Genomic DNA, 114184 nt, shown 5'->3' on the forward strand with positions numbered 1-114184 from the left:
TGATACGGACTTCGACACTCCACATCATCCCAGTTCAGGAGCATTTTTCTGTTTAGGCGCGCCACTCAACAGCCAGGCTTCGTGAAAGACCAGGGTTGAGGCCACCCCGCAATGTGACGCCGGGCGCGCAGAGCCGGACGGCAGGTACCCCTGGATGAACATCTCCCGCAGACTGTGCTCCCTACTCACCGTCCCGTCGGCCCTGGCCCTGGTCCTGGCCGGGCCCGCCGCTCCCTCCGCCGCCTCCGCCCCGGGTCCGGCGGAGACCGCCCGGCAGTACGTGGTCACCGGGCCCGCCACCGTCCAGCAGCGCAGCCAGGTGGCGCGAACCGGGGCGGCGATCGACGACGTCCGGACGAGCGGGCTCAAGGTCACCGCCATCCCATCGGAGGTACGGGCGATCCAGAGGCTCGGCTTCACGGTTGAGGCGGCGCCTTCCCCGGCCCCCGCCCCGGCCCCGACCAGGGCGGCGACGTCGTACCACACGTTCGCCGAGATGCGGCAGGAGGTCGACTCCGTCGTCGCCGCGCATCCGCAGATCGCCCGCCGGTTCGTCGCCGGCACGTCCTACCAGGGCCGCGACATCGTCGGCGTGAAGATCAGCGACAACGTGGCGGCCGACGAGAACGAGCCCGAAGTACTCATCATCGCCAACATCCACGCGCGTGAGCGGCTCACCGCCGAGCAGGCCCTCGACTACATCGGGCAGCTCACCGACAACTACGGGACCGACGGGCGCATCACGGACCTGGTGAACGAGCGCGAGATCTGGATCATGCCGATGGTCAACCCGGACGGCCAGGTCTACGACATGACCAGCGACACCTCCTCCGGCCGGTGGTGGCGGAAGAACCGCCAGCCCAACTCGCGGTCGGTGGGGACGGACCTGAACCGCAACTTCGCCTACCGGTGGGGCTGCTGCGGCGGCTCGTCCGGCAACGGCTCCAGCCAGACCTACCGGGGCACCGGCCCCGAGTCCGCCCCCGAGACCGAAGTGCTCGCCGACTTCGTGCGGAGCCGGGTCGTGGGCGGGAAGCAGCAGATCGGGATGTTCCTGGACATCCACTCCGAGGCCGAACTGGTGCTGTGGCCGTTCGGCTACACCTACGACAACACCGTCCCCGGGTCCATGTCCGCGGACGAGGAGGCCGCCCACCGCACGATCGGCCGGGAACTGGCCGGGACGAACGGCTTCGTCCCGCAACAGTCCAGCGACCTGTACATCACCGACGGCACGACCATCGACTGGACGTGGGGCGAGTACCGCATCTTCTCTTACACGTTCGAGCTGGGCGGGGGCAGCTTCTACCCGCCGCCGTCCGCGATCGACCGCGAGGTCGCACGCAGCCGCGAGGCCCTGCTGCGGCTGACCGACTACGCCGACTGCCCCTACCGCGCCATAGGCAAGGAGAGCCAGTACTGCGCCGCGTGACGTCCGACGTCCGCCGCCTGCCGAATTCTCAGCAGACCTTTACCGTGCGGGAGATCTCCTGGTGACTGGGGCTCTGCAGGACGAGACGGTAGGTGTAGGTGCCGGGGACCTCCCCGCGGGAGCCCCCGCTGGCGAAGGAGGGCTCCGCGTACGTTTTGATCGGGTGGCCTCTGCCGAGGCGGCCGTTGAAATAGATGCTGAACGTGATCGGCGTCGGGTTCACGCTGCCGGTGATCTTGTACCTGAGGTCGAAGTAGCCTTCGGGATCCTCGCATGCGGCACCGGAGCCGACCTTGAAGTAGTCGATCCAGGCGGTCGGGCCGCTCGGTCCCGAGCCGCCGCCGTCACCGCCGCCGGCGTCTCCGCCGCCGTCTCCGGCTCCACCGCCGGTCGTGCCGCCGGTACCGCCGGTCCCCCCGTCGGTGCCGGTCCCGGGCTGAATTGCGCCGGGCGAGCCGGTCCGCCCGGCGCCGGGCCGCTTGGACGCGGTGTTCGACGGTGACGGCGTGCCCGACGCGCCCGGCTTCGACCCCGCGCCGGGGCCGTCCACGGTGCCGGAGCCCGTCCGCCCCTGAGGGTTCGCGCCGATGTGCTCGCCCCGTTCGCCGCCGCCCGCGGCGCCGGACGGCTCCGGCCACAGGACCCAGACGGCGACGCTCGTGAGGAGGGCCACCGCCACGGCCCCCGCTCCCGCGCCCAGCAGCACGACCGGGCGCCGGGCGAGGGTCTTCCTCTTCCGGCCGGCGTCCTTGGCCGTCTGCGGGCCGCCGGGCAGCGGCGGCGGGCTCGGCATCGGCGCGGGACGGGGCGGGTCGACCACCGTCTGCGAATCGGCCGGGCCGGCCGCACCGGCCTGTGCGCCGAGGAGGCGCAGGAGCACCGCCTGCATCGTGGGACGCTGAGCCGGGTCCTTGACCAGGCATGCGGCGACGGTGGAGCGCAGCGGGTCCGGGAGGTCGCCGAGGTTCGGTTCACCCTGCAGGACGCGGTGCATGATCGCCGGGAAGGTGTCCGCGCCGAACGGGGGCCGTCCCGTCGCGGCGTAGACGATGACCGAGCCCCACGCGAACACGTCCGCCGGCGGGCCGACCGCCTCCGCCGCGAACTGCTCGGGCGCCATGTACGCGGGCGTCCCGATGATGCTGCTGGTCAGCGTGAGCGGCGACTCGGTGTCGCGGGCGATGCCGAAGTCGATGACGCGCGGGCCGTCCGGGCCGAGCAGGACGTTCGACGGCTTGAAGTCGCGGTGGACGACGCCGGCCTCGTGGATGGCGGCGAGGGCGGTCGCGGTCGCCACGGCGAGGCGCTGCAGCGCGGAACCGTCCCGGGGACCGGCCTGCTGGAGCGACGGCCCCTCGATGTACTCAGTGACGATGTAGGGGCGCCGGTCGCCCAGGGACGCGTCGAGGACCTGGGCGATGCAGAACGGGTCGACGCGGCGGGCGGCGGCGATCTCCTTGGTGAACCGTTCGCGGACGCGGTTGTCGGCGGCCACCTCCGCGCGGAGCACCTTGACGGCGACGGGCTTGCCGTCGGCGCCATGCCCGAGGTAGACGACCCCTTGTCCACCCATGCCGAGCCGTCCTGAAAGCCGGTACGGGCCGACACTGGACGGATCGTCGGGTTCCAGAGGATCGGTTGCCGGCATTGGAGGCGTCTCCTGGTGCGTGGGAGCGGAACGTTTCGCAACCTTATTGGAAGAAAAGGTTCGCTCCCACGCAAATCGCTGATCATCCGAAGCGTTCGCGGAGGGCCGGGAGGAGGTCGGACTCCGCCCAGGTGCGGAAGTCCTTCTGGTGCTCGGCCCCGGACTGGCAGAGCGCGATGTGGGTGAAGCCCGCGTCCGCGAACTTCTGGACGGCCTCGACGTAGTCGTCCACGTCGTCGCCGCACGGGACGGACTCGGCGACGTCCTCGGGACGGACCGTCCGCGTCGCGGCCTCGAAGTTCACGGGCCCCGGGAGCTCGGCCATCACCTTCCACCCCGGTGCCGAGAACCTCCAGATGCGGTGCGCCCGCTCCATGCACTCGTCGGGGTCGGTGCCGTAGGAGACGGGGACCTGCCCGTAGACGGGTCTGCCCGCGCCGCCCTCTTTCCGGAACAGGTCGACGACGTCCCGGACGGGCTGGTCGGAGATCAGCAGGTCGGCGTGCCGGGCCGCCAGCCGCCCGGCACGCGGTCCGTAGCCGGCGATCCCGAGGGGGACGGGCCGGTCCGGCAGGTCGTACACCTTCGCGGCGTCGACGCTGAAGTGCCGGCCCCGGTAGTTGACGTGGCCGCCGCCGAGCAGTGCCCGGATGATCTCGACGGCCTCCTCGAACATCTCGTGCCGGACGTCCACCGACGGCCAGCCGCGCCCGACGACGTGCTCGTTGAGGTTCTCGCCGGAGCCGAGCCCGAGCGTGAACCGCCCGTCCGACAGGACGCCCATCGTGGCGGCCTTCTGCGCCACCACGGCCGGGTGGTAGCGCATGATCGGGCAGGTCACCTGCGTCATCAGCGGGATGCGGTGGGTGGCCTGGGCGAGGGCGCCCAGCACCGACCAGGCGTAGGCGGAGTGGCCCTGGTCCTCCAGCCACGGGAAGTAGTGGTCGGAGATGACCGAGTAGCCGAAGCCCGCCTCCTCGGCCTCCACCAGGTCGGCGACGAGCTGCTTGGGCGGTGTCTGCTCGCAGAGCAGCGTGTATCCGAATTCCATGCCGGCTCGCATACCCGCCCGGACGTCCCGAACCGTCAGGACACGGTCGGCGTCCAGGGTTCCCGGGCCGCGTCAACGCGCACGATGGACGGCCTTGACGCAGCCATTGATCACTCAGGCTTGGCCACGTTCAGTGACATCTGCTATACGTAGAGCTACCTCACTGCGACCCCGCGGTGAGGCAGGGACATCCGGTATCCACCTTGAGAACCGGGCGTGACAAGGAAGAAAAGGAACCACATGAAGTCCTTCACCTACACCGAGCTGGACGAGCTGGTCGGCGAGATCCTGCCGGAGCGCGCCGTGCTGTCCACCCTTCTCGTCGGCGGCGGCGAAGACGACAACGAGAACGAGAACACCAACCTCAACCTCGGCGGCGGCCACGGCCACGGCGGTGGCGGCGACGACGACGGCACCACCATCGTCCAGCAGTCCTGCGTGAGCAAGGTCGACAACCAGAACGCCGGTCTCCTGTCGGCGCTGGGCCTCGCGTCGCAGAACCCGAACGTGGACCACAGCTGCCTGCCGGGCACGGCGATCCACAGCGACCACTGAGTGGCGCCGACGTAACTGCGGGCTTCGGCCCGTACCGGAAGGGCTGGCGTTCTCCCGCCAGCCCTTCCCCCTTCTTCCCGAACGCGCGAAAGCGGTCACATGAGTCTCAACGACCCTCAAGAACTCAGCTACTCCGACCTCGACCGGCTCCAGGGCGAGGTCCTACCGCGGCGGCTGGCGCTGTCGGCGCTGCGCGGGGGCGACGACGGCACCACCGTCGTCATGTACGCCTGCACGGCGAGCCACTCGCCCGGAACCACCGGGCTGCTCGGGACGGGCCTGCTGGCGCAGGCGCCGTACTCCACGCTGACCTGCACTCCCGCCACCGTCGTCCACTCTGACTGATGGACACGCCAACGACGCCGGAGACCCGGGGCGGGGGCGAGCCCCCGGCCCTCCTCACGCTGCCCGCACTGGTCGACGGGGCCGAACTCGTCGGCGAGTTCAAGAACTCCGGCTACCGCGAGCCGCCCCAGCTCATCTGCCTGCCGAACAGGCAGCTCGTGCGGCTGCCGCCCCTGTTGTTCCTCGTCGCCAAGGCCCTGTACGAGCACCGCGACCTCGCGGGCACCGACGTCGCGCGGGCGCTCGACCGGGTCGCCGCCACCGTCAGCGAGCAGGCGGGCGCGCGGCTGACCGCCGAGCAGATCGTCTACCTCGTCGACCGCAAGCTCGCCCCGCTCGGCGTCACCACCTACAGCGACGGCACACCGCCGCCGCCCGACGTCAAGGCCGATCCGTTCCTGGCACTGAGGTGGAAGGTCGCGGTGTTCCCCGAGTCCTTCACCTGGTTCATCGGCGGCCTTTTCGCGTGGCTGTTCCGGCCCGTGGTGATGGTGGCCGCCGTCGCCGGGTTCCTGGTGAGCGAGGGCTGGCTGGTGACCTCGAACCTGCTGACGGGCGCGCTGTCGTTCACGATCCTCAACCCGGTCAGCATCCTGCTGGTCCTCGGGCTCGGGATCGCGTCGTGCGCGTTCCACGAGATCGGGCACGCCTCGGCCTGCCGGTACGGCGGCGTCCGGCCGGGCGTCATGGGCTGCGGCATCTACCTCGTGTGGCCGGCGTTCTACACCGACATCACCGAGTCGTACAGGCTGGGACGCGGCGGCCGGCTCCGCGCCGACCTCGCCGGCGTGTACTTCAACGGCATCTTCATCATCGGGCTGACGCTGGCGTACCTGCAGACGGGTTTCCTGCCGCTGCTCGTCACCGTGCTGTACGTCAATCTCCAGATGGTCCAGCAGTTGCTGCCGACGCTGCGGTTCGACGGGTACTACATCATGTCGGACCTGATCGGCATCCCCGACCTGTTCAAGTACATCGGGCCGATCCTGCGCCGCACGCTGCTGCGGCGCCCGGCGGACGCGCGGCTGCGCGACCTCAAGCGCTGGCCGCAGGTCTTCGTCACGGTCTGGGTGCTGACCGTCATCCCGGTGCTGGTGTTCCAGATCGGCCTCATCATCAGCCAAGTCCCCGGCCTGGTCGTCAAGGACTGGGGGATGATCCGCCGGCTCCTCTACGACGCCGCGAACGGGGCGGGCCCGCTCGAACTGATCACGTCGGGGCTGCAGATCATCCTGCTCGTGCTGCCGCTCGCGGGTGTCGCGATGATCCTTTACGGGGTGGGCCGCCGGCTGCTCCGGTGGGCCGTCCGGTACGTGAACGGACCCGCCCCCGATCCGATGGCGCACGGCGGAGTTCGCTGAGTTCGCCGAGTTCGCACGCCCGGGTTCGCACGGTTCCCACGGGTTCGCGCCGGGTGCCCTTCGCGGGCGCCCGGCGCCGGCTTCCACCGCGACCCGGAATGCATTTTATACGCTTTTCAAATGACGCTTCGGGGGACCGTGCGACGGGAACCTACTCCGAGTAAGTAGCGACGCTCACCCATCCACTTACCGCCGAGCACGATCATCACCGGGCCATTCGGCCCGACGGCGGCCCGGGCGTTCACAAAACCCGGATCCGCATCATCAGCCGCACGGCGGCACTCCCCCCTTTTCGAAGGCCGGCACAACCCGACCGGCGTTTCCGAAAGGCCTCGCATTGCTTCGCAGCATCACCGCCGCCGCATGGCCGGCGGCCTTCGCCCTGCTCCTGCCGCTCGTCCCGTCCATCCTTGTGGACCGCTCCACAGCCGTGGCGGGCACCGGCGCCGAGGTCGTCGCCGAAACGGCCGTCGCGTCCCGCACCGTGGACCTGACCGTCGACTCACCCGCCATGGACCGCCGCGAGAAGGTCCGGCTCCTCCTGCCGCGCGGCTGGTCCAAGAACGCCCGCCGCACCTGGCCCACCCTGTGGCTGCTGCACGGCGGAGCGGACGGCTACAAAGCCTGGACACGCGACACCGACGTCGCCCGGCTGACCGTCCGCACCGGCGTCATCGTCGTCATGCCGAACGGCGGACGCTGCGGCAACTACTCCGACTGGTGGAATTACGGGAACGGCGGCTCCCCGCAATGGGAGACGTTCCACATGGCCGAACTCCGGCGGATTCTCGAACGCGACTACCATGCCGGAAAGCGGCGGGTGATCGCCGGGAACTCCATGGGGGGTCTCGGCGCCATGCTGTACGCGGCCCGCTTCCCCGGCATGTTCAAGGCCGCGGCGGCATTCAGCGGATACCTGCACACGCTGCACGGCCACGAGCCGGGTGAGAACTCGACCGGCTGGGGGCCGGCACTGGCATGCCCCGGCACCGACTGGCGGCGCGTCTGGGGCGACCCCGACGACCAGGCCGCGATCTGGCACGCGCACAACCCCACCGATCTCGCGGAGCGGCTGCGTGGCGTCCGGCTGTGGGTGGCCAGCGGCAACGGCGAGGCGGGGTCGCTCGGCGGGCTGCCGTTCACCGACCCGGTCGAGGCGGCCGCCAACGAGCACGCGCACGCGTTCGCCGGCCGGCTCCGCGACCGCGGCATCCCCGTCACCACCCGGTTCTTCGACGGGCAGCACGACTGGCCGTACTGGGAGCGCGACCTGCACGAGGCGTACCCGATGCTGATGGACGCCCTGGGGCTCGGTTAGCGGAGGGCTCAGGCCGGCGGCGCGGTCTCAGGTCTGCCGCATCGGATCCGGAGCGTCCGCGGGCGTCTCGGGCGGCCCGTGCCATTCGAGGAGCAGGACGGTGGCGTCGTCGTCCAGCCGGCCGGCGTGATGATCGAGGATGTTGCGGATGAGCCGCCGCAGCGTCTCGGGCACGGGCAGGCCGTCGGCCTCGTGCTTGATGATGAAGTCGACGAAACGGCGGAGGCCGAACTCCTGTTTGTTCGGGTCGCGGGCCTCCACGATGCCGTCGGTGTAGAACAGGACCCGGTCACCCGGTTCGAGTTGCACACCGCACGGCTTGGGAACGATGCCGAGGCCGGTGCCGAGCGGGGTACCCGGCGGGCACTCCAGCGTCGTCACCCAGCGTCCCCGCCGGAGGACGACCGGCGCGGGATGCCCGTACAGGGCCCACGACAGAATCCCCGTCCGGAGGTCGAGTTCCGCCAGGGCGGCCGTCACGAACCGCCCGCCGTCCTGTTCGGCCAGCACGTCCTCGATCGCCTGACCCGTCTCGATGAGGTCCGCGCCCTGCAGGCGGCTGTTGCGGCAGGCGGCGACGGCGAGATTGGACGTCAGCCCCGCCGCCGTGTCGTGCCCCATGGCGTCGAAGACGGCGAGGAAGGCGGTGCCGGCCGCCAGCGCGTAGTCGAAGGCGTCGCCGCCCAGCTGGTAGGCCGGTTCCAGGGTCGCGCCGACGACCACCTGGTCGTTGGCGAACGTCATCGGGGGCATCAGCCGCCACTGCATCTCGGCCGACACCGCCATGGGCCGGGTCCGCACCAGCCGGGCGAAGGAGTCGCTGTACGGCCCCTTGCTGACGATGATGAGCGCGACCAGCCCGGCCAGGTATTCGGCGTCGTCCTCGGCCCGCTCGTCGTCCCGCCTGATGGTGACCCGGATCACCCCGATCCGCTCGGCACCGTTGAGGATCGGCACCCACCGCTGGATGGTCCCGTCGTCGAACGCGTGGCCCGTGACGGGTGCCACGGTCTTGAACGCCCGCCCGGCCAGGGTGCCCTCGATCTTGTACTCCGCGACCTCGGGGCCGGGGTCGCGCCCGGCGCCGTCCCCACCCCCGGTCAGGAGCCTCAGGACCGTCTGCTGCAGGTCCGCGACGTAGATCACCACGTCGTGCAGGCCGGCGTCTGCGGCGTGCCGGGCGACGGCGTCCGGCAGCTGCTCCATGGACATCATGTGGCTCGCCGCCACCAGTTCTCTCAGCATCGATCCGCCGCCCTACACCGTCCGCTCCCCATGCCTCGTCCCGGTCCACGGTATGCGCTACCCGCCTGCGCGTTCCGTACGTGATCCCCGGTCGGAGGCGGGCCATACATACGGAAGATCGTCCGGGGTGTCCGGGAAGAGGGCGCCGTAGAAGCCGGGATCCTTGCGGACGAGGGCCGAGCGGTGGCTGAGGTGGAAGGCCGGGTCGCCCAGCCAGGGCGGCAGTTCCCCGGCGCGGGAGAGCCGTTCCTGGTCCCGCGGGTGCCGCACGCCCGTCGCCCCGGCCAGATCGGCCGTCAGTGTCCCCGCGCAGGTGTCGCCGTGCCCGAGGTCGCACCAGCGGCGGCAGATCTCCAGTCCGTAGCGGACGAGCGCCTCCTCGTACCCTCTCCACATCAGCGCCGCCGGATGGTGCCGCCAGCCGTATCCGGGCACGGTCAGCGCGCGCAGCACCTGGATCGCCTCGACCCGCTGCTTGCCGAGCCTGCGCCGGTCGAGAACGCGCGCCGTGGCGGCGAAGTCCGCATACGGCAGGAAAGTCTGCACGGCCGCCCCTCCGTCCCTTCTGTCGTCACACCCTTACCCGTGTCGCGGATCATCCATCTGCGCCTCGGCCCGCCTCCCCGTGTTTCGTCGATCATGCCTGCAGGACGGTGACGCCGCCGTGTGCCGCAAGGTTCGCGGAAGGTCGGGCCGGGCGTCACGTCCCTGGCCGTGGGGCGGGTGATATGGGACACACCGGACACGCCGGGCGGGCGAGCCCGGGACCGTTCGAAGGCACAGGTCACGGGCCCGGCTTATCGTCTTCTGACAAAGCAGACCCGAAAAGCAGGGCCTGAATTGCCGGAAGAGTTGTGCTAAACCCATCTGGGGTTCGCCGGACTGGAAGGATCTTCATGGGCGCAGCGGAGGCTCTCGGCCGGGTGATCGATACGAGGCGCTATCCGCTGACCGAGCCGGACGGCGCCGGATGGGACTCCGTCGTTTCCCGCACCCGCGCCGCACTGGCGGAATCGGGGTGCTGCGTCCTGCCCGACTTCATTCGCCCGTCATTGCAGGACGAACTGAGCGCGGAATGCGCGACGATCGCACCGCGCGCCCATTACGACGTCGAAACGGTCAACGCCTACAACATCGATGTCGGCAGCCCGTTGCCGGAGGATCATCCGGGCCGCATCACGATCGAGCGGGGCAACGCGTTCGTCGCCCGCGACCACATCCCCGCCGATCTCATCATCCACCGGCTCTATTCGAGCGGGCTCTTCCAGCGGTTCGTGGCCGCCTGCTTCGGGCTGCCGCGCGTGCACGAACTCGCCGACCCGCTGTCGGGGCTGTGCCTCAACGTCGTCAACCCCGGGATGGAGCACCCCTGGCATTTCGACACCAACGAGTTCACCGTGAGCCTGCTGACCCGGGAAGCGGAGGACGGGGGCGTCTTCGAGTACTGCCCGAACATCAGGTCGGCGGAGGCGGAGAACTTCGATGCCGTCCGCCGGGTGCTGACCGGACACGGCGGGGACCTCGTCCGCCGGCTGACGCTGCGCCCCGGCGACCTGCAGCTCTTCAAGGGGAGGTACTCGCTGCACCGGGTGGGGACCGTCAACGGGGACACGGCGCGGCACACGGCGATCTTCGCCTACAGCGAGCGCCCGGGGGTCATCGGCAGCGTCGCGCGCACGAAGCAGCTCTTCGGCCGCGTCCTGCCCGAGCACCTGGCGGCGGAGGGACGCGCCGTCCGGGTCGACCGGCTGCTGGACTGAGCGTTTTCCACCCGGCCCGTCCCCGAGAGGCCGTGACCGTTGCAGGCCACCGAGGATGGAAAGTGCTCACTAGGGAGGTTCTCCGTGCGCGTCGACACGACGGGCAAGATCTCGCTCGACCACATCTACACGCGGCCCGACCCCCGCGCCTACTTCACCACACTCCGCGAACTCGACTACAACATCCCGGAACTGGCCAAACCGCATTTCCGCCGGTTCATCGCCGATTACCGGGAGACGCGCGGAGTGCCGTCCCCGACCGTTCTGGACATCGGCTGCTCCTACGGCATCAACGCGGCACTGGTGAAATACGGCGCCACCATGGACGAGCTGTACGATCGCTACAGCGGCCGCGACGCCCACCGGGGCACGCGCGCGACGCTGCTGTCCCGCGACCGGGAGCTGATCCGTTCCGGTGAACCAGAGAACAGCCTGCGCTTCCTTGGCCTGGACGCCTCGGAACAGGCCCTTTCCTACGCCCTCGAAGCCGGATTCCTGGACGGTGCCGTCCACGCCGATCTGGAGAACGGCGAGCCGACCGACGAACAGCGCGCACAGCTCGCCCGTACGGACCTGGTCATCTCCACGGGCTGTCTCGGATACGTCACCGAGCGCACCATTTCCCGGGTCATCGAGGCCCAGGACGGACGCAGGCCGTGGATGGCGCACTTCGTCCTGCGGATGTTCCCGTTCGACCCGATCGCCGAGACGCTCGCCGCCGCCGGATACGAGACCGTCCGCCGCGACGGCCTGTTCAGGCAGCGGCGGTTCGCGACGCCCGAGGAGCAGTCGCTCGTCCTGGACCGGCTCGCGGGCATCGGCGTCGACCCGCGCGGCCTGGAGTCCGACGGCTGGTTCTACGCGCAACTCCACATCTCCAAGCCCGCGACTGAGCACTGACTACACGAGGATCGAATGAACGCCAGCGAAGAACTCTCGACCCGCACCTTCGGCAACGAGGCGCGTCTGCCGCGGGTGCCGCTGCCGACGCTCGACGCGACCTGCGAACGGTTCATGGAGTGGTGCGGGCCGCTGCTGACCGAGGACGAGCGGGCGCGGACCGAGTCCGCGGTGGCCGAGTTCGCCCGGCCTGACGGCGCGGGCCGCGCGCTGCAGGCGGCACTCGAACGCTACGACGCCGCCGAGGGCGTGCACAGCTGGCTCGACACCTTCTGGCCGTACCGCTACCTCGGCCGGCGTGACCGGATCGCGTTGAACGCGAACTTCTTCTTCCTCTTCAAGGAGTCGGACGAGGGGCAGGCGGACCGGGCGGCCGGGCTCATCGCCGGTGCGCTGGACTACAAGCTGCGGCTCGACGACGAGGCCGTCCCTCCCGTCCTGCAGCGCGGGCGGCCGCTGACGATGGAGCAGAACAGGTTCCTGTTCTCCACGACGCGCATCCCCGGCACCGAGCAGGACACCGTCCGCGCCCCCTACACGGAGGACTGGCCGGGGCCGTCGCAGGCCCGCCACATCGTGGTGTTCTTCCGCGGCAACATGTTCCGGATGGACGTGCTCGGCCCGGACGGACGTCCCCACACGCTGGACGAGCTGACCGCGGGGCTGGACGCCGTCATGAAGGCCGAGGCGGCCCCGGAGCCGTCCACCGGCCACCTCACCACCAAGGCCCGCGCCGAATGGGCCGAGAGCCGCCGGGCGCTCCTCGCGCTCGACCCCGCCAACGCGAAGGCGCTCGACGATGTGGAGACGGCGCTTTTCTGCGTCTGCCTGGAGAACTTCGCCCCCAGGAACACCCTCGACGCCTGCGACCATCTGCTCCACGGCGACAGCGGCAACCGCTGGTTCGACAAGGCCGTGTCCTTCGTCGTCTTCGGCGACGGCACCGCGGGCATCAACGTCGAGCACTGCGGGCTCGACGGCACGACGATCCTCAGCTTCGTCGACGCGGTGCTGGGCGCCTCCCCCGAGGAGCTCTCCCGGCGGTCGGGCGCGGTGCCGCAGGGCCTGCCTGTCACCGAGGCCATCGAGTTCGTCCTGGACGACGACCTGCGGCGCGACATCCAGGACGCCGCGTCGTCGTTCGCCGCGTACGGCGCCGCGACGGCCACCTCCACCGTGTCGTTCGACGACTTCGGCACCGATGCGATCAAGCGGCTGAGGATGTCCCCGGACGCGTTCGTCCAGATGGCCTACCAGCTCGCGCACAAGCGCGCGAAGGGCCTCACCGGCGCCACCTACGAGTCGATCGCGACCCGCCAGTACCGGCACGGACGCACCGAGGCGATGCGCGTCGTCACCCCCGAGGTGCTGCGCTTCGTGGAACTCATGGACGACCCCGCCGCCGGCGCCGCGGCGCGCCGGGACGCGTTCCGCGCCGCCGCCGACGCGCACGTCAGGCGCGCGAAGGAGTGCCAGTCCGGCCAGGCCCCCGAGCAGCACCTGTGGGAGCTGCAACTGATCCAGAAGCGGCGCGGCGCCGAGCTGGGCGTCACCGGTCCGCTCCCCCTGTTCGAATCGCCCGGCTGGGTCACGATGCGTGACGACTACCTGAGCACCAGCTCGGCGCCGTCCGTCAACATCCGGTACTTCGGTTTCGGGTCGACCAGCGAGCAGTGTGTCGGCGTCGCCTACGTGCTGCTCCCCGACCGCTTCAACGCCTACCTCAGCACCCCGCGCCCGGTGGCGGACGCGATGCAGACGTTCGCGGACCGGCTCCGCGACGCCGTCCGCGAACTGCGGGAGCTGCTCGCCTGATCAGCGGCCCGGCCGGTCCGGGCGTCACGTCGCCGCCAGCGCCTCGGTGGGGCTGAGACGGGACGCCCGGACCGCCGGGTAGAGTCCGGCCACCGCGCCGATCACCAGGGTCGCCGCCACACCGCCCCCCACCGCCCAGGCCGGGATGACGACCGGCCAGCCCTGGTAGAGGGCGTAGACGCCCGTGACGATCGCCCCGATGAGCGCGCCGCCGGCGCCGCCGAGCGTCGACAGCAGCAGTGACTCGGCGAGGAACTGCGTGCGGATCTGGCCGCGGGTCGCGCCGAGGGACCGGCGCAGGCCGATCTCCGAACGGCGCTCCAGCACCGAGATGACCATCGTGTTGGCCACCCCGACACCGCCGACGAGCAGCGCGACGGCGCCGAGCCCGAGCAGCAGCCCGGTGAACGCCTCACCGGCGGCCTTCTTCGCCGCCAGCGCGTCCGAGGGGCGCGACACCTCCACCTCGTTCGGCGCCTGCGGGTTCGCCGTCGCGCCCAGCACGTCCCGGACGTCCTCGACGCTCGCCTCCTGCGAACGGGTGTAGATCGTCGTAGGATGCCCGTCGAAGCCCAGCCGGTCCTGCGCCGCCGACCAGCCGACGAGCGCGGCGGTGTCCAGCTCGGGCGCGAGCGGCGCCGGTTCGAGGATGCCGATGACGGTGAACCACCGGCCGCCGATGAGCACCCGCACGTCCGGGGCCGCGTGGCCGATGCCGAGCCGCTCCGCGGCGGTCGCGCCGAGCACCGTCGCCGGGAACGCCCCGGTCGCGGCGTTCAGCCAGACGCCGCTGCGGAGCTCGGCGCCCGTGGCGGCCCGCAGGTCGGTGCGGGCGGCGTAGGCGGCGATCCCCTTCGTCTCGGTCTCCGGGACCTTGTTCGTCCGGTACACCTTCGCCTCGTCCAGCAGGGCGGTCGCCGACACCTCCCGCACCGGGGCGATCCGCGCCACCATCGCCTCCGACTCCGGGGGTAGCTGCGCCTCCTCACCGGTAAGCGTGCTGCCGGGAGAGACCGTCAGCAGGTCCGTGCCCAGCGCGGCGAGCGCCCGGTCGAGGTCGGCGCGGGACGACGAGGACACGCCGACGACCGCGACCATCGCCGCGATCCCGATCGCGATACCGAGCGCCGACAGGAACGCCCGCATCGGGCGGGTGCGCAACCCGACCGCGCCGACCCTGACCACGTCCCCCGGCCACATCCGCGCCGGCCGCGGCGCGGACCGCGCCACCGGGGCCGTCACCGCGCCGCCCTCGTGGTGGACGGCTCTGCGAACCCGGCGCCCGTCGCGGAGTCGTCCACCACGAGGCCGTCGCGCATCCGGACCCGGCGGGGCAGCCCCTCCGCGATCTCCCGGTCATGCGTGATGATCACGACGGTGGTGCCGGCGGCGTGCAGCTCGCGCAGCACCGCCATCACCCCGTCCCCCGACGCCGAGTCGAGCGCGCCGGTCGGCTCGTCGGCCAGCAGCAGCGCCGGCTCGCCTGCCACCGCACGCGCGATCGCGACGCGCTGCCGCTCGCCGCCGGACAGCTCGTGCGGCAGATGGTCCATCCGGTGGCCGAGGCCGACCCGCTCCAGCGCCGCCGCGGCGCGCCGGCGCCGCACCACCGCACGAAGCCCCGAGTACAGGAGGCCGTCCGCCACGTCGTCGATCGCCGGGGTGCCCGCGGCGAGATGGAAATGCTGGAAGACGAAGCCGATGCGGCTCGCCCGCAGCGCCGAAAGCCGGTTGTCGGCCAGGCGCCCCACGTCGTGCCCGTCGATGTGGACGCTGCCCGAGGTCGGGCGGTCCAGCGTGCCGAGGACGTTGAGCATGGTCGACTTCCCCGAGCCGGACGGGCCGGCGATGGCGACCAGCTCCCCCGCGCCTATGTGCAGCGACACGCCGTCGAGGGCGCGGACACCGCCGGGGTACAGCTTCGCCACGTCCCGCAGTGTGATCATTTCGGTACCCCCACGACCGTGCCCTCGGCGATCCCCGGCCCGGATATCTCCACCCTGCCGTCCGCGAACAGGCCGGTTTCGACGGGGACGTACGACGAGGCGGCGCCCTTGACGACCTCCACACCGAAGCCGCCCTCCCGCAGCGCGACCAGCGCGGAGACCGGCACCGCCAGGACCTTCTCGCGCCTCCCGGCGGTGAACGCGACATCGACCGAGGCGAGCGTGTACTCGGCGGCGGCCTTCTTCGCCTCGCCGGAGTCGAGCCAGATGGTCACCTCCACCTTCGTCGACGGATCCTGGCCCTGTTCCCCGGGTTCGATCACCGTCGTGACCTCGTCGATCTTCGCGGTGACGGTCTTGTTCTCCGGCAGGGTCACCTGGACCTCGGCCCCCTTCTCGGCCATCCGCTGGTCGGCGGTGTCCAGTTCCACGGTCACGGCCTTGGTGGTGCCGGTGTAGTCGAGGATCTTCTTGCCGGGCGCCGCCGGCTCGCCCGCGTTCGCGTGGACGCCGTCCACCAGGACGGGCCCGGACGCGAACGCGACCCGCCCGGGTTCCACGGTCCCCGTCTCCGCCACGCCGATGTCGTCCTGCCATTCCATGACGGCGGCGGCCGTGTCCGCGGTGTACTCGCCGTCCACGGTGAAGCCGCCGTAACCGAGCTTGCCGAGATTCGTCTCGAACCGCTTCACGTCGGACCCCTCGGTGCCGATCGTCAGCGGCCGGTAGGACGGCTTGGACCCGTACATCAGCACGACCGGGTCGCCGTCCACCTCGTACAGCTCATGGCCCCGGGTGATCTCGTCGCCGCTCTCGGGGAGCTTCGTCAGCGTCCCCTTCGCCTGGCTCGTCGCGGTGTGAGCCGGGCCGTAGCCGAGCTGTCCGTCCTCGGTCAGGGTGTCCTTGAGCGTCTGCCTGGTCACCTTCGTGGTGGCCGGCGGCAGGTCCGTCGCCGTCCGGCCATCCGGGTCCTCGCCGCCGAGAGCCGCGGCGGTCGCGACGCCGCCCACCGCGACCAGGGCGCCGGCGGCCAGGGCGACCTTCAGGCGCGGGCGCCCGCGGGGCGGACGCTTCGGCTCCTTCACCGGCGCGGGTGCCACGGTGACATCGCCGGTCACTTCCCGCCGCCCTGCAGGACGTCCTGGCACTTGCGCTGCGCGGGCTCCAGGTCCGGGTCGTCGCCGACCGTCCTCTTGTCGATCATGATGCCGCGCTGGCCCGGCTTGGGGTCCGGGAACTTCTCCACGCCGTTCCGGCGCATGCACTCGGCGAACTTGCGGCCGCGCTCCTGCTGCTCGGGATCCGGCGCGCCGGTGGCGTTCGCCTGCGGGTCGTACTTCCGGCACGCGGTCATGGCCTTGTCCATGACCACCTTGTCGCCCTTGTGCTTGAGCCGGATGCCCTGGCCGGGCTTCGGGTCCTCCATGTCCACGCCGTGCTCGCGCATGCACTGGGCGAACTTGACGCCCATCTCCTCGCGGCTCCGCTTCTCGCCGTCCCCGGCCGCGGCGCCCTGCTTCCCCCCGCCCGCCGAGGCCACCCCCGACCCGTCGCCGTCACCGTCGCCCGAGCCGCAGCCGGACATTGTCAGGGCCAGGGCCAGCGGCACCATCGCGAACATCCGCAGACGCATCATGTCGTCCCCTCGTCTTCGCGGCCGGAGCGGTTCCGGCCGGACGGAAGGCGATGCAACCCGGCCGGACGTTTCCCCCGCGTTTCCGCTCCGGCGACCCGGATCACTAACGGAAACGAAACACCGCGCCGGGCACACTCTCACCGGTCGGGGAAGGCGGAGGGAGCATCATGCGGGTGCTGGTGGTGGAGGACGAGCGGCTGCTCGCAGGCGCGATCGCCGAATGGCTGAGGGACGAGGCCCACGCCGTCGATCTCGCCCACGACGGGGCCGCCGCCCTGGAACGCGTCTGCGTCAACGACTACGACGTCGTCGTCCTGGACCGCGACCTTCCCCTCGTCCACGGCGACGACGTCTGCCGGGAGATGGTGCGGGGCGAGACCTCGGCGCGCGTCCTGATGCTCACCGCCGCCGCCGAGATCACCGACCGCGTCGGCGGCCTCGGGCTCGGCGCCGACGACTACCTCACCAAACCGTTCGCGTTCCCCGAACTGGCCGCCCGCGTCCTCGCCCTCGGCCGCCGCTGCCGTCCCGCCGCGCCGCCGACGCTGCGCCGCGCCGGCATCACCCTCGACCCGGCGCGCCGCGAGGTGTTCCGGGACGGACGTTACGTCCCCCTCGCGAAGAAGGAGTTCGCCGTCCTCGCCGAACTGCTCCGCGCCGACGGCGCCGCCGTCTCGTCCGAGCAGCTCCTCGAAAAGGTGTGGGACGAGCACGCCGACCCGTTCACCGGGGCCGTCCGCCTCACGGTCCTCAAGCTGCGCCGCAAACTCGCCGACCCGCCCGTCGTGGAGACCGTCAAGGGAGCGGGGTACCGGATCCCATGAGGATGTCGCTCCGCACCCGGTTGACGCTCACCTACGGCGTCCTGTTCTTCGTCGCGGGCCTGCTGCTCCTCGGCGTCACCTACGTCCTGTTCGGCCAGCAGATGCCCCGCGCCAACACGAAGATCCTCGCCACCCGCACCGGCCCCGGCCCCGCCACGTCGCCCGCCCCCCTGGACGACAACGGCCGGCTCATGGCGGAGACCCGGCGCCTCTTCGAGAAGGAGCGTGACGAACTGCACGACGCGGCCACCACCTCCCTGGTCACCCAGGGGTCGATCGCGCTCCTCGTCGTCGGCGGGGCCGCGGTGGGCTTCGGGTGGCTCATCGCGGGCCGGGTCCTCACGCCCCTGCACCGCGTCACCGACACCGCCCGCCGCATCGCCGGCTCACCCGCCGCCGACCGCGGCCTGCACGAACGCATCGCGCTCCGCGGCCCCCACGACGAGGTCAAGGAGCTCGCCGACACCTTCGACACGATGGTCGAACGCCTCGACCGGTCCTTCGACGGCCAGCGCCGCTTCGTCGCCAACGCCTCCCACGAGCTGCGCACCCCCCTCACCCTGGGCCGCGCCCTGGTCGAGGTGGCGATGCACCGCGCGTCGGCGTCCCCGGACGTCCGGCAGCTCGGCGAGACCCTCCTGCAGATCAACGCCCGCCACGAACGCCTCATCACCGGCCTGCTCCTCCTCGCCCGCTCCGAGAACGAGATCACCACCCGCGCCCCGGTCGATCTCGCGGACGTCGTCGCCCACGTGGCATCGCAGACCGCCCAGGAGGCGAAGGACGCCGGCATCGCCGTCGAGACCGACACGGCCGAGGCCACGACCACCGGCGACGCCCTCCTCCTGGAACGCGTCGTCCAGAACCTCCTGGAGAACGGCCTGCGCCACAACACCGAAGCCGGCTGGGTCAGGATCTCCTGCCGGACACACGACGACCAGGCCGTCCTGGAGGTCTCCAACTCCGGCCCCGCCGTCCCGCGCTACGAGGTCCCCGCCCTCTTCGAACCCTTCCGCCGCCTCGACGCCGACCGCGTCGTCACCGCGAAGGGCGCGGGCCTCGGCCTGTCGATCGTCCAGTCGATCGTCCGCGCCCACGACGGCACCGTGTCGGCCGTCCCCCGCGAATCCGGCGGCCTCCACCTGACCGTCACACTCCCCAGCCCCCCGCCCCCCACGTAACGCCCAGGCGGTGTGTGCACTTGTGCGCAGTCCGCGGGAACGTCACGGGTTACGGTGAGCCCAGGTCGATCTAACCGCGGAGGGCCCGGCATGACGACCTATCTGGGCGGGGCGAACATCGGAGGCGACTCGGTCTCCGGCAACAAGATCGTTCACATGGCCACGGTGCCGCCGGAGGCCGACGATCCCCCGCGCCAGCTTCCCCTGGGCATCCCGGGCTTCACCGGACGCCAGGACGTTCTCTCCCAGCTCAACTCCCTCGTCGAGACCGGCGGCTCAGCACCGGTGATCATCGCGCTCACCGGTATGCCCGGAATCGGCAAGACCGCGCTCGCGGTGCACTGGGCGCATCTGATGTCGGAGCAGTTCCCCGACGGGCAGCTCTTCATCGATCTGCGCGGCTACTCCAGACGCGGCGCCCTGTCTCCCCGCGAAGCACTCGGCCAGGCACTGCGGACACTACGGGTTCCATCGAGCCGGCTGCCCGTCGACGAGGACGAACTCGCGGCCCTCTACCGCTCACGGCTCGCCGGCAAACGCGTCCTGATCGTCCTGGACGACGCCGCGAACCCGCAGCAGGTCTCCCCGCTCCTCCCAGGGACGTCCTCTTGCGTGGTGGTGGTGACCGCCCGCCGGAAACTCACCGCACTGGTGGCGAGGTACGGCGCGCGCGCCCAGGCGCTCGACCCTCTCCCGGAGGCCGAGGCCCTCGCCCTGGTCAGCGAAGTGGCCGGGCACGAGCGGACGCGGCGCGAGCCGGACGCCGCCGCGGAACTCGTCAAGATGTGCGCACGCCTCCCCCTGGCACTCCGCGTCGCCGCCGCGAACCTCGCCGCCCGGCCGCGGCAGTCGTTCGCCGAAACCGTGGAGGCGCTCGCCGACGGCGACCGGCTGTCCAAACTCGCCTTGGGCGACGACCCCCGGGAGGCGGTCGGTGCCGCGTTCGATCTGTCCTACCGGGGACTCGACGCTGAGACGCGGCGCACGTTCCGGTTCCTCGGACTGGTCGAGGGCCCGAACGTCGCGCCCGAGGCCGTCGGCGCCCTACTCGCGGCGACCCCCGACGCCGCCCGGCGGCTCCTGGACCGGCTGGAGACCGCCGGGCTCGTCCAGGCGATCGGACGCGACCGCTACGACATGCACGAACTTCTGCGCGAGTACGCCCAGGGACGCGCGCTCAAGGAGGACTCGCCCGTCGTCCGGAGCGCGGCGGTCCAGCGGCTCGCGATGTGGTACCTCGCCACCGCCCAGCAGGCCGGACGGTTCCTCGACAGGTACCGCCGGACGATCCGGCAGGAGCTGACCGCACCGCCCGTGAACCCGGATCCGGCGAGCGGACCGGCCACCTCGAATGGTTCGCGCTCGAGCAACAGAACCTGACCGAGATCACACGGCAGGTCGCCCGCCTGCACTGGGATCAACTCACCTGGGAACTGGCGGACGCCGTCTACGACTTCTTCGAGTTGCGCCGGTACTGCCACGAGAACCTGGAGGTCCACAGGCTGGGGCTTGAGGCGGCACAGCGCGGATCGAACCCGCTGGCCCGGTTCTTCATGCACCACCACTTATCGGTGATCTACCGCGAGCTCGGCCGCACCCAGGAGGCACTCCTGGAGGCGGCGTCCGCACTCCAGCTCAGCGTCCAGATCGAGGACCACTACGGCGAGGCCGCCGTCCTGGACAACATGGCCCGGACCTACCTTCAGCTCAGCGACTACCGGATGGCGCTCGAACTGGGCAAGCAGGCGCTCGTGATGCGCCGCGAGATCAGCGACCGGCACGCCGAGGCGACCACCCTCGACACCCTGGCCCGCGGATACCAGGGGCTCAGCAGGTACGACAAGGCTTTCAAATGCGCCGACGATGCGCTGACCATCCGCAAAGAGATCGGGGACCTCAGGGGCGAGGCCGAGACCCTCGACAACATGGCCCGGATCTACTTCGGCTGGGGACACGTCGACCACTCACTCGACGCCGCCGAACGGGCACTGAAGATTCGCCAGGAGATCGGGGACCGGCACGGTGAAGGCGAGACGCTCGCCTTTCTCGGTGACCTGTACAGGTGGATAGGCCGCCATGCCGAAGCATGCGAGCACATCGAACAGGCCCTCGCCATCCGCCGGAAGATCGCCGACCGGCACGGTGAGGGCCGGGCGCTGGTCTACCTCGCCACGATCCGGCGGCGGCTCGGCCGATACGAAGACGCGCTGCAAGCGGGCCTGGAGGCCCTCGACGTCCTTCAGGAACTCGGTGACCGGCAAGGCGAGGCCGAGGCCCGCAACAGCTTGTGCCGTTGCTACCGGCGCATGGGCATGTTCAAGGAGGCCCGGGCGGAGGCCGAGCGCTCACTGTCCATCAGCCGTTCGATCGGCGGCCGGCACGGGGAGGCGACCGCTCTGAACGCCCTCGGCCTCATCGAGCTCAACGCCGGTCCGCTGGGACGCGCGCGGCGCGCGGCGAAGCGATCCCTGCGGCTCTGCCATCTCATCGGGGACGAACGCGGGATCACGAGCTCCCTCGACCTGCTGAGCAAGGTGTACCTGAGAATGGGGCTCGCGGAGAAGGCGCTCCGGACCGCCGAAATGGCCTTCACGCTGGAGGAGAGCGTCGGGTACCGCTACGGTCAGACGGTCACGCTGAGGGCCCTGGCCGAGATACTGATCGTTCTCGATCGTCCCGCAGAAGCGCTGACGAAGGCCCGCCTCGCGCAGGACGTGGCAATGCGGCTGCGCGACCGCCATGAAGAGGCCAAGACACTTCGGCTCCTCGCGGCCATCCACGACGATGCCGGACGAACAGCCGAGGCGCGGACTGCGACGGCCGAGGCGGCCGCCATCTCCCGGGAGCTTGAACGGTTGCTGTAGCGGCGGCCAAATCCCGCCCTCGACTTTCCGTTAACTCGACATTCAGAAGGTTTCTCTGCGGCCATGGATATATCTCCACCTACAGGTAGATTTTTCAGCAGGGCGCCAAACCCCAAAAAAAAAAAAAATAACAACACATCACACATCACCCTATGATGTCATGTTGCATCACTGAGATTAAGTTTTGGAGCGCGTCCCTGTACGGCTTATGGACATCTTGCCATTCCTGCGACTCTCGAACACCAACGGGCAGATTGGTCTCGACCAGCGCTTCCCGAACGTAACGCAATCTATAATAAACTTCGTCGGAGGCGCTGACTACCGGCTCCGGTGCGATCAGATGGACTCTATATCGAAGCGCAAGGAGCGAATTCGCATCAAAAGCGTTCCTAACGCGATCACGAGTCACTGGCGTTCCTTCGGCTTGCGCAAGCGCTCGCATGCCTGCATCAGTATCAATGAGAGCGGCAAGGAACAGTTCGTACGCATCGCGCCTTCTATCCAGGAAACGTTCACGACGTTCATGCCTCCTGCGCTGCATATCAACGAGAAGCGCCGACCCCGATCCGATCACACCGCCAGCCAGAGCCAAAAGCACAGAACCATAGTCCATTGGTTGAGCGTAAACGTAATAGCAGATTACGTAAATAGCCTATCCGATGCAAGAATCTTGCATACCTTCGTATACGCAAGAAGTGGACACGGGAGCCAACTATTCGAAAGCGTTACTTATTTATCCGTTCCAGAAAGTTGGCACACCTGCCTTCAAGGCCACGCAACGTAGAGCGAGGGCTGGGAGCGATGGGGTCGCCGGGTCAGCGTTCGTTGATGATTTTGTTGCCGAGGACCAGGTCGCCTCTTACCTGGACGTCGCCGCTGAAGATGGTGGAGCCGTCGGGGTCGGGTGAGCGCGGCGCCGGAGGCCGGGTCGACGGGGGGTTCGCGCCGGTCAGGTACATCCACGCTTCGGTGGTCGTCTCCTTGACCTGGACGGTCACCTTTTCGAAGGACCGGGGATCCACGGGGCCGTGCAGGTGGGCCACGAAGGCTTCATAGACGAACGGCGAGACGATGAAGCCCAGGTCGGCGCCTGATTCGGCGAGGGCGGCCTTGAGGACGGGGGCCTCCATGATGCGGGCCGTCTGGATGATGACCTGCCCGTTCAGGCCCTCGGCGTCGGGGGTGACCGGGCCGACGTGCAGGGCGACGCGGAGCTGGATGCGGACGGCGGCGCTGGCGCGGTGGTTGTGCCGGCGGAGCGCGGCGGCCAGTTGGCCGGCGAGGGGGTCGATGAGGAACCTGGTGGGGATGGCGGGCGAGACGATGACCAGGGCGCCGTCGCCGCGGTCCTCGCGGTAGGTCTCCGAGGGCGGGACGCCCGATGTTTCCAGCGCGGACAGCAGGACGCGGTAGGTGACCTCGCGGACGACCTGGCGGTCCTCGTCGTCGCGGGACGGGTCGCCGAAGCCGGCGATGTCGCAGAAGAGGACGGAGCAGTTCAGCCCCGACCAGGTCGCGAGGGCGCGGGGCGGTGCGGGATCCAGGGATGCGTCCACGGCACGAGTGAACGCCCGGGATGGGCGGCTGTCCATGTCATGTGCCACAGAACGGGTCAGCGGGGCGCGGCGTGCCTCCGCAGTTCGCGGGGGCTGACGCCGAAGCGGTGCCGGAAGGCGTGGCTGAGGGCGCTGGCCGAGGAGAAGCCGGTGGCGTGGGCGAGGTCGGTGATGGTGACGTGCTGGTCGAGGGGGTTGCGCAGGCGGTCCCGGACGAGGCGGAGCCGCTCCTCGCGGATCAGCTCGCGGGGGGTGGTCCCGGCCCGCTGGAGGGCGAGCTGGATCTGCCGCAGCGACCAGCCGAGGTCCTGCGCCATCGCGGCGCCGGTCAGGCCGGGGTCGGTGACGTGCTCGCGGACGTAGCGGCGCACGACCGCCTCCACCTCGGCGAGGTGGCCGGGTGCGGGCGGCCGGTCCTCGCCGGCGACGACGATGCACAGCAGTTCGGTGATCCGGTCGCATGCGGCGTCGAACTGCGGTTCGGTGAGGGTCTCGTCTCCGACGGCCCTGACCATGTCGGCGACGACGCGGCCGAGGCCGGCGGACAGGTCGAGGCGGGTGGCGAGCGGCGACGCGGGGCGCAGCCGGCCGTCCACCTCGTGCGCCGGGATCGTCATGACGAGCGCGCGGGCAGGGTGGCGCTGGATGACCCGCAGCGGCACCGCCGGTGACAGCAGGCCGCCCGTCCCCGGCCGGAGCCGCGCCTGCCCGCAGTCGCGGAGCACGAGCATCTCGCCGTGGAGCGGCAGCAGGAAGCGGTAGGCGTCGTCGGGGTCGCGGCGGGCGTCGCCCGCGGTGCGGACGTAGTCGGTCCGGTCCGACCGGTAGAGGACGAGCCGGTAGGCGGCGCTGCTCTGCCGGACCGGCCCGCCGAGGAAGTCGTCCACCGCAGGCCCTTCCGCCGGTCGGTCCGCGTGCCGTGGCCGACCGCCGGCCGGCACCTGATGATCACCGCAGGTGAGCGTAGTACGGTCACGCCGCCAAATCAGGCGAATCAAGCGGAAAGTAACCCGAATCAGACGACGCGTGATCATGCGATGCGCCCGGCGGCAAGATCTCTGCGCGCGAGCACAAGCGCCCCCGTGCACGCCCGTCCTACGGTGCCGAAGCTGCGGCGTATCCGCGTCGTCCGAAACCCGGCCATGAGGCGGTCCGCGCAGGTCCGCCTCGCCCGATTCGTGTACACCGAGGATCTGATGGAGCAATTCCTCTTGGCGACGGCGTTCGCCATCGTGGCGGGCGCGGGCATCGCCGCCGCGGTCCTGCTGGTACGCCAGCGGCAGGCGACCGCCGATCTGCGCGAGCAGAACGCCGCGCTGGCCCGTGGTCTCGACCTGCGGGAGAAGGAGCTGCGGCACCTGGCCGACGTCCGGCTGCCGGAGCTCATGGAGTCACTGGGCAACCCGGGCGTGCACGTCGCCGGCCCGCTGCACGACCTGAACCGCGAGGCGCCCGCCTACGGGCAGTCGCTGCAGACCGTGATGGACCTGTTCGCCGGGTCCGCCGCTCGCGTCCGCGAGCGGTCCGACCGGTCCGCGAAGTCGACGCTGCGGGCGATGATGCGCGCCGTGCAGAGCCTGGCCAACGAGCAGCAGCTCGCCATCTCGACCATGCAGGAACGCCACGACGACCCCGGCGTCCTGGAGGGCCTGCTCCGCATCGACCACATGAACGCCCAGCTCGGCAGGCGCACCCAGGCCACCGCCGTGCTGTGCGGGTCGTGGCCGGGGCAGCAGCGCTCGGCGTCCTCGATGACCGACGTGGTCCGCGGCGCGACGTCCCGGATCCGCGACTACCTGCGCGTCAACATCGAGGGGACGGTGAACAGCGCGGTGACGAGCCGGGCCGTGGAGCCCGTCGTGCTGACGCTGGCCGAACTGCTCGACAACGCCGCCCGGCACTCCCGCCCCGACACCTCCGTCGAGGTCAACTTCCGGTCCGCGCACAACGGCGTCGCCATCACGATCGACGACGCGGGCGTCGCGATGGACGCCGACGAGCTGCAGCGCGCGTCCGACCTGCTGTCGGGCCAGACCTCGGTGGACATCCACCGGCTCGGCGACCCGCCGCAGGTCGGGTTCGCGGTGGCCGGCGTGCTCGCCGCCCGCTACGGGTTCCGGGTGTCGGTCGACAGCCGCTCCCCCTACGGCGGCGTGCGCGCCGTGGTGTTCGTGCCCAGCACACTGCTCACCACCGTCCCGGACGCGCGGCCGCCCGAACCGGTGGCCTCGCCCCGCCCGGCCCTGGAGACCGGCGCCGAGGACGGGCCGTCCACGGCCGGCGGCCTGCCCAAGCGCAGCCGCGTCGCGGTCGCCGAACGGCCCGCCGGGACGGACGGCGAGCCGCCCGCGACGGACACCGGCGGCCCGCCGCCGGCGAGGCCCGCCAGAGACACCGCCGCGGGCCTCGGCGCCTGGCAGCGCGGGACGCGCTCCGGCCGCGCCGGCACGCCGTCCGGCGGCGACGGCACGGACATCGCCGGGCCTGCCATCGAGAGCAAGGACTTGCGGCCATGAACGAGGGGTGGGACGGCGCGATGGACGACGGGACGAACCGGCTCGGCTGGATGCTGGACGACGCGCTGCGCATGCCGGAGACGCGCTACGCGATCCTGCTGTCGGCCGACGGCCTGCTCATGGCGCACTCCGAGCGGATCAGCAGGGACGACGCGGAACGGCAGGCCGCCGGCATGTCGGGGCTCCAGTCGCTCGCCCGCAGCACCGCCGAGTTCTGCGGCGACCCGGGCACCACGTGGCGGCAGACGGTCAACGAGTTCGACGACGGGTACGTGTTCCTCGTCGCCGCCGGCCCCGGCGCGTATCTGGCGGTGTCGGCGACGCAGCACGTCGACATGGAGAGCGTGTCGTTCCGGCTGCAGGAACTGGTGCAGCGGCTGGGCAAGGAGATGACCAGCCCGCCGCGTCCCGGCGCGGGCCGTCCCGCATGACCCCGCGCAGGAACGAGCGGGCACTGGTCCGCCCGCACGTCGTCACCGGCGGCCGGGCCCACCCGACCCGCAACGTGTTCGACCTCGTCACCCTCGTGATCGCCACCGGCGACCTGCCGCTCCACTCCGGGGGGACGGCCGCCCTGGGCCCCCGGCAGCCGCTTTCGAGGACCGGGCTGTCCCCCGAGAAGCTCCGCATAGTCGAACTGTGCCGCGGCGGCGCCCTGTCGGTCGTGGAGATCGCGGGGCATCTCGGCCTGCCCGTCGGAGTCACCAAGGTCCTGCTGTCCGATCTGGTCGACACCGGGCACCTCACCACCCGGGCCGGCGCGCCGGCGGCCCAGCAGTCCCAGGTCCGGCTCCTTCAGGAGGTGCTCGATGGACTCCGCGCTCGCCTCTGAGACGCCCTACCTGCGCGACAGCGTGCGGACGGCCGTCAAGATCCTCATCGTCGGCCATTTCGCGGTCGGCAAGACCACCTATGTCGGGACGCTGTCGGAGATCCGCCCGCTGCGCACCGAGGAGCGGATGACGCAGGCCGGCGCGATGGTCGACGACCTCGCCGGCATCGAGGACAAGACGACCACCACGGTCGCCATGGACTTCGGCCGCCTCACGCTCAGCGACAACCTCGTCCTGTACCTGTTCGGGGCGCCCGGCCAGCAGCGTTTCACCCGGCTGTGGGACGACCTGGCGCGCGGCGCCCTCGGCGCGCTGGTCCTCGTCGACACCGCCCGTCTCAAGCAGTCGTTCGAGATCATGGACCTCGTGGAGCGGCAGGGCCTGCCGTACGCGGTGGCCGTCAACCACTTCGACGCGTCGCCGGCCTTCCCCGAGTCCGAGGTCCGCGAGGCCCTCGACCTCGCGGACACCACGCCGCTGATCACCTGCGACGCCCGCGACCGCAGGTCGTCCACCGAGGCGCTGATCTCGCTCGTCGACCACCTCCTCACCCTCGACACGGAGACACCGTGACCGACGACCGGACCACCCGCGAACCGGCCCGCTTCCCGATGTACGGAGCGGAGTTCGCCAAGGACCCGCGGCCCGTCTACGAGCGGATGCGCGCCCACGGCGACCTCGCGCCCGTCGAACTGGCCCCGGGCGTCCCGGCGACGCTCGTCCTCGGATACGACGCGGCGCTGGAGATCCTGCGCGACCCCGACCGGTTCCCGCGCTGCAGCGAGGTGTGGGAGGAGGAGGTCGGCCCCGAGTGCCCGGTGCTGCCGATGATGATGACCCGGCCCAACGCCCTGTTCACCAACGGCGCCGTCCACGCGCGCCTCCGGTCCGTGATCGTCGACAGCCTGGACCGGGTCGACCCGGCGTCGCTGCGCGAGCACGTCGCGAACGCCGCGAACGGCCTCATCGACGCGTTCGCCGCCGACGGCAAGGCGGACCTCATCGGCCAGTACGCCCGCACGCTGCCGCTGCTGGTGTTCAACGAGATGTTCGGCTGCCCCCGTGACATCGGCGACAAGCTCGTGCGGGGCATGAGCGCCATCTTCAACACCGTCGGCGCCGAGGAGGGCAACGCGCTCCTCGGCGAGGCCACCCTCGAACTGGTGGCGCACAAGCGGCAGAAGCCCGGCGCGGACGTGACGTCGTGGATGATGCGGCATCCCGCCGGGCTCGACGACTTCGAGATGACCCACCAGATCACGCTGCTCGTCGGCGCCGGCACCGAGCCGGAGCAGAACCTCATCGCCAACGGCATCCTGCTCCTGCTGTCGGACGACCGGTTCGGCGGCGACCTGTCCGGCGGCAGCCTGCCCGTCGAGGACGCCCTCGACGAGATCCTGTGGACCGACCCGCCGATGGTCGCCTACGGGACGACGTTCCCGCGCCACGACATCGACTTCCACGGACACCGGCTGCCCGCCCACCAGCCCGTCCTGATCGGCTACGCCGCGGCCAACACCGACCCGTCACGGTCGATGACCGACCGCAAGGGCAACCGCGCGCATCTGTCCTTCACCGGCGGCCCGCACACGTGCCCGGCCAAGAGCCACGCCCGGCTGATCGCGTCGGTCGCCATCGAGACGCTCCTGGACCGCCTGCCCGACCTGGACCTGGCCACCCCGGCAGGCGACCTGGAGTGGCGCCCCGGCCCGTTCCACCGAGCCCTGACCGCCCTCCCCGTCATCTTCCCGCCCACCCGTTGACCTGTGCGGCGCGCCGCCCTTGAGAGACGCTCCCCAAGGGCGGCACGCCGCGGGTGAACGAGGTCCGGTCAGTCTCCGGTGGCGGAGCGCAGGGCGCCCACCACGGCGGTCAGCTGGGTGATCAGGCCGGCCACGCTGGTCTGGTCGGCGCCGTTGACGGTGACGGTGCGCAGCTCGTCCGGCTTGGGCAGCTTGGCCATGATCTCCGGCAGTGTGGCGATGAGACGGGCCTGCACCGCGGCGGGCGTCCGGTCGTTCTCGATCGCGGCGCGGGCGCCCTCCCGCTCCAGGTCCAGCAGCGCCTGCTCGTGCGAGGACCGGGCGCGGGACTCGGCCAGCGCCAGCTCGCCCTCCGCGCGGAGCCGGGCGAGCTCGTGGTCGCGTTCGATGCGCAGCCGCCCCGTCTCCGCCTCCTCCTCGTGCCGCTCGCGCTCCATCCGCAGCTTGTGCCGCGTCGTCTCGGTCTCCATCTCGGCGACCTCGCGGGTGTCGTCGTGCTCGCGTTTCGTGCGGCGCAGCAGCTCGGCCGCCTCGGTGTCGAACAGCTGCGACTCGTTGCGGGCGCGCAGCTCGGCCAGCTCCCGCTCATGCTCCAGCCGCTGCGTCTCCTTGATCCGCGCGGCCGCCATCTCGCGCTGCCCGACGGCCTCCTCGGCCTCCAGCTCCGCCAGCCGGGCGATCTGCCCCTGATGCGCCCGGTACGGCTTCTGCAGGTTCTCCCAGAGCCGGGACGAGCTGACCACGGCCTCCTTGATCTGCACGGTGACGATCCGCAGCCCGAGACCCTGCTCGCCGTCGTCCTGCCCCTCGGCCACCGCGCGGAGCCGGGCCGTCAGCTCCTCGATGATGGGCTGCTTGTCGCTGAGGACGTCCTGTACCCCCATGGTGGAGACCTTGTCCTTGATCGCGGCCTCCGCCTGCTCCCGAAGCTGCAGGTTGACCAGCCGCATCGGGTCGTCGGCGTCGCTGAAGTCGAGTTTGCGGTACGCGATGCCGAAGTCCTGGATGATCCACTGGACGTAGCCCTGGACGAGCACGCCCTGCAGCTCCCGGCAGATGCAGTACGCGTTGATCAGGATCGTCTGCGTCGCGCCCGGCACCACGAGGAACGAGTCGGTGGACGGGTTGAACCGGAACGACACCCCGAGCCCGATGTGCAGCGGCTCCGCCCGTCCGCGCCGGGTGTGGACGACGAACGCGTTCGGCGGGACGAGCACGTTCCTCCACCGCCAGAACCCGCTGATCCGGACGTCCACCGGGCCGGGCGCGGCACGGTCCCGGGCCGGGCCGCCGCCGAGGGCGCGGTCGCGTTTGGCCAGCGGACCGCCCGGCTGCGGCATGGCGCCCGCGGTGGCGGGCACCGGCGCCGGGGTGCGCCTCGCCCTGAGGTCGTCCTCCAGGACCGCCTGCTGGGCGACGACCTTCTCCAGATACGTGTTGCCCTGGTCCTGGGCGCTCATCTCGCTCCTCGGCGCTTGATCGGTTTGGCGGTACCTTATTGCGCTTCGAACCTTCTGATCGGCCGTATGCGTATGTCCGGCCGTGGCGACACGTGAGCAGCAGGCTCCCCCGACCGACAGGCCGATGCTCGCCATCGGCGCCGCGGCGCTGGCGCTGGTCGTCCTCGCGCTGGTGATACGGCTTGGCGGGGCGCTCAGCGAGACCTCGGCGCCGGGCCTGTCGCAGGCCGGGGCCCTGACCAAGGTCGGCCTTTCGGTCGCCAGGCTCGGCGGGAACGTCGCCGCGGTCCTCACCGTCGGGTGGCTGCTGGTCGCGGCCGTCTTCGCCGGCCCGCCGTCGCCGGCCGGCCGCCGCTGCCTGCGCGCCGCGTCCATGACGGCGCTGGTGTGGGCACTGTGCACGCTGGTGCTCATCGTGTTCAGCGCCCTGGACCTGTTCGGCATCGGCGTCGGCGGCCTGACCGGGAACATGATGCGGACGCTCCTCATCGAGCTGCCGCAGGGACGGGCACTGCTGATCGTCCTCGCCGTCGCGGTCGCGCTGTCGGTCGCGGCTAGCCTGCCCCGCGCGGACGGCGGCTCCGGGTACCTGCTGGCGGCCGCGCTCGCCGCCCTGCTCCCGCCGCTGTACACCGGCCACGCGGCGGGCGCCTCGTACCACGCGCTCGCCGTCTACAGCCTGGCCGCCCACGTCGTGGGCGCCGCGCTCTGGATCGGCGGGCTCGTCGCCCTGCTCACGGCCGGGCCCGCGCTGCGCGACCGGCTGCCGCGGATCGCCGGGCGCTACAGCGGGCTGGCGCTGGCGTCGTTCACCGTCGTCGCCGTGAGCGGCGCCGTCAACGCCTGGGTGCGGCTCGGCGGCCTCCACCTCGGATCGCGGTACGGGACGGTGGTCGTGGCGAAGGTCGCGGCCCTCACCGTCCTCGGCGGGCTGGGCTGGTGGCACCGGCGCACCACGATCCCCGCCCTGCGGGACGGAACGGGCATGCGGCCCTTCCTGCGGCTCGGGGCCGTCGAGGTCCTCACCATGACGGCGGCCATGGCCCTCGCCACCGGGCTCTCCCGCACTCCCCCGCCCGAGAACGCCCCCGGCACCCTCGACATCGTCGCGCTGCGCCTCGGCTTCCCGCTGCCCGGTCCGGCGGGCCCCGGACCCTACCTGCTCGACTGGTGGATCGACCCGCTGTTCCTCACCCTCATCGTGACGGGGGCCGTCCTGTACGGGCTGGGCGTCATGCGCGTGCGGGACTGGCCGTGGCACCGCAGCGCCGCCTGGGCCGCCGGGCTGCTCGTCGCGTTCCTCGCCACCGGCAGCGGGATCTCCCGGTACAGCATGGTCCTGTTCAGCGCCCACGCCGTCCAGCACGTCCTCATCGGGCTGCTGGCCCCGCTGCTGCTGCTGTACGGGGCCCCGATACGGCTGGCGCTCCGGGCCGCACGGGGCGAGAACGCGCCGCTCCTGGCCGCCGCGGCCGGCTGCCGCGGGATCCGGCTGCTCGCGCATCCCGTCGTCGCGTCCGTGCTGCTCCTGTTCAGCCTCTACGCGTTCTACCCGTCGCCCCTGTTCGGCGCGACGCTCAGCAACCACGCGCTGCACTCGCTCGCGATGCTCTGCTTCCTGATCATCGGGCTGGCGTACTTCCATGGGACGGCCGGGACGCTGGTCCCGTACGCCGCCCTGCCGCTGCACGTGATCGCCGGGGTCGCCCTGATGCGGGAAGGGACCGTCCTCGGCAGCTGGTACGAGGAACTCGACCGGCCCTGGGGCGCGGCACCGCTGGACGACCAGCACCTCGGCGCGCTGCTGCTGTGGACGGCCGCCGCCGCCGTCACGGCCGCCGCCGCACCGGCCCGGGAGCTCTACGGGCGGGGACGGCGGTCCACGACCCGGCTGAGCGCCTCCACGACCGTAGGGTCGTACTCGGCGGCGGAGTCGAGCCTCAGCCGCTCCAGGACGGCGGCGCCCCTGTCCCGGTCGCGGGACTCGCCCACCAGGTCGTCGTAGGCGTTGGCGACCTTGATGATGCGGCCCGCGAGCGGCGGCGGGACGGGCCGCGTGTCGGCGGAGTCACCGCCGGCGGGTTCGCGTCCCGTCCGGTAGGGGTGCGAGGACAGCTGGACGATGTGCGCCACCCGGTCCAGGACCCCGGTCTGCTTGATCACCTCGGCGCCGAGTTCGGCGATGCGGCGCTGCTCGGCCGGGGACGCCAGCACGGTCGCGCCGCCCGGGATCGGGTCGCCGAGCGACAGCTGGCCGATGTCGTGCATGAGCGCCGCGTACTCCAGTTCGAGCAGTTCCTCCTCGGACATGCCGAGCTCGCGTCCCATCGCCACCGCGAGCCGCGACACGCGCCGCGAATGCCCCGTCTCCACGTAGCCGCCGACCTCGGTGACGCGCGACAGCGCCCGTACGGTCTGCAGGTACGTGGCACGGATCCCGGCGTACCGGCGGAACGCGAACTGCGTCACCAGGATCGGCACCGTGAAGATCAGCAGCGCGGCCTCTCCCATCGCGGTCGTCGCCACCGCGATCAGCATGGCGGTCGCGCTGGTCGCGGCGCACAGCGCCATCTTGGCCTCGATCTCGTCCCGCAGCGCGATCCCGATCCGCGCCCGGACGGCCTCCGCCCGGATCATCGCGGCGATCAGCACGTCGGTGAAGCAGGACGCGATCACGACGATGCCCATCACCGCCAGCAGCAACTGCCAGACGAGGTCGAGCGACAGCATCGGCCGGAAGCACAGCGCGACGATCGAGACCGTGAACAGCCGCCGCGCCATCGCGTCCGGCCGCGGGGACCGGCCCACCGCGATGTGCGGCAGCGACCCGATCAGCATGCCCACGGCGGTGACGGCCACGACCTGCAACGCGGAGTGCTCGGCGGCGACGACGCCGAGCGGCGCGTCCGGCGGGGCGCCCTCGGGGCCGACGCCGACCAGCAGCGCGTAGCCCATCGCGCCGGCACTGGCGATGGGGGCGACCTCCCGGTTGCCCGGCATCACCATGCGGAACAGCTCGCCCAGCGAGATCAGCACGCCGAAGATGATCGCGACGTTGGGCTGCCGCAGCCCGACGGCCGCGACCTGCGTGATCGCGACGATGACGAACAGCCCGGCGGTGGCGATCAGCAGCAGCTGCCCGGAGTCGATGGTCTGCCACGTGGCCCGTTCCCGGGTGCGGCCCTGGCTGCTCATGGACGTCCCGTCACCGCCGCGCCTCGTCGCCGGCGACCCGCAGGGGCGTGCTCGGGTCGTCGTGGTCCTGCCGTGTGGTCTCCACGACATCGTCGTCGGGCAGGACGACCGGACCGGGCGGCACCCACGGATCGCGTTCGAGCGCCCGCAGGAACGCCTCCACGATCATCGGGTCGAAGTGGTCGCCCATGCAGCGGCGCAGCTCCGTCACGGCCTCGTCCACGCTGCGGGCGGCCCGGTAGGAGCGGGTGGAGGTCATCGAGTCGAACGCGTCCGCGACGGCGATGACCCGGGCGAACTCGGGGATCTCGTCGCCGGCCAGCCCCATCGGGTAGCCGCGCCCGTTCATCTTCTCGTGGTGGTGCATGATGCCGGCGAGCGCCTCGTCCAGGAACCCGATCTCCCGGACGATCTCCAGCCCACGCATCGGGTGCAGCTGGATCGCGGCGAACTCCTCCTCGGTCATCGGCCCGTCCTTCTGCAGCACCTTGGTGGGGACGCCGAGCTTGCCGACGTCGTGCAGCATCCCGGCGTAGCGGATCGCCTCGACGCGGTCGGGCCGCATGCCGATCTCCTGGGCGATCATCACCGAGCCGCGCGAGACCCGCTCGGAGTGGCCGCGGGTGTAGAAGTCCTTGGTCTCGACGGCCTGGCAGAGCGCGGCGAGGGTGGCCGAGTGCGCCTGCTGCTGCACGTACGCCTGGTCCATCGCCCAGCGCGCGATGAACAGCGGCAGCAGGACCAGGACGGCGGCGAACGGCCCGACCCGCGGCCACAGCCCGGCGATCAGCAGGCCGACCATGCCGTAGCCGAGGCAGCCGACGGCGAGCTGGCCGCTCTCGTGCAGCAGCTCGCGCGGCGTGGCCTGCCTGCTGAGCAGCAGCACCCCGGCCATCAGCGTCAGGTTGACGAGGACGAAGGTGACGAGGGCGCCGAGGAACGGCCCGATGACGTTCTCCACCCAGCGGGCCTGCTCGGGGTGGAAGCGGTCACCGCCGAGGAGGTCGAAGACCGTCCCGGCGATGAAGCCGGTGAGCGCGAGCTGCGCGCCGTTGAAGATCCGTTTGACGGGGGCGAAGAACCGCTGGCCGGTGATCACGGCGCAGAAGCCGACCAGCGCCGCGCCGGCCGGTCCGAGGAGCACCACCGAGGCCAGGCTCGCGGCGAAGCTCATCGACACCCTGGCGCGCGGGACGTTCAAGCGTGCGGGTGCGGAGTCGCAGATCAGGAACAGCAGGGCCAGGACGGCCAGCTTGCCCCAGTCGATCTCCGCGAAGGACGACGTCGCGATGAGGCCGACCGCGAGGGCGACCACACCACAGATGTACGCCCAGGCAGCGAGAGGTAGTCCACGCATTGCCGCCCCCTCGGGGAGGGAACACCCTCGTCCGCCCGTCCGCAGAGGCGTGGCCTGTGCGGTCTGCCGGGAATGAAGATGTTCAGTGACGAAATGGCGGGCCGCCACCGGGCTGACGCGTGCCTGCCGGCACCTACACCCAGGACACGCCCTCGGGCATCATCAGCGACGATGCCGAGGCGCTCTCACGCCGGCCGTGTCCCACCGGCATCACGCGCTTGAGCATGGCTCCTTGCCTCCCCCCGCGAACCGGGCCGTCCGGCCTCGCGGCCGGCCACCGGGACCGGATCGGACCGGTCCAGGCTTCCCGGCGAGCACATACCCCGAATTCACGGGCGTGCACGTGCTCCCGTCGCTGATTCCGGCACAAGCCTAACGTGAACTGCCCAGGTCACACAGGCATGCGAGGAAACGAGAGCAAGGCGTGAAGCAATCGTCACCTTAAGTGATCAATTACCTCCGGCGAATGCACCCAACGTAATTGCACAATCCCTCTGCACGTCACAATGCACGTGCACACACCGCCTGATCTCAATAATCGCCAGGAATTGGTCACAAACGGCCAAGCCCCTGCTTTGCGTCAAGCCGGGGCGTTTTCTCGTGCCCACGCGACCGTGTCGGCGAGCCCTTCCCGCAGACCCACCTTCGGCTCCCAGCCGAGCGCCTCCCGCGTCGCCCGCGGGTCGACGGACATGGCGGGCAGATCCCCCAGCCGGGGCGGCGCGAACTCCGGGTCGTCCGGCGCGCCCGCCGCCTCCGCCACCAGCGTGTGCAGCTCCCGGTCGGCCGTCTGCACGCCGGTGCCCACATTGAGGCGGCGCCCGCCGCCGCGCTCCCCCGCCGCGCGGGCGAACGCGTCCACCACGTCCAGCACGTAGACGTAGTCGCGGGTCTGCGTCCCGTCGCCATAGACCCGGGTGGGACGGCCCGCCAGCAGCGCGTCCGTGAAGATCGAGACGACACCGGCCTCGCCCTCGGGCGTCTGCCTCGGCCCGTACACGTTCGCCAGCGTCAGCGTCGTGAAGTCGACGCCGTGCAGCGCCTTGTACATCCCCGCGTACACCTCGCCGGAGACCTTGGACGCCGCGTACGGGGACGCGGGCCGCAGCTCGGCGTCCGCCGGGACGGGCAGCGCGTCCGGAACCCCGTACACCGCGCAGCTCGACGTGAACACCACCTTGCGGCCGCCCGCCGCCCGCGCCGCCTCCAGCACGTTCGCCGTCCCGACCACGTTCGTGCGCGCGTCGCCCAGCGGGTCCGCCACGCTGGCGCGGACGCTCACCTGCGCGGCCAGGTGGCAGATCACCTCGGGCCGCCGCGCCGCGGCCTTCTCGACGAGCCCCGGATCACCGACGTCCATCTCCCACAGCTCCAGCCCGGGACGGGCGTTGGCGCCGGACGACATGTCGTCCACACCGATGACCTCATGGCCATCGGCGAGGAGCCGGTCGACCAGATGGGATCCGATGAAACCGGCCGCGCCGGTGACGAGTGCGAGCACCCGCAGCACGATACCGGCGGACGTGCGACGCGGCCGCCCGGGACCGCGGCCGGCCGACCGGCGCGGTCAGGCGGCGGTCAGGCGCTCTCGGTCTTCTCGGCGTCGCCGGACGCCTTGATGTCGCCGCAGATCTCCTCGATGCGGCCGAGCACCTTCGCGCGCAGGTCGGTGGGAGCCTGCTCGCAGGCGCAGGACTTGTTCACCAGCTTCTTGACGGCCTCTTCGAGCCCGTACTCGCGCAGGCACGGTCCGCACTCGTCCAGGTGCTGCCGCACCTCGCCGCAGCCGCCCTGGTCGAGCTCACCGTCAAGATAGGTGTAGACCCGCGCCAGTACCTCGTCACAGGGGGTCTCATGGTGGTTGCCACAGCTCATGGCTCACTCACCCCTCTCGTTCACCGCGTCGCGGCACGGCGCGATGTCGGGCGTTTCGCTCCGCTGTACGCGGCAGGCGCGTTTCCCGCTCACTTGGACCCTCCGCCCGTCCTCGTGAGACCGCGGTCCTCGGCGTAGTCCTCCAGCATCACGCGCAGCTGGCGCCGGCCCCGGTGCAGACGGGACATCACCGTGCCGATGGGCGTGCCCATGATCTCGGCGATCTCCTTGTACGCGAAACCCTCGACGTCGGCCAGGTAGACGGCGATCCGGAACTCCTCGGGCAGCTCCTGCAGCGCCCGCTTCACATCGCTGTCGGGCAGGTGCTCCAGCGCCTCGGCCTCGGCGGACTTCAGCCCGCTGGAGGTGTGCGACTCGGCGCGCGCGATCTGCCAGTCCTCGATGTCCTCGGTGGCGGACTGCTGCGGCTGGCGCTGCTTCTTGCGGTAGTTGTTGATGAACGTGTTGGTCAGGATGCGGTAGAGCCACGCCTTGAGGTTGGTGCCTTCCCTGAACTGGTGGAAGGACGCGAAGGCCTTGGCGAACGTCTCCTGGACGAGATCCTCGGCGTCCGCCGGATTGCGCGTCATGCGCAGCGCGGCCGAATACAGCTGGTCCAAGAACGGGAGCACGTCGCGCTCGAACCGCTCCTGACGCTGCTCCACGGTCTCCGTGGTGCCCTGTACCTGACCCACCCCCTCGGCTGTGGCGCCCTTGGCCTCGGCTCGGCCGGCGGCGTCGTATCCCACAGACGATATCGGTCCGCGCGGCCTGGCCACGCGTACAGGGGCCTGCGCGTCGCCGCGCGGTGCCGCGGGCCCGGCTCTCCGCTGCTGATCGGCAACGGCTGTGGTCATCGGTGTGCACCTCCGCGTAATGGGTTGTGAGACGGTGCAACACCGGAGCCGCGCCGCCGATTCCCCGCGGGGCGGACGCGGCGATCACGGGCGTCCCGCCCCGGACCCGCACGGAGGGTGACGCCTCCCGGAACGGGGAAGTAGTGACATACATGGCGAGAACAGGAGCAAACGTGCACCCGGTGACGTCGGCGCGATCGTCCGAGCCCACCATCGCCAGTCTGCGCGACATCTCCGGTGACGGGGCGGGGGACGCCCTCGCGCGCTACTGGACGTTCTACTGGGCGGTCGCCTCCGCCCAGCTGACGCGATGGCTGCCGCGCACACCGTCCCACGTACTGGACATCTCGGACGGCCACACCGCCGCCCAGGCCGCCGAGGCCCGCCACACCGTCCTCGAGGTCCGCGATCCCGTCCGGTTCCCGGGGAGCGAGCCCCGCGGCGCACCGTCCGCCAAGGGCACCACCATCCCGGTGATCGGCGACACCGGCGCCCTCCCGTTCCTCGCCGACGGCTCCATGGACGCCGTGATCGCCGAGAACCGCGTGCTGTCCCGCCATCTCGCCACCGAGACCACGGTCGCCGAGATCGCCCGCGTCCTGCGCCCCGGCGGCCGCGTCCTGCTCTGCGTCGACTCCCTGACGCTGGGCATGGCCCTGCTGGCCGAACGGAACTACTGGGCGCACCTGTCCGACGTCCCGAGCGCCGAGGTCGTCCTCATCCCCTGGCCGGACGGCACGATCACCCGCTCGTTCTCCGTGCACCAACTCCGCGAACTGCTCACCGACGCCGGCCTCGACGTCGAGTGGATCAGACCCCGCACGGTCCTGTCCCCCTCGACCGTCGAACACGTCCTGGCCGAGTCGCCCCGCGCCCTCCCCCGCCTGGTCCGCACCGAGCTCAACGCCCCGATCCCGGACGAGTCCCTGGGAATCCACCTGCTGGCCAGCGCCCACCGGAGCTAGCCGTACTCGGCCCGCCATCCAGGTGACCGAGTACGGCTAGCGCCTGCGGTCGTGTGCGGATTGGCAGGTGATGCAGCGGGCCGCGTCGGGGCGGGCCTCCAGGCGGCCTTCGGGGACGGGGTGGCCGCAGCCGAGGCACCGGCCGTAGGTGCCGGCGCCGATCCGCTCCAGGGCGGCGAGCACGCCGCGGCGGTGGCGTTCGAGGGAGTCCAGGGCCGCCTCCACGCGGTCGTGGGCGGTCAGGCCCGCACCGGCGTCCGCGGCGGAATTGTCACGCTCGGGGCTTTCCCCGCGGAGAATCGCGATGGAACGGTCCAGATCCTCGAGCAGCACCTCGAGGCGGGAACGGGCTGCGGCGGTGTCCACGATGTTGCGAACTCCTCCCGGTGGGGGGCCCGGGCGATACGGCTCTCGCTCCGGCCGCCGCCGCGGCGACAGCGGTCAGAACAAACTGTCGGAATGGTTGCCAGAACTATCCCCAGAAGTCGAGGGTTCTATGAGTTCCGGCCCGTTGTTTCTCACGTTGTTGACCGCCTTGGACACCGGGTAGGCCTCCATTGTCCCGGCCATGGCGGGGACCAGGAGGCCGCGTACCTGCTCGATGTCATTCAGTGCGGGGTCGAGCCAGGCGTCCCAGCGGTCGGGTTCGACGACCATCGGCATCCGGTCGTGGATCCGGCCGAGGTCATCCGGCGCGTCGGTCGTGATCACCGTGCACGTCCAGAGCCATTCGTCCTCGGGAGACTTCCACAGCTCGTAGAGGCCGGCCATGGCCATGATCGCGCCGTCGTTGGGGTGGATGAAGAAGGGCTGCTTCTGCGGCTTCTTCTTCTTGGCCTTCTTCTCGCCCTCGGCCGGGTCGGGCGAGTCGCCCTGGTCCTGGAGCGTGTACCACTCGAAGTAGCCGTCGGCCGGCAGGAGGCAGCGGCGCCGCGCGAACGCACGGCGGAACGACGGCTTCTCGTGCACCGTCTCGAACCGCGCGTTGATCATGCGGGAGCCGATGGACAGGTCCTTGGCCCAGGACGGGACGAGTCCCCAGCGCACCGTCCGCAACTGCCGGACGGCCGCCTCCTCCTCGGCCGCGTCCTTCGGGCGCCGGTCGAGGACGACCGGAACCTGCTTCGTCGGGGCGACGTTGTAGTCGGGCTGGATGTCCCCGTCGACGGCGTCGAGCTGCACCTGGAACTCGTCCAGCAGCTCCTGACGCGCACGGGTGGTGGCATAGCGTCCGCACATGCGTCCCATCCTGCCGTGCTTGAGGCGTGGCGTGATGGGCATGTAGCGGGTCATGCGACCCTTCACGACCCTGGCCCGCCCGTTCGTGGCGGCGCCCTACATCATGACCGGCCTGGACTCCATCCGGGACCCACGCGAGCGCGCCGAGCGGGTCGGCCCGGCGGTCAAGCCGGTGGCCGACCGGATCGACTGGCTGCCGAAGGACCCCGAGACCCTCGTCCGCATGGAGGGCGCGCTCAGCCTCGGCACCGGCGCCCTGCTGCTGACCGGCAGGTTCCGGCGGCTCACCACGCTGCTGCTCGCCGCGCAGCTGATACCCGCGCTCGCGACCGAGCACCGGTTCTGGACCGAGGACGACCCCGAGCGCCGCGCCAGCGAGCGGTCCCACCTGCTGAAGAACGCCGGCATGTTCGGCGCGCTGCTCATGGTGGCGACCGAGCCGCGCCGGCCGCCGCGGATGGCGGAGCTGCGGCGCGCGGCGCGGGAGACGCAGATCAAGAGCGGCGCCGAGGCCAAGGCGCTGCGCAGGGAGGCCGCCGCGACGCTCCGGGACGCCCGCCGGGAGGCCGCACGGCAGGTCCGCATCGCCCGCGCCGAGGGCGGGCGGAAGTCCGCCAAGCAGACCGCGAAGGCCACGAAGGCCGCCAAGGCGGCCAAGCCGGGCGGCGCGTTCAAGGCCGGCAAGGCCGGCGGCGCGCTCAAGGGCGCCCAGCCCGGCGGCATGCTCAAGGCCGCCAAGGCCGGCAAGGCGGGCGGCGCGATGAAGAGCATCAAGGCGGGCGGCGCGTTCAAGGCGGGCAGGGCGTCCAGGCCGGGGCGCGCGGCGCGCGCCGGGCAGACGGTCAAGGCGGGGACGGCCACGCAGGCGGCGAAGGCCATGAAGGCGGGTAAGACCGTCAGGTCGGGGACGGCGGTCCAGGCGGGGAAGGTCAAGCAGGCGGTCAAGCGCTGACTTCCCGAAGAGAACCTTAAAAGAACCTCAAATGGGTTGAACCGCGGCCGGGGGCCGTCTCGTACTGCCACATGACCACCGTCCTCCAACCTCCACCCATCCCCCCACAACGGAGACGCCCCGGCCATGGCAGTTCCCGGATCGACCGGTCGCCAGACCGGCGGGTTGCGGAGCCTGCTCCGCCGCCCCGGCACGGCGCGACCGGCTTCGGCCGTACGCGACGAGGAGATCGTCGCCGAGCTCTACCGCGAGTACCATCGGCCCCTCCTCGCGTTCGTCCTGCGGCTGACCGGCGGTGACCGCCAGTGGGCCGAGGACGTGGTACAGGAGACCATGATCCGGGCATGGCGCAGTGCGGACCGGCTCGACGACCGCACGTCCTCGCTGATGCCGTGGCTGGCCACGGTCTCCAGGCGTATCGTGATCGACAACCGGCGGCAGCGCGAGGTCAGGCCGCCGGAGGTCGGCGACGGCCCCCTGGAGAACCTGCCGATGGCGGACGAGATGGACGGCCTGCTGCGCAAGGTCGTGGTGACCGAGGCTCTGGACTCGCTCTCCCCGGCGCACCGGCAGGCCCTGACCGAGACGGTGCTTCGCGACCGTACGGTGAATCAGGCGGCCGAGTACCTCGGCATCCCCGTGGGGACGGTCAAGTCCCGCGTGTACTACGCGCTGCGCGCCTTGCGCGTCGCCTTGGAGGAGAGGGGGGTGACCTCATGAGTTCGCAGGTCGAGCACACCGATGTCGGTGCGTACGCGCTGGGCCTTCTCGAAGACGGCGATCGGCGGGCGTTCGAGGCCCATCTTCGCGAGTGCGGGATGTGCCAAGCCGAACTGACCGAGATGTCCGGGACGGCCGGGGTCCTGTCGGCACTCGGGGGCGGGGACGCGGGCGGTACCGGCACCGGACCGGACGGAGGTGGGAACGAACCGTCCGGACCTCCCGCGCCGGTGATCGACATGATGCGGCGCCGGCGGAAGGAGGACCGCCGGTTTCGTCGCGGCGCGTACGCCGCGGGCGGTTTGGCCGCGGCCGCGATGCTGGCCGTCGGCCTCGGGGTGGGGACGGCGCTGAACGACGACGGGACCGTCCGGCGGCCGCCGCCGCTGACCATCACCGGCGAGAAATTCCAGGCGACGAACGCCGGCACGGGCGCGTCCGGCACGGTCGGCCTGGTGGACAAGGGCTGGGGAACGCAGGTCAGCCTGGAGTTGCGCGGCATCAAGGGCCCGCTGAGGTGCCACCTGGAGGCGGTGTCCCAGGACGGTGAACGCAGCGTCGTCGCCGGGTGGCGCGTCCCGGACAAGGGGTACGGCGTGCCGGGCCAGCCGAAGCCGCTCACCATGCAGGGCGGGACGGGGCTCACCCGCCAGGAGATCAGCCGCTTCGAGGTTCGGCTCGACAGCGGCGGGACGCTGCTGACCATCCCCGTGTGAGCGGCGCTGCCTGAGGCACGCTGCCCGAGGCGCCGTGGCTGGGACGCGCTGCCTGAGCGGCCCGGCCCGATCGTCCCAAGGCCCGATAACCTTGGGTCATGCCCACTCCGCACTGGACCGCCCCGGTCGCCCATGCCCCGGTCGACGCGACCGTGTCGCTGCCCGGTTCGAAGTCGATGACGAACCGGGCGCTGATCCTGGCCGCACTCGCCGAGGCGCCGGCGCGCATCGCGGGGCCGCTGCGGAGCCGCGACACCGAGCTGATGGCGGGGGCGCTCCGCGCGCTCGGCGTGGGAATCGACGAGGACTCCGGCGGCTGGCGGGTGCGGCCCGGTGAGCTGACGGGTCCGGCGCGGGTGGACGTGGGCCTGGCCGGGACGGTGATGCGGTTCCTGCCGCCCGTCGCCGCGCTCGCGTCCGGTGAGGTGTCCGTCGACGGTGATCCGCGGGCCCGGGAGCGGCCGATGGGCCCGATCGTCGCCGCGCTCCGGGCGCTCGGCGCCGGCATCGACGACGGCGGGCGCGGCACGCTGCCGTTCACGGTGCGCGGGACGGGGTCGCTGAACGGCGGGCCGGTCACGATCGACGCGTCGGGGTCGTCCCAGTTCGTTTCGGGGCTGCTGCTGGCCGCGCCGCGTTTCGAGAAGGGCGTGGAGGTCAGGCACGACGGCCCGCCGGTGCCGTCGGCGCCGCATGTGGAGATGACCGTCCGCATGATGCGGCAGGCGGGCGTGGCGGTCGAGGCGGAGAAGGATCTGTGGCGGGTGGCGCCCGGCCCGATCCGGGGCGCCGACCGGGTGATCGAGCCCGACCTGTCGAACGCGGCGCAGTTCCTCGGGGCGGCGCTGGTCACCGGCGGGCGCGTCACCGTGCCCGGCTGGCCGGCCGAGACCACCCAGCCGGGGGACGCGCTGCGCGGGCTGCTCGGCGCGATGGGCGCGCAGGTGTCCCCCGGGCCGGACGGGCTGACGGTGCGCGGTCCCGGCGGGTTCTCCGGGCTGGAGGCCGACCTGCACGACGTCGGGGAGCTGACGCCCGTGCTCGCGGCCCTCACAGCGCTGGCCGACTCCCCGTCCCGGCTGACGGGCATCGCGCATCTGCGCGGCCACGAGACCGACCGGCTCGCGGCCCTGGTCACCGAGATCAACGGGCTGGGCGGCGACGTCCGGGAGCTGCCGGACGGGCTGGAGATCCGCCCCCGGCCGCTGCACGGCGGCGTCTTCCACACCTACGACGACCACCGGATGGTGATGGCGGCGGCGCTGCTCGGCCTGGCCGTTCCCGGCATTGAGGTGGAGAATCCGGGCACCGTGGGCAAAACTCTTCCGGACTTCACGGAGTCGTGGGCGTCGATGCTGGCGCCCGCCTGACAGCAGGGACGGACCACTGGCACGAGGAACGCACGACTACGACGAGGACGACGTCCGGGTGCGGCCCGGTCGCCGCGGATCGCGTCCGCGCACCCGCCGCCGTCCCGCGCACGAGGACGCCTCACCCGGGTTCGTGATCGCGGTGGACCGGGGCCGCTACCGCTGCATCGTTGAGCAGGGCACGGGCGATGAGCGCGGCGTCACGGCGATGCGCGCCCGCGAACTGGGGCGCAAGGGCGTCGTCGTGGGCGACCGGGTCGCCCTGGTCGGCGACGTGTCGGGCGCCCCGGACACCCTGGCCCGCATCGTCCGCGTCGAGCCGCGGACGTCGTCGCTGCGCCGCACCGCCGACGACTCCGATCCGTTCGAGCGGATCGTCGTCGCGAACGCCGACCAGCTCGTGATCGTGACGGCGCTGGCCGATCCCGAGCCCCGCCCCCGCATGATCGACCGGCAGCTCGTCGCCGCCTACGACGCCGGGATGGATCCGCTGCTCTGCCTCACCAAGGCCGACCTCGCCGACGCCGGCGACCTGGTCGCCGAGTACGCGCCGCTCGGCGTCCCCTACGTCGTGACGCGCCGCGACGGCGACCACGGCGTGCTGCGCGGCGGTGAGCTCGACGAGCTCCGCGGCCACCTGAGCGGGCGGGCGAGCGTGCTGGTCGGGCATTCGGGCGTCGGCAAGTCGACGCTGGTGAACGCGCTCGTCCCGGACGCCGAGCGGGCCGTCAGCCACGTCAACGCGGTCACCGGCCGAGGCCGGCACACCTCGTCGTCGGCGATCGCGCTGGAGCTGCCCGGCGGCGGCGGCTGGATCATCGACACCCCGGGCGTGCGGAGCTTCGGTCTCGCGCACGTCGAACCCGAGAACGTGATCAACGCGTTCGAGGACCTCGCGGAGGGCGCCGCCGAGCGCTGCCCCCCGCTGTGTGATCACCTCCAGGAGAGCTGCGGGCTGGACGGCTGGGTCTTCGACGGGCGCGCCAGCCGGACCCGGCTGGAGTCGCTGCGGCGGCTGCTCGCCAGCCGCGAGGGGGAGCCGGAGTAGCGGCCCCGGATACCGGGCGACGCGCCCGCCTCGCGTCGGTATCGTCTTCCCCCATGGTCCAGTTGATCGCGGGGCGCTACGAGCTGATCGAGGTGCTCGGCCGCGGCGGGATGGGCGCCGTGTGGCGGGCACGCGACCGCACGCTCGGCCGCGAGGTGGCGGTCAAGGAGGTGTCGCTGCCGCAGGGCCTGGACGACGCGCAGGTCGAGCGGACGTACGCGCGGACGTTCCGGGAGGCCAGGTCGGCGGCGCGGCTCGACCATCACGGCATCGTGACGGTGCACGACGTCGTGGAGGAGGGCGGTCGGCCCTGGATCGTGATGCAGTTCGTCCGTGCGGAGGCCCTCGACGCCGTCGTCGCGCGGGGAGAGGCCGCTGCCGCCTGACCGGGTCGCGGCGATCGGCCTGGATCTGCTGGACGCGCTGAGCGCCGCGCACGCCGCGGAGGTCGTCCACCGCGACGTCAAGCCGGGGAACGTGCTGCTGCCTCCCCTGTACCGGGGTTCGGCCTTCGTCGCGGCCGTCCCCGAGGGCTGGAAGGACGACGGGACTACTACGAGACGTTCCTCAAGTCGTTGTGGAAACCGTGACGCGCCCGCGACGCGACCACACCCACGACCGCGGAAGCCCTGCTCCGCCTCCTCCGAGGCTCTCTAGCCCTTCAAGGGCTCGTCGAACAGGCTCCTGGCCCTGGTCTCGGCCTCGTTCAGCGCCCTGACGTGCTCGGGCGCGAGATCCTCCACGCACCGGGTCATCTCCTCGGTGACGCGGCTGAACGCGCTCTCCTCCGCCCCGCGCAGCGCCGCCCGGACGCTCGCGGACCGTGCGCCGAGCGCCGCCCACTCCAGCTCCAGCCGCGCGACGGCCTCGTCGAACGCCCGGGCCGTCTCCGCCCCGGCCTCCTTCAGCTCGTCCGGAACCGGCCCCCGTCCCGCCTTGCGCGCGTGACCCGACAGGGTCGAGATGCGGCTGGCGAGCGTCAGGCCCTCCCGGGCCAGCGGCAGCACGTCGTGGATCAGGTCGGTGACCGCCTTGGCCAGTTCCTCCACCCGGGTCAGGAGCGTCTGCGTCGCCTCCTCCAGCGCCCCGGAGGTGCGCTCCGCGACCCGCTCCGCGACGTCCTGCTGCTGCTTGAACAGCACCGGGACGATGTCGCGGTCCAGCCTGCGGCGCAGCTCACGCTCCCGCTCGCCGTGCCCGCCCGGCCCGGCCCGCTCGGCCCAGTCCGCCCAGACGCGCTCGATGCGCTCCTCGCCGGAGGCGGCGATCTCCGCCGTGATCTCGTCCAGCGCCTCGCCCGCGCGGGCCTTCAACCGTTCCACCCGCCCGTAGAGGGCCTCGCGTTTGAACGGGTCGTTGAGCTCGTTGAGCTGCGCCTGCAATCGACGGGACACGTCGATGGCGTGCTCGGCCAGTGGGACGAGGCGGTCGGCGAGCTCGTCGAGCGTCGCCGCCCGGCGTGGGTCGGTCAGCTCGGCCACCCATGCGGGAAGGTCGTGCGCCATGGCCCCATGCTGCACCACCGCGCCCGCGCAGCGGGCCACTTCGGCATCGGCGCGCCACACCCGGACGACCGAAAAGCCGGAACAGCCCGGGTAGGTGTGTCTGTACCACCCGTGATCAGGGTAGCGTTGCTCGCCGTGGCGGGCTATTCCGATGACCTGCGTCTCGCGCATGTGCTGGCGGACGGGGCCGACGACATCACGACCAGGCGTTTTCGCGCTCTCGATCTCGCCATCGAGACCAAGCCGGACCTGACACCGGTCAGCGACGCCGACCGCAGCGTGGAGGAGCAGATCCGCGGCACCCTGAAGCGGGCCCGCCCGCGGGACGCGGTGCTCGGCGAGGAGTACGGCAAGACCGGCTACGGCAACCGCTGCTGGATCATCGACCCGATCGACGCGACGAAGAACTTCGTGCGGGGCGTCCCGGTGTGGGCGACGCTGATCGCGCTGATGGAGAACGACGAGATCGTCGTCGGGGTGGTGTCGGCGCCGGCTCTGAACCGGCGCTGGTGGGGCGCGAGGGGCGGCGGCGCCTGGACGGGACGCAGCCTCACCCGCGCGACCCGGATGAACGTGTCGTCGGTCACGGACCTGTCGGACGCGTCGCTGTCGTTCTCCAGCCTCGGCGGGTGGGAGGAGCAGGGTCGCCTCGACCGGTTCCTCGACCTGACCCGGTCGGTGTGGCGGACCAGGGCGTTCGGCGACTTCTGGTCCCACATGATGGTCGCCGAAGGCGCGATCGACGTGTCCGCCGAGCCCGAGGTGTCGCTGTGGGATCTCGCCGCGCTCCAGGTCATCGTGGAGGAGGCCGGCGGAATGTTCACCGACCTGTCCGGCGTCCCCGGACCGGACGGCGGCAGCGTCGTGTGCACCAACGGCAGGCTGCACGCCGAGGTTCTGCGCACCCTGGGCGGCGGCCAGCTCTCCCTGCGCATCTGATCGGCGGCGCCTCCGGTCCCATGGAACGTGCCGCCTGCGGGAACGGTTCACCATGGCCATAGGGCAGACTCGCGACATATCGTGGAACAGCGGTCGCCGGGTGGCCGTTGTAGAAGGTAGGGCGGCCAGTCAACGGAGGTACCAGATGTCGACCCAGACAAAGTTCGTGATCGGCGGCGTCGTCGTCGGCTTCCTGACCCTGTTCATCTTTCCCTGGTGGCTGACCGCGCTGATCATCCTCGGCGTCCTCGGGACGCCGCTGGTCGGCTACATGATGCTCGACCCGTCCCAGCGCAAGCGTGTGCGCGCGCAGGGCCGCAAGCGCCTCGGCAGCTGACCTGACCGCGGACCGCTAGTCCCAGAGTTTGCGGTCGTCGCCGCCGGGGTCGTCGACGATCTCGTCGGCGGGGCCGTCGAAGACGTGGACCGCGCGGGTGGACGGGTCGAACCGCCGCCAGCCCGGGTCGCCGTGCACGGCGAAGTCCGTCCAGGCGCGGTGCATGCGGTCGGCGAGGGCCTGCGGCGGGTTCGGCCCCGCCAGGCCCTCGGTCTCGCTGCTCAGGTTGTCGAAGACGAAGCCGAGTTCGAGCGCGTGGCAGGCGCCCAGGTCGTGCACGGGCGACCGCCACGCGAACTCGTACATCCACGTCCCGCCGGTGCCGCCGGACGCGGCGTGCCCGGCCGCGGCGCGGTTGGCGGGGATGCGGAACAGGTGGTCGGTGATGATCGTCGCCATCAGCTCGCCGGGCGTCATGTCCGGGTGGCGGTCGCGGTAGGCGGCGGGCAGGCCCGCCGGGACGCCCATGCCCGCGGCGATGGCGCCCGCCAGGTCGTCGGTGAGGTCGCCGGCGAGGCCGGTCGGCATCAGGAAGAACCGGAACTCCTCGGACGTGTAGCCGATGAGCAGGTCCACGTCCCGTCCGGCGCCGGCCGCGATGGCGTCCTCGGGGCGCCGGGTCAGCAGCTCACCGTCCAGGATCGGGGTCAGTGACATGCCCCCCGCGGCGGTGGTGGCGCCCCAGCGGCCCGGGTCGGGCAGCATGGAGACCTCGGCGGCGACGGCGGACTGGACGGGCATGATCGTGGCCGGGTCGAGCGCCGCGAACGCCTCGGCGGTGGGCTCCACGCCGAGCCGGGCGGCCATCTCCGCGGTGACGAGCATGGCGTCGGCCGGGTCCTGGGCGATGGCGCCCGCGCCGCTCTGCGCGATCGCGCGGCCGAAGAGCCCGAGGTCGAGGGAGAGCAGGGTGGTCACGCTCATCCCGCCGGCGGATTCGCCGAAGACCGTGACGCGGCCCGGGTCGCCGCCGAAGCCGGCGATGTTGTCGCGGACCCACTCCAGCGCGGCGATCTGGTCGAGCAGCCCCCGGTTGAGGGGCGCGCCGGGCAGGTTCGCGAAGCCCTCGACGCCGAGCCGGTAGTTGAACGTCACGCAGACGACGCCGTCGCGGGCGAAGTTGCGGCCGCTGTAGACCGGCACGGCCCCGGAGCCGTTGCGGAAGGCGCCGCCGTGAACCCACACCATCACCGGAAGCCCGGGGCCGCCCGGCTCCGGCGTCGGGTCATTGAGCGAGGACCCTCCTGCGACCCCCCTGTAGGGCGTCCAGACGTTGAGATTGAGGCAGTCCTCCCCGGGGATCTCGGGGTCGGGCAGGAGCGCGTCGTACGGCTTGGGGTAGCCGGGCTTGGGCGCGGTCGGCCCGTACTCGACTGTGTCGCGGACGCCGTCCCACGGCTCCGGCGGGCGGGGCGCCTGGAAGCGGTTCGGCCCGAACGGGGGCGCGGCGTAGGGGATGCCGAGGAAGGCGGTGACGCCGTCCCGTGTCGTGCCGCGGACCTTCCCGTAGGACGTCTGAACGACCGCATCCATGCGCGCCTCCGGTTCTAGAACAAAGTTCAATAGACCAGCAATAGACCAGAGCGTACGGGACGGCCGGAGATCACGGAACACCGTCCTCCAGCCCTGAAGTCACCCCTTGCCCGGGCGCAGCATGCGGGTGAGGTAGTCGCGGGCGAACGCGCGGATGGCGTCGTCGTCGTCCAGCGCGAGCCCGCCGCCGGGGACGAGCAGCAGCGAGAACGCCAGCCGCAGCAGCACTTCGGCGACGGTGCCGTGGTCCCCCGCGTCGCCGGGACGGGCGCGGCGCAGCCGGTCGGCGAGGATGTCGCGGGCGGCGAGCATCACCGCGCCGCCGTTCATGCTGAGCTGCGGCAGGAACGCCTCGGGCTCGCTCTCCAGGACGCGCGTCATCAGCGGGTGCGTGCGGGCGCTCTGCAGCCCGACCACGAACCCCTCCACGATGGCGTCTTCGGGGGAGTCGAGGTCCTCGGTGGCCTCCGCGATCGCGGTGAGGAACCGGCGGCACTCGCGCAGGATCACGGCCTGGAGCAGTTGCTCCTTGTTGGTGAAGCGCCGGTAGATGGTGGTGCGCGCGACCCCGGCCCGTTTGGCGACGTCCTCGACGCTGACCCGGCGCAGCCCGTAGGTCTCGAACTCCGTGAGCGCGGCGTCCAGGATGCGGGTGTCGAGGCCGTCGGCGTCGGTCTCGGGTGTGGCCAGCCGGGCCCGCAGCCCGTCGGCGGTGGTCACGCGGGTGGTCGCGCGCAAGGTCATAGCCGCACCCTAACCGGGTCGGGCACCCGACTCATGACATCGAGTGCGACACAGTTACAATAACTGTTGTTCTGTACTTCTGTCTTCGACCTCCGGCGGTGCACATGACGGAACAGGCCGAGTCGCAGCCCCCTGCCCCGCTCGGGCCCGGATCGCTGACCTGGCGCTACTTCGGCGACACCCGGATGGTCCTCGTCGGTCCCCGGGCGGCCGTGCTGCAGAACATGCTCCCCGCGCTCGGCCAGGGCGTCCTCGACCACTCGGTGTTCTTCTCCGAGACGTTCGCGCGGGTGAAGCGGTCCGCCGGCCCGATCCTGAACACGGTGTACGGCGCGGAGCGGTCCGCGGAGACGGGCCGGCACGTCCGCGACTACCACCGCGACATCAAGGGGACGATGCCGGACGGCACCCGCTACCACGCGCTCGATCCCGAGACCTACTACTGGGCGCACGCCACCTTCCTCGACAACATGCTGTACGGCATCGAGACGTTCATCAGGCCCCTCGGTGAGGCGGAGAAGCGCCGCATATACGACGAGTCCAAGGTCTGGTTCCGGATGTACGGGGTCAGCGACAGGGCGATGCCGGAGGACTGGGAGGCGTTCCAGGCGTACTGGAAGCGGATGCTCGACGAGGAGATCGTCGCGCACAAGACCGCCCGGTACGGCGTCGGCTACGTCACCAAGGGGTTGCCCGCGCCGCCGAAGGTGCCGGCGCCGGTGTGGCGCGCGGTGTCGCCGCCGCTGAACGCCGTCGCCCGGTTCATCACGGTCGGCGGCCTGCACCCGCGGATGCGCGAGCTGCTCGGCCTGCCGTGGAGCGACGCCGACGAGCGCCGCTACCGGCGGTTCACCGCGGCCGTCCGCGCCGGGAACCGCGTGTGGCCGCTGCTGCCGGAGTCCGTCCGCTACGTCCCGCAGGCCCGCCGGGCCTTCCGCAAGGCCCGCCGCCGTCGTTGACCTGCGGCGTGTTGCCCTCCTGGACTGCTCCATGGGGGCAACACGCCGCAAGTCGGCGTGCGGCACGGGGTCAGGAGCGGATTCGGGCGTCGTAGGCCTTCCGCGCGTTCTCGTCGTAGTCCAGGAAGATCTTGTCCAGGCCCAGGCGGCGGGTGACCGCCTGCCTCAGCCGGTCGGGGAGCAGGCCGCTCAGCCTGACCTGCCTGCCGAGCTTCTTCGGGACGACGGCCTGCGGGCGCGGCTTGCCGATCAGCTCGACGACGACGGCGGCGATGTCCTCGGGCTCGCAGTTCCGCTGCCCCTTCGGGCTGCGCGTCCCGGCGACCAGCTCGGTGTTGGTGAACGTCGGAAGGACGGCGCTGACGTGCACGCCCCGGTCCTGGACCTCCAGCCGGGTCGCCTCCGTGAACGCGATGACGGCGGCCTTGCTGGCGTTGTAGAGCGCGAGGCCGGGGGTGTACATGATCCCGGCCACCGACGCCATGTTGACGACGTGGCCCGCGCCGCGCGGCAGCATCCGGTCGAGGGCGAGCCTGGTGCCGAGCATGACGCCGTGCACGTTGATGTCGAGGCAGCGGCGGGCGTCGGCGTCGCTCTCCGCGGTGACCGGGCCGATCGGCATGATCCCGGCGTTGTTGATGACGACGTCGAGCCGTCCGGCGGCCTCCTCGGCCGCGTCCAGGAACGCGGTGAACGACGCGCGGGACGTCACGTCCAGGGTCAGGCCGGTGACGCCGAGCGACTCCGCGGCCTCCTTGACGGCGGTCTCGTCGATGTCGCCGATGACGACGGTGGCGCCCTTCGCCTTGAGGGCGCGGGCGGTGGCGAGGCCGATCCCCCGCGCCGCTCCGGTGATCGCGACGACCGTGCTCATCGGTTCTGCTCCAGACGGTCCAGCCGGACGGGGAGGCCGTCCTTCGGCGACGGCAGGGACGTGGTGTCCAGCGGCCACTCGTACCGGGCGGGAACGCTCCAGCGGTACCTCTGCAGCACCTGGTGCAGGATCGTCCTGACCTGCATCCCGGCGAAGTACATGCCGATGCACTTGTGCGCGCCCCCGCCGAACGGCGACCACGCGTACTTGTGGACCTTGTCCTCGCGGCGCTCGGCGGAGAAGCGCCCCGGGTCGAAGGCGTCCGGGTCGGACCACCATTCGGCCATGTGGTGGTTGCTGAGCATCGGCACGACGACGAGGGATCCGGCCGGGATGTGGAAGCCGAGGATGGAGGTGTCCTTGACGACCCTGCGCGGCAGCGCCGGGACCGGCGGGACCATGCGCAGCGACTCCTTCATCACCATGTCGATGCCGGTGAAGTGGTCGAGGTCGTCGTAGCCGGGCTGCGCCTTGCCGAGGCCGAGGGACTCCTCGCGCAGCCGCTCCTGCCATTCGGGGTACTTGGCCAGGTAGTACGCCATCGAGGTCATCGTGATGGTGGTCGTGTCGTGCGCCGCCATCAACGCGAAGATCATGTGGTTGACGACGTCCTCGTCGGTGAACCGCTCACCGTCGTCGGTCTCGGCCTGGCAGAGCGCGGCGAACAGGTCGTCGCCCCCGTCGCGGCGCTTGGCGGGCAGGTGCCGGTAGAAGAACTCCTCCAGCACCTTGCGGGCCTGCAGGCCGCGGTGCCAGCGCAGCCCGGGGACGGGGAAGCGGACGTAGGCCGTCCCCGCCCGGACGGCGTCGATGAACGCGCCGTTGACCCGCGCGCGCTCGGCATCGTCGAGTTCGACGCCCATGAAGACGTCCACGGCGAGGTCGAGGGTGAGCTGCTTGATGTGGTCGTACACCTTGAAGCCCTCGCCGGGCTCCCACGACTCGACGCCCTTGATGATGCCGGGCGCCATCGCCTCCATGTAGGCCTGGAGCCGGGGGCGGGTGAAGGCCTCCTGCATGATGCGGCGGTGGTGCAGGTGCTCCTCGAAGTCCAGGAGCATGATGCCGCGCGTGAAGAACGGCCCGATGAAGTAGCTCCACGCCGGCCCGTTCGCGAACGCCTTGTCGCGGTTGACCAGGACGGCCTGGGCGGCCTCGGGGCCCTGGACGGTGACGGTCCGCTGCCCGAGCAGCCATCCCCAGGCGACGGCGCCGTACTGGTCGTAGCGTTTGCGGGCCATCCCGATCGGGTCGCGCATCACCGCGAGGGTGCTGCCGATGTACGGGATGCCGGGCACGCCGGGGACCGGCTTCAGGCCGCTGCCCTGCGGCGGCGGCGCGAGGACGCTCGTCATGACCCCTCCGGAACCTGTGCAACAAAAAACCCAAAACTGTTGCTTTGTTCTAACGTAGGGGACGGGTGTAAGTCCAGGCTTATCAGCCGTGACCTACACCTCCGGCCCTCAGCGCGCCTCGCGGGGCGCCGCGGCCGCGAGGAGCCGCCGCCGCGCCGCGTCCGTCAGCGGCCGGTACGCGCCCGCCTTGTTCCGGTAGTACGTGCGGCCGTCCCCGGCGGGCGGGACGCCCTCGTCCCGCAGCGGCGCCGTCCAGAGCCGCCGCCCCGCCGTGACGGGCACCTCGTCCACGACCCGCACGATCGCGGGCCGCAGCCCCGGCTCGACCCGGAGCAGCGCCTCCGACAGGTCCAGGGGCTTCAACTCCCCCGCGTCGCGCAGGCTCACCGCCGCCGCCACGACCTCCGCCTCCCCCACCGGGACGCCGTAGACGGCGACGGTGTCGATGTAGGGCAGGTCGCCGAGCGCGTCGCGGATCGGGCCCGGCGGGACGATGCCCTCCGCCGTCCGGACCAGTTCGGCCTCCCGCCCGACCAGCCAGTAGTCGCCGTCCTCGTCCCGGCGGAAGAGGTCACCGGTGATCGTCCAGGCGTCCTCGGGGGCGAAGACGCCGCGCACCGGACGGGCCGCGGCGCCGATCGCCGCCAGCCGCACCCGGGCGAGCAGCATGCCGATCTCGCCGGGCTCGCATTCGACCGCGAACCCGTCCGGCCCCTCCTCCAGGCGTCCGCTCTCCAGGTCGTACCGGGCGAGCCGCACCCCGGCGCTGCCCGGCAGCGTGCGTCCCAGCGACCCGGGCTTCTTGCCGCTCAGGTTGACCAGGACCGACTCGCCCTCGGTGGAGGCGTAGAACTCCAGCACGCGGGCCGGGGCGAACCGGTCCTCCACACGGCGCCACAGGCCGCGCGGCATGCCGGAGCCGATGAACAGCCGGACGGCGTGATGCCGCTCCGCCGGATTCGGCGGAGCGTTCACCAGATCACGCAGCAGCGTCCACGTGTAGGACGCGACGGTCACGCCGTAGCGGCGCGCCTCGTCCCAGAACATCTCGGGGTCGATCTCCCTGTGGTGGGAGCCGGCGAGCGCGAGCCGGGCGCCGCCCGCGACGGCGCCGCCGAGGCTCATCAGCAGCGCGGACGGGTGCTGGAGCGGCGTGATGCTGTACACGGTGTCGGACGAGGACAGGGAGGCCGACGACGCCGTCCCGAACGCCGACAGGGCCCAGCGCCGGTTGGTGATCCGGCTGGCCCGCAGGCGCCTCCCGTCGCCGGTGAAGACGACGAACGCCAGGTCGCCCGCGCGCCCCGGGTTCGGCCGGTACCAGCCGGGCAGCTCGACGCGGGCCGGGTCGATGGTCTCCATGTCCGTCAGCGGCGTGTCCGCCAGCGGCCCGCGTCCGCCGCGTCCGCCGCCGAGCAGGTAGCCGTCGACGCCGTCCAGCTTCGCGGCCCGCGCCGCGTGCTCCGGGTCGGCGATCACGCGGGTCACGCCGCCCAGCCGCGCCTCCGCGGCGGGGTCGCCGTCGGGGCGCAGCAGCACCGCGACGGCGCCGAGCCGGCTGAGCGCCGCGACGAGCGCCAGCGCGGTCGGCCGGGTGCCCATCAGCACCCCGACCGCGTCGCCGTGCCGGACCCCGATGTGGATCAGGCCGCGGACGACGGCGTCGATGCGCCGTTTGGCGGCGTCATGCGTGTGGGCCCGCCCCCGATACAGGAAGAACACTTCGCCGGGCCGGCGTCCGGCCTGCTCGTCCAGCAGCAACCCCATGGACATGCGCGTGTCGGACTGGATGCGTTCCAGCCGGGCCAGCCGCGGCAGGTTCTGCGCGGCCTCGCCGGTGAGCTGCCGGGTGCCGTGCAGCGCCCGGGACGCGGTGCGGACGGCGGACCGGGCGGCGTTCGTGCCGATGCCCATCGCGAGCTGGAGCCCGTACCCGGCGGACCCGCCGGGCAGCCCGGCCGGGACGGCCTCCTCGTCCCCGGCGACCGGCGCGACGATGTCCGGCAGTTCCCCTTCGCCCGAGCGCCACTTCGCCCATCCGGCGACCGCCGGCCATGTCCGCCCGATCGCGAGGCCGCCGACGACGAGCCCGAAATGCCCGGCGCGCAGGGACGCCTCGTACACCTGGGCGCGCGGCGCGGCCCGCCTGATCCCGCGGACCATCGGCGGCGCCGCGATCTCGTCGACCTCGCCGACGAACGTCAGCACGGGGCAGGTGATGTCGGCGAGCGTGACGAGCCGGTCGCCGATGACGAATCCGCCGGTCAGCATCCGGTTGTGCTGGATGAACTGGCGGATGAACTCCGCCAGCGCCGGGCCGGGCCACGACACCCAGCCCTCCCGCTCCAGGAACCGCCGCTGCCGCTCACGCGGCGCGAGCCGCTCCCGGTCGTGCAGCTGGAGGATGAAGTCGACCCGCGACCGCACCGACTTGACGGGGCTGAGCACCTGGAACCCCATGCGCGTCACCCACCCCGGCACGGCGAACCCGCCGAGCAGCGCGTCGGGGATCCGTCCCACGCCCTCGGACGCGAGCCGGCTCGGCAGCCCGAACGGGAGGCCGACGCTGGTGTCGGCCGGGCTGCCGAACGTCACCACCGATTCGATGCCCTCGCTGCGCCGGTACGCGGCGGCCTGGTAGACGAACATGCCGCCCTGCGAGTACCCGGCGAGATGCACGTCCCGCCCGGTGGCCTTCCGGATCCGGTCGACGGCGTCGCTGACGGCCAGGACGTGGTCGCTGACCGTCCGCTCCAGCCCGCCGGGCTCCCGTTCCGGGGCGCCGAAGTCCACCACCCACGGGTCGACGCCGAGCTCGTGCAGCACGCCGACCGCGCTGACCCGCGAGGAGATGTCGTACACCTCCGCGGTGATCATCAGCGGCGGGACGAGCAGCACCACCGGGCCGCCCGCCGACTCCGGGAAGTAGTGCCGCAGCCGGTACACGCGCTGCTCGGTCACCACCTCGCAGGGCGAGGCGTCCTCCTCGGTCTCGAATCCGCCGAACCGGGCGACCTCGAGGGCGTTCTGGGCGGTGGAGCCCAGGCGGGAACCCAGGCGCAGAAGCGTTTTGGCAACAGCCGGCATCGTCGACCTTTCACGGAATCACCGCCGACGTTACGTTATGACCGGCTTCAGCAGTCAGGGAACGATGCGTGCCCCGTCCATCTGGCCGTTCCGCAGCCGCTCCCACATGTAGCGGCGGCGCGGTTTGCCGCTGGACGTGCGGTGGATCAGCCCGGTGCCGACGACGATCGTCAGTTCCACGTCGTCGCCGAGGCGGCGGCGCAGCATCTCGCGGACGGCGCCGGTCCACGACTCGTCCTTCGTCTCGGCGAACAGCGCGAGGCCCTTCTGTCCCGCGCCCGGCACGCCGACGACCGCGATGCGGCCCTTGCCGAGCCGGCTCACCTCGGCGATCTTCGATTCGAGGTCCTCGACGTACACCGACCGTCCGCGGACCTTGATGCTGTCGCCCATCCGCCCGAGCACGAACAGCTGGCCCCTGTGGAAGAAGCCGGCGTCGCCGGTGTAGACCCTGCCGTCCATGAACCGCGTCGACTTGGCCTCGGCGCCCGCGTAATACCCCGGGCAGGCCGACGGCCCACCGACGACGATCTCCCCGAGCAGCCCGTCCCCCAGTTCGACCCCGTCGTCGTCGACGATCACGACCGGCACGTCGCTCTCCGGGGTACCGCACCCGACGACCCACCCGGCCTTCGCGCCGAGCGACTCCGGCCCCAGGGTGTGCTGGTCCAGGATGCGGACGGGCTCGCCGAACGACAGCGACTCGGGGTCGGGCCGGACGGCGAGCGGGTCGCGCTGCTCGCTGTCCATGGTGACCAGCAGCGTCGTCTCCGCCATGCCGTAGGCGGGCTTGTACATCGTCCGCGAGAACCCGAACGGCTCGACGAGCCGGGCGAAGACCTCCAGCGTGTGCGGGTCGATGGGCTCGGCACCGATCAGCGCCATCTTCCAGCCGGACAGGTCGAGGCCCTCCAGCTGCTCCGGCTTGACGCGCCGCGCGCAGTACGCGTACGCGAACGGCGGCGCCGCGGTGTGCGCGGCCTCGTCGAAGCACCTGATCCACCGTGCGGGGTCACGGATGAAGTGGTCGGGCCGCATCAGCCGCAGCATGCCCTGCCGCGCGATCGGCGTGATGAAGGTGCCGATGAGCCCCATGTCGTGGTAGAGCGGCAGCCACGTGGCCACCACGTCCCCGTCCTCGTAGCCGGAGGTCCGCGTGATCAGGTCGCAGTTGGCCTCCAGGTTGGCCCAGGTGACCATGACGCCGCGCGGCGCTCCGCTGGACCCGGAGGTGAACTGCAGCAGCGCCAGCTCTCCGGCGGGCTGCACCGCCGCCTCCTCCGGCGCCTGCCGCGGACGCCACGGCTCGCCGCTCATCCCGGCCTCGCCCATGGCCCGGCCCGCGTACTCGGACAGGTCTTTGGACGCGACGACCAGCGCGGGCGAGGCCTGCCGCAGGATCGCCGCCACGTGCGCGACGTAGTCGTCCCCGTCCTGGAACAGGGGCGGGGTGATCAGGCACACGGTCGCGCCGGCCGCCCACACCGCGTAGTAGGTCTCGATGCACGTGAAGTCCGTGGGGAGGATCAGGCACACGACGTCTCCTGGCCGTACGCCCTCCTCGATCAGCGCGCCGGCGGTGCGTCGCGCGGCGGAGGCCAGCTCGCCGTAGTCGCGGTACTCCCAGCCGCCGTCGTCGGCCGCCAGGTGGACGCCGCGTCCGCTGTTCGGCTTCTCCAGCCAGTCGCGCAGCGCAGATGCCATCGTGTCCCTTTCGACATGCCCTCGGTCACCCACGTGACTCGCGGGTAACTTCATCAGGACGGCACGTTTCCGTCAACTGGGAAGATCAGCAAAGAGACCGGGCGGTCATTTGGAGACGTCCCACAAGAAACCCGGTGGCTCTATCCCTGCCGGGACACTCTCCTCACCTGGACGAGACGGGCGGCGAGACGCCACCCGAGCATCGTCGAGCCCAGAAAGACACTGGCCACGATCACGAACGCGACGGCGGTGCCGTCTCCCGACAGGGCCCGCAGCCCCATTCCGGCGGCCACGGTGGTCGCCCAGACGGCGACGCCCGCGGGCACGAGCGCCTCCGGCCGCCGCCACGCCCGGCCGGCGATCCACCCGGCACCGGCCCCGACGAGAAACGGCCAGACCGTCGTGACGTAGCCGGTGAAACTTGCCGCATCCTCATGTGTGGCTCGCCCGATGGCAACGAAAACGAGCACGCAGCCCACGTCCAGCAGCCCAGCCCCGCCGTTTCGCATGCGCCCAGGCTATGCGCACCGCCACCACCGAGGCGGTGGCGGTGCGCGGACGGCCTCACACGGCGGCGCGCTCTTCCCGGACACTCGCACGCGAATCGCCGCCACGCCCGATGGGAACCAGGGCGCGGATCAGGATCGAGGGCCGCATCAGCGCCGCCGGCGGGTCGAGCAGCCCGATGACGCGGAAGAACTGCTCCGCGACGTCCGCGTCGCGGGAGGCGGCCGCCTGGACGCGGTCCACGTAGGCGTTCATGGCCTTGACGGCCGGTGACCGCCGCCCTTCGACCTCCGGCATCGACAGGTCGGCGGCGACCGCCATGCGCCACGGGTCGTTCAGCGCCTTGGCCACCGAGCGGAAGTACCGCCTGGTGAGCCCGTGCGGGCCCTCGTCCAGGCAGCGGCGCAGCACCTCGGCCTCCAGGCAGGCCACGGTCATGCCCTGCGCGTAGATCGGGTTGAAGCTGCACAGCGCGTCCCCGGTGGCGATGAGCCCTTCGGGGAGTCCCCGCACCCGCTCGTAGTGGTTGCGCAGATCCGAGGAGTACCGGTGTACGGCGATGTCGTCCAGCGGTTCGGCCGCGCGGATCGCTTCGAACACCTCCGGCGGCGCGAGTTCCCGCGCGAACGCGAGGAAGCCGTCCTCGTCCGCCGGGGGACGGCAGTCCAGGCCGGCGACGGTCAGCAGGTACCGGTCGCCCTCGACGGCGACCATCGCCATGCCCTTCGGCCGTCCGGGCCGCGGCCCCACCACGACGGCCTTGCCGATCCGCGCGTCCAGCGCCAGCCGGATCGGGCGGGAGGCGTAGCCGACGGCGACGTCGATCTCCTCCTTGGGCACGGACTCGTGTCCCAGCCGCTCCAGCCAGTACCGGGTGCGCCCACCGCGTCCCATGGCGTCGACGACGAGATCGGCGCGAATCTCCTCGGCGGCGCCGCCGACGCTCCTCGGCATGACCTGCACGCCGGTGACCCTGCCGGGCCCGTCGGTGAGGAGCCCGACGACGTCGCGCCCGCACGCGAACCGCACGCCGGGCAGCGCCGCGACCCGCTCCCGCACGACCCGCTCCAGCAGCGGCCGGCTCGTCTGGATCGCCCGCTCCGCGCCGGCCCGCCGCACGAGCCGGTGGCCGCCCATGACGAAGTGGTGATCGGCTCCCGGGTCGGCGACGACGGCGCCGCCGCCGATCAGCTCCCGCTCCACGCCGGGGAAGAACTTCTCCAGGATCTGCTGCCCGCGCGGCAGCAGGATGTGGGCGTGCCTGCCCTGCGGGACGCCTTTGCGCGCCCGTCCCGTCCATGTCTCGTCACGCTCGACGATCGTGACCCGCTCGTACGCCCCGGCAAGTGCGCGTGCCGCGAGCAGCCCCGCCATGCCGGCGCCGAGGACCACCGCGTGCTCTGCGTTGCCTCGCATCTCGTGCCTCCCGTTGTCGGTCGATGAGGCGACGATGCGACGGCCCGCTGTCCACCTGCCAGGCCACTAGCTGTCCACCTGGTGGCCGGTTCCGTAGAGTTCGCGTTCCCACAGCCACGCGGCGATCCGCTCCACGGCCCGGTTGCGGTGCCGCCGGTAGGTGCTGAACGGCAGCCCGAGCATCTCGGCGGCGCGTTCCTGTGTGGGCGCCGGACGCAGGAAGGTCCGGTCGGCGACCCGGTACAGCGATTCTTCGCGCGGGTCGTCCCGCAGCGTCCCGGCGGCCTCCTCCACGAGCCTCCGCAACTCGGCGGCGGGCGCGCCGGCCTCCCGGACGAGCCGGGACCGCAGCAGCGGGTTGCCGGCGAGCCGGTCGGCGCGATGCAGGTCGCGCAGGGCGGCGCGGACGGCGTCGGCGAACTCCGGCTGCGACAGGACGAGTTCGGGCGCACTCGCCGCCGATGCGGTGACGGGGGCGCCGAGTTCCCGTTCGGCCGTCAGCGCGAGCCAGTCGTCGACCCCGAGGACCCGCCAGTCGTGGGCGTAGACGTCGTAGGGCCGTCCGCCGACCCGGTAGCCGGCCTCGGCGGCATGGTGGAAGTCGAAGAAGGACAGCAGCGGGTCCCAGTATTCGCGTTCCGACGGGACGGCGACGAGGTCCCACGCCTTGCCGGCCCCGGTGATGATCTCCTGCCCGTGCCAGAGCCGGATCATGGTCTCCGACCGGGATGGCCGCGCGTCCGGCTCGGCGTCCATGAAGAACCGCCAGGCCATGACGTTCTCCCCGGGCCGGGGCGGGGCGTGCCGCACCACGTGCTCCCACATCGCCCGCGCACCCGGGTCGTCTCCGAGGTCGGCCTCCTGCAGCTCCAGGTACGCCGCGAAACCGAACGGTTCGCCCGCCTCGTCCCGGAAGACCCCGAAGGCATCGGGTTGCCGCTCGATCCAGTACGCGGCGTGCGCGGCCTGTTCTTCGCCCTGTTGTTCGCGGGTCATGGCGAGAACGGTCTCGGCGTCCCCGGGCCGCAGGCCGGTGGCGGACAGCTGCCCGAGCCCGGTGAGCTGCCAGTATCCCTTGACGATGGGGTGGTCCCTGCTGAGGAACATGATGTCCGCGACGTTCTGGTGCCTGACCCGCTCGTCGTCGGCGGCCTTCCGCGCCCGCTCGACGAAACGTCTGCGCAGCCCCCGGTGCAGCCCCGCGTACCCGTCCGGGTCACGCCACCGCAGATCAGCGTCCAGGATGTCCCGCACGACATCATGCGGAAACAGCCCGAACTCGCGTTCCTCGATGAACGACAGCGTCCGCAGCCAGCCGAAGAGTGCCGGGGCATCGTCCCCGAGCATGGCGCGGAGAAGCTCTTCCGTGGTGAACCTCGCATGCGCGCAGATCTGGAGCGCCTCCCGATGCCGGGAACTCGGAACCCGGTCGACCAGCCGCGCAAGCAGCGCCCGCACGACGTCCGGCGCAACGCGCAGGCTTCGAGGGACGTCCTCCCGCCGGCGCACCAAGTCCACCAGCAGCGACAGAGTCAGCGGGTGCCCGTGCGCCAGTTCCAGAACGTGGTCATGCAGCTCCTCGGGAACCCCCTCGACTCTCAGATAGGCAAGGGCGTCCGATGGACTGAGGTTGCGCACCGACACGACACGCAGCAGTTCATGCCACCCGGCGTCGGCGACCCACCGGGCCGAGGGCGCGTCCCGCCCGGCGATCACGACGATGGTGTCGGCGGGCAATCCGGGCACGAAATGTTCCCGAACCCAGTCGTCGAGCGGGGCGAGCAGCTCGTAGGTGTCGATCAGCACCGCGTACCGCCCCGCCCCGGGCGCCTCCACGGCCCGCAGAAAGGCGGAGGCCTCAGGGGTCACGGTCCGCGCGTCCACGAGCACGGGCGTGACCCCGCTCTGCCGTGCGGCTTCCGCCATCTCCGCGAGCAGCGCACTCTTGCCGACCCCACCGGGCCCGTGCAGGAACAGCACGGCGAACGACCCGTCCGAGATCGCCCCGCGGAACAGCTCGATCTCCCCGCTGCGCCCCACGAACCGCCGCCGCCGCGCATGCCGCAGCCGATCCCCGACCGTCCCGCCGTAGGCCACCAAAGACTCCAAGCCCAGAAACCCAGCAACCCCGCCAACGCTAACCGCCAACAAGAAAGGGCGACAGGACCAACCCCCGAGGGGATAGCCGAGGGGGGATAGGGGCGAAGCCCCAGGGGGATAGGGGCGAAGCCCCAGGGGCGGGCGGGTGGGGGATGGCGGAGGAGACGGGGGCCCGGGGGTCGCCCCCCGAAAACGGCGAAGGGGCCCGCGAGGGAAAGTGCAAAGCACTGACCACGCGGACCCCAGGACCCGTAGCGGGGGCAGGATTTGAACCTGCGACCTCTGGGTTATGAGCCCAGCGAGCTACCGAACTGCTCCACCCCGCGGTGATGTCTTAACTGTATGGGGCTGGGGGTGGTTAGGCAAACCGGTTGCGGCCGGCGCGGGGGGCTTGGAGGGCGGCGGTGAGCATGGCGGTGAGGTCGGCGACGAAGGCGTCGTGGTCGAGGAGGGAGCTTTCTTCGGTGCCTGGGCGGGTTCGGCCAGTGCGGTCGGCGAGGGCGGCGGTGAGGAAGGCGATGAACATGGCGATGCGTTCGAGGGCGAGGGGTTCGGGGAGGCGGGCGCGGCAGGCGGTTTCGAGGGTGTGCAGTTGGCGGTTGAGGCGGGTGCCGTGGAGGACGGGCGGGGGGCGGTGGTCGCGGATTCCGGCGCGTCCGGCGAGTTGGGCGGTGATGCGGAGGAAGTCGCGTCCTTGGGGGGTGCGGAGTTCGCCTGCCGTGGGGTGGACGATGGCGGCGACGGTGGCGTGGAGGTCGGCGGGGTCGAGGGCGGTGGTGCGGGCGGGTTCCATGCGGGCGACGCCGGCGCGGAGGATGGCTTCGAGGAGTCCGGCGCGGGAGCCGAAGTGGTAGGTGATGGCGGAGTCGTTGCCTTGTCCGGCGGTGGCGATGATGTCGCGGGTGCGGGCGGCGTCGATGCCGTCGGCGGCGAAGTGGTGGGCGCCGGCGCGAAGCAGCCGTTCTCTGGTGGCCGTTGCGTCTTTGGGCACGGAATGATACTAACAGGGAGCGTTAATAACGACGCCTGTTAGTACCGGAGGCCCGCGCCATGGCGGACGTGTACGACCCGTTCGATCCCGGATTCCAGGCCGATCCCTATCCCGTGTACCGGCGGCTCCGCGACGACGATCCCGTCCATCGCCACGCGGATCCGCCGTTCTGGGCGCTGTCCCGCTTCGATGACATCTGGGCGGCGACGCGGGACGCGGGGACGTTCTCATCCGCGCAGGGCCTGACGTTCTATCGGGACGAGATCGGCACGCTCGGCCTGGCCCCGACGATCGTGATGCTCGATCCGCCGCGCCACACGGTGCTGCGGCGCCTGATCAGCCACGGTTTCACCCCGCGCCGGACGGCGGCGCTCGAAGACCTGCTCCGCGAGTTCGTCCGTTCCCGGATCAGGCTCATGGAGGAGATGACGGCCGACGGCGAGACGCCCGACCTGCACCGGAACTTCTCCTCACCGCTCCCCACGTTCGCGCTGGCGCATCTACTGGGCGTCCCGGAGGCCGACCGGGCGCGGTTCGACCCGTGGGTGACCGCGCTGACGACCCTGCAGGACGACGGCTTCGACGTGAAGGCGATCAAGGGCGGCGCGGCCGAGGCGGTGGCCGAGATGTTCGCCTACTTCACCGACGTGATCGCGGCGCGCCGGGCCGATCCGTCCGACGACCTGATCAGCGCGCTGACGGCCGCCGAGGTGGACGGGGAGCGCCTCACCGACTGGGACGTCCTCGGCTTCTGCTTCGTCATGGTCGCGGGCGGCAACGACACGACCGGCAACCTGGTCTCGCACGCCGTGGCGCTCCTGGACGGCGACCACGGCCAGCGTGAACGTCTGGCCGCCGACCCGTCTCTGATCCCGAACGCGCTGATGGAGTTCCTGCGTCTGGAGGGTTCGGTGCAGGCGCTCGCCCGCACGACGACACGGCCGGTGACGCTGCACGGGACGCAGATCCCGGCGGGCGAGAAGGTGATGATGCTGTTCGGGTCGGCGAACCGGGACGAACGCGAGTTCGGCCCGTCGGCGGGCGAACTGGACATCACCCGTGAGATCCCGCGCCACCTGGGTTTCTCCAGCGGCGTGCATTTCTGCATCGGGTCGCATCTGGCCAAGCTCCAGGCCCGCGTCGCCCTGGAGGAGCTCTTGCGCACCCACCCGAACGTCGGCGTGGACCTGGAGCAGGCCGAACGGATCTCGTCCCCCTTCACCCGTGGCTGGGTGACCCTCCCGGCCACGGGCGTCGGGAGCGCCTAACCCATGTGCGGGTACCGGTAGTCGGTCGGCGGGACGAACGTCTCCTTGATGGAGCGCGTCGATGTCCAGCGCAGCAGGTTGAACACGGATCCGGCCTTGTCGTTGGTGCCGGACGCCCGCGCGCCGCCGAACGGCTGCTGCCCGACGACGGCGCCGGTGGGCTTGTCGTTGATGTAGAAGTTGCCGGCCGCGTACCGGAGGACCTCGGCGGTGTGCGCGGCGGCGGCCCGGTCGCCGGCGATCACGGCGCCGGTCAGCGCGTACGGCGACACCGATTCCATCTGGGCGAGCATCTCGTCGTATCGTCCGTCCTCGTAGACGTGGATGCCGAGGATGGGCCCGAAGTACTCGTCCCGGAAGATCTCGTTCTCGGGGTCGCCGGACACGAGGACGGTCGGCCGGACGAAGTATCCGGCCGAGTCGTCGTAGGTTCCGCCGGCCACGATGTCGACGCCGGGGTCGGCGTGGGCCCGGTCGATGGCCGCCTTGTTCTTGGCGAAGGCCCGTTCGTCGATCACCGCGCCCATGAAGTTGGCGAGGTCGGAGACGTCTCCCATGGTGAGCCCGTCGACTTCGGCGGCGAGTTCCTCTTTGAACCCGCCGTCCCAGATCGACCGCGGGATGTAGGCCCGTGACGCGGCGGAGCATTTCTGCCCTTGGTATTCGAAGGCCCCGCGCACCAGCGCCGTCTTCAGCACGGCCGGGTCGGCGGAGGGGTGGGCGACGACGAAGTCCTTACCGCCCGTCTCCCCCACGAGCCGCGGATATCCGCGGTATTTCTCGATGTTGTTCCCGACCGTCTTCCACAGCCGTTTGAACGTCGCCGTGGATCCGGTGAAGTGAATTCCGGCGAGTTCGGGGTGTGCGAGCGCCACGTCGGACACGGCCAGCCCGTCACCGGTGACCAGGTTGATGACGCCGGGCGGGAGGCCGGCCTCCTCCAGGAGCCGCATGAGGAGGACGGCCGAGTACGTCTGTGTCGGGGACGGCTTCCACACCACCACGTTGCCCATCAGCGCGGGCGCGGTCGGCAGGTTCGCGGCGATCGCGGTGAAGTTGAACGGGGTGATCGCGTAGACGAACCCCTCCAGCGGGCGGTGGTCGGAGCGGTTCCACACGCCCGGCCCGCTGATCGGCTGTTCGGCGAGGATCCGCCGCGCGTAGTGCACGTTGAACCGCCAGAAGTCGACCAGTTCGCATGGGCTGTCGATCTCCGCCTGCTGGACGGTCTTGGACTGCCCGAGCATCGTGGCGGCCAGCAGCGTCTCCCGCCACGGCCCGGACAGCAGGTCGGCGGCCCGCAGGAAGATCGCGGCCCGGTCGTCGAACGTCAGCGCCCGCCAGGCCGGGGCGGCCTTCAGTGCGGCCTCGACGGCGTCGCGCGCGTCGTCTCCGGTGGCGGTGCCGAACGTTCCGAGGACGGACGCGTGCCGGTGCGGCTGCACGACGGCGACCTTCGTCCCGCCGCCGAGCCGCCGTTCTCCCCCGATGGTCATGGGCAGGTCGATCGGGACCTCGGCGGCGAGCCGGGCGAGAGCGGACTCGAGCCGGGCCCGCTCGGCACTGCCCGGGGCGTACCCGTGTACCGGCTCGTTCACCGGCGGCGGAACGTTGGTCACGGCGTCCACGGAAGAACCTCCTGGTCAGCGGGAAACGATCGAACGGAGAAAGAAGACGAGGTTGGCGGGCCGTTCGGCCAGGCGCCGCATGAAGTAGCCGTACCAGTCCGCCCCGTACGGGACGTAGACGCGCACTCGGTGGCCCTCCGCGAGCCGCCGCTGCTCGGCTGCCCGGACCCCGTAGAGCATCTGGAACTCGTAGGAGTCCGACGGCCTCCCGGCGGCCAGGGCCAGCGCGATTTCGATCATCCGCGGGTCGTGACTGCCGACCATCGGGTATCCGTCCCCCCGCATCAGCGTCCGCAGCCCCCGCACGTAGGCGCGGTCGACGTCGCGCCTGCCCTGGTAGGCGACCGACGCGGGCTCCGCGTAGGCGCCTTTGACCAGCCGCACCCGCGCCCCCGCGAGGTCCCGGAGATCACCTTCGCTGCGCCGCAGCATCGCCTGGATCGCGACTCCCGCCCAGGGGAAGTCGGCGCGGAGCTTGCCGAGGATCTCCAGGGTCGAGTCGACCGTCGTGTGATCCTCCATGTCGAGCGTGACCGTCATTCCTGCCCGCCCGGCCGCGGCACAGATCTCCCGAGCGTGATCAAGGGCGAGGTCGCCGCCGAGCGCCCGCCCGAGGGCCGACAGTTTCACCGACGCATCGGCGCCACCCGCGAGCCCCTGGTCTCCCAGGACGGAGAACATCCGCAGATACGCGTCTCTGGTCGCCTGCGCCCGCTCCCGATCCCTGGTGTCCTCCCCGAGATGATCGAGAGTGACGTCGAGCCCGTCCGCCCCCAGTTCCCGAACGACGCCGACCGCGGCATCGAGATCGTCTCCGGCGACGAACCGGTCGACGACACCCCTGGTCAGGGGCACGGAAGTCACCAGGTCACGAACCCGCCCACTACGCGCGGCCGCCAGCAGCACAGAACCGACCACCGGAACCTCCAACGCCGAAGAACACCTCGCACGTTAGGAGGCCTGCACCCCCACGCCGTATAGTCAAATGCCACTTCCCGGCACCGACTTCTTCATACAAACGTACGAAGGAAGTTCCGATGGACCTCCAGGAGATCGCGGAACACGCGGCCGACCTCCTCCGCGCCCCCGCCACCTTGGAGGACCGCGACTTCCACCTCGTGGCCTACGCCGCCCACGACGACACCATCGACCCCGTCCGGGTGGACTCGATCCTGCACCGCCGCGCGACCGACGCGGTCCGTGCCCGCTTCGAGCGCCACGGCATCGCCCGCGCCACCGGCCCCGTCCGCATCCCGGCGGACGTCTCGCTCGGCCAGCTGGGGCGCCTGTGCCTGCCCGTCCGCTGGAACAACGTCACCTACGGCTACCTCTGGCTCCTGGACGACCAGGAGCGCATCACCCCCGCCCAGGCGGCCAGCGCGATGCCCCTCTGCGACCGCGCCGGCCTCCTCATGGCCCGCCAGGCCAGGGAACGCGACGACCTCGGCTGGAAGGTCGCCGACCTTCTCTCCACCCATCCCGGCGCCCGGATTCAGGCCGCCGACGACCTGGCGAACGCGGGAGTCGCGGACCCACCCTTCACAGTCGCGGTCCTGCGAACGCCAACTCCGGAGCCCCTCAACCCTTGGCTGCTCCCCCACTCCGTCCTGACCACCCTGTGGCAACGCGACCACGTCCTGCTGATCCCGGCCTCAGCCTCCGCGCCCGCCACCATCGACCGTGCGCGCCGCCTCCTGGAAGAGCGCAACGCCCCCGTCCGGGCCGGCGTCCACTCCCCGTGCCCGACACTCGACCACGTCCACGAGGGCTGGCTCCGCGCCCGCGTGGCCGCCCGCACCGCCGCCCCCGGCGAAACCCGCGACTGGACGTCCCTGGGCGTCCTGCGCCTCCTGCGCACCGCAGGCGACGAGGCCCTGACGCGGTCGACCCAGACCCCGGGCACCCACCGCCTGCTACAGCACCCGGACCTGGCCGAGACGGCCCGCACGTACCTGGACCTGGCCGGCAACGTGCAGAAAACGGCCCAGGCCCTGAACATCCACCGCCAATCCCTCTACCACCGCCTGCGCCGCATAGAGACCCTGACGTCCCTGACCCTCACGAACGGCCAAGACCGCCTGACCCTCCACCTGGCCCTGACCCTGGCCCCCCACCTACCCAAGGAAGCCGACGAGAACAAGCAACCCCAAGACCACCACCCCAAGGGGAGATAGCCCCAGAAGGGAGAGGGAGACAGGACCCGAACCGAGGGGGGATAGCGCCCGAAGCCGAGGGGGATAGGGGCGAAGCCCCAGGGGCGGGCCGAGGGGGGATAGGGGCGAAGCCCCAGGGGCGGGCCGAGGGGGGATAGGAGCGAAGCCCCAGGGGCGGGCCGAGGGGGGGATAGGAGCGAAGCCCCAGGGGCGGGCCGAGGGGGGATAGGGGCGAAGCCCCAGGGGCGGGCGGGTGGGGGATGGCGGAGGAGACGGGGGCCCGGGGGTCGCCCCCCGAAAACGGCGAAGGGGCCCGCGAGGGAAAGTGCAAAGCACTGACCACGCGGACCCCAGGACCCGTAGCGGGGGCAGGATTTGAACCTGCGACCTCTGGGTTATGAGCCCAGCGAGCTACCGAACTGCTCCACCCCGCGGTGATGGTTGAAAGTCTATGGCATGGCGGGGGGTGGTTTGGACGGGCCGGTGGGGTGGGGCGGGTTATTTGGTGCAGGCGGGCACGTCGCCTTTGCCGGAGTTGATGGCGTTGATGGCGTTGAGGGTGCCTTGGAGGGTGTCGGCGCGGACGAGGCGGAGGCCGTCGGGGCGGGCGGTGCCGGCGTCGGCGCAGTTGTCGGCGGGGGTGAGGAAGATCGTGGCGCCGGCTTTGCGGGCGGCGACCATCTTCTGCTGGATGCCGCCGATGGGGCCGACTTTGCCGTCGGGCGTGATGGTTCCGGTGCCGGCGATGAACTTGCCCTGGGTGAGGGGGCCGGGGGTGAGTTTGTCGATGATGGCGAGGCTGAACATGAGTCCGGCGGAGGGGCCGCCGATGTCTCCGACGCTGATGTCGATCTTGAATGGGAACGTGAACCGGTCGGAGAGGACGATGCCGACGACGGGGCGTTTCCCTGAGGGGTCGGCGACGGTCTTGACGGTGGCCTTGCGCTCTTCGCCGGAGCGCTTGTAGGTGAGGGTGACCGGTTCGCCGATCTTGTTGCCGCCCATGCTGTCGATGACCTGGGTGACGCCGGTGACCTTGGTGCCGTTCAGGGCGGTGATCTCGTCGCCGGGTTTGAGGACGCCGTCGGCGGGGCGGCCTTTCTGGACGTTCTCGACGACGACGCTGGTGGTGACGGGGATGCCGAGCTGGCGCAGGGCGGCGGCTTCGGCGCTCTGCTGGGAGTTCTGCATCTGACGGGTGTTCTCTTCGTCGATCTGCTTCTGCGACTCGTCGTCGGGGAAGATCGTCTCTTCGGGGACGATGGCGGTGTCGCCGGCGAGCCAGCCGCGCAGGGCGGTGAACAGGTCGATGCGTCCACCGGGGCCGCCCCGGTAGGTGACGGTGGTGAAGTTGAGGTGGCCGGTGGCGGGGTAGACCTCGCGGCCGTCGATCCGGATCAGCGGCTGCCCTTTGTCGTTCGTGCCGAGGGTGTTCTGCGTTGGCCCGGGCATCAGCGCGACGTACGGCACCGGCATGGCTGAGCCGACGACGGCGAGCACGAGAATGATCACGCTCGCGACGGTGAGCGTGGCGGCACGACGAGACATGCCGGAAACTCTATGCGGTCGGGGCGCTCAACAGGCGCCGACCCATTCGTCGCCGCCGTCGGCGAAGGTCTGGTGCTTCCAGATGGGGACGTGGGCCTTGAGGTCGTCGATGAGCCGGCGGCAGGCGTCGAACGCTTCGGCGCGGTGCGGGCAGGAGACGGCGACGATGACGGCGGTGTCGCCGATCCGCAGGTCGCCGACGCGGTGGACGGCGGCGAGGGCGAGGACGGGGTAGTCGGCGGCGACTTTTTCCGCGATGGCGCGCAGTTCCCGTTCGGCGGTGGGGTGGGCGCTGTAGGCGAGGCCGGTGACGGCGCGGGCGTGGTCGTTGTCGCGGATGGTCCCGGCGAAGACGGCGACGCCGCCGGCGCCGGAGGCGCCGACGGCGGCGAACACCTCGTCGATGGACAGGGGTGTGTCACGTACGCCGATCAACCGGATCACGCCGTCGGTGCCCTCGGGTCCGTCCCGGTCGGCACCCGGCCGGTCGACACCCGGTCGGTCAACAGCGTGTCCGTCAACACCGTCGTGGCTCACCCTCCGCAGGCTACCCCTCCGCGGGCGCGCCGGGTTCGTCCGGTTCGAAGGTGGCGGCGAGGGCTTCGGCGAGGGCGGGGACGAGGTCGGGGCCGGCGAGGACTTCGTCGTCGGAGTCGTGGCGGCGCAGCCGGAGGGCGGAGTGGCGGGCGCCGTCGCGGAGGACGCCGACGACCATGCGCACGTCTTCGCGTCCGGGGTGGGACGCGGCGAACGCGGCCGCCTCCGCCTCGTCCTCGGGGATGTCCTCCTCGACTTCGGGCGGCAGGACGACGCGTTCCATGACGAGGGCGCAGCCTTCGACGGCTTCGGGCCAGGCGATGGAGGCGAGGGCCTCCTCGACGGCGTCGCGCTCGGGTAGGGCGGGTTGTTCGAGCGCGGCTAGAGTGTCCGCGTCCGGGGGCAGGCCGAGCTGGTCGGCGAGGCCGGGTTCGGCTCGGCGCAGTTCGGTGCTCCGGACGAGGGCGTAGAGGCGCGGGGCGCTGTCCCAGCCCTCCTGCGCCGAATGACGTTCAAGGTCCAGCACGACTTCTTCCAGAAGACTCACGGGGCCATCTTTCCCACATTCGGTACGGGGAAGTGCGGGAACCCCCGTGCGAGTCGGTAAGTTGCATCTACAGCACCGGCGGGCGGCCGGTGGGCGAGATCTCGATCGGAGGGGCCTCTTGACCTTCCGGACTCCCGGTTTCGGGCGCCGGCTCGGAACCGGACGGACACGGCTGATGCTGCCGATACTGGTGGTGTTCGCGGTGTTGCTGATCGTTTTCATGGTCTTCACGGCGACGTACACGAACCTGCTCTGGTATCGCTCCATCGGCTTCTCCGACGTCTACACGACGCAGCTTCAGGCGAAGGTGGCGCTGTTCTTCGGGGCGGCGCTGCTGATGACGCTGGTGGTGGGCGCGAACGTGGCGGTGGCGTACCGGCTGCGGCCCGCGTACCGGCCGCTGTCGGTGGAGCAGCAGGGTCTGGAGCGCTACCGGGCGGTCATCGATCCGCGCAGGCGGCTGATCGCCTGGTCGCTGCTGGGGCTGCTCGGGCTGCTGACCGGCTCGTCGGTGGCGGGCCAGTGGCCGGTGTGGCTGGCGTTCCTGAACCGGACTCCGTTCAACGTGGAGGATCCGCAGTTCCACAAGGACATCTCGTTCTACGTCTTCACGTATCCGTTCTTGCGGCTCGTCCTCGGCGTGGTCTTCGCGACCGTGATCCTGTCGATCGTCGCCGCGGTGATGGTGCACTACCTGTACGGCGGGCTGCGGCTGCAGGGACCGGGCGACAAGGCGAGCCCGCCCGCGCGGGCGCATCTGTCGGTGCTGTTCGGGGTGTTCATCCTGCTGAAGGCGTTCGCCTACTGGTTCGACCGGTACGGGCTGGTGCATTCCGAACGCGGGGTGTCGAGCGGTGCGTCGTACACCGACGTCAACGCGCTGCTGCCGGCCAAGACGATCCTCGCGGTCATCGCGCTGCTGTGCGCCGCGATGTTCTTCGGCAACCTGCTGCGCCGCGGCATGATGCTGCCCGGCGTCGGGTTCACGCTGCTGGTGCTGTCGGCGATCCTGCTGGGCGGGGTGTACCCGCTGCTGATCCAGCAGTTCCAGGTCAAGCCCGACGAACTGGCCAAGGAGCGCGAGTTCATCTCCCGCAACATCACGGCCACCCGCAAGGCCTACGGCGTGGACGGCGCGAAGGTCGTCCAGTACGGGCAGCAACCGGTGACCGACGAGAAGAAGCTCCAGGAGGAGGCCGACAGGCTCGGCGGCGTCCGGGTCCTCGACCCGAACGTGGTGGGCGAGACGTTCCAGCAGCTCCAGCGGATCAGGCCGTTCTACCAGTTCCCCGACACGCTGGACGTGGACCGCTACCAGGTGGACGGCAAGCTGGTCGACACGATCGTCGCGCTCCGCGAGCTGTCCGGGGCGCCCGCGGGCCAGCGCAGCTGGGTGAAGGACCGCATGGTCTACACGCACGGTTACGGGTTCGTGTCCGCCTACGGGGACCGCTTCGCCAACGGCGGCGTGCCCGACTTCATCACCAAGAACATGCCGGTGTCCCCCGACCAGAAGATCAAGCTGGAACGGCCGGAGATCTACTTCGGGGAGCGTTCGGCGGCGTACTCGGTGGTCGGCGGAACCGGCCAGCAGGAGCTGAACTACCCCGACAACAGCGCGTCGGGGCAGCAGAGCAGCAACTATGACGGGCAGGGCGGCGTCCCGATCGACTCGTTCTTCAACAAGCTGCTGTACGCGTCGAAGTTCCAGGACAAGAACCTCCTGCTGTCCGGCGCGATCAACGAGAACGCCAAGCTGCTGTACGACCGTTCGCCGCGGGAGATGGTGCAGAAGGCGGCGCCGTGGCTCACGCTGGACGGCGACCCGTACCCGGCCGTGGTCAACGGCCGCATCCTGTGGATCCTGGACGGCTACACGACGTCCAACAGCTACCCGTACTCGGAGGAGATGAGCCTCGCGGACGCGACCCGCGACACCATCACCGACACGCGGTCGGCGGTGGCGCGGCAGGCCGACGACCACATCAACTACATGCGGAACTCGGTGAAGGCGACGGTGGACGCCTACGACGGCACCGTGCACCTGTACCAGTGGGACGAGAACGACCCGATCACCAAGACGTGGATGAAGGTGTTCGACGACACCGTCCAGCCGCGTTCGTCGATCCCGCCCGAGCTGGAGGCTCATTTCCGCTACCCCCTGGACCTGTTCAAGGCGCAGCGGACGATCCTCGCGAAGTATCACGTGACGGACCCGTCGGCGTTCTACAACGGTGAGGGCTTCTGGGAGGTGCCGCAGGACCCGGCCAACCAGGGCAAGCGGCAGCCGCCGTACTACCAGAGCCTGCGGATGCCGGGCCAGGACGCCGAGTCGTTCTCGCTGACGACGGTGTTCAACCCGCGCAACAACCCGCAGCTGGCCGCTTTCATGGCGGTCGGGTCGACGCCGGGCAAGGACTACGGCCAGATCCAGGTCCTGCAGATGCCGCGCAACGCGCAGCCGGCGGGGCCCGGTCAGGTGCAGAACTCGTTCGAGACGGACACGAAGGTGAAGTCCGACCTGTTCGCGCTGAGACAGGGCGGTACGAAGACCGTGCCCGGCAACCTGCTGACGATCCCGTTCGGGGGGAGCCTGCTGTACGTCGAGCCGATGTACACGAAGGCGGCGGGCGGCGCGGAGCAGCAGCCGTACCCGATCCTCGGCAAGATCCTGGTTCGGTACGGCGACAAGATCGCAGCCGCCGACACTCTCGACGACGCGTTGGAGCAGGTCCTCGGCGGCGCGAGTACGGCGCCGCCGGAAACGCCGCCGGACGACGAGGGCGGCGATCAGCCGCCGCAGCTGAGCGCGGCGGCGCAGAAGGCGATCGCGGATCTGCAGAAGGCCGTGACCGATTACGAGAGCGCCCGGAAGAACGGCGACTATCCGGCGATGGGCGACGCCTGGAAGCGGATCAAGGACGCGCAGGCGGCGCTGGCGGCGGCGGGGCAGCCCGCGCCGGCCGCCTCGCCGAGCCCGTCCGGTTCGCCCAGCCCGTCGGGTTCGCCGAGCGCGACACCGTCGGGTAGCTGAGTCGACGCGGCACCGGGGCCGCTCCCGCCGTGATGCGGCGGGGGCGGCCCCAGTGCCGCCGAATCCAGTGCCGCCGAATCCAGTGCCGCCGAATCCAGTGCTGCCGGGTCCAGTGCTGCCGGCCCCAGTGCTGCCGGGTCCCGTGCCGCCGGGTTCGCTGAGGCCGGGTCCGGTGGCGGCTCAGCGGCGGCGTTTGCGGGCGCGGCGGATGGCGGCGGCCGCGCCGATGGCGGCGACGGTGGCGCCCGCGGCGGTCGCCACGGTGGCTTCCTTCCCGCCGACGCGGCGTCCGACGACGGCGTGCCGCCCCGCGGTCTCGTCCATCAGGGCGCGCAGCGCGGCCGCGTTGTCGTGGAGCGGTTTCCAGCCGGCGGCCCGCAGCCGCGCGCAGTCCACCGCCCACGGGTAGGCGACGTAGTGCAGGTCGGTGGCGGGTACCGGGGTCATGCCGAGGCGGTGCAGCCGCTGCGCCGTACCGAACGTGAGGGCGGCGGGCAGTTCGAGGGTGCGCTTGCCGGTGATCTCGGTGACCTCGTCGGGGCCGAGCCAGCCTTCGCCGCCGACCGCGACGGGCCCGGTCACCTCGCCGGTGACGACGACCTCCAGGGCGGACGCGAGGTCCTCGATGTGGCAGAACTGCCAGCCGGGCGTGCTGCCCTTGACCGACAGGAGCCGCGGCGCCTCGAAGTGGCGGGTGACGAAGGTGTCCACGCCGGGCCCGGTGAGCGCGGCGGGACGGACGACGGTGACGTCCAGGCCGGGGTGGGTGACGGGCGCGGTCGCGGCCAGCTCCTCCATCTCCAGGTGGTCTCCGGCGATGCTGGCGTCGGCCTCGGCGAGCAGCGGCGCGTCCTCGGCGAGCGGGACCTCGTTGCCGGGCCCGGCCCCGTACACCATCGCGGACGTGACGAGGACGACGCGGCGGACGCGGGCGGCCGCGGCGGCGGTCACCACGGTCTGGGCGCCGCGGACGTTGTGGGTGCGCCGGGCGCGGGGGTCCACGTCCGGGGAGTACTCGACGTCCAGGTTGACGATGACGTCCACATCGGAGAGCCGGCCCGACAGCAGCGGGTCCCGGATGTCCACGACCCGCCAGGTGACTCCGGGCACGTCGCCGCGGTGCGCGTCGATGGCGACGACCTTGCGGATCTCTTCCCTGTCGGCGAGCCGGGCGGCCAGCAGCCGCCCCGTACCGGTGGCCGCGCCGGTGACGGCGACGACCGGGCCCTTGCTACGCCGAGGGCGAACCTTGCCCGTTGCCACGGGGGTGCCCCCTTCCTTGTGTACGCGACCTTGCCGGAACCGGCTAACGTTGCGGATATGAGCCCATCATGCATCCCAGGGGCGATCCGATGAGTGACACTCCTTTCGGCTTCAACCGTCCCGGCAACGGCGACGACGACGACCGGCCCCAGGATCCATTCAAGGGCATGGGCGGCGACATGGCGCAGTTCGCCGACATGCTGCACCGGTTCGCGGACATGATCGGCGGCCAGGGTGCGGGCGGCGAGGGCGGCGGCCCCCTGAACTGGGATCTGGCCAAGAACATCGCGCGGCACCAGGTGGTCGAGCAGGGCGACCCGTCGGTCGTCGACACCGAGCGGCGCCAGGTCGAGGAGTCGCTGCGCCTGGCCGACCTGTGGCTGGACGAGAAGACGACGCTGCCCGCCGGCATCCGGACGCCGCAGGCGTGGAGCCGGTCCGAATGGATCGAGCAGACGCTTCCCGTGTGGGCGAAGGTGTGCGACCCGATCGCGACCCGCATGGTCGAGTCCATGGGCAGCGCGCTCGGCGGCGGTGAGATCCCTGCCGACATGCAGGCGATGGCCGGCCCGCTGATCGGGATGGTCAAGCAGATGGCCGGGGCGATGGTCGGCGGCCAGGCCGGGCAGGCGCTCGGCGCGCTGGCCCGCGAGGTGACCGGTTCGGCCGACGTGGGCCTGCCGCTGGCGCCGGACGGCGTCGGCGCGCTGCTGCCCGCGGGCGTCGAGGCGTTCGGCTCGGGCCTGGAGGTCTCCGGCGACGAGGTCCGGCTGTACCTGGCGCTGCGCGAGGCCGCCCACCAGCGGCTGTTCGCGCACGTCCCGTGGCTGCGTTCGCATCTGCTGGGCGCGGTCGAAGAGTACGCGCGCGGCATCACCGTCGACCTGTCGGGCATCGAGCAGGCCGTCCAGGGCCTCGACCTGAGCAACCCGGAGGCCCTGCAGGAGGCGCTCGGCGGCGAGATCCAGCTTCAGCCGGAGGAGTCGCCGCGGCAGAAGGCCGCGCTGGCCCGGCTGGAGACCACGCTCGCGCTCGTCGAGGGGTGGGTCGACACCGTCGTCAACGATGCCGCGCAGGGGCGGCTGCCCGGTTCGGTGAAGCTGGCCGAGGCGGTGCGGCGGCGCCGCGCGACCGGTGGCCCGGCGGAGCGGACGTTCGCGACGCTCGTCGGCCTCGAACTGCGGCCGCGCCGGCTGCGCGAGGCGGCGGCGCTGTGGCGGACCCTCACCGACGTGCGCGGCACGCAGGGCCGTGACGCGGTATGGGACCATCCCGACCTGCTTCCGACGTCCGACGATCTGGACGACCCGGACGGGTTCGTGCACGGCCGCGACGAGATCGAGGGCCTGTCCGACCTGGACCTGTCCAAGCTCACCAGGTCCCCGGAGGACATCGAGGCCGACAAGCCCGACGACAAGGGCGACGACCTCGGCGAGGGCGATGACCCTGGCGGGGACGAGGGTCCCGGCGACGGCGGGTCCCGCGCATGAGCGGGCCGCGCGAGTCGCGAGTGCACGGCTGCCGGTACGCGCCGGGGTCGTCCATGAACGCAATCACGTGCTCGTCGAACGATTGGTCGTGGGCCGGAGGACGGTGGCGCACGGCGCGGGCGAGCCTGTGCTGGCACCGGCCGGTCGACCATGAGCGCCGGCGCCGCCACCCCGCCAACTCCCGCTACCCCCGCATGGGCCGCACGTGAGGGTGGCCCCGGGCGCGCGGTCGCTGACTCCGGGGTTCCTGTACGCGGACGCGGTGCGGGTCCTGTCGTCCTGGCAGGCACCCGGCCCGGGGCAGGAGGAGACCCGCCTGGAGTTCCTGCGGCACCTGGAGGACCATCCGGCGGACGGGATGTGGCGGGAGTGCGCGGCGGGGCACATCACCGCCAGCACCGCGGTGCTCGACGCGTCCCGGACGCGGGTGCTGCTGACCCTGCATGCGAAGGTCAAGGCGTGGCTGCAGCTCGGCGGGCACTGCGAGCCGGGTGATGTCACGCTCGCGGGCGCGGCGCTGCGGGAGGCGATGGAGGAGTCCGGTATCCGGGGCCTGCGGCTGCTGCCCGAGCCCGTCCGGCTGGACCGGCACCCGGTCCGCTGCCATCCGCAGGGCAGCTGGCATCTGGACGTCCAGTACGTCGCGATCGCCCCGGAGGGCGCCCGCCACACGGTGAGCGAGGAGTCCGACGATCTCGGCTGGTTCCCGGTGCACGATCTTCCCGAGCCCACCGACGACGCCGTCCGGGCCCTCGTCGCCCGCGCCGTCAAGACCTGAGCGCCGTCGAGGCCTGAGCGCCGTCAGGAGCCGAACGCCGTCAGGAGCTGAGCGGGTGGCCTTCGAGCAGCGCCCGGGTGTTCTCCCAGCCTTCCAGCCCCGGGTCGAGGAGCCGCAGGTCACCGGCGGTGCGGAGGCGGTGCCAGCCGGGCCCCTGCGGGACCAGGCCGGGGCGCGGGGCGGCGGCGCGCAGCCGGGCCAGCGCGTCGGGGGTGTCGAGATCGACGTCCCGGAGGGCGGCGGCCAGCCATTGCGGGAGAGGCAGCCGCGCGGCGAGGGCGACCAGCCCGTCCGGGCCGGTGGCGCCGTCCGCCTGGCAGGCGGCGGAGGGGGCGCTGCCGACGGCGCGGAAGAGTTTGCCGATCAGCAGCGGTGGCAGGTCGGGGGCGTCCGGCGCGACCAGCACGGCGGCGCCGGCGCCGAGGGCGTGCAGGGCCGCGAACGCGCCCGCGAGGGTCGGTTCCCGGACGATCGGCGTGCCGGGCCAGGTCACGGCCTCGGCGTCCGGCTGGTCCGGCGGGTCCAGGACGAGGGCGGACGTCACCAGTTCGAGTCCGGCGACGACCTCGTAGGTGTCTTCGAGCATGGCGAGCCGGAACTCGTCGGGGTCGATGCCGGGCGGGACGTCCGCCCGGCGGGCGGGAAACGACAGCACCGCGGCGAAGCGGGACGAGGCCCCGTCGGCCGCCGCCCGCGCCGGGGCGTCGGTCACCCGGCGACCTCGTGCGGAAATCCACCGCCGGTGTGCAGGCCGTCCCCGTGGTGGATGCCTCCCGAACCGGGCCCGCCGGCGACCTCGTCGTCGGGTGCGTCCGCTTCGAGGGGCAGGTGCGCGGCGGCGGCGACGCCCTCGAGGTAGCCGCGGGCGCGTTCGGCCTTCGGGTAGTTGCCGACCAGTTCCCAGAAGTCGGCGCCGTGCCCGGGGATGAGCAGGTGCGCCAGCTCGTGGACGAGGACGTAGTCGACGACCCAGGCGGGCATGCCGCGCAGGCGGGTCGACAGGCGGATGGTGCCGTCGTCGGGGGTGCACGATCCCCAGCGGGTGCGCTGGTTGGCGACCCACCGGACGCTGACCGGGTCGGCGCGGCCGTCGAGGTAGCGGCGGGACAGGTCGCGGGCTCGTGCCTGCAGGTGGGCGTCGGTGGGCCGCCGTCGGCGTTCGCGCTCCTCGAGCCGCTCAAGGATGGTCGCGATCCACTGTTCCTCTTCGGCCTTGCTCAGCCTGGACGGAACCATCACCACCACCTTGTCGCCATCGCGGTAGGCGGACACGGTTCGCCGGCGTCTGGCGCTGCGGCGGACCTCAACGTTAGGGGGCACGCCTGAACCGTACTCGAAATTTTGCGCGCCCCATAGGGGGTGTTTGACGTTACCGCAGGTCAGACCCTATGTTTTAACGAGCCGTTCAGGGTGACGCCAACCGCGGGCGATGGTGTGCCCGGGTGTCAGGGCGGTGGTGCGCCCGGTGTCATTCGCCGGTGAATCGCGGGCTGCGCTTTTCGCGCTGTGCCGTGAGCCCCTCCAACATGTCGGCGGACGACATCGTGACCGGCTGCGCAAGCGATTCCCAGCGCAGCGCCGACTCCATGTCGGGGTGGCCTCCGTTCGACAGGGCGACCTTGGTGAGCCGGGTCGCGACGGGCGCCTGCGCGGCGACCCGTTCGGCGACGGTGAGCGCCTCGGCCAGGACGTCTTCGCGTGGGACGGCACGGTTGACCAGTCCGTGCTCCGCGGCCTCGTCACCGGTGAGGACCCGTCCGGCCAGCAGCATCTCGCGGGCCAACGGCAGCCCCGCCACCTCGGGGAACAGCCACGTCGCGGCCATGCCGGGGTGCAGCCCGAGGGCGGTGAACGGGGCGAGGAGCTTGGCGCCGGACGCCGCGTACCGCAGGTCGCAGGCCAGCGCGAGGCACAGCCCGGCGCCGACGGCGTGCCCGTTGACGGCGGCGATCGTCGGGACCTCCAGGCCGCGGATCGCCAGCCACGTCCGGTAGAAGGTCAGCATCCGGTCGCGCAGGGCGGGTACGGCGACGGCGTTGGTGTCGGCGAGCCAGGAGAGGTCGCCACCGGAGCTGAACGCGCCGCCCGTCCCGGTCACCACGACGCAGCGGACCTGCGCGTCGGCGCGGAGTTCCTCGATCGCCGTCTTCCACGCGGCGGTCATCTCGTCCGACATCGCGTTGCGGCGGCCGGGATCGTTCAGCGTCAGGACGGCGATTCCGCCGGGACGTCGTTCGACCAGCAGCGCATCGAGGGACTCTTCGGACATGGCCCGCACCGTACCGCGCGCTCCCCGGCCCCCTGTTCTCCGGGGTCCCGGAAACAATGCCTTCCCAGGCCGGGGGCCCGGCCCGGCGCATCCCCGCGGCCCGCGGGAGCGTGGAACGTGCCTCTCACTCGGCGTGAGAAAGCGCACACTTACAACATTGGCGCAGGTCACAGCGGTACGCGGTTCGGGCGCCGACGATAGATCCCGGTGATTGTGGCGTGAACGACACTCGATCACCGACAATGGTCCGCGTGAGCGACCTTCCCCGCCGCGCGGTGACGCGGTCAGCAAAGCTGGCGTCCCTCCCCATCGGCTTCGCGGGCCGCACCGCGCTCGGCATGGGAAAGCGGACCTTCGGCAGGCCCGCCGAGGCCGTCGCGACGGAGATCCAGCAGCGCACCGCCGAGCAGCTGTTCAAGGTGCTCGGCGAGCTCAAGGGCGGGGCGATGAAGCTCGGCCAGATGCTGTCGATCTTCGAGGCGGCGCTGCCGCCGGAGATCGCCGGCCCGTACCGCGCCACGCTGACCAAGCTGCAGGAGGCCGCTCCCCCGCTGCCCGCGGGCACCGTCCACAAGGTGCTGGCCGAGTTCCTCGGGGAGGACTGGCGGGACTACTTCACGTCGTTCGACGACGAGCCCGCCGCGGCCGCGTCGATCGGCCAGGTGCACCGCGCCGTCTGGCACGACGGCCGCGCCGTCGCCGTGAAGGTGCAGTACCCCGGCGCCGGCAAGGCGCTGATCAGCGACTTCAACCAGCTCGCCCGGCTCGGCCGGATGTTCGGCGTGCTGATGCCCGGACTGGACGTCAAGTCGATGCTCGCCGAACTGAAGGAGCGGGTGGTCGAGGAACTCGACTACACGATCGAGGCCGAATCCCAGATGGTCTTCCGGGCGGCCTACGCCGACGACCCCGACTTCTACATTCCCGAGGTCATCGCGCAGGACGGCAACATCCTGATCAGCGAGTGGATCGACGGCACCCCGCTGTCGAAGATCATCAGCGATGGCGATCCGGAGACCCGGAACCACGCGGCACTGCTGTACTGCCGTTTCCTGCTCTCCGGGCCGAAGCGGTCCGGGATGCTGCACGGCGACCCGCACCCCGGCAACTTCCGGCTGCTGGAGGACGGGCGGCTCGGCGTCTTGGACTTCGGCGCCGTCGACCGCATTCCCGGCGGCTTCCAGGAACGGCTCGGGCTGCTCCTGCGGATCGGCACGATGGCCGACATCGACGAGCTCGAGGACGCGCTGCGCCGGGAGGACTTCATCCGCGAGGGCGTGGAGATCGAGCCCGAGGCGCTGCAGGCGTTCATGGCCCCGGTCACCGAGCCGTTCATGACCGAGACGTTCAAGTTCAACCGCGAGTGGCTGCGCGACATGGCCGCCCGGGTCACCGACCTGCGGCCGTCCAACGTCGTCCGCCAGCTGAACCTGCCGCCCGAGTACGTGATCATCCACCGGGTGCTGTCGGCGGGCACCGGCGTGCTGTGCCAGCTGGACTGCGAGATCCCGGCCCGCGCCGAATCCCTCAAATGGGTCCCGGGATTCGCCGACGACGAGGACGGCTGTGTTGATTGCGGCGCCCTTGGCGTCAGGCCCTAGAGGGCCTTCCTTCGGCGGGCGCCGCGCACTGATGTGGTGCGCGGGTCTCCGCCTGCAGGCTCAATGCCTGTGCGGGCTCGGCGCCCGCACGTACGTCTCGCCCGCGGCCGGCGCCGTCGGCGCGAGCAGGACGCGCCGCACCCGTGACGCCCTCGTCCGCGCGTCACGGCGCGCACGCCGCAGCACACGGACACGGGCCGCCAGCTCATCGGGCACGGCCCCGGGTATTCGCTCCCGGGACGGATCCTGGCCCGGCAAGGTCTTCTCGTCTTCTCCGAGGACCTGCCCTGTGCAGATCTCCCGCGGCTGAACGGTCATCATCGTGTTCCCTCCGGCGCCCGGAGGCGCGGTCCCCGCGCGGGGGCCGCGCCTCCGGGGTTGGTGCGGTCGTGTGCCGGCGTGCTCACACGGTCACTTCGTCCGGGCGCGGGTGCTTGCGCGGACGGCCACGCGGCCGCTTGCGCGGAACGATCACACCGCGGACGAACAGCTCGCCGCCCCAGACGCCCCAGGGCTCCTTGCGGTCGAGCGCGCCTGCGAGGCACTCCCTGCGAAGCGGGCACTCCAGGCACAGGGCCTTGGCGAGCTCGACGTCGGCGGGAGCCTCGGCGAAGAACAGCTCCGGGTCGGTCCGGCACGGAAGAGTGAGGTCCTCCTCGCTTACTGCGAGTGCCCCCTGCATCACAGTCACCCTTGTTCCTCTCGTTGGATCTCAACGGGCGTGTCAGTGGGTTGTCCGGGAAAAAGAAGAAGGCCGCGGATCCGGTCTGGATCCGCGGCCTGGGGGCTGTGCCGGTCTATTCGCTAGACCGGTCGCCTCCAGGGATACGGACCCGACACGCCACCCTTGACGGTGACGCCCACGTGGGCCGTGGCCGGAGCCGGGACGCTCGTGCCCTCGGAAAGGTGTTCGAGGACACTTCGCCCCTGGCCGTCCTGGATTCGCTGCGCAATGTGCAGATCACGCAGATTCGTTCCGCGCATGCTCCACATGCCGCGGGAATCGCGCAGTCGCACACCGGACGCCGCGGAATACGCGGCGGGGCCATCGGGGATCGAGACGCCAGGGCATGCGGCGGTCCAGGACGACGCGGATTTGAACAACGTGTTACTCACCGGACTGCACACCACCTCTCTGGCTGCTCGGGCCGCACCGGCGGATTCAAGATCCACACCGGTCTGGCCGGTTGATTGCTCGCGTTCGAGCGTACGGGGACTCCGCAGAATCAACAAGATATTTTTGACCTGCGGTTTTGTGGGTCACTTCACCCTTTTCCCGCGGAACCCGTGCCGTCCGGGGAGCGTCGAACCCTCCCGGGAGACCCGCACATCACCGCCGCGGCGAGTCCGCGACCCGGACGAGCCCTTCCTGCATCACGGACACGACCAGTTCCCCGGCCCTGGTGAAGACCTGGCCGCGAGCCAGCCCCCGCGCACCGCCGGCGAACGGGGTCTCCTGGTAGTACAGCAGCCAGTCGTCGGCCCGGAACGGCCGGTGGAACCACATCGCGTGGTCGAGGCTGGCGCCCATCGTCCGTTTGTCCCCCCAGGCCAGGCCGTGGTTGAGCAGGACGGTGTCGAGCAGCGTCATGTCCGACGCGTAGGTCATCAGGCACACGTGCAGGAGCGGGTCGTCCGGCAGTTCGCCGTCGACCTTCAGCCACACCTTCGACTCGGGGGTCGCCAGCGACGGGTCTTTCGCCGCCTCCCACGTCAGCGGCGTCGCGTGCCGGATGTCGAACGGGCGGCGCGTCACGAACTCCCGCGCCCCGACCGCCCCGAACAGCGGCGTCAGGCGCGCCAGGCCGTCCGGCAGCGACTCGGGCGCGGGGGCGTCCGGCATCGCGGCCTGGTGGACGGGCCCGTCCTCGAGGATCTGGAACGACGCCGACAGCGTGAAGATCGCCTTGCCGTGCTGGACGGCGGTGACGCGCCGCGTGGTGAAGGACCTGCCGTCCCGGACCCGGTCGACGGTGTAGACGATCGGGACGAGCGGGTCGCCCGGACGGATGAAGTAGGCGTGCAGGGAGTGCACGGGCCGGTTCGAGGGGACGGTGCGCCCGGCGGCGACGAGCGCCTGCCCGGCCACCTGGCCTCCGAAGACGCGCTGCCGCCGCTCCTCGGGGCTGCGGCCGCGGAAGATGTCGTTCTCGATCTGCTCGAGGTCCAGCAGGTCCAGCAGTTCCTTCAGCGATTCCTTCACGGCCGCCAGTCTTCCGTATCCGGTGGTGTGAGCGGCATCTCAGCCCCCCGGACGCCTGGAGGCCCTGCTCACACTCCGCACAGGCCGAGGACCGCATCGCCGTAGCGGTCGAGCTTCACCTTGCCGACGCCGGGGATGCGGGCCAGGTCCTCCATGGATTCGGGGCCGCGCTCGGCGATCGCCTGGAGCGTCGCGTCGGTGAACACCACGTAGGCGGGGACCTTCTGCTCGGCCGACACGCGGGCGCGCCATTCCCTGAGCGCGATGAGGAGTTCCTCGTTGAGCTCGGAGGGGCAGTCCTCGCAGCGGCCGAGCTTGCGTTCGACGGCGGCGGTCAGCGGACGCCCGCACACCCGGCACGGCTGCGGCCCCTTGGTGGTACGCCGCTTCGCCCGGTCGGCGCGGGCCGGGGTGTGGGTGGCGGTCTTGCCGGTCAGGCCGTCCAGGAAGCGGGACGGGCGGCGGTGGCGCGACCCGCCCGGTGAGCGCGACAGCGCCCAGGACAGCGACAGGTGGACGCGCGCCCGGGTGACGCCGACGTACAGCAGCCGCCGTTCCTCCTCGATCTGCGCGGGCGTCTCCGCGTAGATGATCGGCAGCGTCCCCTCGGCGAGCCCGACGAGGAACACCGCGTCCCACTCCAGGCCCTTGGCGGCGTGCAGCGACGCGAGCGTGACGCCCTCCAGAGGCGGCGCGTGCTGCGCGGCGGCGCGTTCCTCCAGTTCGGCGACGAAGTCCGGAAGGCCGGCCTTCGGGTTGTCGGCGGCCATGTCCTCGGCGAGCTGGGCCAGCGCGGCGAGCGACTCCCAGCGTGCTCGGGCGGCACCGGCGCCCTCGGGCGGCCGGTCGGAGAACCCCGCCCCGGACAGCACGTGCCGGACGGTCATGATCAGCCCCGTCCCGTCGTTCTCGGCGTCGGCGCCCGCCCGCGCCGCGCCGCGCAGCCTGACCACCGCCTCGCGGACCTCGGGCCGCTCGAAGAACCGTTCCGCGCCGCGCAGCACGTAGGGGACGCCCGCCGCCGCCAGCGCCGCCTCGTACGTCTCGGACTGCGCGTTGATCCGGTACAGGATCGCGATCTCCCGCGCGGGGACGCCCTCGTCGACGAGTTTGCGCGCCCGCCGCGCCGCGTCGTCGGCCTCGGCGACCTCGTCGTCGTACTCGTTGAACACCGGCTCGGGGCCCTGTTCGCGCTGGGCCTGCAACTCCAGCTTGTGCCGGACCGCCCCGTCGCCCCTCGCCTGCCCGATCACCCCGTTCGCCAGCCGCACCACCTGCGGCGTCGACCGGTAGTCGCGGACGAGCTTGACGACCTTCGCGTCCGGGTGCTCGCGGGTGAAGCCGAGCAGATGGGACGGGGACGCGCCGGTGAACGAGTAGATCGTCTGGTTGGGGTCGCCGACGACGCACAGGTCGTCGCGGTCGCCGAGCCAGGTGTCGAGCAGCATCTTCTGCAGCGGGTTGACGTCCTGGAACTCGTCCACGACGAAGTACCGGTACTGCTCGCGGACCTGGTTCGCCACCTCCCGGTGCTCGGTGAGGACGGCCGCGGTCAGCTCCAGCATCCCCTCGAAGTCGAGCAGGTTGCGTTCGCGCCTGAGCTGCTCGTACATCGCGTAGACGCGCGCCACGTCCACGATCCCGGCGGGCGGCTTCCGGGCGGCCTGGACGACGGCGGCGGGGTAGTCCTCCGGCCGGTGCTGGGTGACCTTCGCCCATTCGATCTCGCTCGCGACGTCGCGCAGTTCCGTCCGCCCGAGCGAGAGCCGGCACGCCCGCGCCGCGTCCGCCACCAGCCCGATCTTCGAGTCGATGATCTTGGGTGGTTCGCCGCCGACGACGCGCGGCCAGAAGTAGGTGAGCTGACGCAGCGCCGCGGCGTGGAACGTCCGCGCCTGCACGCCTGGCGCGCCGAGCTGCCGGAGCCGGCTCCGCAGCTCCCCCGCCGCCCGGGTGGTGAACGTCACGGCCAGCACCCGCTGCGGCGTCACCACTCCGGTCAGCGTGGCGTAGGCGATGCGGTGCGTGATGGCCCTGGTCTTGCCCGTCCCGGCGCCCGCCAGCACGCACACCGGCCCCTTCACCGCCTCGGCGACCGCCCGCTGTTCGGGGTCGAGTCCCTCCAGCACCGACTCAGCCAACATCCCCCCATACTCGCAGCCCGCACCACCCGTCACGGCCATCACGCCACCTGTGGACGAGTGGAATGCGCAGCGGGTGTCTACTGTTCTTCGGAGCGGATCGTACGAACGAACGAGGGAGACGACGGAGCGATGGCGACGCCGACGACCGACCGGGCCAAGGGCACGACCGGCCAGCTCACCATGTACACGACGACCTGGTGCGGGTTCTGCCGCCGGCTCAAGAGCCAGCTCGCCCGCGACGGCATCGAGATGGTGGAGGTCGACATCGAGCGCGACCCGGAGGCCGCCGACTTCGTCATGAGCGTCAACGGCGGCAATCAGACGGTCCCGACCGTCCTCTTCCCCGACGGCTCCGCGGTCACCAATCCCAGCGCCAAGGCGGTCAAGGCGAAGCTCGCCTCCCTCGCCTGAGCCAACCCGAGCCCGGCGCCCGTTGGGGTCGCCGGGCTCGCGCATGTCCGGTGGCGATCAGAAGTCGGGCATCTTGGGGAGGTCGCCGCCGTACCAGCGCATGATGAGCTGGGCGGCGATGGACAGCGGGCCGGGCGCGACGATGTCGCCGGCGTCGATGGCCGTGCGGAGTTCGTCGCGGGTGTACCAGGCGGCGTCCAGGATCTCCTCCGGGTCGGGGTACAGCGGGACGTCGCCGTCGGCCCTGGCGGTGAAGCCGAGCATGAGGCTCTGCGGCAGCGGCCACGGCTGGCTGCCGAGGTAGCGGACGTCCCGGACGGGAATCCCGACCTCCTCCTTCACCTCCCGCGCGACGGCCTGTTCGAGGGATTCGCCCGGCTCGACGAACCCGGCGAGGATCGAGCGGCGGTCGGCGGGCCACTGCGGGCCGCGGGCCAGCAGGATCCGGTCGGCCCCGTCCGTCACCAGCATGATCACGGCGGGGTCGACGCGGGGGAAGTGCTGAGAGCCGTCCTCGGGGCACACCCGCACGTGCCCGGCGGACGCCGTCCGCGTCTCGGCGCCGCAGCGCGGGCAGTACCGGTTGTTGCGGTGCCAGTGCTCCAGCGCCACGACATGGGTGAGCAGGCCGGAGTCCTGGTCGCTCAGGAGGGCGCCGACGCGGCGCAGCCCGGACGGCTGCGTCCCCTCGATGGCGGGCAGCGGGCCCGGCGTCCCGAAGTAGGCGGTGCCCGCGTCGTCCACGCCGAGGAGCCAGCGGTCGCCGTCCGGCGCCTGGTCCGGCGGGACGAGGACGAGCGCGGGGGTGGGCTCGTAGGTCACCAGCGCGCGGCCGTCCTGGACGACCAGGACGCAGGTGCCCGGGTCCGCCCAGGCCGCGTCCAGCCAGGCGTCGTCGCGGCGGTGCAGCGCGACCCTGTCCAGGGTTCCGCGTGAGAGTGCCAGCCACTCCAGGGGGCCATCGGTCACGTTCTGCTCCTCTCCAGGGGTTTCAGCGCAGCGCGGTGGCGAGTTCTTCCCACAGGTACGCGGCGGCCTCGGCGCCCTTGAGGAGCAGCGGTATCTCGACCTTCTCGTTCGGGGCGTGGATTCGGTCGCCGTTCAGGCCGACCGCGACGAAGATCAGCGGCGCGTCCAGGATGTCGGCGAGGTCGGCTTCGGGGCCGCTGCCGCCTTCGCGGGTGAACAGGACCTCCGTGCCGAACGCCCGTTCCATCGCGCGGCGCGCGGCCTCGACGCCGGCGGAGTCGATCGGCGAGAAGCACGGCCGGACGCCGCCGCCCGGGACGCGCACCTCCGCCTCGACGCCGGGCGGGGTGTGCTCGGCGACCCACGCCTTGAACGCCTCCTGCACCTTGCCGGGGTCCTGGCCGGCGACGAGCCGGAACGAGAGCTTGGCGTGCGCGTCGCGGGGGACGATGGTCTTGCCGCCGGGGCCGGTGTGCCCGCCCCACATGCCGTTGATCTCGGCGGTGGGGCGCGCCCAGATCCGTTCGAGGGTGGTGTAGCCCTTCTCGCCGTGCGCGGCGCGGCTCTCGCCGGCGCCCCGCAGCCACTCGTCCTCGTCGAACGGGAGCCGCGCGAACAGGTCGCGCTCCTCGCCGGTCAGCGGGACGACGTCGTCGTAGAAGCCGGGGAGGGTGACCCGGCCGTCGCCGTCGTGCAGGGCGGCGAGCAACGCCGCCATGGCCTGCAGCGGGTTCGGCACGGCGCCGCCGAACGAGCCCGAGTGCAGGTCGGTCGACGGGCCGCGCAACGTGACCTCGGCCTCCGTCAGCCCGCGCATCCCGGTGCACATCGACGGGACGTCCGCCGCCCACATCGTGGTGTCGCTGATGACGACGGCGTCGCAGGCGAGCCGGTCGCGGTGGGTGCGCAGCAGGTCGGCGAAGTGCTTCGACCCCGACTCCTCCTCGCCCTCGACCAGGAGCTTGATCGTGACGGGCGGCGCCGTCCTCCCGGACGCGGCGAGCGACGCGCGGATCCCGAGCGTGTGGAAGAAGATCTGCCCCTTGTCGTCGGACGTGCCGCGGCCGACGAGCCGGTCGCCGTCCTCGACGGGCTGGAACGGGTCGGTGTCCCACTCGTCCAGCGGTTCGACCGGCTGGACGTCGTGGTGGCCGTACACGACGACGGCGGGTGCGCCGGGGTCGCCGGCGGGCCATTCGGCGTAGACGGCCGGGAGTCCGGGGGTCTCCCAGATCTCGACGGCGGGGAAGCCCTGGCCGCGCAGGTATTCGGCGAGCCACTCCGCGGATTTCCGGACGTCCCCGGCGTGCGCCGGGTTTCCGGAGACGGACGGGATCGCCAGCCACTCCTTGAGGTCGGCGATGAACCGGTCCCGGCCTGCCTGGATGTGCGCGACCACGTCGTTCCGCTGTACGTCGTTCACCTGCATGCCCCTTCGCATGTGTACTGTCGGGCTGAGTTTCCCTCATCCGGTGTTCGCCGACGTCCGTACCCGTCCGGTCTGGAACCGGTCACTCGTCCCCCGGAGCCTTCTTGATCCTCATCGATCCGCCGCTGTGGCCCGCACGCGGCCGCGTCTGGTCGCACATGGTGAGCGACGTCTCGTACGAGGAACTGCACGCCTTCGCGGCGGAGCTGGGGATGCCGCCGCGGGCGTTCGAGCGCGACCACTACGACGTCCCGTCCGAACTCTACGAGACGGCGGTGTCGCTGGGGGCGCAGGCGGTCGGTTGCCAGGAGCTGCTGTCGCGCCTGACGGCGGCGGGCCTGCGCCGGCGGAAGGCTTACCGGCCACGGGGTGCCGCCGCTAGGCGTTGAGGAGCGTCAGCTCTGTCCGGATGTTGTTCCTTGCGCGTTCTTCGTAGCGTTCCCGGGCCGTGGCCGTGTGAAAGAGTCTCGGCAGCGCGAGTAGGCCGTTGAGCACTTGGGCGCGTCCCGCTTGGAAGAACTCGTCGGGGACGAACGCGTACTCCTCGCGGACTGCGGCGGCGTAGGCGGCGTACTGGTCGGAGTCCGCGCCGAGGATCGCGAGGTCGGCGTCGCACAGCACCTGGCCGTTCGGGTCTTCCTCGTGCGGCGCGTGCGTGGTGGTCAGCTCGATCAGGCGGACGACTTCCTCGATGTCCGGTTCCCGGAGGTCGGTGTCGGTGAGCATGCGGGCGGCGAGGCGGGCGCTGCGTTCCTCGTTGTCGGCGCGTTCGGGGTCGTAGACGGCGTCGTGGAACCAGGCGGCGAGCCGGACGAGGTCGGGGGCGGCGGCGTGCCCGGCCAGCTCGTCCACGAGGTCGAGGACGGCGGTGAGGTGGCGGCGCGTGTGGTAGCGGCGATGCGGCTCGCCGTAGCGCTTGTCCAGTTCCGTTCCGATATGCCGGGTGTGAGGCCCCGCAAGCGCGACCCACCGGTCGACGAGATCCATGGCACCATCCTGCCGGATCACCGAACGGGCGGGACACGCGATGTCATCGTTCTTGCCTCCCGCATGCGGCACCGCCACTATGGTGACGGCGAGTTAGGCAAGGCTTACCTCACCCAACGCCCGCCTCGCCCTCCGGCTCATCGAAACCACCCGGCTCATCTCACTGACCGGCTCATGTCTCGCACTGGAAAGGCCGATCGTGGCCGCCTCGCTCCATCTGGTCGCCGGAAAGACGACCGACTCGGTGACGCACGGATTCCTGCCCGCCGCCACGCGCCTGGGCCTCGCCACGACGCTCCTCACCGACCGTCCGGCCGCCCACGCCGGGACGCACAGCGGACCGGTCGTCGAATGCGATGTCACCGACTTCCGCGAAATCATCGCCGCCGTCGACGGCGAGCCTGCGGCCATCTTCTCGAACAGCGACCTCCTGCAGGCCCCTGCCGCGCTGGCCGCCGCCTATTTCGGGCTCCCGGCCAAGGACTGGCGGGCGGCGGCCCGCGCGAAGAACAAGGCGCTCATGCGGCGGCATCTGGTGTCCCTCGACCCGGTCTTCTCGGCCGACGCCCACCGGGTGCCGGCGGACGCGCCCTATCCGCTCGTCCTGAAGCCCCGCGAGGGCGTGGCCAGCGAGGACGTCTTCCTCGTCCAGGACGCCCTGGAGCTCGCCATGCGACGCGGCGAGATCGCCGCGCACCGGGACGGCCCCCTGGTGGCCGAGGAGTATCTTCCGGGACGACTCCACACGCTGGAGACGCTGGGCGACGGGCGGGAACTGCGCGTCCTGGGCTCGTTCCGCACGACCCTCTCTCCACCGCCGTTCTTCGTGGAGGAACGCCTGGAGTGGACGGCCCCGCCCCCGGAAACGCCGCAGATCCTCAAGCAACTCGAGGTGATGGGCGTCGGTTTCGGGGCCTGCCACACGGAGTTCGTCGTCCACGAGGGCCGCGCCCGCATCATCGAGGTCAACTACCGGCTGATCGGCGACCACTGCGACTTCCTGCTGGCCGACCTGCTGGGCGTGCCTCTGTTCGAGGAGATCCTGAACGTTCACCTGGGTGAACCGCTCCGGGCCTGGCGCGTCCCCGACCGAAGGCATGCCGTCGCCGAACCGGTCATCGCCGACCGCTCCGGCGAACTCACGGCGGCTCCCGGCCCCCTGCAGATGGACGACGGCCCAGTGCGGCTCGCCTATCGCCCTCAGCGCTCGGTAGGGGACACCGTCACCGTCACCCGCACCAACCGCGACTACCTCGGCACGATCCGCGCCATCGGTTCCGGGGCCGACGAGGTGAACGCCGCACTGGCGCGCTTCCGCGCCGCCCACGACTGGACGATCGCGTGACCGGCGACGACATCGAAGGCCGGCTCGCGGCCCGGGTCCTGGACGCGCTCCTCCGCGAGAACTACGCGGGCCTGCACCGCTTCATCGAGCACCGGACGCTCGATCTGCCGGGGCGTCCCGTACGCCTCCTGGACGCACGGCCGGCGTTCCTCTCCGAACTCGTCGTGGACCCGGCGCAGAACCTCAGGCTGAGCGATGTCTTCACCGCCGTCCGCACAGTGGCGGACCCGCGCGACGACATGGCCGCCTTCGAGCGGGAATGCCTGGACGCCCTGGCGGCCATCAAGCTCCACAACGACGCGCGCCCGGCGGTGTACCGGCGGCTGGCGCGCATCCCGCGCGAACTGCGGACCGGCCCCGGGACGTTCTACGAGACGCTCGCGGCCTGCAACGACCACCCGGTGCATCCGATGGGCCGCAGCCGCGCGGGCCTGTCCATGGCCGATCTGAGCCGCTACGCGCCCGAGTTCGCGCCGTCGTTCCCGCTCCGCTGGGCGGCGGTGCGGAACCCGGTGCTGGCGGGTTCGCTCCCCGGCTGGTGGCCGGCCCCCGCCGACGTCGGCCTGCCCTCCGCGGACGCGCTGTTCCCCGTCCACCCGCTGGCGGTGCGGCACGTGAGCGCGCTCCCCGGCGCGGCCCTCGTCGCCCCCGACCCGTACCTGCAGGTCACCCCCACACTGTCGATGCGGACGGTGGCGGCCACTCTGCTCGGGCACGTGAAGATGCCGCTGCCGACCAGCACCCTCGGCCTCCGCAACCGCCGCACGATCATGCCCGGCACCCTCCCGGACGGCGCACTCGTCGAACGCGTCCTGCGCCGCGTCCTCCTGCGGGAACCCTCGCTCCCGGTGCTTCTCACCGATGAGCAGACCTACGGCCACGCGCAGGACCCGTTCCTCGGCTACCTCGTGCGGCGCTTTCCACCCGAAACCGCAAACGCGCACATCGTCCCCATAGCGGCACTGCTCGCCGAGGCACCCGATCACGGTCACGTAATCGAAGGCTGGGACGTCAAGCCGCTCTTCGACGCCTACCTGTCGGCGCTGTTCTCATGGAACGTCACGCTGTTCCGCTACGGCATCGCACTGGAGGCGCATCAGCAGAACGTCGCCCTCGTCCTGGACGACGCCCCGCCCCGCCTGCTGATCAAGGACAACGACGGCGCGCTGATCAACACGTCCCGGCTCCGTGAACGCCTCCCCCCGTCCCCGGGCACGGACCCGCGCGACCTCGTCGACCGCAGGATGACGACCGATGACGACGAGGCGCTGGCCCGCGTCTTCATCACCATCACGCTGCACCTGTGCGCCGCCGCCCCCGCCCTCGGACTGGCCGAACACGGCCTGCTCCCCTGGCGCACCGGCCGCACGATGATCCGCGAGCGGCTCGCCGATGCCCTCGGGCCGGACGAGGCGTTCCTGCGCTCCCGCACGCTCGACGCGGACACGCTGCCGGGCAAGGCCATGGTCACCGCCGGAACCCTCGTCGGCAAGGCGCGGACCGGCGCGGCCGACATCAACAAGCACTACGGCCCGCCAGGGCCGAACTACCTGCGGGACGCGACGTGCCCGTGACCCGAACCACCACACCCACCGACCACACTGCACAACCCACGGGACCCGACGTGCTGCTGACAGAACCCGGCATCTCCGCCGACGACGCCACCTCGACCGCGCTGCTGAACTGCCTGATCCGGGAGGTCTGCGCGCCCGAGCAGCAGGTATGGCCGGACGGCGCGCACCTCGTGGCCCGCCTGCCCCGCGCGGGCGTCGTGCTGCGCACGGGCCTGGCCCGTCCCCCGGTCGGACCCACCTACCGCCTGGCGCCGCCCTACGAGGAGCGGCGTGGCGAAGAGTGGATCGCGGCTCCCTGGGACAGGCTGGCGAACCTGGTGGCCGGCGAGCTGGAGCTGGCCACCGGCCGCGCGAACCAGGAGTTCCTCACCCAGGTGGACGACAGCCGCAACGCCTTGGCCGCGATCATCGCCGCACGAAGCGAGCCCTCCGACGGCCGCTACATCGATTCGGAACAGTCCTTGGTGGCGGGGCACCGTTTCCACCCGTCCCCCAAGTCACGCCAGGGTTCCCCGGCCGACTGGCTTGAGTACGCCCCGGAAACGCGATCGCGCTTCCGCCCCCACTGGCTCGCCGTCCCGGAAGACCTCATCGCCGAAGAAGGGGACCCGGACGCGTTCGAAGCCCTGGAGTCGTACGGGCCGTCGTCCCCACCCGGCCGCAGACTTCTCCCCGTCCACCCATGGCAGTTCTCCTTGATGGCGGACAACCCCGTCCTACAGGACGCCCTGGCGCGCGGTTCGCTGCTCAACCTCGGGCCGTCCGGCGCCGAGGCGGTGGCCACATCGTCCGTCCGGACGGCCTATCTGCCGGACGCCGACGTGTTCTGCAAGTTCAGCCTGGACGTGCGCATCACCAACTGCGTCCGCAAGAACGCCTGGTACGAGCTGACCGGAGCGATAACCCTCAACGAGCTACTGCCGCCCATCTTCAAAGAGCTGGATTCCACGCTCCTCACCGAACCCGCCTACCGCAGCACCACCCTCGCCGACCGCCGCCTGTACGAAGGCCTGGGAGTGATCCTGCGCCAAGGCGTCAAGACCCTCCCCGGCACACCGCTCCTGGCCGGCGCACTGGCCGACCCCTACACCGCGCTCCTCGCAGACCTACCGGCCCTATCGGCGCCCGGCGGCGCCGAAGCCTGGTGGGACGCCTACGTGACGCAGGTCGCGCCCCCGGTACTGAGCGCCTACCTGGACCACGGCGTCGTCCTGGAACCCCACCTCCAGAACGTCCTCATCTGCGTGGACACCGACGGCATGCCCATCCACGCGGCGTTCCGCGACCTGGAGGGCACCAAGCTCACCGCGGGCCGATGGGATCTGAGCCACCTCCCGTCCCGCGTGGCCGAAAGCCTCACCTACGCCCCGGACCGCGGCTGGAACCGCGTCGTCTACTGCCTCGTCGTCAACCACCTGACCGAGATCGCGGCCGCGATAGCGGACCGGCACCCGCCCCTCGAACGAGCACTGTGGCGAACAGCGAGAAAGCATTTCGCGGCCCACGACCACCATCCGCAGATAAGGGCACTCCTGGCCGGCGTGCCCCTGCCCGCCAAGGCGAACCTCCGCACCCGCTGGTCACGCGCGGCCGACCGCGGCGCCGCCTACGTCCCCGTCCCCAACCCGCTCGCCGCACCCCGGCCGCTGTGAACGAGTACGCCGTCGGCCTCGGCCGCTACCCGGCCTACATCTACGACCTGCCCGGCCTGGACGCGCACGCCGCGGAAATCCGCGCCGCCCTTCCCAACACGGAACTCTTCTACGCCGCCAAGGCAAACCCGGATGCCGAAATCCTCCGGACCCTGGCCCCACACGTGGACGGCATTGAAGTCTCGTCGGGCGGCGAACTCACCCACGTCCGGGCGACTCTGCCCGACGTCCGCATAGCCTTCGGCGGCCCAGGCAAGACGACCGAAGAACTGTCCCTGGCTCAGCACCTCAACGTCGACCGCATCCACGTGGAGAGCCCGCGAGAACTGTCCCGCCTCCCCGGCCCGGCCGGTGTGCTCCTACGGGCCAATCTGCCCCTCGGAACCCCGAACGCCGCCCTCACCATGAGCGGCCCCTTCGGCATGGACGAGCCCGCACTCAACGAATGCGCCCGCCGCATATCCGAAAGCCCCCGCATCGACCTCCGCGGCGTCCACGTCCACCTCGCCTCAGGCCTGGACGCTCCCGCGATGCTCGACCTGGCCACCCGGATAAGGGACTGGGCACTCCCCTGGCTGGAAACCCACGGGATAAGCGACCCGGAACTCAACATAGGCGGCGGAATGGCCGTCGACTACACGCGACCCGACACCCGCTTCGACTGGCGGGCCTACGGCCAGGGCCTCCCCGCGACCCCGTCCCTCCGCATCGAACCGGGCCGTGCCCTCACGGCCTACCACGGCTGGTACGTCACCGACGTCCTGGACGTGAAAACCACCCGCGGCGAGACTTACGTGATCCTTCGAGGCGGCACCCACCACCTGAGGACCCCGGTGACGAAGGGCCACGACCAGCCCTTCAAAGCCCTGACCGCGAGCGGCCCTGAGAACCGGGCCACCCTGGTCGGCCAGCTGTGCACGCCCAAGGACGTTTTCGCCCGCGACGTCCTGGTCCCGCACCTGTCCCCAGGCGACGTCATCGCTTTCACCATGGCCGGCGCCTACGCCTGGAACATCTCCCACCACGACTTCCTCATGCACCCGAAGCCGGCGTTCCACTACCTACGCTGAACCTCACCCGGAATGGATGATCGATACGATTCTCAGCGCCGCCTCCACCATCGCCCGATCCCCCTCGGCCCGGACACGCTCAGCGGCAAGGTCCGGACCGATACCACGGGTGCACAGGCGCCAGGCAGTGCCGGGATCAAGTTCGACCAATCCCGAAGGACGGGCCCGCGTCTCCCGCCGCAGCACCCACCGATCGGCCCCGCGAACGCAGGCCCAACCCCCGAACCCGGTGACGACCACTTGGAGGACGGCGCCTTCGGCCGCGCCGACATCTCGCATCGTGTGCGGCAGCGCCCGCATGAAAGTGTCGAGGACGGGTTCGAGATAACGCGGGTCCGTGAGCCCCGCCCGTCCGGTCGCGTCGCAGATCTGCTGGTGATGCGTCCAGTACTCACTGAAGTCCCGGGCGGCGTCCAGCCACACCGGGTGCGGTTCGGGACCGGCCCAGGAGACCGGGCCGCCCACGGCCTCCATATCGGCGGCCCGCCAGAACGCCGCGATCTCGTCACCGGCGGACGACAGCATTTCGATGAGGAGCCGCGGGCTGATACGGCGCGCCGCCGTGACCCACTCGTCGTTGATGCGGTCGATGAAGTCCGGGAACGCCTCACCGCCCCGCGGTTTCAGCGCCTCGTACTGGTCGCGGCCCCTGGAAAGCCGTCCGACGTGGTCGCCCAGCACGTGCGCGGCGATGTCCTTGACGGTCCACCCGGGGCAGGCGGTCGGCCGCGTCCACTCATCGGGCCCGAGGCCGCGCAGCAGCCCGATGAACGCGGCCTGCTGCTCCGCGAACAGCGGCCGGACGTCGATCGGCGGACCGAGCCAGGCGCTCATGTGCGAACCGAACCGTGCCAGCACCAAGACGTCAGGCGCGAACGGCCCGGAAGCTCCGCACGGCCGGTCGCCCACAGCAGCGTCGGCCACGGCTCCGTGTCACGCGGAGCATCTGGGAACAGCCGTGCGAGCACACGCGAACACATCCCGGCGGGCGGCTCCCACGGCAACCCGAGCCCTTCCGCCAGGTCATGGGTGTGAACGAGAATCTCCACGATGCCCATCGCGGCGAACCCTCCGGGATCCGATGCCCCGAAAACATGATGGGCCCGCACGTCCGGCGGGGTACTGCGCACCATCGCGATGAGCAGCCCCCCGCACGCCTCCAGCACCTGCAAGAGCCCGGCGGGCCCCGCCTCACGGTTCGCGTGGACGGCGTTCGCGGGGCCACCGGGCCTCCGGCTCTCCCACACGAACGGCACCTCGCCGTCCATCGGCGGCGTCCTCGGCCCCAACTGGGCGGCGTAGGCGAACAGGTCGTCGCTCAGATGCTCGACGGTCTCCCAGCAATCCCATTCGAGCGACCCCGCCTTGGCGTCCCAGGCCCCCGGAGGCGCCTCCCGCAGCGCGGCTACGGCAAGCTGAACGGCCGAGTCCAGATCGTCGGCGGTCACGGCATCAGGCATAGGGCGACGCTACCCGGCCCTTGAGCCGCCATGGCACGGGAAATTCGCGTTGCGGGCGGGGACGGGTGGTCTTTAACGTGACTGCCGACAGCGTGTAGCTCAGCAGTAGAGCACCGGGCTTCCTACCCGGAGGGCGCGGGGGCGGAACCCGCCACGCTGGCTATGGACGAGAAGGTGCAGGCGAATCCGGGTTACGCCGCGGGCCAGATGGCCAAGGCGTTCGTCACGGCGCTGACCCATGAGGACCCGGAGACGCGGGTCCGGGCCGAGGAAAGGATGCGGCGCTGGGAGCGGGTCGCCTCCGGGATGAGGCGCGGGTCTCTGAACGTCGGGTCCAGGACGCCCGTCAAGGGCCTGCCGGCCTGGGCGACGCCCGAGGTCGTGCGGGGAGGGTTCGCCACGGGCGACGCGGCGGCCGGCGGGCCTCTGCTGGAGTACGAGGTGGAGGCTGCACAGCGCAGCGAACTCCCCGCTGAACGGCGTGAGCTGTTCATGTATCACCTGACCGACCGGGGCCTGGACGAGCTGTACACCATGCTCGACAGCGGGCGATATGACGTCGTCGTGCCCGAGGAGGCGGCGCTGCTCGTGGTGGCGTGGCTGCTGCGGGCAGGAGATCGGGACATGGCCCTGGGCGTCCTGGAGGCGATCGGGCCGTTCGCCGACCGGCTGCGGTTTCTGCCGCGTCCCGGGGAGGCCCCCGGCGATTCCTCCCTTGCGTGCCGCGAAACCATCGGGGACGTGAGGAGGCGGATGGCGGCCAAGCCGCCCAACACCGCCGTGGCCGCGATGAACGAGGCACTGGCGGTGTGGAATCCGTTCGGGGACGAACTGCTGGGGCATTGGCTTGAGACCGTCCGGGACGGGCGGGTCTTCGCCGATGAACCCGATGGCTGGCGGGAACGCGGTGCTGAACTGCTCGCGCGCTACAACGGTCTCGCCAAGGCGCACAGACTGTGCGGCAAGCATCGGCGTCCCAGGGAGAACCTCGCCATTCTGCGGACGTCCCTGGAGGAGGTCCTGGCCGGGCGGCCACCGTCCCGGCTGCTGAAGCACGCCGTCGACTCGATGGTCGCCAAGCGGGGCGCGCCTGGAGCGGCGGAGCACGTCGCTCTCCGCAACGGCCAGGCGGCCATCGCCGCGCGGCCGACACACCACGCGTTGGCACAGGTCGTGGCTGCGCGGCTGAGCAAGATGCCGCAGAACACCGGTGCGCCGTCCGTCGAGTCCTTCGTCGCACCCGTCGTCGACGGTGAGGCGCGGAGTGAGCTCCCCGAGTCGATGCGGCGCATCGTCGAGAACGCTCTGCAGGCACCGGTCAGCACGCTGGTCGAGCGCGGGATCGTCCCATCGGCGGAGGTCCTGGCGGAGCTGGTGCCTCAGCTTGTGGCATCGACGTCGGCGCTCTCCTACCCGGACCCCGCATTGCGGGCTTTGATGACGGCCACCTACCGGGCGTTCCGCAACCGCCGTTCGCTGCTGCTGTTGAATCTGGAGCATCAGGTACGGCTGAGTGAACTGCCGTGGGTCCAGGCGGTGGAGAAGTACCGCCGGACGGACCACGTCGCACAGAAGAACGCGCACACGGTGCTGGTGCAACTGGCCGAGCTGACCCTGCAGGGCTTCCCCGGAACCATCGTTCCGAACCCGATGGTCGGCGAACTCAGCACGCTGGCCCACCGGGCCGGTCTCAAGGTGCCGTTCGTCGAAGAACTGGCCGCCGACATCTTCATGGGCACGTTCTCACCGAAGTTTCTACGCGCGGCGCAGCTCGCGGGCGAGGTGCTGGAGGGCTCGGTCTACGAGCGTTACTACGGGATCGACTACGCGGCCGTCCGGACACTCGCGGCGGGGTTCGGCGAACTGTGCAGCGCGCGGGCCGGGGCGGCGACCGGGCGGTCGTGGGTCGCGGCCAATGGGACGGTGATCGAGCAGGCGCAGATCCTGACCACGCACAACCTGGCCGCGCTCGTCCATCCGATCGGGGTCGACCCCGCGGACGGGTGGGACGGTCTCGCCAGGCGCGCGTTCGGCGTCGCGTGCAAGCTCGTACGGCAGGTGCACGGGAATCCGCGTCCGCTCGCGACGGTCAAGGACGCCGCCTACGCGTGGCGTCAGGCCGTCTTCTTCCTGGCGCTTTGTGGGCTCAAGGACCAGATCGCTGTCATCGCGTGGATGCAGGCGGAACTGGACCGGCAAGCCCCGCATGTCGTCCGGCGGCTCGATCCGGTGCTCGCCGGGCTCCGGCATGTGCTCGTGGGCGGGAGCCTCGGCGACGGGTCGGCGGCGCCCGGCCGCCGGTTCCTCGGATGGACCACCGGAGAACACTGGATGACGTCCTGACCTGCGAATCCGCGAACGGCGGCGGAATGTCGGTGGGCGGTGGAAGGCTGTGCCGCACCTGACCGGTCCGGGTCGGGGTCGTGGTCGGCCGTACCGAGGTGCTGGAGGTCAATTGGACGCGGGCAATGCCGTGTGGGAGCGGCGGAGCGCGGTGCGCGTGGTGCCGCCTGTCCAGCCGCGCAAGCTGGCGAAGGTGCCGTTCGTCGAGATGGCGGACGGGCGGTTGCAGGGAGTCGTGTCGAGTGGTTCGGACATAGCGCGTGTGTACGTGTCGTCGGTCGCGTCCGGTTCCCACGGGTTCAGTTGCAGTACCAACAACAACCGGCCGTGCGGCGGGTTGTCGGGCTCGTATCCGTGCAAGCACCTGCAGGCGCTCGTCAAGGAGGCCGTCCTGCAGTACGGGGCAGAGCGGGTCGCCCGGTACCTGAAGGCCGAGGTGGACGAGGGCGGCGACCTCCTCGGCGCCCTGGACGGGCGGAAGGAGCAGGCGCCGGCGGCCGTGGTGTTCAGCCGCTTCCTCCGGCATCTGGCCTACCTGGAGTTGCCGTCGACGACGACACCTCTGGTCGAGATGCAGTGGTTCCCCGCCACGGGGGCGGTGCGCTGATGCTCGGAGTACAGCTCGGCGAGCTGACCGGCGCGACACCGCCGGGGGTGGACGAGGCCCTCGACGTCGTCGCAGGGTTCGATGAGGCGCTCGCGCACGGGTTCGGGCGGCTGGGCGAGGAGCAGGCCGCGGCGCTGACCGCGCTCGCCGGGGCGCTCGCCGGGTCCCCCCTGGGCGGTCCGGTGGCGGAGGCGGTCGGGAAGGTCGCCGCCGGGTCCGTCGCGGACACGCATCTGGTGACGCTGGCGGGGGCGCGCACCGCCGTGTTCGGCGCCGTCCACGACGCGCTGGCGGGGCATCTCGACGCGGCGCTCGGCCGGCCCCGAAGCGATTGGGACGACCCGGGCCCGGGCGCGGCCGAGGCCGAGAACCTGCTCAGCGGGTGCCGGTCCTGGCTCGGCGAGCTGGCCATCGCGGGCTGGCGCGGCGTCGACCACGACCTGGTGTCGGCGTCCGACCAGACGATCGAGGCGGCGCTGGCCGAGCCGCGGCTGCGGGGCCTGGGCGTCCTGCTGGACGGTCTCGCGGCCGAGCTCCGTGCGTCGTGCCCGGTGGCGACGATGGAGCGGCTGCCGGTGCGACGCTGGAGCGACCTGTGGGCCCGCGGGATGCTGCTGTCCCATCCGGGAACGCCCGGCCAGACGGCCGAGACCGTTTCGGGGCGGCTGCTCGTTCTGGGTGTGGACGTCCATGAGCACGCGACGGCCGTCCAAGTGCAGGTCCACGCGCTTCTCGAATCGGCGGGCGAGCGGCCCCGGATGGTGAGGGTCAGTGTGGGTGCGGCCAAGGTCGACACCATCGTGGGGCCGGCCGTGTGGCGGCTCCTCGGCGACCATCCCGTCCTCCTCGGTGCGCTGGCCGAGCAGCGGGCCCTGGACGTCCAGGACGTGCCCCTCATCGGCGGGAACCTGGTGTGGGACGACGGCCGCGCCAAGGCCGGCGACGTCGCCGATCCGTTCGCCACCGCCCGCGTCCAACTCGGTGAAGCGCTCGCGCCCGCCGTCCAGCCGCTCGACCGCCATCCCGTGCGGATCGCCGAGCCCGTCCTCCTGGAGGGCTACACGGTCAACGGCACGGCGCTCGAACTCGACGGCCGGCCCCTGGAGATCGACGTGGAACGGCTACCGTCGAGCGGTCCGCTGACGCCCGAGCTCGTCGCCGCGTCGTCGGCGTGCATCGGGCTCGTCCGGTGGGACGGCCGGTGGAGGGTGCAGCCCCTCGCCGTCCAGGCGACGGTCAAGAAGAAACCCGTCGAGGCGCACAACGGCGACTGGGCCCTCGGCCCCACCGACCCGAAGGTCGTGAAGGCGGAGGCACGCTCGGGTGACGCCGTGGCCGTGCTGCGTGAGCGGGCGGGGCGGTTGCTGCGGAAATGAGCATCCAGGACGCACAAGAAGCACACGAGATTCCGGAACGATCCGGCCAGAGCGCTGATGCGAACCGGCGGCAGGTCCTTTACTGGCGTCTCCTGGCGCGCGTGTTCGACGCGGAGGAACACCCGTCGCTGGAGTCGGCGAGCGTCGCGATCGTGGACGACCTGGACCTCCCTCCGGCGCTGCTCGACCCGGGCGTGTCGGTCGACAACCTCGTCCAGCGCTTCCCCGCCCTGGCCGCCGAATTCGAAGACCTGGCGAACCCCGCGGCGGACGCCGGCGCGGCAGACGCCGGGACGGCGGGCAGCGGCGCAGACAGTGGTGGCGCGGCCGGCGGCGGAGGCGAGGTGCGGCGGGCGGCGCTGATCTCGAAGCTGCTGCTCAACACGTTCCAGACCGGCAGCGGCAGCGTGACGGCGGGCCAGCTCGGGGCGTGGCAGAAGGACGCCGGCTGGCTGAAGCAGGCGCTCGGTGAGGAGGGCGCGGGCGAGGCGTCGGGCGTCCTGGCGGAACTGGAAGGTGATCTCGTCGGCCGGATGCGGCTCCGGGAAGTGCTGGCGGATCCGAAACTGGCGAGCCGGCTGACCCCGAGCATGTCGCTGATCGAGCAGCTGCTGCGGGACAAGGCGAACCTGTCGGGGGTCGCGCTCGCCAACGCCAAGTCGCTGATACGCAGGTACGTCGAAGAGGTCGCGGAGGTGCTGCGGACGCAGGTGCAGCAGACGAGCGCGGGCGTCGTCGACCGGTCCGTGCCGCCGAAGCGCGTGTTCCGCAACCTCGACCTGGATCGGACGATCTGGAAGAACCTCACGAACTGGAGCCCGGACGACGAGCGGCTCTACGTGGACAAGCTGTTCTACCGGCACACCGCCAAGCGCACCACGCCCGCGAAGCTGATCGTGGTCGTGGACCAGTCGGGGTCGATGGTCGACTCGATGGTGAACTGCACGATCCTCGCGTCCATCTTCGCGGGGCTGCCGAAGGTGGACGTCCATCTGATCGCCTTCGACACGCGCGCGGTCGACCTGACGCCGTGGGTGAACGACCCGTTCGAGGTGCTGCTGCGCACGAACCTCGGGGGCGGCAACGACGGCCCGGTCGCGATGCAGATGGCCCGGCCGAAGATCACCGACCCGCGCAACACGGTGATGGTGTGGATCTCCGACTTCTACGAGTTCGACCGATCGCAGGCGCTGTACGACGGGATCGAGGCGGTGCACCGGTCGGGCGTGAAGTTCATCCCGGTCGGCTCGGTGAACAGCTCCGGGAGGCAGATCGTCGAGCCGTGGTTCCGGCAGCGCTTCAAGAACCTGGGCACGCCCGTGATCTCCGGGAAGATCCAGAAGCTCGTGTTCGAGCTGAAGAACTTCCTCGCATAGCACTCTCCCCCAACCCCCATGGACCACGCTGCGGCCCATGCCGGCCGCGTGCTGAAAGGCAGGCGACGATGACCGATGAGATGCTCCGCGCCCCGGCCGAGACGAAGTACGCCGAGGAACTGGACTGGCTGGAGTCGATCGACGACGGGCCCAAGCCGTTCGCGTGGCGGCTCAGCCCGAAGATGGTGCGGCTGTTCGTGCTCGGGTCGGAGCGGTCGGACGGCCTGGACCGGGAGATTCCGCAGAAGTGGTTCGGTGACCGCAGCTTCGTCGAGCGCAGCATCGTGACGCTGGCGTCCGACCGGGGCCTGCTGCTGATCGGCGACCCGGGCACCGGGAAGAGCTGGCTCGCCGAGCTGCTGTCCGCCGCGATCTGCCGGAACTCGACGCTGGTCGTGCAGGGCACGGCGGGCACCACCGAGGATCACATCAAGTACTCGTGGAACGTCTCCATGGTGATCGCCAAGGGGCAGTCCCGGGCGTCGATGATCCCTTCGCCGATCATGACGGCGATGGAGTCGGGGGTGATCGGCCGGTTCGAGGAGCTGACCCGCTCGACCAGCGACGTGCAGGACGCGCTGATCTCGATCCTGTCGGAGAAGTACGTGTCGATCCCCGAGCTCGACGACGACAACATCGTGTTCGCCCAGCCCGGATTCTCGATCATCGCGACGGCCAACAGCCGGGACCGGGGCGTCAACGACCTGTCGTCGGCGCTGAAGCGGCGGTTCAACTTCGTCCGCATCCCGGTGGTGACGAACAAGCGCAGCGAGGCGGAGATCGTCCGGTTCCGCACGTCGGAGCTGCTCCGCCGGCATCAGATCGAGCTGGAGCTGCCGCCGACGCTGCTGGACGTCCTGCTGCAGAGCTTCGCCGACCTGCGCGCCGCGGCCGCGTCCGCCACGAGCGACGACGAGAAGCTCGAGTCGGCGCTGTCGACGGCCGAGCAGATCGGTGTTCTGGAGGACGCCATCCTGCACAGCCAGTTCTTCGGTGACCGGACACTGCGGCCGGAGACGCTCGGCAGCTCCCTCGTCGGGTCGCTGGCGCGCCGCACCCCCGAGGACCTCGCCATCCTGAACAAGTTCTGGCACGGCGTCATCGAGCCGCGCAGCAAGAAGGACGGGGAGGACGGGCCATGGCAGGGGTTCCTGGAGGGCGGCCGCGACGCGATCTCGACCCTGTCGTGAGCGAGCCGACCGCACCCGCGGGTGTCTTCGGGGAGCTTCGGGACCAGCTGACGGGCGCCGCGCACGCGTTCGGCGGGGACGCGGTGTCGACCATCCTTTCGGGGCTGGTGGACGACGTCGACCGGGCGCTGCGGGAGGAGCTGGAGATCTTCCCGGTGTGCCATCATTCGCCGGCGTCGGCGCTGGCGATGGCGCGGCGGCTGCACGACAAGCGGCCGTCCGTCATCTACCTGGAGTTGTGCGAGGATCTGGCGCCGCTCCTCAATGAGCTGCGGAACTGCCGGCTGCCGGTGGCGTTGCAGGCGTTCGCGACCGAGCTGGACGGTTTTCCGGCGGCGTGGTCGCCGCTCAGCGTCGTCGCTCCGGTCACCGAGGCTTCGGCGGAGTACCAGGCCATCTCCTACGCGCTCGACACCCCCGGGGTCGAGCTGGTTCTCGTCGACCGCTCCACCGACCACGTCTTCCAGTGGGACCGGCGCGAGGACACCGAGGACACCGAGGACACCGAGCACACCGAGGGCGACGCTGACGACGCCGGGAAGTCCGGCGGCGAGGCGGACGGCGAGGGGGCGCTGCACGGGGATTCCGTGGGCGTCGAGCTCGGTGACCTGCGTCCCCGGTTCGCCGAGCTGGAAGCGCATCTGCTGCATCACGGGAAGGTCCGGCACTGGTCGGAATGGTGGGACCAGTACGTCGAGCAGCCCCTCACCGGCGCCGGCTACGACACGTACCGGCAGGTCATGGTGCTGATCGGCAGCCTGTTCCGGCGGCTGCGGCCGAGCGGTGACAGGCGGCACGAGCTGGACGAGAACCGTGAGCGCTACATGTGGACGCGGATGCGCGAGCACCTGGCGGCGACCGGGACCGACCCGTCCGAATGCCTGTACGTCTGCGGGGCGTTCCATGCGGCCAGCCATGTCGAGCAGTTCGGGCTGGCGTCGGACGCGGAACCCTTCGAGATCACGCCCCGCACGTCCACACGCTGGCAGTACGGGCTGATCCCGTCCAGCCATTCGGCGATCGAGGCGCAGTTCGGGCTGGCGTCGGGTTCGGTGTCGATCGCGGCGGCGACGTGGGCGAAGGCCGTGAAACGGAGCGGCGTGAAGCCGTTCCGCCTCGACGGCCGGAAAGGCGCCGCGAAGCCGGCCGGGAGCAAGCAGCCGCCCAAGGGCCGCAAGCCGGTCGCCCCCGGCGAGGACCCGCCGGCCACGGACCGGCTGTCGGGGTTCCTGGCGAGCCCGCCCGCGCTGGACGACCTCGACGAGGCGGAGTTGCTCGGCTGGTGCGTCGACATCGTCCGGCTGGCGCGGCGCAACGGGTACATGGCGAGCACGGCCGACGCCATCGCCGTGTTCGAGACGTCCGTCCTGCTCGCGGGGATGCGGGGGCGGGCGCGCCCGACGCCGTACGACTTCCAGGACGCGGCGATCACCTGCATCGAGAAGGACGCGGTGCCGGGCCGCCGGGACGTGCGGCGGCTGTGCGAGATACTCCTCGGCGGCGACCGTATCGGCCAGGTCGGCTACGAGTCGCTGCCGCCGCTGGCCCGCGACGTCCTCGACCGGCTCGCTCCGCTGGGTCTCGACCTGGAGAAACGCACGATCCAGCGGGCCCTGCTCGATCTGAACGCCGACCCGCACCTGGTGCCGTGCTCGGAGCTGCTGTGGGTGCTGCGGCGGCTGCTGCCGGACGACACGGTCAGGCCGATCATGGGTTCGCGCAAGCTCGGCGAGCGGTCGATCCAGGAGAGCTGGGACCTCGCGATCGGCCGCAACCAGCGGGCGCTCGTCGAGCTGGGCTACGAGGGCGTCACCGTCGAGCAGGTGCTGGAGCAGCGGCTCCGCCGGGCGGTGTGGGATCCGAAGGCCACGGCCGCCATCGCGTTGCAGGCGGTCGAGGACGCCATCCTGTACCTGGGCGGACGCCGGTTCGTCGACGAGCTGGGCGCGCGGGCGGTGGAGCTGCTGGCCGCCGAACGGACCGTGGACGACGCGCCGGAGGTGCTGCGGCGGGTACGGCGGCTCCTGGCGCACTACCGGGCGACCGAGCCGGAACTGCCCGGTTGGTGCCAGTCGTTCGTCACGGCCGGGTACGCGCACTACTGCACGCTGCTGCCGACCGCGTTCCTGGACGAGGACACCGGTGTCCGGCAGGTCGCGGCGATGCTGGGCTTCCTGTTCGGGATGGAGAGCCTGGCCCTGTCGCTGGGCTGCGACCACGCCCAGCTCGAACTGGCCGTGAAGCAGTCGCATCCGGAGGCGCCGGCCAAGGTGGCGCTGCTGTGGGCGGCGATGTCGCAGCTCGGCCTGATGCCGCTCGCGGAGCTGCGGGAACGATGCGACGAGCTGCTGGCCAACCCGCTCGTCATCCCCGCGTTCCCGCACTACATGAGCGGGTTCGTCCAGGCGCTGGAGCCGGCGCCGACGCTGGCGCCGCTGGTGGTGGAGGTGATGTCGAAGGCGTTCGCGCGGCTGCCCGACTCCGTCCTGCTGCCGTGGCTGCCGCAGCTGATCACGACGCTGCGCAAGCATGCGCGGGAACTGGTCCCGGTGCTCGTCCGGGAGGCGGCGCGCACGTTCCCGGCCACGCTGGACGGTGTGGATTCGTGGGTGCCGCCGTGGGAGAGGTCCACCGCCGCACCGCCGGCGGCCCCCGCCGCGTCCGGCCCCGTCTCGGCCCTGCTGGCCGGGAACCCTGCCGCATGCGACGCGGTGGCGGCGCTGCTGGGCCTTCCCGCCGAGTGGGCCGCGTCCACCGGGCCTGGTGACGAGGAGGTGAACGCACTGCTCGGACGCCACCCCACGGCCGCCGACGCCGTGGCGGCACTGCTCACCGTCTGAACCGCCAAGCCCTCCTCGCCCTTCTCCCGCCGACCGAAGCCGGAGGGAAGGGCGGGGAGCGGCGGTAACGGCCGGTAACGGCCAAATCCGAGCAGGGCATGACGGAACCAGGTTCTCGGCGGGGGCATCCGATTCTGCGGCGGCCGGTCGATGGTTTCTGCGCACCCGCGTTCGCGGCAAGGCGGCGGCTACCGCTGTCCGTCGTCCGCCGTGCTCCCGTGGAAGGTGCCGCTTTGCCGCCAAAGCTTCTGAAGCCGCCGAAACTGCCGAAGCCATTGAAGCTGCCGAAGTCGACCAGGTCACGTGCTCTGGCGGCGGCGGGAGGGTTCCTCGCGGCTCTCCTACTGGTCTTCGGGGTGATCCGGGCATGCGGCGATGGCGGCTCGGACGCCGGGCCGCTTCCGCTGCCGGACGGGGAGAAGCAGCCGAAGGCGGTCTCGTTCAGCGACAAGGCGATGTGGAATGAGCACAGGCTCGGGATGTCCGAGGTCGCCGGTGTCGAACTGCGCGGTGATGTCGCGATCGTGGCCGGGGAGGTCGGTCTCGGTTCGGCGCGCCTAGCCGTCGTCGACGTCCGGACCGGGGCGCCGCGCTGGACCGTGGACGCCGGGTCCCCGCTGAGCAGCGGCGGCGGCGCCGTCGCCCGTCAAGGCAGCGGCTACCGGGCGAAGTACATGCGGAGCGTCACGGGAAACCCGGCCGTGTACGGCGAGGGTGACGACTGGACGGTCCTCGTCCAGTACACGGTGGGCCGGCAGAGGGATGAGACGGAGATCGGCGTGGCGGCCCTGTCGGGTGAGGACGGCGCCGTCCGGTGGAAGCATGCCCTCGTCCGGCCGCGTTCCGGTGCCAAGGGCGACGGCGACCGCGACCAGGAGACCCGGGTGCTCGCCGCAGATGCGCGGGTCGCCCTGGTGAGCGTGGAGGCGGAGGAGGGCGTCGATCCGAGGACCATCGCGCTGGACGCGGCGACGGGCCGGAAGCTGTGGGAGCACGAGGGCGGCTGGGCGTACCGCTTCGCCGGCGACCTGGTGCTCGGGAAGACGCGGGGTGACAGACCCCCGTCGGAGACGTGGGGGGACGAACGAAAGGGCGCGGACGTTTTCGCGCTGGACGTGAAAACCGGCAAGAAGCGGTGGGATCTGAGCGGGGCGTTCGACAGTTCCCATCTGGACGCGGTGGCCGGCGGTACGGCCGTCGTCAACGTGAGGAAGACGGATCCGATCGAGTTGTACCCGGACCTGCAGACGATCGTGCTCGACGCCGGCACCGGCCGCGAGATCCCCGCGGAGGGCGAAGGCGACGAGGGCGGCGGCGCGGCGCCGTACGAACGCCTTTTCGGCTGCGTCGATGACGGCCGGACCCTGATCGCGTGCCCGGGTTCCGACGGGCGGCTGGTGACGATCCGTTCCGGGCCGGGCGCGCAACGGTTCACCGCGGAGAGACCGCCGTTCGACGAGAGGACGACGCCCCACGTCGACATGGTCTGGCAGGACCGGATCTTCGTTCACGCATCGCCCGACGGGGACCGTCCCGCGCGGCGCGCCGTGGTCGACCGGGCGGGGAACCGGATCGGCTCCGCGCCGCCCGGCGAGGTCGCCGCGGTGTCGGAGAAGGCCATCGCGTTCCGGGCGCCCCGGCAAGGGTCGTCGTCCTCGTCCAGGGTGGACGGGCTCGTCGTCCACGCGGCGGCCGCCGGCGCGAAACCACCCGGGCCGCGGCCGGGAAGGCCGTCGTTGAAGCCGCCCCGGATCGACGCGGCACCGCTGTGGACGGGTCACACCACCGAGGCCCCCGCGCCCGCCTCGGCATCGAAGTCGGCGAAGGACACGGGCCTGAGGTCGGTGCAGAGCATCCGGCTGGCCGGCGACGCGATCGTCTACACCGGCCGGGATGCCGGGGACCGCGACCTCGGCAAGCTGGTCGTCGCGGATGCCGGGACCGGGAAGGTGCGGTGGTCCGTCCGGAAGGACGCGTCCCTCGGCGGCGGCGCCGAGGCGAACATCACCGGCGTCCCCCACATTGTCGACACGGGTGAGAAGCGGCTGGCACTCGTCGAGTACTCGGGGCCCGGTGACGAGGAGGGCGTCGCGGCGCTCTCCCTCAAGGACGGAAGCGTCCAGTGGAAGAAACGGACAACGGGCTCGGACAGCCACGCGATCCTGAGAGCGGCCGACGGCAAGACGTTCGCGGTCGACGTGTCGAGATACGGCGGTTCCGCGAACTCGGAAGAGATGATCGTCCACGCGACAGGGACGGGGAAGGAACTGTGGCGCAAGCGCGGGGTGGAGCCGGAGAGCGTCGGAGCCGGTCTCGTCCTCGCCGCCGAGCTCGGCCCCGTCGAGGACGGGCGGCGGGAGCGGCGCGACCTCATCGCGTACGGGGCCTCGGACGGTGAGCGGCGCTGGCGGCTCGGCGACCGGTACCGCGAGCCGGAACTGCTGCACGACGAGGGCGGCAGAACGATCGTCGTCGGAACCGAGGACGGCGGGGCCGTCCTCGACCGGGCCACCGGACGCGAACTGGCCAGGACCTCTACGCCCCTCGCCCGATGCGACGGGGACGGCGACACGCTCATCGTGTGCCGAGGGGGGCCGGACAGGCAGGGAAGGGATGCCGGTGACCGCGCGGTGACGATCCAGACCCGCGGCGGCGCCACGAAGATCAACGACCTGCTGGAGACGGGGTTCCTCACCCGCTACGGGGCGATCGGGGACTGGTTCGTCGCCGTCCGGCCGGCCAGGACCGGGGCCCGCACCGAGGCCGAGCGGTTCCTGCTTCTCGACGGGGAGGGCCGGTTGATCTCCGACGACTTGCCGGGAAGGCCCAGGGCGATCGGCGGCGGTTTCGCGGTCCTGACCTCGTCCAAGATCGTTTACGCGCTCGGCGGCAGCGGCGCGGCGACCTTCAGCGTCCACCGTGTCCGCGAGTGAGCGGGCGAGGATGAGGGTCCGGCACGGATCGCGGACCCGGCGTGGGCTCGGGCCAGGGCTCGGGAAGAATTCGCGCCGGTTCTTTCCGGTGCCCTGCGATCCGGGCGGGATGCGAGTCCGAAGTAATGGCCGGGCGAATTTCTTCGCGGCTTTCTCCGCGACGACCCACTTTTTAGTTTATCGGTCAACTTTCGAACCGCTGAACCGAGTCCGTCGTTCTGGATCGTTTCGCGCGCAGGATCCGGACGTGTTCCCCGTGTGCGCCGACGCTCTGCCGGACGGGTTCGCCGTGCTCCGCGTCCGCCGCACCGTGGGCCCGTCCGGCCCTGGATGGCCTGGTCAGGCGGGAGGTGATCGCCGCCCGCCGCCCACGCGACCCGAGGCGGCGGCGGCGCCGCGTGGTGGATCACCGACGGACGGTGATGGTGCGCAGCGTGGAGCAGGGCCCTTGCATCCGCGCAAGCATCGGTGACTGGCTCATGCGCGCTGCGTAAGAGTGTGTGTTGTCTCACTTCCACGTCCGAATTCGACCAGGCCGAAGAACACATGTTCGCTTACAGCCCGACACGGAGACGTGAAGCCGAAGCCGCCATGAATGCATCAGACGCGTGGTCCGGAGCACCGGTGCTCGTACCGGCGCACGCACCCTCGCTGGAACTCGGAACTCCGTCCGCCTGGAACAACGGCAAGTCGGCCGGGCGTCTCATCGGCGAGATCGACCTCGCCGCGACGCCGGCCGCCGTGCGGCTCGCCAGGTCCTATGTCAGGGAACTCATCGGGCAGCACTTCGGTGCCGACCGGTCCGAACTCGGCGACCTCGAACTGCTGACCAGCGAGGCCGTGACGAACTCGGTGCTGCACGCCAGGCCGCGCCGGGACGGGACCGTCACGCTGTCGGTCCTGCACATCGACCGGTACGTCCGGGTCGAGGTCACCGACGGGGGCGCCGCGCCGGGCCAGCCGCGCGGGGCAGAGGAGCCGCTGCCGGTGCACGGGCGCGGTCTAGTCCTGCTGAAGGCGCTCGCCACCGACTTCGGTACCAGCCGGGGCAGGAACGGGACGGCCACCTTCTGGTTCGGGGTGGGCGTCCGGGAAGGATGGCGGCTGCCGTGACGCCGGGGCCGACGCTGAACCTGACCCGGTGGACGGAACTCCTTCTTCCGCAGGACGAGGAGGAGACCTCCGGACGGTTCAGCGGGCCGGTCCCCAGCAACGCCCGCGTCTACAACTACTACCTCGGCGGCAAGGACAACTACGCCGCCGACCGCGAACTCGCCGAATGGGCACTGCGCAGGTGCCCGGTCGTGGCGCGGCTCGTCCAGGCGAACAGGGGCTTCCTGGACCACGCCGCGGCGGTACTCGCCGGGGAGGCCGGGCTGCGGCAGTTCGTGGACATCGGCTGCGGGCTGCCCATGTCCGGCGGCATGGGCGGCATGGGCGGCGGTGTCGCCGACATCGTCCGGCGGGCCGACCCGTCCTGCCGGGTCGCCTACGTCGACAACGACCCGATGGTGGTCGCGCACGCGCGGGCTCTGCTCGCCGTGGACGCGGCCACCGCCGCGTTCGAGGCGGACGTCCGTGACCCCGCCGCGCTGCTCGCCGACCCGGGGCTTCGGCGGCTGATCGACTTCACCGAGCCCGTCGGGGTCCTGCTGACCGGCGTGCTCGACGCCATCGCCGACGAGGACGACCCGCGCGGCATCGTGGACGCGCTGGTGGACGCCCTGCCGCCCGGCAGCCACGTGGTGATCACCCACACGGAGCGGACACCGGAGCTGGAACCGGTCGCCGGGCTGCCGCAGAACCCCGCCCTGCCGTTCTGGCCGCGGAGCCGGGACGCGATCATCGAGATCTGCGGGAGCCTGGAGACGGCGGCGCCCTACCCGGCCGCCCTGCCGCTTCCGCACGCCGTGCACACCACGGGCCCGGTGCCGCTGATCGGCTGCATCGGGCGCACGCCCGCCCGCGAACCGGGATGACGGCCCGCCATGCCCTCCGCACCGTCCGCGACGCTCGCCCCCCTCGGTGACGGGACGGACACATCCGCAGATCGTCCGCACCCGATACCCGGTGTTTCGCTACGATCGAAACGTCAACAAGTGCCACATCTAGGGCGAGTGATGACAGCGGACGGTGAGCCGAAGTCCCTCTCCGAGATCACCAAGGGCATGGGGCTCAACATGTCCGACGTGGCGGCCTTCTCCGGGCTGGACGAGAGCACGGTCTTCCGGCTGTGGGACAACCCCGAATGGCTCGACCGGGTCACCGGGCGGTCCCTTCAGAGCCTCATGTCGTCCGTCCCCGGAATCGCCGAGTACTCGATGGCGCACGCCGTCCGGAAAAGGCGCGACGGGCTCGTCGGCGACCTGCACGGCGAAGGGCTCACCGTCGACCTGACCGCCCTGGAGCGTTCGGACATCGCGCAGCAGTACCTGCTCAACGCCCTTGAGGCGGCGCTGCACATCGTGCGCGGCGAGGCGACGCAGAAGACCTCGTCCTTCATCGCCCGGTTCTGGGGACGCGACCAGGACCGCGCGCTCGAGACGCTCTACTCCACCCGGCCCGGCAGCGGCCTGCTGAAGGACCCGCAGGCGCTCTTCGACTCGTCGATCGACCTGGCCCCCCGGCTGAACCGCAAGACCTACTCGTTCCACTCGATCCTGGCGCTCAACATCCTCACGCACCAGGTCAGCAAGGTGACCGGGGCCCTGGAGGCCGACCTGGGCTTCGAGGTCCCGGGACGGCAGACCGCGTTCATGATGCGCGGCGTCGTCATGGGCTCCCTCATCAGTTCCAACGACATCGAGCTCGCGGAGAGGTACCGCAAGGAGCTCGACGCCACGCCCGTGTACGCGGCGCTGGAGGAATGGTCGTTCCCGACCTACACCAGAGACGGCCGTATCAGCAGCGACTTCACTTTGCCGAGCTCCCTGTCGCTGCGCAATACGGCCACCGAGGTGCTGCGCGAGATAGCGGTGTACAACGACGCCTACGTGTACTACCTGGTGTCGACGTACATCCCGCTGGCACTGAAACGGGATCCCGCGTTCGGGGGAAAGATCACCGAGCTCATCCAGGCGATCGAGCTGCGCGGGGCCGAATGCCAGGACCGAAGGATCAGACAGACCTGCAACACTCTGGTGCGGCGGCTCAAGGGCATCGCCTGAACCAGGTCTTGGAGAATGGGGAGCCGGTGGAGGACACGGCGCAAGCCATCGCGAATCTGACACGGGAGAGATGGGAGGCCAACGCACAGTACTGGGTGAAGATCATCCGAGAGCGCCGCGACCGGTACCGGACCGACCTCACCGACGGCGCCGTCCTCGACGCCGTCGGTTCCTGCGAGGGACTGCGCGTCCTGGACGCCGGCTGCGGCGAGGGATACCTGGCCCGCACGCTCGCCTCCCAGGGAGCCGATGTCACCGGCGTCGACGTCTCCCAAGGGCTGATCGACGCGGCCGCCGCGCATCCGTCCCCGGACGGAACGGCCACGTTCACCCGCGCCGGCGTCGAGGATCTGCCGTTCGAGGACGCCGCTTTCGACCTCGTCGTCTGCAACCACCTGTTCAGCCACCTGCAGGACCCGACCGGCGCGTTCGGCGAGTTCTCCCGGGTCCTGAAGAGCGGCGGACGCCTGGTCCTGCTGACGCTCCACCCGTGCTTCTACGTGGAGAACTCCGAGCAGGGCGCGATGAACAGCGTCCCGGCGTCGCAGTACTTCGCCTCCCGCGGGATCGACCAGCGGTTCCTGGTGGACGGCCTGGAATCCCCTTCGATGATCACATCGTGGCTCCGGCCGCTGGAGTTCTACGCTGGAACGCTCCGAGACTCCGGTTTCGTCATCGCGGACCTGCGCGAGCCGCACCCGACGGAACAGCAGATGCGGGACGACCCCTGGTGGCGCAAGGGCTTCCCGACGGCGCTGTTCATGCTCCTGATCGCGGAGCGCCGCTGAGCCGCCGGTGACGCGGCGTCACCCGGCGAACCTGCGAGAGCGTGCCTTATCGTCGTCCGCATGGACGACACGTCACCGGAGCCGGTGCCGCCGGACTCGGCGCCGCCGGATCTGGCCGGGCACCCGGACAGGCTGCGGTGGAACGCCAAGTACGGGGACGCTCCGGCGTTGTCGCCCGTCCATCCGCTGGCGGAGCGGGCGCTGTCGCTCGGCCTGCCGGACGGCGGGGTGCTCGATCTCGCGTCCGGCCCGTCCGGCAGTGCCCTGCTCGCCGCCGGGGCCGGCCGGGACGTCACCGCCGTGGACGTCTCCGAGGTCGCCCTCGAACGGCTCGGCGCGGAGGCACGGCGGCGCGGGCTCGCGTCGCTGATCACGCTCGTCCAGGCGGATCTGAGCGGCTGGCGGCCACCACCGCCCGGATACGCGCTGGTGCTGTGCACCGGGTTCTGGGACCGGGCCGTGTTCGGGCGCGCGGCCGGGGCGGTCCTGCCGGGCGGGCTGCTGGCCTGGGAGGCCTTCACCGAGGACGCCCGCCGCGACCGGCCCGGCCTGCCCGCCGAATGGTGCCTGGGGCCCGGAGAACCCGCCTCGCTCCTGCCGGACGGCTTCACCGTCCTCCAGCCCCCACCCACCTCGGCCACCGGCAAACGCGGTCTGCTCGCCCGCCTCGGCGCCTGAACACGGTCGCCTGAACACGGTCGCCTGAACACGATCGCCTGAACACGATCGCGCCTGCATGCGATCAGGCCTTAGTCGAGATCCACGACGACGGGGGCGTGGTCGGACGGGCCCTTCCCCTTGCGCGCCTCACGGTCGACGTAGGCGGAGCGGACACGCCCGGCGACGGCCTCGTTCGCGTAGAACAGGTCGATGCGCATGCCCATGTTCTTGTGGAACATTCCGGCCCGGTAGTCCCAGTACGTGTACGGGTGCGGTCCCTTCATGGGGGTCGGCACCACGTCGTGGAGGCCCAGATCCAGGAGGTCGGCGAGAGCCTGGCGTTCGGCCGGGGTGACGTGGGTGGAGTCGGCGAACACGGCCGGGTCCCACACGTCCTCGTCCGCGGGCGCCACGTTGTAGTCGCCGCACGCGGCCAGCGGCAGGCCCCGGGCCAGTTCGTCCGCCAGTGCCTCGCGGAGCGCCGCGAACCAGTCGAGTTTGTAGAGGTAGTGGGCGGAGCCGGGCGTGCGGCCGTTCGGCGCGTACAGGGACCACACCCGCACCCCGCCGCACGTCGCACCGATCGCGCGGGCCTCCGGCGTCAGCAGGACGGGCTCGGTCAGCTTCGTCTGGCTCTCCGCCTCCCCCTCGTACACGGGCTGTCCGGGAAAGCCGTTGGACACGTCCTCGATGCCGACCCTCGACAGGACGGCCACGCCGTTCCAGCGGCCGTCCCCGTGCGCCGCGGTGGCGTAGCCGAGTTCCTCCACTTCGGCGGCCGGGAACATGTCGGCGCGGCACTTGGTCTCCTGGAGGCACACGACGTCCGGCTCCGCCTCGTCCAGCCAGGACAGCAGACGCGGCAGGCGGGCCTTGACCGAGTTGACGTTCCATGTCGCGAGGCGCATCCCTCCAGATTGCCATTCGGCGGCGTTCACCGGTGCGGGCCGGGCGACGCGGCGGGCATCGGACGGCCGGTACATTGCAGGTGGGCCCGGTTACGCGCCGGACATTGTCACGCAGTGCCGCGTGACCGGTAGATTGCAGGTCGACCTGTCCCCCGCCAGACGGTGCCGCACAGGCCCGTGTGACCGGTGGATCGCGTCGGCCCGCCTTTCCGCAGGGCGCCACACCCGGCCGGATGACCGGTAGATTGCGGGTCGGCCTCCTTTGCGCGGTTTTCACGCTGT

99 protein-coding genes, 3 tRNA genes and 1 pseudogene are annotated in these 114184 nt (G+C 71.3%); 53 read left to right on the forward strand and 50 right to left on the reverse strand.

The window, feature by feature from the left end; translation table 11 throughout:
* The first annotated feature begins 154 nt into the window (after positions 1 to 154).
* Positions 155 to 1432, forward strand: a complete 1278-nt coding sequence (locus ACGFIS_RS03545; protein WP_392969340.1) for a M14 family metallopeptidase — start codon at positions 155 to 157, stop codon at positions 1430 to 1432.
* A 28-nt stretch (positions 1433 to 1460) separates the two neighbouring features.
* Here the strand turns inward: ACGFIS_RS03545 and ACGFIS_RS03550 are convergent, their stop codons facing one another.
* Positions 1461 to 3080, reverse strand: a complete 1620-nt coding sequence (locus ACGFIS_RS03550) for a serine/threonine-protein kinase (protein ID WP_392901061.1) — start codon at positions 3078 to 3080, stop codon at positions 1461 to 1463.
* 82 nt (positions 3081 to 3162) lie between these two features.
* On the reverse strand, positions 3163 to 4131 hold the full coding sequence (locus ACGFIS_RS03555) for a TIGR03557 family F420-dependent LLM class oxidoreductase (protein WP_392901059.1): 969 nt from the start codon (positions 4129 to 4131) through the stop codon (positions 3163 to 3165).
* A gap of 240 nt (positions 4132 to 4371) precedes the next feature.
* Between ACGFIS_RS03555 and ACGFIS_RS03560 the strand changes: the two genes are divergently transcribed.
* The 4 genes from ACGFIS_RS03560 to ACGFIS_RS03575 all read left to right on the forward strand — a co-directional run bounded on the left by ACGFIS_RS03560 (position 4372) and on the right by ACGFIS_RS03575 (position 7710).
* Positions 4372 to 4686, forward strand: a complete 315-nt coding sequence (locus tag ACGFIS_RS03560) for a hypothetical protein (RefSeq protein WP_392969342.1) — start codon at positions 4372 to 4374, stop codon at positions 4684 to 4686.
* Between the two features lie 99 nt (positions 4687 to 4785).
* Positions 4786 to 5031, forward strand: a complete 246-nt coding sequence (locus tag ACGFIS_RS03565) for a hypothetical protein (RefSeq protein ID WP_392901055.1) — start codon at positions 4786 to 4788, stop codon at positions 5029 to 5031.
* Entirely contained in the window at positions 5031 to 6392 is a 1362-nt protein-coding gene (locus tag ACGFIS_RS03570) for a hypothetical protein (RefSeq protein ID WP_392901053.1), read from the forward strand. The genes ACGFIS_RS03565 and ACGFIS_RS03570 overlap by 1 nt, the downstream gene beginning before the upstream one ends.
* A gap of 337 nt (positions 6393 to 6729) precedes the next feature.
* Positions 6730 to 7710 (forward strand): alpha/beta hydrolase, encoded by a 981-nt coding sequence (locus ACGFIS_RS03575; RefSeq protein ID WP_392901051.1) that lies wholly within the window; start codon positions 6730 to 6732, stop codon positions 7708 to 7710.
* Between the two features lie 27 nt (positions 7711 to 7737).
* On the opposite strand, the gene ACGFIS_RS03580 is transcribed toward ACGFIS_RS03575, so the two are convergent.
* Positions 7738 to 8955 carry a PP2C family protein-serine/threonine phosphatase gene (locus ACGFIS_RS03580; protein WP_392901049.1) on the reverse strand — a complete coding sequence of 406 codons (1218 nt, stop codon included), beginning with the start codon at positions 8953 to 8955 and terminating at the stop codon, positions 7738 to 7740.
* 57 nt (positions 8956 to 9012) lie between these two features.
* Positions 9013 to 9501, reverse strand: coding sequence for an MSMEG_6728 family protein (locus ACGFIS_RS03585; protein ID WP_392901047.1), 489 nt, complete (start codon positions 9499 to 9501; stop codon positions 9013 to 9015).
* A gap of 350 nt (positions 9502 to 9851) precedes the next feature.
* On the opposite strand from ACGFIS_RS03585, the gene ACGFIS_RS03590 reads away from it, so the two are divergent.
* The 3 genes from ACGFIS_RS03590 to ACGFIS_RS03600 all read left to right on the forward strand — a co-directional run bounded on the left by ACGFIS_RS03590 (position 9852) and on the right by ACGFIS_RS03600 (position 13430).
* The gene (locus ACGFIS_RS03590; protein ID WP_392901045.1) at positions 9852 to 10715 is read left to right on the forward strand and encodes an arpA protein; all 864 of its coding nucleotides are present in this window, start codon (positions 9852 to 9854) and stop codon (positions 10713 to 10715) included.
* Between the two features lie 84 nt (positions 10716 to 10799).
* Positions 10800 to 11615, forward strand: a complete 816-nt coding sequence (locus ACGFIS_RS03595; RefSeq protein WP_392901043.1) for a class I SAM-dependent methyltransferase — start codon at positions 10800 to 10802, stop codon at positions 11613 to 11615.
* 15 nt (positions 11616 to 11630) lie between these two features.
* Positions 11631 to 13430, forward strand: coding sequence for a choline/carnitine O-acyltransferase (locus ACGFIS_RS03600; protein ID WP_392901041.1), 1800 nt, complete (start codon positions 11631 to 11633; stop codon positions 13428 to 13430).
* Between the two features lie 24 nt (positions 13431 to 13454).
* Here ACGFIS_RS03600 and ACGFIS_RS03605 read toward each other — a convergent pair whose 3' ends face one another.
* From ACGFIS_RS03605 to ACGFIS_RS03620, 4 genes are read right to left on the reverse strand one after another with little or no spacing between them, the layout of a single operon-like run.
* On the reverse strand, positions 13455 to 14630 hold the full coding sequence (locus ACGFIS_RS03605; RefSeq protein WP_392969805.1) for an ABC transporter permease: 1176 nt from the start codon (positions 14628 to 14630) through the stop codon (positions 13455 to 13457).
* 38 nt (positions 14631 to 14668) lie between these two features.
* Positions 14669 to 15358, reverse strand: coding sequence for an ABC transporter ATP-binding protein (locus tag ACGFIS_RS03610; RefSeq protein ID WP_392901039.1), 690 nt, complete (start codon positions 15356 to 15358; stop codon positions 14669 to 14671).
* A 14-nt stretch (positions 15359 to 15372) separates the two neighbouring features.
* Complete coding sequence (locus ACGFIS_RS03615) at positions 15373 to 16494, reverse strand: peptidoglycan-binding protein (protein ID WP_392901037.1); 1122 nt, start codon at positions 16492 to 16494, stop codon at positions 15373 to 15375.
* Positions 16491 to 17012: a hypothetical protein gene (locus tag ACGFIS_RS03620; protein ID WP_392901035.1), complete on the reverse strand. Its 522-nt coding sequence runs from the start codon at positions 17010 to 17012 to the stop codon at positions 16491 to 16493. The genes ACGFIS_RS03615 and ACGFIS_RS03620 overlap by 4 nt, the downstream gene beginning before the upstream one ends.
* A 167-nt stretch (positions 17013 to 17179) precedes the next feature.
* On the opposite strand from ACGFIS_RS03620, the gene ACGFIS_RS03625 reads away from it, so the two are divergent.
* The 4 genes from ACGFIS_RS03625 (at position 17180) to ACGFIS_RS03640 (ending at position 21881) form a co-directional block, all read left to right on the forward strand.
* Positions 17180 to 17836, forward strand: coding sequence for a response regulator transcription factor (locus ACGFIS_RS03625; protein ID WP_392901033.1), 657 nt, complete (start codon positions 17180 to 17182; stop codon positions 17834 to 17836).
* Positions 17833 to 19017, forward strand: a complete 1185-nt coding sequence (locus ACGFIS_RS03630; protein ID WP_392969345.1) for a sensor histidine kinase — start codon at positions 17833 to 17835, stop codon at positions 19015 to 19017. The genes ACGFIS_RS03625 and ACGFIS_RS03630 overlap by 4 nt, the downstream gene beginning before the upstream one ends.
* 90 nt (positions 19018 to 19107) lie before the next feature.
* Positions 19108 to 20397: an NB-ARC domain-containing protein gene (locus tag ACGFIS_RS03635; RefSeq protein WP_392969348.1), complete on the forward strand. Its 1290-nt coding sequence runs from the start codon at positions 19108 to 19110 to the stop codon at positions 20395 to 20397.
* 173 nt (positions 20398 to 20570) lie between these two features.
* On the forward strand, positions 20571 to 21881 hold the full coding sequence (locus tag ACGFIS_RS03640) for a tetratricopeptide repeat protein (RefSeq protein WP_392969808.1): 1311 nt from the start codon (positions 20571 to 20573) through the stop codon (positions 21879 to 21881).
* A 145-nt stretch (positions 21882 to 22026) separates the two neighbouring features.
* Here ACGFIS_RS03640 and ACGFIS_RS03645 read toward each other — a convergent pair whose 3' ends face one another.
* The 3 genes from ACGFIS_RS03645 to ACGFIS_RS03655 all read right to left on the reverse strand — a co-directional run bounded on the left by ACGFIS_RS03645 (position 22027) and on the right by ACGFIS_RS03655 (position 24324).
* Entirely contained in the window at positions 22027 to 22494 is a 468-nt protein-coding gene (locus tag ACGFIS_RS03645; protein ID WP_392901027.1) for a hypothetical protein, read from the reverse strand.
* 202 nt (positions 22495 to 22696) lie between these two features.
* Positions 22697 to 23437, reverse strand: a complete 741-nt coding sequence (locus tag ACGFIS_RS03650; protein WP_392901025.1) for a hypothetical protein — start codon at positions 23435 to 23437, stop codon at positions 22697 to 22699.
* A gap of 56 nt (positions 23438 to 23493) precedes the next feature.
* The gene (locus ACGFIS_RS03655) at positions 23494 to 24324 is read right to left on the reverse strand and encodes a helix-turn-helix domain-containing protein (protein ID WP_392901023.1); all 831 of its coding nucleotides are present in this window, start codon (positions 24322 to 24324) and stop codon (positions 23494 to 23496) included.
* A 309-nt stretch (positions 24325 to 24633) separates the two neighbouring features.
* Between ACGFIS_RS03655 and ACGFIS_RS03660 the strand changes: the two genes are divergently transcribed.
* Genes ACGFIS_RS03660 through ACGFIS_RS03680 form a run of 5 tightly spaced genes read left to right on the forward strand, consistent with a single transcriptional unit; the run spans position 24634 to position 28549 of the window.
* Positions 24634 to 25953, forward strand: coding sequence for an ATP-binding protein (locus tag ACGFIS_RS03660; protein WP_392901021.1), 1320 nt, complete (start codon positions 24634 to 24636; stop codon positions 25951 to 25953).
* Positions 25950 to 26384: a roadblock/LC7 domain-containing protein gene (locus ACGFIS_RS03665; RefSeq protein ID WP_392901019.1), complete on the forward strand. Its 435-nt coding sequence runs from the start codon at positions 25950 to 25952 to the stop codon at positions 26382 to 26384. The genes ACGFIS_RS03660 and ACGFIS_RS03665 overlap by 4 nt, the downstream gene beginning before the upstream one ends.
* Positions 26381 to 26785, forward strand: a complete 405-nt coding sequence (locus tag ACGFIS_RS03670) for a DUF742 domain-containing protein (RefSeq protein ID WP_392901017.1) — start codon at positions 26381 to 26383, stop codon at positions 26783 to 26785. The genes ACGFIS_RS03665 and ACGFIS_RS03670 overlap by 4 nt, the downstream gene beginning before the upstream one ends.
* A complete protein-coding gene (locus ACGFIS_RS03675; protein WP_392901015.1) occupies positions 26763 to 27359 on the forward strand; it encodes an ATP/GTP-binding protein in 597 nt (198 codons plus the stop codon). Before ACGFIS_RS03670 ends, ACGFIS_RS03675 begins: the two co-directional genes overlap by 23 nt.
* Entirely contained in the window at positions 27356 to 28549 is a 1194-nt protein-coding gene (locus ACGFIS_RS03680; protein ID WP_392901013.1) for a cytochrome P450, read from the forward strand. Before ACGFIS_RS03675 ends, ACGFIS_RS03680 begins: the two co-directional genes overlap by 4 nt.
* 68 nt (positions 28550 to 28617) lie before the next feature.
* Here ACGFIS_RS03680 and ACGFIS_RS03685 read toward each other — a convergent pair whose 3' ends face one another.
* Positions 28618 to 30009 carry an SPFH domain-containing protein gene (locus ACGFIS_RS03685; protein ID WP_392901011.1) on the reverse strand — a complete coding sequence of 464 codons (1392 nt, stop codon included), beginning with the start codon at positions 30007 to 30009 and terminating at the stop codon, positions 28618 to 28620.
* Between the two features lie 472 nt (positions 30010 to 30481).
* Between ACGFIS_RS03685 and ACGFIS_RS03690 the strand changes: the two are divergent.
* Positions 30482 to 31840, forward strand: a pseudogene (locus ACGFIS_RS03690) (cytochrome c oxidase assembly protein); the annotation flags it as partial.
* A gap of 29 nt (positions 31841 to 31869) precedes the next feature.
* On the opposite strand, the gene ACGFIS_RS03695 reads toward ACGFIS_RS03690, so the two are convergent.
* From ACGFIS_RS03695 to ACGFIS_RS03715, 5 genes are all read right to left on the reverse strand, one after another.
* The gene (locus ACGFIS_RS03695; protein WP_392901009.1) at positions 31870 to 33204 is read right to left on the reverse strand and encodes an HD-GYP domain-containing protein; all 1335 of its coding nucleotides are present in this window, start codon (positions 33202 to 33204) and stop codon (positions 31870 to 31872) included.
* A gap of 10 nt (positions 33205 to 33214) precedes the next feature.
* Complete coding sequence (locus ACGFIS_RS03700) at positions 33215 to 34561, reverse strand: HD-GYP domain-containing protein (protein ID WP_392901007.1); 1347 nt, start codon at positions 34559 to 34561, stop codon at positions 33215 to 33217.
* 580 nt (positions 34562 to 35141) lie between these two features.
* Positions 35142 to 36062 (reverse strand): NAD-dependent epimerase/dehydratase family protein, encoded by a 921-nt coding sequence (locus tag ACGFIS_RS03705; RefSeq protein WP_392901005.1) that lies wholly within the window; start codon positions 36060 to 36062, stop codon positions 35142 to 35144.
* A gap of 77 nt (positions 36063 to 36139) precedes the next feature.
* Positions 36140 to 36436, reverse strand: a complete 297-nt coding sequence (rsrA, locus tag ACGFIS_RS03710; RefSeq protein ID WP_392901003.1) for a mycothiol system anti-sigma-R factor — start codon at positions 36434 to 36436, stop codon at positions 36140 to 36142.
* A gap of 89 nt (positions 36437 to 36525) precedes the next feature.
* A complete protein-coding gene (locus tag ACGFIS_RS03715; protein ID WP_392901443.1) occupies positions 36526 to 37131 on the reverse strand; it encodes a sigma-70 family RNA polymerase sigma factor in 606 nt (201 codons plus the stop codon).
* Between the two features lie 335 nt (positions 37132 to 37466).
* Between ACGFIS_RS03715 and ACGFIS_RS03720 the strand changes: the two genes are divergently transcribed.
* Complete coding sequence (locus ACGFIS_RS03720; protein WP_392969352.1) at positions 37467 to 38258, forward strand: class I SAM-dependent methyltransferase; 792 nt, start codon at positions 37467 to 37469, stop codon at positions 38256 to 38258.
* 36 nt (positions 38259 to 38294) lie between these two features.
* On the opposite strand, the gene ACGFIS_RS03725 is transcribed toward ACGFIS_RS03720, so the two are convergent.
* Together ACGFIS_RS03725 and ACGFIS_RS03730 are read right to left on the reverse strand one after the other, a co-directional pair.
* A complete protein-coding gene (locus ACGFIS_RS03725) occupies positions 38295 to 38624 on the reverse strand; it encodes a TraR/DksA family transcriptional regulator (protein WP_392900999.1) in 330 nt (109 codons plus the stop codon).
* A gap of 75 nt (positions 38625 to 38699) precedes the next feature.
* The gene (locus ACGFIS_RS03730) at positions 38700 to 39551 is read right to left on the reverse strand and encodes an SOS response-associated peptidase (RefSeq protein ID WP_392900997.1); all 852 of its coding nucleotides are present in this window, start codon (positions 39549 to 39551) and stop codon (positions 38700 to 38702) included.
* Here ACGFIS_RS03730 and ACGFIS_RS03735 point away from each other — a divergent pair.
* From ACGFIS_RS03735 to ACGFIS_RS03760, 6 genes are all read left to right on the forward strand, one after another.
* Positions 39550 to 40449, forward strand: coding sequence for a DoxX family membrane protein (locus ACGFIS_RS03735; protein WP_392900995.1), 900 nt, complete (start codon positions 39550 to 39552; stop codon positions 40447 to 40449). The genes ACGFIS_RS03730 and ACGFIS_RS03735 overlap by 2 nt on opposite strands.
* Positions 40450 to 40575: 126 nt before the next feature.
* The gene (locus tag ACGFIS_RS03740; protein ID WP_392900991.1) at positions 40576 to 41169 is read left to right on the forward strand and encodes a sigma-70 family RNA polymerase sigma factor; all 594 of its coding nucleotides are present in this window, start codon (positions 40576 to 40578) and stop codon (positions 41167 to 41169) included.
* Complete coding sequence (locus ACGFIS_RS03745) at positions 41166 to 41885, forward strand: hypothetical protein (RefSeq protein ID WP_392900988.1); 720 nt, start codon at positions 41166 to 41168, stop codon at positions 41883 to 41885. Before ACGFIS_RS03740 ends, ACGFIS_RS03745 begins: the two co-directional genes overlap by 4 nt.
* Before the next feature lie 98 nt (positions 41886 to 41983).
* On the forward strand, positions 41984 to 43255 hold the full coding sequence (gene aroA, locus ACGFIS_RS03750) for a 3-phosphoshikimate 1-carboxyvinyltransferase (RefSeq protein ID WP_392969355.1): 1272 nt from the start codon (positions 41984 to 41986) through the stop codon (positions 43253 to 43255).
* Between the two features lie 58 nt (positions 43256 to 43313).
* Positions 43314 to 44303 carry a ribosome small subunit-dependent GTPase A gene (rsgA, locus tag ACGFIS_RS03755; protein ID WP_392900982.1) on the forward strand — a complete coding sequence of 330 codons (990 nt, stop codon included), beginning with the start codon at positions 43314 to 43316 and terminating at the stop codon, positions 44301 to 44303.
* A 53-nt stretch (positions 44304 to 44356) separates the two neighbouring features.
* Entirely contained in the window at positions 44357 to 44689 is a 333-nt protein-coding gene (locus ACGFIS_RS03760) for a protein kinase (RefSeq protein WP_392900979.1), read from the forward strand.
* A 267-nt stretch (positions 44690 to 44956) separates the two neighbouring features.
* On the opposite strand, the gene ACGFIS_RS03765 is transcribed toward ACGFIS_RS03760, so the two are convergent.
* Positions 44957 to 45808: a hypothetical protein gene (locus ACGFIS_RS03765; protein WP_392900976.1), complete on the reverse strand. Its 852-nt coding sequence runs from the start codon at positions 45806 to 45808 to the stop codon at positions 44957 to 44959.
* A gap of 135 nt (positions 45809 to 45943) precedes the next feature.
* Here ACGFIS_RS03765 and hisN point away from each other — a divergent pair, with 135 nt between their 5' ends.
* Positions 45944 to 46747, forward strand: coding sequence for a histidinol-phosphatase (gene hisN, locus ACGFIS_RS03770; protein WP_392900972.1), 804 nt, complete (start codon positions 45944 to 45946; stop codon positions 46745 to 46747).
* Positions 46748 to 46892: 145 nt separating this feature from the next.
* Positions 46893 to 47084, forward strand: coding sequence for a hypothetical protein (locus ACGFIS_RS03775; protein WP_131882944.1), 192 nt, complete (start codon positions 46893 to 46895; stop codon positions 47082 to 47084).
* Between the two features lie 15 nt (positions 47085 to 47099).
* Here ACGFIS_RS03775 and ACGFIS_RS03780 read toward each other — a convergent pair whose 3' ends face one another.
* Positions 47100 to 48617 carry a carboxylesterase/lipase family protein gene (locus tag ACGFIS_RS03780; protein ID WP_392900967.1) on the reverse strand — a complete coding sequence of 506 codons (1518 nt, stop codon included), beginning with the start codon at positions 48615 to 48617 and terminating at the stop codon, positions 47100 to 47102.
* Positions 48618 to 48716: 99 nt separating this feature from the next.
* The gene (locus ACGFIS_RS03785; RefSeq protein ID WP_392900964.1) at positions 48717 to 49361 is read right to left on the reverse strand and encodes a TetR/AcrR family transcriptional regulator; all 645 of its coding nucleotides are present in this window, start codon (positions 49359 to 49361) and stop codon (positions 48717 to 48719) included.
* Positions 49362 to 49465: 104 nt separating this feature from the next.
* Between ACGFIS_RS03785 and ACGFIS_RS03790 the strand changes: the two genes are divergently transcribed.
* Positions 49466 to 50320, forward strand: coding sequence for an oxygenase MpaB family protein (locus ACGFIS_RS03790; RefSeq protein ID WP_392900961.1), 855 nt, complete (start codon positions 49466 to 49468; stop codon positions 50318 to 50320).
* Between the two features lie 70 nt (positions 50321 to 50390).
* Here ACGFIS_RS03790 and ACGFIS_RS03795 read toward each other — a convergent pair whose 3' ends face one another.
* The 9 genes from ACGFIS_RS03795 to ACGFIS_RS03835 form a co-directional block, all read right to left on the reverse strand.
* Positions 50391 to 51194, reverse strand: a complete 804-nt coding sequence (locus ACGFIS_RS03795; RefSeq protein WP_392900958.1) for an SDR family oxidoreductase — start codon at positions 51192 to 51194, stop codon at positions 50391 to 50393.
* Complete coding sequence (locus tag ACGFIS_RS03800; RefSeq protein ID WP_392900955.1) at positions 51191 to 52549, reverse strand: cytochrome P450; 1359 nt, start codon at positions 52547 to 52549, stop codon at positions 51191 to 51193. The genes ACGFIS_RS03795 and ACGFIS_RS03800 overlap by 4 nt, the downstream gene beginning before the upstream one ends.
* 108 nt (positions 52550 to 52657) lie before the next feature.
* The gene (locus tag ACGFIS_RS03805; RefSeq protein ID WP_392900952.1) at positions 52658 to 55636 is read right to left on the reverse strand and encodes an AMP-binding protein; all 2979 of its coding nucleotides are present in this window, start codon (positions 55634 to 55636) and stop codon (positions 52658 to 52660) included.
* Between the two features lie 54 nt (positions 55637 to 55690).
* Positions 55691 to 57340: an AMP-binding protein gene (locus ACGFIS_RS03810; RefSeq protein WP_392900949.1), complete on the reverse strand. Its 1650-nt coding sequence runs from the start codon at positions 57338 to 57340 to the stop codon at positions 55691 to 55693.
* A gap of 140 nt (positions 57341 to 57480) precedes the next feature.
* The gene (locus ACGFIS_RS03815; protein ID WP_392900946.1) at positions 57481 to 57849 is read right to left on the reverse strand and encodes a DUF3054 domain-containing protein; all 369 of its coding nucleotides are present in this window, start codon (positions 57847 to 57849) and stop codon (positions 57481 to 57483) included.
* A gap of 55 nt (positions 57850 to 57904) precedes the next feature.
* Positions 57905 to 59263 (reverse strand): FAD-dependent oxidoreductase, encoded by a 1359-nt coding sequence (locus tag ACGFIS_RS03820; protein ID WP_392969358.1) that lies wholly within the window; start codon positions 59261 to 59263, stop codon positions 57905 to 57907.
* Positions 59264 to 59329: 66 nt separating this feature from the next.
* Complete coding sequence (locus ACGFIS_RS03825; RefSeq protein WP_392900940.1) at positions 59330 to 61372, reverse strand: AAA family ATPase; 2043 nt, start codon at positions 61370 to 61372, stop codon at positions 59330 to 59332.
* 243 nt (positions 61373 to 61615) lie between these two features.
* A tRNA-Met gene (locus tag ACGFIS_RS03830) sits at positions 61616 to 61689 on the reverse strand.
* Positions 61690 to 61721: 32 nt separating this feature from the next.
* Entirely contained in the window at positions 61722 to 62354 is a 633-nt protein-coding gene (locus ACGFIS_RS03835; RefSeq protein WP_392900936.1) for a TetR/AcrR family transcriptional regulator, read from the reverse strand.
* Positions 62355 to 62413: 59 nt separating this feature from the next.
* On the opposite strand from ACGFIS_RS03835, the gene ACGFIS_RS03840 reads away from it, so the two are divergent.
* Entirely contained in the window at positions 62414 to 63622 is a 1209-nt protein-coding gene (locus ACGFIS_RS03840; RefSeq protein ID WP_392900932.1) for a cytochrome P450, read from the forward strand.
* Here ACGFIS_RS03840 and pruA read toward each other — a convergent pair.
* A complete protein-coding gene (gene pruA / locus ACGFIS_RS03845; protein ID WP_392969361.1) occupies positions 63619 to 65250 on the reverse strand; it encodes an L-glutamate gamma-semialdehyde dehydrogenase in 1632 nt (543 codons plus the stop codon). The genes ACGFIS_RS03840 and pruA overlap by 4 nt on opposite strands.
* Before the next feature lie 15 nt (positions 65251 to 65265).
* Complete coding sequence (locus tag ACGFIS_RS03850; protein ID WP_392969811.1) at positions 65266 to 66168, reverse strand: proline dehydrogenase family protein; 903 nt, start codon at positions 66166 to 66168, stop codon at positions 65266 to 65268.
* 119 nt (positions 66169 to 66287) lie between these two features.
* On the opposite strand from ACGFIS_RS03850, the gene ACGFIS_RS03855 reads away from it, so the two are divergent.
* Positions 66288 to 67424, forward strand: coding sequence for a PucR family transcriptional regulator (locus tag ACGFIS_RS03855; RefSeq protein ID WP_392900923.1), 1137 nt, complete (start codon positions 66288 to 66290; stop codon positions 67422 to 67424).
* Positions 67425 to 67763: 339 nt separating this feature from the next.
* On the opposite strand, the gene ACGFIS_RS03860 is transcribed toward ACGFIS_RS03855, so the two are convergent.
* The 4 genes from ACGFIS_RS03860 to ACGFIS_RS03875 form a co-directional block, all read right to left on the reverse strand.
* Positions 67764 to 67837: transfer RNA gene (locus ACGFIS_RS03860), tRNA-Met, on the reverse strand.
* 64 nt (positions 67838 to 67901) lie between these two features.
* Positions 67902 to 68951 (reverse strand): PDZ domain-containing protein, encoded by a 1050-nt coding sequence (locus tag ACGFIS_RS03865; RefSeq protein WP_392969364.1) that lies wholly within the window; start codon positions 68949 to 68951, stop codon positions 67902 to 67904.
* 27 nt (positions 68952 to 68978) lie between these two features.
* Positions 68979 to 69395 carry a molybdenum cofactor biosynthesis protein MoaE gene (locus ACGFIS_RS03870; RefSeq protein ID WP_392901441.1) on the reverse strand — a complete coding sequence of 139 codons (417 nt, stop codon included), beginning with the start codon at positions 69393 to 69395 and terminating at the stop codon, positions 68979 to 68981.
* Between the two features lie 103 nt (positions 69396 to 69498).
* The gene (locus ACGFIS_RS03875) at positions 69499 to 70035 is read right to left on the reverse strand and encodes a PPA1309 family protein (protein ID WP_392969366.1); all 537 of its coding nucleotides are present in this window, start codon (positions 70033 to 70035) and stop codon (positions 69499 to 69501) included.
* 175 nt (positions 70036 to 70210) lie between these two features.
* On the opposite strand from ACGFIS_RS03875, the gene ACGFIS_RS03880 reads away from it, so the two are divergent.
* Entirely contained in the window at positions 70211 to 73069 is a 2859-nt protein-coding gene (locus tag ACGFIS_RS03880; protein WP_392969369.1) for a UPF0182 family protein, read from the forward strand.
* A 180-nt stretch (positions 73070 to 73249) separates the two neighbouring features.
* Here the strand turns inward: ACGFIS_RS03880 and ACGFIS_RS03885 are convergent, their stop codons facing one another.
* The gene (locus ACGFIS_RS03885; RefSeq protein WP_392900910.1) at positions 73250 to 74332 is read right to left on the reverse strand and encodes an NAD-dependent epimerase/dehydratase family protein; all 1083 of its coding nucleotides are present in this window, start codon (positions 74330 to 74332) and stop codon (positions 73250 to 73252) included.
* An 89-nt stretch (positions 74333 to 74421) separates the two neighbouring features.
* Here ACGFIS_RS03885 and ACGFIS_RS03890 point away from each other — a divergent pair, with 89 nt between their 5' ends.
* Both ACGFIS_RS03890 and ACGFIS_RS03895 read left to right on the forward strand, forming a co-directional pair.
* Entirely contained in the window at positions 74422 to 75822 is a 1401-nt protein-coding gene (locus ACGFIS_RS03890) for a zinc-dependent metalloprotease (RefSeq protein WP_392900907.1), read from the forward strand.
* A gap of 205 nt (positions 75823 to 76027) precedes the next feature.
* Positions 76028 to 76600 (forward strand): NUDIX hydrolase, encoded by a 573-nt coding sequence (locus tag ACGFIS_RS03895; RefSeq protein WP_392900904.1) that lies wholly within the window; start codon positions 76028 to 76030, stop codon positions 76598 to 76600.
* A 40-nt stretch (positions 76601 to 76640) separates the two neighbouring features.
* Here ACGFIS_RS03895 and ACGFIS_RS03900 read toward each other — a convergent pair whose 3' ends face one another.
* The 3 genes from ACGFIS_RS03900 to ACGFIS_RS03910 form a co-directional block, all read right to left on the reverse strand.
* Positions 76641 to 77312, reverse strand: coding sequence for a hypothetical protein (locus tag ACGFIS_RS03900; protein ID WP_392969372.1), 672 nt, complete (start codon positions 77310 to 77312; stop codon positions 76641 to 76643).
* Complete coding sequence (locus ACGFIS_RS03905; protein ID WP_392901439.1) at positions 77309 to 77872, reverse strand: M48 family metallopeptidase; 564 nt, start codon at positions 77870 to 77872, stop codon at positions 77309 to 77311. The genes ACGFIS_RS03900 and ACGFIS_RS03905 overlap by 4 nt, the downstream gene beginning before the upstream one ends.
* 196 nt (positions 77873 to 78068) lie before the next feature.
* Positions 78069 to 78869, reverse strand: coding sequence for an enoyl-CoA hydratase/isomerase family protein (locus tag ACGFIS_RS03910; protein ID WP_392900898.1), 801 nt, complete (start codon positions 78867 to 78869; stop codon positions 78069 to 78071).
* Between the two features lie 251 nt (positions 78870 to 79120).
* Here ACGFIS_RS03910 and ACGFIS_RS03915 point away from each other — a divergent pair, with 251 nt between their 5' ends.
* Positions 79121 to 80470 (forward strand): ABC1 kinase family protein, encoded by a 1350-nt coding sequence (locus ACGFIS_RS03915; RefSeq protein ID WP_392900895.1) that lies wholly within the window; start codon positions 79121 to 79123, stop codon positions 80468 to 80470.
* A 403-nt stretch (positions 80471 to 80873) separates the two neighbouring features.
* Here ACGFIS_RS03915 and ACGFIS_RS03920 read toward each other — a convergent pair whose 3' ends face one another.
* The 3 genes from ACGFIS_RS03920 to ACGFIS_RS03930 all read right to left on the reverse strand — a co-directional run bounded on the left by ACGFIS_RS03920 (position 80874) and on the right by ACGFIS_RS03930 (position 84817).
* Positions 80874 to 81152, reverse strand: coding sequence for a WhiB family transcriptional regulator (locus tag ACGFIS_RS03920; protein WP_392901437.1), 279 nt, complete (start codon positions 81150 to 81152; stop codon positions 80874 to 80876).
* Positions 81153 to 81800: 648 nt separating this feature from the next.
* A complete protein-coding gene (gene tesB / locus ACGFIS_RS03925) occupies positions 81801 to 82673 on the reverse strand; it encodes an acyl-CoA thioesterase II (protein WP_392900889.1) in 873 nt (290 codons plus the stop codon).
* A 68-nt stretch (positions 82674 to 82741) separates the two neighbouring features.
* Positions 82742 to 84817 (reverse strand): ATP-dependent DNA helicase UvrD2, encoded by a 2076-nt coding sequence (locus tag ACGFIS_RS03930; RefSeq protein WP_392969375.1) that lies wholly within the window; start codon positions 84815 to 84817, stop codon positions 82742 to 82744.
* Positions 84818 to 84946: 129 nt separating this feature from the next.
* Between ACGFIS_RS03930 and ACGFIS_RS03935 the strand changes: the two genes are divergently transcribed.
* The gene (locus ACGFIS_RS03935; RefSeq protein WP_392900883.1) at positions 84947 to 85228 is read left to right on the forward strand and encodes a mycoredoxin; all 282 of its coding nucleotides are present in this window, start codon (positions 84947 to 84949) and stop codon (positions 85226 to 85228) included.
* Between the two features lie 57 nt (positions 85229 to 85285).
* Here the strand turns inward: ACGFIS_RS03935 and nudC are convergent, their stop codons facing one another.
* Together nudC and ACGFIS_RS03945 are read right to left on the reverse strand one after the other, a co-directional pair.
* On the reverse strand, positions 85286 to 86197 hold the full coding sequence (gene nudC, locus ACGFIS_RS03940) for an NAD(+) diphosphatase (RefSeq protein WP_392969378.1): 912 nt from the start codon (positions 86195 to 86197) through the stop codon (positions 85286 to 85288).
* Positions 86198 to 86219: 22 nt separating this feature from the next.
* Positions 86220 to 87620 (reverse strand): dipeptidase, encoded by a 1401-nt coding sequence (locus tag ACGFIS_RS03945; protein ID WP_392969381.1) that lies wholly within the window; start codon positions 87618 to 87620, stop codon positions 86220 to 86222.
* Between the two features lie 110 nt (positions 87621 to 87730).
* Between ACGFIS_RS03945 and ACGFIS_RS03950 the strand changes: the two genes are divergently transcribed.
* Positions 87731 to 88015, forward strand: a complete 285-nt coding sequence (locus tag ACGFIS_RS03950; RefSeq protein WP_392900873.1) for a DUF4031 domain-containing protein — start codon at positions 87731 to 87733, stop codon at positions 88013 to 88015.
* On the opposite strand, the gene ACGFIS_RS03955 is transcribed toward ACGFIS_RS03950, so the two are convergent.
* Positions 88005 to 88613, reverse strand: a complete 609-nt coding sequence (locus ACGFIS_RS03955; protein WP_392900870.1) for an HD domain-containing protein — start codon at positions 88611 to 88613, stop codon at positions 88005 to 88007. The two genes, ACGFIS_RS03950 and ACGFIS_RS03955, sit on opposite strands and share 11 nt — an antisense overlap.
* A 199-nt stretch (positions 88614 to 88812) precedes the next feature.
* Here ACGFIS_RS03955 and ACGFIS_RS03960 point away from each other — a divergent pair, with 199 nt between their 5' ends.
* The 4 genes from ACGFIS_RS03960 to ACGFIS_RS03975 are packed head-to-tail and all read left to right on the forward strand — an operon-like array spanning position 88813 to position 94254.
* Complete coding sequence (locus tag ACGFIS_RS03960; protein WP_392969384.1) at positions 88813 to 89958, forward strand: acetyl-CoA carboxylase biotin carboxylase subunit family protein; 1146 nt, start codon at positions 88813 to 88815, stop codon at positions 89956 to 89958.
* Positions 89955 to 91532, forward strand: coding sequence for an IucA/IucC family protein (locus ACGFIS_RS03965; RefSeq protein WP_392969387.1), 1578 nt, complete (start codon positions 89955 to 89957; stop codon positions 91530 to 91532). Before ACGFIS_RS03960 ends, ACGFIS_RS03965 begins: the two co-directional genes overlap by 4 nt.
* A 50-nt stretch (positions 91533 to 91582) precedes the next feature.
* Positions 91583 to 93184: an IucA/IucC family protein gene (locus tag ACGFIS_RS03970; RefSeq protein WP_392969390.1), complete on the forward strand. Its 1602-nt coding sequence runs from the start codon at positions 91583 to 91585 to the stop codon at positions 93182 to 93184.
* Positions 93181 to 94254 (forward strand): type III PLP-dependent enzyme, encoded by a 1074-nt coding sequence (locus tag ACGFIS_RS03975; protein ID WP_392900858.1) that lies wholly within the window; start codon positions 93181 to 93183, stop codon positions 94252 to 94254. The genes ACGFIS_RS03970 and ACGFIS_RS03975 overlap by 4 nt, the downstream gene beginning before the upstream one ends.
* A 3-nt stretch (positions 94255 to 94257) precedes the next feature.
* Here the strand turns inward: ACGFIS_RS03975 and ACGFIS_RS03980 are convergent, their stop codons facing one another.
* Both ACGFIS_RS03980 and ACGFIS_RS03985 read right to left on the reverse strand, forming a co-directional pair.
* On the reverse strand, positions 94258 to 95088 hold the full coding sequence (locus tag ACGFIS_RS03980) for a maleylpyruvate isomerase family mycothiol-dependent enzyme (RefSeq protein WP_392969393.1): 831 nt from the start codon (positions 95086 to 95088) through the stop codon (positions 94258 to 94260).
* Entirely contained in the window at positions 95085 to 95714 is a 630-nt protein-coding gene (locus ACGFIS_RS03985) for a maleylpyruvate isomerase N-terminal domain-containing protein (protein ID WP_392900852.1), read from the reverse strand. Before ACGFIS_RS03985 ends, ACGFIS_RS03980 begins: the two co-directional genes overlap by 4 nt.
* A gap of 88 nt (positions 95715 to 95802) precedes the next feature.
* Between ACGFIS_RS03985 and ACGFIS_RS03990 the strand changes: the two genes are divergently transcribed.
* The 13 genes from ACGFIS_RS03990 to ACGFIS_RS04050 all read left to right on the forward strand — a co-directional run bounded on the left by ACGFIS_RS03990 (position 95803) and on the right by ACGFIS_RS04050 (position 113012).
* Positions 95803 to 95874: transfer RNA gene (locus ACGFIS_RS03990), tRNA-Gly, on the forward strand.
* A gap of 2 nt (positions 95875 to 95876) precedes the next feature.
* Complete coding sequence (locus tag ACGFIS_RS03995) at positions 95877 to 98057, forward strand: transcriptional regulator (RefSeq protein ID WP_392969396.1); 2181 nt, start codon at positions 95877 to 95879, stop codon at positions 98055 to 98057.
* Between the two features lie 112 nt (positions 98058 to 98169).
* Positions 98170 to 98664, forward strand: coding sequence for a hypothetical protein (locus ACGFIS_RS04000; protein WP_392900846.1), 495 nt, complete (start codon positions 98170 to 98172; stop codon positions 98662 to 98664).
* The gene (locus ACGFIS_RS04005; protein ID WP_392900843.1) at positions 98664 to 100040 is read left to right on the forward strand and encodes a hypothetical protein; all 1377 of its coding nucleotides are present in this window, start codon (positions 98664 to 98666) and stop codon (positions 100038 to 100040) included. Before ACGFIS_RS04000 ends, ACGFIS_RS04005 begins: the two co-directional genes overlap by 1 nt.
* The gene (locus ACGFIS_RS04010; protein WP_392900840.1) at positions 100037 to 101416 is read left to right on the forward strand and encodes a VWA domain-containing protein; all 1380 of its coding nucleotides are present in this window, start codon (positions 100037 to 100039) and stop codon (positions 101414 to 101416) included. The genes ACGFIS_RS04005 and ACGFIS_RS04010 overlap by 4 nt, the downstream gene beginning before the upstream one ends.
* A gap of 68 nt (positions 101417 to 101484) precedes the next feature.
* A complete protein-coding gene (locus tag ACGFIS_RS04015; RefSeq protein WP_392900835.1) occupies positions 101485 to 102606 on the forward strand; it encodes an AAA family ATPase in 1122 nt (373 codons plus the stop codon).
* Entirely contained in the window at positions 102555 to 105446 is a 2892-nt protein-coding gene (locus ACGFIS_RS04020; RefSeq protein ID WP_392969399.1) for a DUF5682 family protein, read from the forward strand. Before ACGFIS_RS04015 ends, ACGFIS_RS04020 begins: the two co-directional genes overlap by 52 nt.
* A 233-nt stretch (positions 105447 to 105679) precedes the next feature.
* A complete protein-coding gene (locus ACGFIS_RS04025) occupies positions 105680 to 108379 on the forward strand; it encodes a PQQ-binding-like beta-propeller repeat protein (protein WP_392969402.1) in 2700 nt (899 codons plus the stop codon).
* 624 nt (positions 108380 to 109003) lie between these two features.
* The gene (locus tag ACGFIS_RS04030; RefSeq protein WP_392900824.1) at positions 109004 to 109492 is read left to right on the forward strand and encodes an ATP-binding protein; all 489 of its coding nucleotides are present in this window, start codon (positions 109004 to 109006) and stop codon (positions 109490 to 109492) included.
* Complete coding sequence (locus ACGFIS_RS04035; RefSeq protein ID WP_392900821.1) at positions 109489 to 110358, forward strand: SAM-dependent methyltransferase; 870 nt, start codon at positions 109489 to 109491, stop codon at positions 110356 to 110358. The genes ACGFIS_RS04030 and ACGFIS_RS04035 overlap by 4 nt, the downstream gene beginning before the upstream one ends.
* Positions 110359 to 110499: 141 nt before the next feature.
* A complete protein-coding gene (locus tag ACGFIS_RS04040; RefSeq protein ID WP_392900817.1) occupies positions 110500 to 111546 on the forward strand; it encodes a hypothetical protein in 1047 nt (348 codons plus the stop codon).
* Between the two features lie 95 nt (positions 111547 to 111641).
* Positions 111642 to 112334: a class I SAM-dependent methyltransferase gene (locus ACGFIS_RS04045; protein WP_392969405.1), complete on the forward strand. Its 693-nt coding sequence runs from the start codon at positions 111642 to 111644 to the stop codon at positions 112332 to 112334.
* Between the two features lie 60 nt (positions 112335 to 112394).
* Positions 112395 to 113012, forward strand: a complete 618-nt coding sequence (locus ACGFIS_RS04050) for a methyltransferase domain-containing protein (protein ID WP_392900811.1) — start codon at positions 112395 to 112397, stop codon at positions 113010 to 113012.
* A gap of 71 nt (positions 113013 to 113083) precedes the next feature.
* On the opposite strand, the gene ACGFIS_RS04055 is transcribed toward ACGFIS_RS04050, so the two are convergent.
* Entirely contained in the window at positions 113084 to 113902 is an 819-nt protein-coding gene (locus ACGFIS_RS04055) for an exodeoxyribonuclease III (RefSeq protein WP_392900808.1), read from the reverse strand.
* Between the last annotated feature and the right edge of the window lie 282 nt (positions 113903 to 114184).

It is taken from the genome of Spirillospora sp. NPDC048824 (genome assembly GCF_043198455.1).
Lineage (GTDB): Bacteria > Actinomycetota > Actinomycetes > Streptosporangiales > Streptosporangiaceae > Spirillospora.

What these genes read in the sequence shown, in the direction of transcription:
- ACGFIS_RS03930 (WP_392969375.1), bottom strand. Translation starts at nt 84,817, where the DNA reads ATGTTGGCTGAGTCGGTGCTGGAGGGACTCGACCCCGAACAGCGGGCG.
- ACGFIS_RS03695 (WP_392901009.1), bottom strand. Translation starts at nt 33,204, where the DNA reads ATGAGCAGCCAGGGCCGCACCCGGGAACGGGCCACGTGGCAGACCATC.
- ACGFIS_RS04050 (WP_392900811.1), top strand. Translation starts at nt 112,395, where the DNA reads ATGGACGACACGTCACCGGAGCCGGTGCCGCCGGACTCGGCGCCGCCG.
- ACGFIS_RS03745 (WP_392900988.1), top strand. Translation starts at nt 41,166, where the DNA reads ATGAGTTCGCAGGTCGAGCACACCGATGTCGGTGCGTACGCGCTGGGC.
- ACGFIS_RS03795 (WP_392900958.1), bottom strand. Translation starts at nt 51,194, where the DNA reads ATGAGCACGGTCGTCGCGATCACCGGAGCGGCGCGGGGGATCGGCCTC.
- ACGFIS_RS03685 (WP_392901011.1), bottom strand. Translation starts at nt 30,009, where the DNA reads ATGAGCGCCCAGGACCAGGGCAACACGTATCTGGAGAAGGTCGTCGCC.
- ACGFIS_RS03765 (WP_392900976.1), bottom strand. Translation starts at nt 45,808, where the DNA reads ATGGCGCACGACCTTCCCGCATGGGTGGCCGAGCTGACCGACCCACGC.
- ACGFIS_RS03600 (WP_392901041.1), top strand. Translation starts at nt 11,631, where the DNA reads ATGAACGCCAGCGAAGAACTCTCGACCCGCACCTTCGGCAACGAGGCG.
- ACGFIS_RS03980 (WP_392969393.1), bottom strand. Translation starts at nt 95,088, where the DNA reads ATGAGCGCCTGGCTCGGTCCGCCGATCGACGTCCGGCCGCTGTTCGCG.
- ACGFIS_RS03590 (WP_392901045.1), top strand. Translation starts at nt 9,852, where the DNA reads ATGGGCGCAGCGGAGGCTCTCGGCCGGGTGATCGATACGAGGCGCTAT.
- ACGFIS_RS03580 (WP_392901049.1), bottom strand. Translation starts at nt 8,955, where the DNA reads ATGCTGAGAGAACTGGTGGCGGCGAGCCACATGATGTCCATGGAGCAG.
- ACGFIS_RS03640 (WP_392969808.1), top strand. Translation starts at nt 20,571, where the DNA reads ATGCACCACCACTTATCGGTGATCTACCGCGAGCTCGGCCGCACCCAG.
- ACGFIS_RS03735 (WP_392900995.1), top strand. Translation starts at nt 39,550, where the DNA reads ATGCGACCCTTCACGACCCTGGCCCGCCCGTTCGTGGCGGCGCCCTAC.
- ACGFIS_RS03810 (WP_392900949.1), bottom strand. Translation starts at nt 57,340, where the DNA reads ATGGCATCTGCGCTGCGCGACTGGCTGGAGAAGCCGAACAGCGGACGC.
- ACGFIS_RS03625 (WP_392901033.1), top strand. Translation starts at nt 17,180, where the DNA reads ATGCGGGTGCTGGTGGTGGAGGACGAGCGGCTGCTCGCAGGCGCGATC.
- ACGFIS_RS04020 (WP_392969399.1), top strand. Translation starts at nt 102,555, where the DNA reads ATGGCAGGGGTTCCTGGAGGGCGGCCGCGACGCGATCTCGACCCTGTC.
- ACGFIS_RS03820 (WP_392969358.1), bottom strand. Translation starts at nt 59,263, where the DNA reads ATGCGAGGCAACGCAGAGCACGCGGTGGTCCTCGGCGCCGGCATGGCG.
- ACGFIS_RS03985 (WP_392900852.1), bottom strand. Translation starts at nt 95,714, where the DNA reads ATGCCTGATGCCGTGACCGCCGACGATCTGGACTCGGCCGTTCAGCTT.
- ACGFIS_RS03620 (WP_392901035.1), bottom strand. Translation starts at nt 17,012, where the DNA reads ATGATGCGTCTGCGGATGTTCGCGATGGTGCCGCTGGCCCTGGCCCTG.
- ACGFIS_RS03955 (WP_392900870.1), bottom strand. Translation starts at nt 88,613, where the DNA reads ATGGATCTCGTCGACCGGTGGGTCGCGCTTGCGGGGCCTCACACCCGG.
- ACGFIS_RS04055 (WP_392900808.1), bottom strand. Translation starts at nt 113,902, where the DNA reads ATGCGCCTCGCGACATGGAACGTCAACTCGGTCAAGGCCCGCCTGCCG.
- ACGFIS_RS03780 (WP_392900967.1), bottom strand. Translation starts at nt 48,617, where the DNA reads ATGGATGCGGTCGTTCAGACGTCCTACGGGAAGGTCCGCGGCACGACA.
- ACGFIS_RS03840 (WP_392900932.1), top strand. Translation starts at nt 62,414, where the DNA reads ATGGCGGACGTGTACGACCCGTTCGATCCCGGATTCCAGGCCGATCCC.
- ACGFIS_RS03920 (WP_392901437.1), bottom strand. Translation starts at nt 81,152, where the DNA reads ATGCAGGGGGCACTCGCAGTAAGCGAGGAGGACCTCACTCTTCCGTGC.
- ACGFIS_RS04010 (WP_392900840.1), top strand. Translation starts at nt 100,037, where the DNA reads ATGAGCATCCAGGACGCACAAGAAGCACACGAGATTCCGGAACGATCC.
- aroA (WP_392969355.1), top strand. Translation starts at nt 41,984, where the DNA reads ATGCCCACTCCGCACTGGACCGCCCCGGTCGCCCATGCCCCGGTCGAC.
- ACGFIS_RS03675 (WP_392901015.1), top strand. Translation starts at nt 26,763, where the DNA reads ATGGACTCCGCGCTCGCCTCTGAGACGCCCTACCTGCGCGACAGCGTG.
- ACGFIS_RS03880 (WP_392969369.1), top strand. Translation starts at nt 70,211, where the DNA reads ATGCTGCCGATACTGGTGGTGTTCGCGGTGTTGCTGATCGTTTTCATG.
- ACGFIS_RS03570 (WP_392901053.1), top strand. Translation starts at nt 5,031, where the DNA reads ATGGACACGCCAACGACGCCGGAGACCCGGGGCGGGGGCGAGCCCCCG.
- ACGFIS_RS03800 (WP_392900955.1), bottom strand. Translation starts at nt 52,549, where the DNA reads ATGACGAGCGTCCTCGCGCCGCCGCCGCAGGGCAGCGGCCTGAAGCCG.
- ACGFIS_RS03700 (WP_392901007.1), bottom strand. Translation starts at nt 34,561, where the DNA reads ATGCGTGGACTACCTCTCGCTGCCTGGGCGTACATCTGTGGTGTGGTC.
- ACGFIS_RS03815 (WP_392900946.1), bottom strand. Translation starts at nt 57,849, where the DNA reads ATGCGAAACGGCGGGGCTGGGCTGCTGGACGTGGGCTGCGTGCTCGTT.
- ACGFIS_RS03890 (WP_392900907.1), top strand. Translation starts at nt 74,422, where the DNA reads ATGAGTGACACTCCTTTCGGCTTCAACCGTCCCGGCAACGGCGACGAC.
- ACGFIS_RS03935 (WP_392900883.1), top strand. Translation starts at nt 84,947, where the DNA reads ATGGCGACGCCGACGACCGACCGGGCCAAGGGCACGACCGGCCAGCTC.
- ACGFIS_RS03550 (WP_392901061.1), bottom strand. Translation starts at nt 3,080, where the DNA reads ATGCCGGCAACCGATCCTCTGGAACCCGACGATCCGTCCAGTGTCGGC.
- ACGFIS_RS03660 (WP_392901021.1), top strand. Translation starts at nt 24,634, where the DNA reads ATGGAGCAATTCCTCTTGGCGACGGCGTTCGCCATCGTGGCGGGCGCG.
- rsrA (WP_392901003.1), bottom strand. Translation starts at nt 36,436, where the DNA reads ATGAGCTGTGGCAACCACCATGAGACCCCCTGTGACGAGGTACTGGCG.
- ACGFIS_RS03545 (WP_392969340.1), top strand. Translation starts at nt 155, where the DNA reads ATGAACATCTCCCGCAGACTGTGCTCCCTACTCACCGTCCCGTCGGCC.
- ACGFIS_RS03760 (WP_392900979.1), top strand. Translation starts at nt 44,357, where the DNA reads ATGGTCCAGTTGATCGCGGGGCGCTACGAGCTGATCGAGGTGCTCGGC.
- ACGFIS_RS03555 (WP_392901059.1), bottom strand. Translation starts at nt 4,131, where the DNA reads ATGGAATTCGGATACACGCTGCTCTGCGAGCAGACACCGCCCAAGCAG.
- ACGFIS_RS03605 (WP_392969805.1), bottom strand. Translation starts at nt 14,630, where the DNA reads ATGTGGCCGGGGGACGTGGTCAGGGTCGGCGCGGTCGGGTTGCGCACC.
- ACGFIS_RS03730 (WP_392900997.1), bottom strand. Translation starts at nt 39,551, where the DNA reads ATGACCCGCTACATGCCCATCACGCCACGCCTCAAGCACGGCAGGATG.
- ACGFIS_RS03670 (WP_392901017.1), top strand. Translation starts at nt 26,381, where the DNA reads ATGACCCCGCGCAGGAACGAGCGGGCACTGGTCCGCCCGCACGTCGTC.
- ACGFIS_RS04005 (WP_392900843.1), top strand. Translation starts at nt 98,664, where the DNA reads ATGCTCGGAGTACAGCTCGGCGAGCTGACCGGCGCGACACCGCCGGGG.
- ACGFIS_RS03630 (WP_392969345.1), top strand. Translation starts at nt 17,833, where the DNA reads ATGAGGATGTCGCTCCGCACCCGGTTGACGCTCACCTACGGCGTCCTG.
- ACGFIS_RS03790 (WP_392900961.1), top strand. Translation starts at nt 49,466, where the DNA reads ATGACGGAACAGGCCGAGTCGCAGCCCCCTGCCCCGCTCGGGCCCGGA.
- ACGFIS_RS04015 (WP_392900835.1), top strand. Translation starts at nt 101,485, where the DNA reads ATGACCGATGAGATGCTCCGCGCCCCGGCCGAGACGAAGTACGCCGAG.
- ACGFIS_RS03565 (WP_392901055.1), top strand. Translation starts at nt 4,786, where the DNA reads ATGAGTCTCAACGACCCTCAAGAACTCAGCTACTCCGACCTCGACCGG.
- ACGFIS_RS03560 (WP_392969342.1), top strand. Translation starts at nt 4,372, where the DNA reads ATGAAGTCCTTCACCTACACCGAGCTGGACGAGCTGGTCGGCGAGATC.
- ACGFIS_RS03740 (WP_392900991.1), top strand. Translation starts at nt 40,576, where the DNA reads ATGGCAGTTCCCGGATCGACCGGTCGCCAGACCGGCGGGTTGCGGAGC.
- ACGFIS_RS03995 (WP_392969396.1), top strand. Translation starts at nt 95,877, where the DNA reads ATGGACGAGAAGGTGCAGGCGAATCCGGGTTACGCCGCGGGCCAGATG.
- ACGFIS_RS03645 (WP_392901027.1), bottom strand. Translation starts at nt 22,494, where the DNA reads ATGGACTATGGTTCTGTGCTTTTGGCTCTGGCTGGCGGTGTGATCGGA.
- ACGFIS_RS03785 (WP_392900964.1), bottom strand. Translation starts at nt 49,361, where the DNA reads ATGACCTTGCGCGCGACCACCCGCGTGACCACCGCCGACGGGCTGCGG.
- ACGFIS_RS03635 (WP_392969348.1), top strand. Translation starts at nt 19,108, where the DNA reads ATGACGACCTATCTGGGCGGGGCGAACATCGGAGGCGACTCGGTCTCC.
- ACGFIS_RS03665 (WP_392901019.1), top strand. Translation starts at nt 25,950, where the DNA reads ATGAACGAGGGGTGGGACGGCGCGATGGACGACGGGACGAACCGGCTC.
- ACGFIS_RS03865 (WP_392969364.1), bottom strand. Translation starts at nt 68,951, where the DNA reads ATGTCTCGTCGTGCCGCCACGCTCACCGTCGCGAGCGTGATCATTCTC.
- ACGFIS_RS03775 (WP_131882944.1), top strand. Translation starts at nt 46,893, where the DNA reads ATGTCGACCCAGACAAAGTTCGTGATCGGCGGCGTCGTCGTCGGCTTC.
- ACGFIS_RS03805 (WP_392900952.1), bottom strand. Translation starts at nt 55,636, where the DNA reads ATGCCGGCTGTTGCCAAAACGCTTCTGCGCCTGGGTTCCCGCCTGGGC.
- ACGFIS_RS03910 (WP_392900898.1), bottom strand. Translation starts at nt 78,869, where the DNA reads ATGTCCGAAGAGTCCCTCGATGCGCTGCTGGTCGAACGACGTCCCGGC.
- ACGFIS_RS03855 (WP_392900923.1), top strand. Translation starts at nt 66,288, where the DNA reads ATGGACCTCCAGGAGATCGCGGAACACGCGGCCGACCTCCTCCGCGCC.
- ACGFIS_RS04040 (WP_392900817.1), top strand. Translation starts at nt 110,500, where the DNA reads ATGACAGCGGACGGTGAGCCGAAGTCCCTCTCCGAGATCACCAAGGGC.